Source organism: Bradyrhizobium sp. CCBAU 11357, from assembly GCF_028128865.1.
Taxonomy (GTDB): Bacteria; Pseudomonadota; Alphaproteobacteria; order Rhizobiales; family Xanthobacteraceae; genus Bradyrhizobium.
On the sequence record NZ_LBJW01000103.1, the window covers coordinates 56,342 to 171,684 of the forward strand.

A 115,343-nucleotide genomic window follows, 5' to 3' on the forward strand; every position below is an offset into this window, starting at 1 on the left:
TCTCGCGCACATAGTTCAGGATCTGGGGCCCGTCGGCGATCGCCTTCGGATCGGTCCACGGCTTGAACGAATAGCCGAGCGTGAACATGTCGCTGTCCGAGCGGATGCCGGGATAGCGAAACAGGTCCCAGGTGCCGCCGATGCAGTCGCGTCCCTCGAGGATGACGTAGCTCTTGGTGGCGCACTTGGTCTGAAGATGATAGCCGGCACCGACGCCGGACAGGCCGGCACCGACGATCAGGACGTCGAAATGTTCTTTGGTTTCGGCCATGGCGTTTCTCCTGTCACAGGATGGCAGCGCCACGCCAAATTGCAACCGTCAGGTCGCTGCAGCGACCACACACGCCGTATCGAAATACTCGTAGAACTCAACGGCTTTGCCGTCCTTGAACCGCCAGTAATCGATCTTCGGCGTCTCGGCGGTCTTGCCCGTCTTCTTGTTGATCCAGGCCGTCGAGCCGCGTGCGACGACTGCGTCTCCTTGCGCGATATACTCGTCGATCGTGTAGTGCTGCATGGTCCACTCGGAAAGCAGCCGGTCGAAGTATTCGCGCAATTCCTTGCTGTCGCGATACTGCTTGGCGAAATCGAGCGGCGCGACACCCCGCGACACCGATGCAAAATTGACGTTCGGGGCGACGACGGCGTCGAACCAGTGATCGACGCTGCCCCCACGACTTTCATGCCAGAGCCGATACGCCTCTTTCAGGATGTCGACATTCGCGGCTTCATTGGACATCGCATTCCTCCATAATGCTTTCGGTATCTGACAATACGCGTACGGAAATGGCCGCCCGCTGCAAAAGTGGCAGGCTTGTTTTGGCTCTACCTGAAAGGTATCAGACAGTTGGATAATAAAAAAGGCCCCGGATTGCTCCGGGGCCTTGTATCGCAAATGCGTGCGATCTCAGTACCGGTAATGGTCCGACTTGTACGGACCTTCCTGCTTCACGCCGATATAGTCGGCCTGGTCCTTGCGCAGCTCGGTGAGCTTGACGCCGATCTTGGCGAGGTGCAGGCGGGCGACCTTCTCGTCGAGGGTTTTCGGCAGCACGTAGACTTCCTTCTTGTACTTGCCGTCCTTGTTGTTGGCGAACAGCTCGATCTGCGCCAGCGTCTGGTTGGTAAAGGACGCCGACATCACGAAGGACGGATGGCCCATCGCATTGCCCAGGTTCACGAGGCGGCCCTCCGACAGCAGGATGATGCGGTGCTTGTCGGGGAACTCGATCTCGTCGACCTGCGGCTTGATGTTGGTCCACTTCAGGTTACGCAGCGACGCGATCTGGATCTCGTTGTCGAAGTGGCCGATGTTGCAGACGATGGCGCGATCCTTCATCGCGCGCATGTGCTCGATCGTGATGATGTCCTTGTTGCCGGTGGCGGTGACGAAGATGTCGGCGCGCGGCGCGGCGTCTTCCATGGTCACGACCTCGTAGCCTTCCATCGCGGCCTGCAGCGCGCAGATCGGATCGACTTCCGACACCATGACGCGGCAGCCTGCCTGGCGCAGCGAGGCGGCCGAGCCCTTGCCGACGTCGCCGAAGCCGGCGACCATCGCGACCTTGCCCGACAGCATCACGTCGGTGCCGCGGCGGATGCCGTCGACCAGCGATTCACGGCAGCCATAGAGGTTGTCGAACTTCGACTTGGTGACGCTGTCATTGACGTTGATGGCCGGCCACAGCAGCGTGCCCGCCTTCTGCATGTCGTAGAGGCGATGCACGCCCGTCGTGGTCTCCTCGGACACGCCCTTGATGCTGTTGGCGATCCCGGCGAAGTAGCCCTTCGGCTTTTCCTTGAGCTGCTTCTTCAGAAGCGCGAAGAAGACTTCCTCTTCCTCGGAGCCGGGCTTGTCGAGGAAGGCGGTGTCGCCATTCTCGGCGCGCAGACCGAGATGGACATACATGGTGGCGTCGCCGCCGTCGTCGAGGATCATGTTCGGGTGACCGCCGCCGTGCCAGTCGAACAGCTTTGCGGTGTAGTCCCAGTAATCCTTCAGCGTCTCACCCTTGACGGCGAAGACGGGAATGCCGGCGGCGGCGATCGCAGCGGCAGCATGATCCTGCGTCGAATAGATGTTGCAGGAGACCCAGCGGATGTCGGCGCCGAGCGCGGCGAGCGTCTCGATCAGCACGCCGGTCTGGATCGTCATGTGCAGCGAGCCGGCGATGCGCGCGCCCTTCAGCGGCTGCTTCGGGCCGTACTCCTCGCGGGTGGCCATCAGGCCGGGCATCTCGGTCTCGGCCAGCGAGAGCTCCTTGCGGCCGAACTCGGCGAGCGAAATGTCCTTGACGATGTAATCGGTGAAGCCGGGCTTCGCGTTCATGAGAGGTTCCTGTTTGTTTGGCTCGTCATTCCGAGGCGCTCGTCAAACGAGCGACCCCGGAATCCGTAAGGTTCGAGATTCCGGGATCGCCGCTGTCGCGGCGCCCCCGGAATGACGCAAGGACTAGAGCGCGCGCTTGAGCTGCTCGACGAGGTCGGTCTTCTCCCAGGAGAAGCCGCCCTCGTTGTCGGGCGTGCGGCCGAAATGGCCGTAGGCCGAGGTGCGCGCGTAGATCGGGCGGTTGAGGTCGAGATGGCTGCGGATGCCGCGCGGGGTGAGGTCCATGGCCTTGGCGGCGGCCTTCTCGAGCTGGTCCTCCGACACCTTACCGGTGCCGTGGGTGTCGATGTAGATCGACAGCGGGCGCGCCACGCCGATGGCGTAGGCAAGCTGCAGCGTGCAGCGGTCGGCAAGACCGGCGGCAACGATGTTCTTGGCGACGTAGCGCGCGGCATAGGCCGCGGAGCGGTCGACCTTGGTCGGATCCTTGCCGGAGAACGCGCCGCCGCCATGCGGGGCCGCGCCGCCATAGGTGTCGACGATGATCTTGCGGCCGGTCAGTCCGGAATCGCCGTCGGGACCGCCGATGTAGAACTTGCCGGTCGGGTTGATGTGCCAGATCGTCTTCGGGGTGATCCAGTCCTTCGGCAGCGCCTCGCGCACATAGGGCTCGACGATTTCGCGGACCTGGTTCGAGGTGAGGTCGGGAACCAGATGCTGGTGCGAGACCACGATCTCGCGCACGCCGACCGGCTTGCCGTTCTCGTACTGCACGGTGACCTGGCTCTTGGAGTCAGGACCCAGCACCTTCTCCTTGCCGGAATGGCGGGCTTCGGAGATCAGGCGCAGGATCTTGTGGGCGTAGAAGATCGGCGCCGGCATCAGATCGGGCGTCTCGTTGGTGGCGTAGCCGAACATGATGCCCTGGTCGCCCGCGCCTTCTTCCTTGACCTCGCCCGGCTGCAGCGCGTCGACGCCCTGCGCGATGTCGGCCGACTGCGGATGCAGGAGGATCTCGATGTCGCAGGTCTTCCAGTGGAAGCCTTCCTGCTCGTAGCCGATGTCCTTGATCGCGCCGCGCACGACGCTCTCGATCTGCTCGTTGGTCACCGACTTCGGGCCGCGGGTCTCACCGGCGATCACCACCTTGTTGGTGGTCGCGAGCGTCTCGCAGGCAGCGCGGATCTGCCAGGGGTCGATGCCCGCCTTCGGCCCTTCACGGTAGAACAGGTCGACGATCTCATCGGAGATCCGGTCACAGACCTTGTCCGGATGGCCCTCGGACACGGACTCGCTGGTGAAGAGATAGGACGCGCGCATCAGTAACCCCTTGTTCCGCCGCTAGCCGGCGGGCGTTTGCGATGTTTACTTTTGGTGATGTCAATCACGCCGACGCGAGATGACGTAGGATTCGTCGAGAAACCAGAGCCCATTGTACTTTCGCAGCACGTCCCTGGCGGCATCCAGAGTGCGGCCGTTTTGAGTCATTTCTGTCAATCGGTCGTCCTCAATCTGAGCGACATACACCGCCGCATTCCACGCTGCAAAGGCCGTCGAGGTCCCGATGGTGCCCGTGACCTCGTTGGGCAGCGCTTCCATATCATACCTGAAGATCGAACGGTTATCCGCGTATGCATTAAAATTTAAGTCGCGGCCCACCGATCCAAGTTCATACTTAACTGCACGCAGTAGCTCATGACGGCTGACCGAGAAAGGATTTTCTCCAGGCCAGATCGCCTGGATCATTTCCATGCCCGGATCCTGCCCATGGGAGTGGATTCCGATCAGCCTGCCGCCCGGCCGAAGCGCCCGCGCCAGCGGTGCAATGATCCGCTTGGCCCGGAAATTGACCGATGACAGGGCCCGGTAGGGCTGGGATGCGATGACGAGGTCGAAATTGGCCTCAGTCTGGCCCGGCCGCGGAATGGTCGAATCGAGCAGGAACCGGTGGTCCTCGCGATAGAGCACGAGGACGACCGGCCGCTCGTAGAGCGGCATGGCCGTGCGTGGGCTGATCGCAGCGCGCCAGTTCTGCTCCAGAAAAGGCCTCAGCTCCGCGATCTGCTGCTCGAACTCGCCCGACGAAGCGCCGCGGAGCGGCACTTCGTGCCAGACGGTGGCAGCCGCCGCAGCAGGCGAAGCCGGCGTCAGCCAGGGCGCCTCCGCGTAAAACATGTTGGTGAACACGAACACCGATGCCGGATGCTCGAAAATGCGGTCCGGCACCTTCTCCAGCGTCAGCCGCAAATCCTCCAGGCTGAGCTCCTTGCCGGCGACGTAGAACGGCATGTGCGGAAAGCGCTGGTGCGTTGCGCGCAGCACCCGCGCCAGCACCGTGCCGTCGCCGACGCCGGCATCGAACAGGCGAAGCGCCGGCGGGCGCGGATGGATGGAGGCGAGCTCCAGCGCGACGCGATCCGCGATCACCCGCTTTTCGCTGCAGGTGTGGACGAACAGCAGGTATTTCTGGCGGTTCTCGAAGAAGCGGAAATTGCCGCGCGGATCGCGCTTCTCGGGGGGCACCTGAAGTCCCCGCGGCGGCGGCACGCCGCCGGCCATCGATGCGGCCATGTAGGCCTGGATCCGCTCCAGCGTGTCGATGGTGATGCGCTTTCCCTCGCGCAGGCGATGCACCAGCTTCCCATCGTTCACCGCGCGCCGGCCGAACGTCGATTCCGCCATGTCCGCCTTGCGGCAGAAGTCGGTGATCTGGCTCAGGATTTCGTCGTTCTTCATGAGTGGGATGTCAGTGGGCAGGAAGGTTGGGACCAATCTCCTAGCAAATTCTGCCCACCCAGGGAATAGCGGATGCGAGAGCCCGATGCTCACCGGGGTGCGGTGAACCCCTGCACCTCGCCGGGCAACAAACAAGCGCTTCTCCTCTCGCATGAGACCACCACCATGCGCCGCCTCCTCGTCACGCTCAGCCTGCTCATCCTCGCGCACTGGTCCGTGCCGGCGGTGGCCCAACCGCGCAACCAGCTCGGCCCGCTCTGCACCACCGAGACCACGCCGGCGGACAAGATGGTCGACGCCTGCACCAAGATCATCGCGCTGAAGGTCTTCAAGGGCGAGCAACTCGCCACCGTCTATTTCTGGCGTGCGGTTGGCTGGAACAAGAAAGGCGATTACGCCAAGGTCATCGCCGATGCGACGGACGCGATCCGGCTGCAGCCGAGCCAGGCGGCCTACAATCTGCGGGGATCGGCCTATTACGACAAGGGCGAGTACGAGATCGCAATCAGCGATTTCGACGATGCGCTGAAGCTCGGCCCGCCCAGCGGCACCATCTTCCACAATCGGGGCAACGCCTGGCGCGGCAAGCACGATTATGCCAAGGCGATCGCCGACTACGACATGGCGATCAAGGCCGATCCGAAATCGGCGTTCTCGTTCCAGAACCGCGGCATCTCCAAGGAAGCGCTCGGAGATCTCGACGGCGCGCTCGCCGACATCAACCAGGCGATCCGGCTCGATCCCTCGCTGCCGCAGCCACTGATCAACCGCACCGCGATCTGGCGCGCCAAGGGCGATCTCGATCGCGCCATCGCCGACGGCAGCGAGGCGATCCGGCTCGCCAAGGAGAAGCCTCCGGTCAACATCATGACGCCGCCGAACAGCGTGCTGATCTCCGGCTACATCCATCGCGCGCTGGCCTATGAAGCCAAGGGCGACTACGCCCGTGCCGGCGAGGACTACAAGGCGACGCTGGCGATCGTGGCATCCGACGCCGGCAGCAAGGCCAACCAGGCCACCGCGAAGGTGCGCCTGTCGCTGCTGACGGAGCCGGCCGCGCCGATCCCGCGCGATGCGCCGTCCCCGACGACGCAGCCGTCGCCATTGCCTGCTCCGCAGCAGACCGGCGCGGCACCGACACCATCGCCGGCCCCGGCCGGCCGCGGCACGCGCATGGCTTTGGTGATCGGCAATGGCGCCTATACCCATGTCAAGGCGCTGCCCAATCCCCCCAACGATGCGCGCGCGGTCGCCAAGAGCCTGCGTGACATCGGCTTCAGCGTGTCGGAGGGCGTCGATCTCGATCGCGCCGCGATGCAGAAGATGACGCGCGACTTTCTTCGCGCGGCTGCCCGGGCGCAGGTGGCATTGGTCTATTATGCCGGCCATGGCGTGCAGGTCGACGGCCGCAACTATCTCATTCCGGTCGACGTCGCGCTCAAGCCGGGCGCGAGCCTGACGGAAGCGATGATCGACATGGACACGATCATGGCCGGCCTCGACGACCAGGTCCGCACCAACATCCTGATCTTCGATGCCTGCCGCAACAACCCGATGGCGCAGCAGGTCGCATCTGCCGGAAACAATCGCGGCATCGAGGGCGCCTCGGGCCTCGCCGCGCCGACGAGTCTCGGCACCGGCGCGACATTGGGGGCCGGCACGCTGATCGCATTCGCCACCGCGCCGGGCCAGGTGGCACTCGACGGCGAAGGCGCCAACTCCCCGTTCTCCGCCGCCCTGTCGCGCCATATCGGCACGCCCGGGCTGGAGGTGCAGCAGATGCTCACGCGGGTGCGGGCCGAGGTGGTCTCGACCACGAAGAACAAGCAGGTGCCGTGGTCGAATTCGTCGCTGCTGGGTGAGGTCTATCTGGCGGAGAAGTGAATTCTATCGTGCCACGGACGTAGCGCAGCGGTTCTTCAGCGGTGCGCTGCAGAGCCGGGGCCCACACCCACCCTGCGGCAGGTGTAGCAGGGTGGGTCCCGGCTCTGCGCAGCAACGCAAGAGCGTTGCAGCGCGTCCGGGACACGCGCGAGCCTTGACGGCGGAGACTTACTGTCCCCACACTTCCTTCGCGATCTCGACCGCGAGGCTGAGCTTGGCCCACTGCTCCTCCTCGGAGAGGATGTTGCCCTCCTCCGTCGAGGCAAAGCCGCATTGCGGCGACAGCGCGAGCTGCTCCAACGGGGCGAACTTGGCGGCTTCTTCCAGACGGCGCTTGATGTCATCCTTCTTCTCGAGCTCGCCGAACTTCGAGGTGATGACGCCGACCACGACGACCTTGTTGCCCTTGGGCAGGAAGCGCAGCGGCTCGAAGCCGCCGGCGCGATCGCTGTCGTATTCCAGGAAGTAGCCGTCGTAATTGGTGCCGGCGAGCATGGTCTCGGCAACAGGCTCGTAGCCGCCCGAAGAAATCCAGGTCGAGCGGAAATTGCCGCGGCAGACATGCGTCGTCACCACCATGTCGGCCGGCTTCTCCGCCAGCGCGTAGTTGATGATGCGGGCATAGATCTGCTGCAGGCCATCCGGGTTATCGCCGCGCTCGCGCGCCTTCTGCAATTCGTCCTGCGAGCACAGATAGGCCCAGACGGTATCGTCGAACTGGAGATAGCGGCAGCCGGCGTCATAGAACGCCTTGACCGCCTTGCGGTAGGTCTTGCCGAGATCTTCGTAGAAGGCGTCGAGATCGGGATAGACGTCCTTGGAGATCGACTTGCGCCCGCCGCGGAAGTGGAGCACCGCCGGCGAAGGGATCGTCATCTTGGCGGTGACGTGGGCCTGATCGGCGACCTTTTTCAGGAAACGGAAGTGGTCCAGCATTGGGTGACTGTCGGGAAAGTCGAGCTTGCCGATGACGCGGACCGCATCGTGACGGGTCTGCACGCCCGTGAACTGGATGCCGGTGTCGGGGTGAAACAGCTCGCAGCCGGTGAGCTTGGCCAGGAAGTCGAAATGCCACCAGGAGCGGCGGAATTCGCCGTCGGTCGCGAGCTTCAGCCCGATCGAGGCCTGCTTGTGCACGACCTTCTCGATCTCCATGTCCTCGATCTTGCGCAGGTCGTCGGCCGAGATCTCGCCCTTCTCCAGCCGGCTACGGGCTTCCTTGATCTTGGGCGGACGCAGGAGGCTGCCAACCTCGTCGGCACGGAAGGGGGCTTTGGTTCGCTGCATGTGTCACTCCCTGGACATCTTAGTGGGCCCTCGCGCCGGCGACGCCGAGATGGCGCTCCAGGACAGAGGGGTCGGTCTTCAGCGCGGCGCTCGGAGCGTCGTGGACGATCGTTCCGCGCTCCAATATCACAACGCGGTCGGCGAGCCCCAGAATCTTTTGGGCGTTCTGCTCGACGATGATCGAGCAAATACCTCCAGACCGGGTGATGGTCCCGATCGCCTTCAAGAGTTCATCGACGATGATGGGTGCAAGGCCCTCGGTCGGCTCGTCCAGCAGCAGGACTTTCGGATTGAGGGTGAGTGCACGGCCGATCGCCAGCATCTGCTGCTCGCCGCCGGAGAGCTGGTTGCCGAAATTGCTCCGCCGCTCCTTCAGCCGCGGGAACATCTCGTAGACCTTCTCTACCGTCCAGGGACCGGGCTGCGCCACCGCGGTCATGTTCTCTTCCACCGTCAGCGAGCGGAAGATGTTGCGCTCCTGCGGCACCCAGCCGATGCCGGCGCGCGCCCGCTGGTCGGGCCGCATTGCCGTGACGTCGGTGCCGGCAAGTGCAATCGAGCCGGCGAAGCGGCGCGTCACGCCGACGATGGAGTTGATCAGCGTGGTCTTGCCGGTGCCGTTGCGCCCGAGCAGCGCCAGCACCTGTCCTTCGGCGAGGCGGAGCGTCATCTTCGGCAGCACCACCGCCTCGCCGTAGCCGGCGCGAAGTGAATCGATCGCGAGCAGGTCAGACATTGACCGCCTCCTCGCCGAGATAGACGGCCTTCACTTGCGGATCGCGCGCGACCTGCTCGGGCGGGCCTTCGGTCAGCAGCGCGCCCGAAACCAGCACCGAGATGCGATCAGCAAAGGAGAACACGAGGTCCATGTCGTGCTCGATCAAGAGCACGGTGACGTCCCGGGGCAGGCTGCCGACGACGGCGAGAATATCGTGGCGCTCGCTCTCGGGCACGCCGGCGGCGGGCTCGTCGAGCAGCAGCACGCGCGGCTTGGCCGCGATGGCGACCGCGATCTCGAGCAGGCGCTGCTTGCCGTAGGGCAGCGTCACGGTCTCTTCGTTCATGACGTCGAGCAGGTGGAAGCGGGAGAGCAGATCGGCGATTTCGCCATTGACGTCGCTGCGCGTCCCCATCCGCCGCCACCAGTCGCCGCCATGGCCGAGACGCTCGGACACGGCGAGCCCGATGGTCTCGAGCGGGGTCAGGTCCGGGTAGAGCTGGTTGATCTGGAAGGTGCGCGACAGACCGCGCAGCACGCGCTTGTGCACGGGCAGATCGGTGATGTCCTGGCCTTCGAGCAGGATGCGGCCCGAGTTCGGCTTCAGTACCCCGGTGAGCTGGTTGATGACCGTGGTCTTGCCGGCACCGTTGGGGCCGATCAACGCATGGCGGGCGCCCTGCTCGACCTTCAGGGACAGATCGCGGGTGACGCGCAGGCCGCCGAACTGCTTTTCGAGATTTTGGGTTTCGAGCGCGATGGTCATGAATCGCTCTCCGGCACGGCGACGATCGCCTTGCGGCCCGCAATCTGCCTGATGATCAGGTTCGGCACATACAGCACCCAGCGATGCAGGCGCTGGCGGCCGACCAGCACGATCACGACCAGCACGAGGCCGATCCAGAACTGCCAATATTGCGGCGTGATGGTCGAGAACAATTCCTGGAGCATGCGGAAGATCACCGCGCCGATCAGCCCGCCGTAGAGATAGCCGGTGCCGCCGATGACCAGCACCAGCATCAGGTCCGCGGAGCGTTCGAAGGCGAACACGTCGAGCGAGGCGATCGCGGTCGTCTGGGTGAACAGCGCCCCCGCAATGCCGGCATAGAACGCGGCGAGCGTATAGATCGCGATCAGGCGACGGTTGACGGGAATGCCAATGGCGGCGGCACGGAGGGGATTGTTCTTGATGGCGCGCAGCGACAGGCCGAACGGGGAATGCACGACGCGGCGAGCGAATAGGAACAGCACGAACAACACGGCTAGCGAATAGAAGAAGCCGGCCTTGCCGAACATGTCGAACGGGATCTCGCCGAAGATCGGCTGCATCTCGATGCCCTGCAGGCCGTCGGTCCCGCCGGTGATGTTGGAGAAGCGTTCGGCGAGCGCTTCCAGCAGCAGCGCGATGCCGAGCGTCACCATCAGGCGCGTCAGGTCGACGCCGCGGATCACCAGAAAGCTGGTGGCGAAGCCGAGCACCATGGCGGCAAGGCCGGCGACGATCAGCGCCAGCACGGGCTCCTTGACGATGCCGTGAAGCGCCAGCAGCCCCGCGGCATAGGCGCCGACTCCGAAGAACGCCGCATGGCCCAGCGAGACGATGCCGGCATAGCCGAGGATCAGATCGAGCGACATCGTGAACAGCGCGAGGCGCAGGATGTCGGTCATGATCAGATAGCGCGTGGGAAACAGAAAGCCGCAGGCCAGCACGATCAGCCAGAAGGCGACTTCGCCGTAGTGCCAGCGCGCCTGGCGCTGGGCATGAAAACCGACGTCGGAAGAAGCGGTCATCGGCAAACTCAACGCGCAGCCGTGCGGCCGAACAGGCCGTTCGGCCGCCAGATCAGGATCACGATCATCATGGTGTAGATCACGAAGGGTCCCATCTTCGGCACGTAATATTTGCCGGCGACGTCGCCGATGCCGAGCAGGAGCGAAGCCAGGAACGGGCCTGTTATCGAGGACGAGCCGCCGACGGTGACCACGATCAGGAAGTAGATCATGAACTTCAGCGGGAAATACGGATCGAGGCCGAGGATCTCGGCGCTGAGCGCGCCGCCGAGGCCGGCGAGCCCGCAACCGAAGGCAAAGGTGAAGGCGAACACCTGCGGCACATTGATGCCGAGACCGCTCGCGGCGCGGGGATCATCGACCGCAGCGCGCAGGCGGCTGCCGAAGCGCGTCTTGGCCAGCACCATTTGAAGCGCGATGGTCAGCAGGCCGCAGATCACGATGATCATGAGCCGGTAGCGGCCGATGCCGACGCCGAACAGGTCGAACTGGCCCTGCAGCGCGGCGGGCAGATTGATGAAGACCCGCGAGGAGCCCTGGATGTAATCGACGGCCGCCACCGACATGAAGGTCAGGCCGATCGTGAACAGCACCTGGTCGAGATGGCTGCGGGTGTAGAGATGACGGTACAGCGTGCGTTCGAGCGCGATGCCGATTGCAGCCGAGGAGACGAAAGCGAGCGGCAAGGCGGCGAAGAACGGCCAGCCCATCCGGTTGACCAGCACCATGCAGATATACCCCCCCGCCATCGCGAAGGCGCCGTGCGCGAGATTGACGAAGTTCATCAGGCCGAGCGTGACCGCGAGCCCGCAGGCGAGCACGAACAGCAGCATGCCGTAGGCGACGCCATCGAACAGGTTGGTGAGGATTGCGGTCATCAGCAGTCGAGGGTCATCTCAAGTGTGGCCAAGGGCCGTGCTGCACTCCCTCTCCCGCTTGCGGGAGAGGGTTGGGGAGAGGGTGCTTCAACAATGAAGACTCCCCCAGAGGAGAGAGCCCTCACCCGGCGCTTCGCGCCGACCTCTCCCGCAAGCGGGAGAGGTAAGACGAGCACGCCGAGAGCCCCCCGGGATGACGCGCTTTCGCGCGTCACTTCTTGGTCTTGCCGAGATCCTTGACGGCCTCGAAGGTCGCGAACTCAACGTTGTAGAGTTCGCCATCCACCTTCTCGACCTTGCGGATGTAGATGTTCTGAACGATGTCGCGGGTCTCGGGGTCGATCGAGATCGGACCGCGCGGGCTCTCCCACTTCTGGCCCTTCATCGCCTCGATCAACTTGTCGCCGTTGGTGTCGCCACCGGTCTTCTTCAGCGCCTCGTAGATCAGGTGGATGCCGTCGTAGCCGCCCACCGCCATGAAGCCGGGACGATTGCCGAAGGCCTTCTTGTAGGCGGCGACGAAGTCCTTGTTCATCGCGGACGGATGCGCCGCGGAATAGAGATGCGCAGTGACGGTGCCGAGCACGGCGTCGCCCATGTTGTTGAGCAAATCGTCGTCGGTGACGTCGCCCGGCCCGATCACCTTGATGCCGGCCTTGTCGAGGCCGCGCTCGGCATATTGCTTCATGAAATTGCCGCCCTGGCCTGCCGGCACGAACACGAAGATGGCGTCGGGCTTGGCATCCTTCATGCGCTGCAGGAACGGGGCGAAGTCGGGGTTCTGCAGGGGGACCTTGACCTCTTCGACCACCTCGCCGCCGCCGGCGGTGAAGTTCTGCTTGAAGAAGTTCAGCGCGTCATTGCCCGGTGCGTAGTCCGAGGTCAGCGTCGCCACCTTCTTGATGCCGTTCTTCACAGCCCAGTCGGCGATGATGGTCGAGGACTGTGCCAGCGTGAAGCTGGTGCGCACGATATAGGGCGAGCGCTCGGTGATGATGGAGGTACCCGCAGCCATCACGACTTCCGGGATCTTGGCCTGCGTTGCCAGCGGCGCTGCGGCGAGCGCTGCCGGCGTCACGCCGAAGCCGGCGATGAAGTTGACCTTGTCGTTGACGATCAGCTCCTGCGCGGCGGTCTTGGTCTTGTCCGGAATCGCCGCATCGTCCTTGAGGATGATCTCGACCTTCTTGCCGGCGACGGTGTCGCCCTTCTGCTGCATGTAGAGCTTGATCGCGTTCTCGATCTGCTTGCCGGTCGAGGCCTGACCGCCGGTCATCGGCAGGATCAGCCCGATCTTGACCGCGTCTTCCGCCTTGGCGGGCGCGACGGCCGCAAGTCCCGCGATGGCAACGACCGCTGCGGTGCGTGAAAAAAACCTGCGTTCGAACATCAGATGTCCCTCCCCTTCATTCCTCACCTCTTGTGCGCCGGACCGAGTGCCCGGTCCTTGCCGCGCTTCACTCACGGACAAGCCATGCCGTGCGGCCACATGGCGTCCTCTGCAACCCCGTTGTCAATCGGACGTTGGGCGACCATTCGGCGCAAGCCGCACGATCTGCCTCAACGACGGCGAGGTGATATTTGTACGATTGTACAAATAAACTGGTCCTGTCAACGAAAAAGCCCCTGCGCGGGTATCGAGCGACAAATACCCGATGTATACAGTACCAACTGCAGCCACCCCATCAAGCGCTAAAATCGCGTACTATAATACCTTTCTTGTATACAGCTTCGCTCACCCTCGAATAGGCCAATTTTACATATTGAGAGCTATGGTTCGCCGCTGACGCCTATCCAGTCTCCTCCATCCGCGCCCGATCGGGCACGACCAGAGATGTCTATGAGTTCCCGTTCGCTTTCGATCGCCGCTGCAGTTGCCCTGCTCGCTCCCATTCTTGCAGGCTGCGGGACGGTCAATGAAAAGCTCTCCGCCGGCATGGGCGACTACGTCCCGCAATGGGCCGGCGGCCTGCCCGCCGATGCGCCGCCGCGACCCGGCACGCCGCAATACGATGCCTACATGAAGGAACGCGAGCGCAAGCGGCTGATGCCCGCGGCCGATCGCGAGAAGGAAGAGCAGGCCCAGAAGGGCGCGACGGGGACGACGCCGGCTGGCGCGGTGCGCTAAGGAATACCATTCCAGGGCGCTCTCGCAGAGGCGAACTATGGTACGCAATTGCGCACCTGAGAATCTCGAGGTTCCGGGTTCGCGCTTCGCGCGCCCCGGAACGACAGCACTAGTCCACGAACACCACGGTCTTGCGGCCGTTGAGGATGACGCGGTCGTCGAGATGGTAGCGAATGGCCCGCGCCAACACGCGGCGCTCGATGTCGCGCCCTTTGCGGACCAGATCTTCCGGCGTGTCGCGATGGCTGATGCGCTCGACGTCCTGGTCGATGATCGGTCCCTCGTCGAGATCGCGCGTGACGTAATGCGCGGTGGCGCCGATCAGCTTGACGCCGCGCTCATGCGCCTGGTGATAGGGTTTGGCGCCCTTGAAGCCCGGCAGGAACGAGTGGTGGATGTTGATGCAGCGCCCCGACAGCTTTGCCGAGAGATCGTCGGACAGGATCTGCATGTAGCGGGCGAGCACCACCAGATCGGTCTTCGTCTTGCCGACGAGGTCCATGATCTGCGCCTCCTGCTCGCGTTTGGTCTCCTTGGTGACGGGCAGGTGGTGGAAGGGGATGCCGCCGAAATCGAGCCCGGCATAAACCTCGCGCGGATGGTTGGAGACGATCGCGGTCGGAACCATCGGCAATTCGCCCGTGCGCCAGCGATAGAGGATGTCGACCAGGCAGTGATCGGACTTCGAGACCAGCAGCATCACCTTGCGATGCGCGGCCCGGTCGCGCATCTGCCATTCCATGCCGAAACGCTCGGCGATCGCGGCAAAGCCGGTCTGGAGCGCTGCGAGCTCCACCGCAAGATCGGCCGCGGTGAACACCACCCGCATGAAGAAATTCTTGGTCTCGACGTCGTCGAACTGCTGGGCGTCGAGGATGTTCTGTCCGTTATGAGCAAGAAATGTCGACACCGCCGAGACGATGCCGGGGCGATCCGGGCAGGACAGAGTCAGAACATATTGATGGTCGGGCAAGGCTCGGCTCTTGATGAAGGTTTGTGCAGCGGAACGATCCAGCGATTTGCGCCCTGCTCTAGCACCGACCCCGCCCTTGCGCCAATCCCAAGCGCGGAGTCAGGATGAACGGACAATTGCGAATTCTCACCGGAGCATCCCCATGGCCGACCGCTTGAACGGCTACCGCATCCTGATCCTGGAAACGCGCGAGGAGGCGCAGTTCTCGAAGCTTCTGGCCGAGCAAGGCGCCGAGGTCGTGCAATGCCCGATGTTTACCATCCGCGATGCACCGGACCCGGCTCCAGTCGAGGCCTGGATCCGCCGTGCCATCGACAAGCCCTTCGACGATCTCGTGCTGATGACTGGCGAAGGCCTGCGCCGCATCATGAAGCTCGCCCGCGCCCGCGGGCTCGATGCCGCACTTGTCGCTGTGCTCGCCCAAGCGCGAAAATTCACCCGCGGCCCGAAGCCGGGCAAGGCATTGCGCGAGATCGGCCTCGAGGCGCAGCAGACCACTGAGAAGCCGACCTCCGAAGGCGTGATCGAGATGCTGGTCAAGCTCGACCTGAAGGGGCGGCGCCTCGGTCTCCAGCTCTATCCCGACAAGGACCACAGCGCGCTGACCGGCGCGCTGGCCGCGCAAGGTGTCACCGTCGATATCGTGCTGCCCTACGTCTACGATTCCAAGGCCGCCGATGCCAGCATCGTCGCCGCCATTGACGACATGGCAGAGGGGCGCATCGACTCGATCGCCCTCACCAATCTCGGCCAGGTCCGCCGGCTGATCGAGGCTGCCAAGGCGCATGGCAGCGAGACGAAGCTGCGCGCAGGTCTCGAACGCACGTTGATCGCATCGGTCGGCCCGGCGGTTTCCGGCGAGCTCGCAGCGCATGGCTTGCGCACTGACGTCTCGCCGGCTGACGAAGCCTATTTCATGCGTCCCCTGATCTCGGCCATGGCAAGTGCGTTGGCTGACAGGAAGGCGGCAAGCGCGGCGAGGTAAGAGCCGAACGCGGGGGCGGCCTGCGGCGGCTGCGATTGACACCGGCATCGCCAGCGTTAGGTTGCGCGACCGCAAGAAGAAACAACAAACGTTAAGGGAATCGCCGTGACACGCGTCATCGCGTCGTGAGCGCCACTGCACGACCTTCGGCGCTCGCGCCATTCCGCATCCGCAACTACCGCTTCCAGTGGCCGTCCGACCTGCTCACCTCCTGGGCCTTCGAGGTCGAGACGCTGGTGCTCGGCTGGTACATCATCGTCGAGACCGGCTCGGTGCTGCTGCTCACCGTGCTCGCTTCACTCCAGTTCGTCGGAACATTGGTCGCGCCCGTGTTCGGCATGATCGGCGACCGCATCGGCCATCGCGATCTCCTGGTCGCGATGCGTCTTGCCTATACGGCGCTCTCGTCGACCATCATGGTCCTGGCGCTGAGCGGTCATCTGTCGCCGCTGAGCGTCATGATCATCGTCACGATCATGGGCCTCATTCGCCCCTCCGATCTCGGCGTTCGCGGCGCGCTGCTCGCCGATATCATGCCGGCCGAGCAGCTGGTGGGCGCCATCAGCGTTGCGCGCACAACCCAGGACAGCGCGCGCATTGCCGGAGCGTTGACGGGCGCCGGACTGTTCGCCGTGCTCGGTATCGGCCTTGTCTATGTGGCGGTCGCCTGCCTTTATTTCACCGCAGCGCTGCTCATGCTCTGCCTGACCCGGCCGAAAAGGACCGTCACGACGAGCGATCTTCCCACAAACAGCCACGCCGTTTCGCGGCTGTTTGGCGACCTCAAAGAGGGGATCGTCTATGCCTGGAACGGCCCGGGAATGCGCGCGGCGCTGTGCGTCGCCTTCCTGGCCAATCTCACCGCATTTCCCTTCACGGGCGGATTGTTGCCCTACATCGCGCGCGAGATCTTTCATACCGACCAGACCGGCCTCGGTTATCTCTCGGCGAGCTTCGCCGTCGGCTCGCTGATCGGCTCCATTACGCTCAGCCTGGTCGGTGGCGTGCGCATTGCCCGGCTTCTGATCGGCGCAACGCTGGCCTGGTACGCGATGCTGCTGGTGTTCGTCGAGGTCAAGACGATGCCGGTGGCGATGGCCTGCCTCGTTCTCGCCGGCATCGCCCAGAGCATGTCGATGATCTCGGCTGCCGTGATCCTGATGCGCACCGCGAGCGCACATCTGCGCGGCCGCGTCATGGGCGTGCGCATGATGGTGATCTATGGCTTGCCGATCGGACTGCTCGCGGCCGGCAGCCTGATCGACGTCATCGGCTATTCCGCGACGGGCTCGCTCTATGCCGTTGCAGGATTCGTCGCGATGCTGGCGATCGCGTTCCGCTGGCGCGCCGACCTCTGGCCGGTGCACGCGCCGGCCAATGCGCGATGACGGCGTCTGCGCAACGACGTCAGACCTTCGCCGGCGGCGATCTCAGCGGAAGCAAGGCCGCCACACGCGAATCGCGCAAATAGAGACCGCCCCAGGCAAAAACGGCAAGATAGACGCCGAACAGCATATGGCTGAAGAGCGGGTTGCCGGCCCGCAAGTGAACCGCCACGGTGCCGCCCATATAGGCGGTCAGCAGGATCGCACCGAGCACGGCCGTTCGCGGCAGGGCGTAGAGCGCGGTGCAGGCCAGCGCCACCACGCCCAGCGCGCGCGCCAGATCGGCCGAGGGAGGATAGCCGAGCTCGGCGGACGCGTTGATCACGACGTCCAACGGGACGAGCTTCATCCCGGCATCAAACAGCATGAAGGCAATCACGAGCCCGCTCATGACGCAGCCGGCCACATGTCTCGACTTGTACATTGTCATCACCTACGACGCCTTCCCCTTGAGAAGCGCGACGATGGCCATCGCATGGCCGTGGCCAAGGCCGAACTCGTCCTTGAGCGCGGCCACGATGGCACCCGCTTTCACGCCGGCCGCCAGTCCCGTCCCGGTCGAAAAACCACGGTCCTTGCCCCATTTGCGAAATTGGTCCGGGCTCTTGCCGGTCTTGGCCCGAATATTGTCGAGATAGGCCTTAAAACTCACCGCAGCGCTCCTCCGATGTTCGCTCCACCAGCGAGGCCGGAGCGATCCAGAGATATTGCGGTCAGGAAGTAGTCGTCTTGTACGAAAACGACAATTGCGGCCGTTCGCGCGAGAGGCGCGCAGGCGTCATGCCGATCAGTTGCCTGACCGCGCGGGTGAGATGGGCCTGATCGAAATAGCCGGCGCCCGATGTCGCGTCGAGAACGGAGCTGCCGCTCACCAGCAAGGCTGCGGCGTGACGCGCTCGCTGGATCTGCTGATGGCTGCTGAACGTCATGCCCGTAACGCGGCGAAAGTGGCGCTGAACCGAACGCCGGCTCATCCAGTCGACGTCGCCGTCGATCGCCGCATCGGTCGCGTGGCTGCGTGCGAGGACATCCGCGCGTGCCATGCGAGCGACGAGACTTTCCGCATCGTCGTAGCCTGGAATGTCCCAGCTCAGACCCGAAAACAGAAAACGGCCGTTGGGCAGCACAGGCAACTGCATGTTTTGATGGTCGATCAGTGCGCTGGTCGGTATCTGCGGCAGGTAGGTCCCCAGCCGAAACCGGATCGCGAGCCATTCGCCGTTCGCGGGACATTCGACGAGTGTCCCGCGGGTGACCGGCCCTCGGAGCGTCACCGCCAGAAGCTCCGGGAGCCTGGTGACCACAAGCTCGATATTTCCCTCGGCCATCGACAGGAACGAGCCGCCGCGCCGGCTCCGGCTGCGCCATACCCGCTCGACGTAAGGCGAGTCCGACGCGCGATGGTCGAACTCTATGAGCACGGAAGCACCGTAAATGCGCAGATCATCGTTCCTCGCCGTAGCTCCCGAGCCGCCCGATATCGAGGATGGTGACGCCGCCATATTCCAGCCGTAGCAGCCCCTCTTTCTCCAGCCGGTTCAGCGCGCGATTGGCGTTCTGGCGGGACATGCCGGACAGCGCGCCGATCTCCTCCTGGGTGATCTCCAGATGCGCGGTCGATTCGGGATAGAGAATCGGGTTGAACAGGGATGCGATGCTGCGGGCGAGGCGCGCGGTGGCATCGAGCGTGCGGTTGACCTCGAGCATGCCGATGAACTGGCCGAGCCGCTCGTTGAGCTGGCGCACCAGGAAGCGGTTGAAGCCGACGCTGTTCTCGAACAGCCACATGAAGGCGCTGCGTTCCATCAGGGCAACGCGGCTGTCGCGCAGCGCGACCACGTCGTAGCGGCGCGGCTCGTTCTTGAGCACGCTGCCCTCGCCGAACCAGGCTCCTGCCGTCAGCCCGGCAAGGCTGGTCTCCTTGCCGTCGCGCGAGACCCCGCCCATCCGGGCAAGGCCGCTCACCATGCCGGCCCAATAGGCAAAAATATCACCCCGCATGAACACGCTCTCGCCGGTGCCGTAGGACCGCTCGGTGATTCCGGCACGCGCGACCTCGATCTCGGCTTGTGTGAGCTCGCGCGACCAGGCGGCAACGCGCTTCAGATGATCCTCTGAAATCATGATCTCGAAGCCAGCCGCACCGTTCTGTCACTCCATGCTTCTGTTGCACTGCAACAGAATCGCTTCGGCCACCCATCCGACGAAAGATGAAGAGCCGCTCGGCCCGACAAACTTTGTCGCAGAATTGTCAGGCCGGAGACATTTCAAAATAGCGCTTTCCCCTATTGAGGACCACCTCGGGCGATGCGGCTTTTGATCCCTCACGGGAACGAAGGTGGGCCGGTCCGGTCGAGACCAATAGCTGCATGGTCTGGCCGGCACGACCGTACTAGGATCGCCTGACAGGAACGGACGAAGAGCGCCAATCAAGCGCCATCACCGGGAGGGATTCGTTTGGTGGCTACCAGTCTCGAAGTACGCGGCGTGTCATTGCGATTCGGCGGCGTCCGTGCGCTGACCGATATCAGCTTCGCCATCAGGGAAGGCGAGCTGTTCTCGATCATCGGCCCCAACGGCGCCGGCAAGACCTCGATCGTCAACTGTATTTCCGGCCGCTACAAGCCCACCGAAGGCCAGCTGTTCTATCAGGACCGCGACATCACCGGCCTGACGCCGAATGCCCGCGCCTCGCTCGGCATCGGCCGCACCTTTCAGAATCTCGCGCTGTTCCACCACATGAGCGTGCTCGACAACATCATGGTCGGCCGCCATCACCTCCTGAAGAACAATTTCCTCACGGGCTCGCTGTATTGGCTCACCGGCGCGCGCAAGGAGGAGCTCAAGCACCGCCGCAAGGTGGAAGAGATCATCGACTTCCTCGATCTGCAGTCGGTGCGCAAGGCCACGGCCGGCACCCTCTCCTACGGCCTGCGCAAGCGCGTGGAGCTCGCCCGCGCCATGGCGCTGGAGCCGCGCCTGATCCTCCTCGACGAGCCGATGGCCGGCATGAATTTCGAGGAGAAGGAGGACATGGCCCGCTACATCGTCGATCTCAACGAGGAGTTCGGGATGACGGTGGTGATGATCGAGCACGACATGGGCGTGGTGATGGACATCTCCCACCGCGTCATGGTGCTGGATTTCGGCAAGAAGATCGCCGAGGGCGATCCGGCGACCGTGCTCGCCGATCCCCACGTCAGGCGCGCCTATCTCGGCGAAGAGGACGAGGTGCTGGTCGATCCCGATGATGCCTCTCCGGCGCAGGAGAGCGCGGCATGATGGATTATGCGGGCCGCGTCGCGCAGGCCGACACCTATCCAAAGATGCTCCGGCTCAATGCCAGGGAGCACGGCAACGAGATCGCAATGCGCGAGAAGGATCTCGGGCTCTGGCGCATCTTCACCTGGAGCGACTATCAGGCCCGCGTGCGTGATTTCGCGCTCGGCCTCGTCGAGCTCGGCCTTGGTCGCGGCGATGTCATCGGCATCATCGGCGACAACCGGCCGGACTGGGTCGCGGCAGAAGTCGCAACGCATGCCATTGGCGGCCTCAGCCTGGGGCTCTATAGAGACGTGCTGGACGAGGAGGCTTCCTATCTCCTCAATTACGGCGAGGCGCAGCTCGTCTTCGCCGAGGACGAGGAGCAGGTCGACAAGCTGCTTACCCTTGCCGAGCGCGCGCCGAGGCTGAAGCACATCATCTATTCCGATCCGCGCGGGATGCGGAAATACGACGACCCGCGCCTGATGTCGGCGGAGAAGTTTGCCGAACTCGGTCGCGCCCGCGCCGCACGCGAGCCGGAGCTTTACGACAGACTGGTCGATGCCACCAAGGGCGAGGACGTCGCGATCCTCTGCACCACCTCCGGCACCACCTCGCATCCGAAGCTCGCGATGCTCGCCGCCGGCCGCGTGCTCGGCCATTGCGCGACCTATCTCGCCTTCGACCCCAAGGGTCCCGACGACGAATATGTCTCGGTGCTGCCGCTGCCATGGATCATGGAACAGGTCTACGTGCTCGGCAAAGGTCTGCTCTGCCGGATGAAGATCAACTTCGTCGAAGAGCCCGACACGATGATGAACGATCTGCGCGAGATCGCACCGACCTTCGTGCTGTTCGCGCCGCGCGTCTGGGAATCCATTGCCGCCGACGTCCGGGCCAAGGTGATGGACGCAACACCCTTCAAGCAGCGCCTGTTCGACATCGGCATGAAGTCGGGCCTTGCCGCGCTCGAACAGGGCAAACGCTCCGGCTTTGCCGACGCGATCCTGTTCCGCGCGCTGCGCGACCGCCTCGGCTTCACCCGGCTGCGCTCGGCCGCGACCGGCGGCGCGGCGCTCGGGCCTGACACGTTCAAGTTCTTCCAGGCCATGGGCGTGCCGCTGCGCACGCTCTACGGCCAGACAGAATTGCTCGGCGCCTACACGCTGCACCCCGAGGGCAAGGTCGATCCCGATACTACCGGCGTGCCGATGGCCGACAGCGTCGAAATCCGCATCGACAATGCCGACGTCCACGGCGTCGGCGAGATCGTGGTGCGGCACCCCAACATGTTCCTGGGCTACTACAAGAATCCCGAGGCCAGCGTCGCCGACATCAAGGACGGCTGGATGTACTCGGGCGACGCCGGCTATTTCAATGCCAACAACCAGCTCGTCGTCATCGACCGCATCAAGGATCTCGCCGAGACCTCCCGCGGCGAGCGCTTCTCGCCGCAATTCATCGAGAACAAGCTCAAATTCTCGCCCTATATCGCCGAAGCCGTGGTGCTTGGCGCCGGCCGCGAGGCGCTCGCGGCAATGATCTGCATCCGCTACTCCATCATCTCGAAATGGGCGGAGAAAAACCGCCTCTCCTTCACGACCTACAGCGACCTCGCCTCACGGCCGGAGGTCTACTTGCTGCTGCAGAGGGAGGTGGAGACCGTCAACGCCACGCTGCCGCCGGCCCAGCGCATCTCGCGCTTCCTGCTGCTCTACAAGGAGCTGGATGCCGACGACGGCGAGCTCACCCGGACGCGAAAGGTGCGCCGCGGCGTCATCAACGAGAAATACGAAGGCATCATCGACGCCATCTACCGCGGTGATGCCGACATCCCCGTCGACACCGTGATCCGCTTCCAGGACGGCACCACGCAGCGCGTGCGAACGACGCTCCGCGTGGTGGACCTCGGCGGGCACGGGCACATGGCGGAGGCTGCGGAGTGACACAGGTGATCGTCACACGGGGCGCCGCCCTTCGCCTCTCCCCGCTTGCGGCAGGGCTATCCCGTATGCACTCCGTCATTGCGAGCGCAGCGAAGCAATCCAGACTGTCTCCGCGGAAAGATACTGGATTGCTTCGCTGCGCTCGCAATGACGATGTGGGTGCAGCAGGAGACCATAAATGAACACCGCTTTCCTCATCCAGCTCCTGGTCAACGGCCTCGTGGTCGGCACGCTCTATGGCGTGGTCGCGATGTCGTTCGTGCTGATCTACAAGGCGACGCAGGTCGTCAACTTCGCGCAAGGCGAACTGCTGCTGGTCGGCGCCTGGGTGTGCTGGGCCTTGCTCGCGAAATACCAGGTGCCGTTCTGGATCGGCATGCCGATCACGCTGGTGTTCATGTTCGTGTTCGGCATCGCGGTGCAGGTGCTGATTCTGCGGCCGATGATCGGCGAGCCCATCATTTCGGTGATCATGGTGACGATCGGCCTCTCCACCGTGCTGCAGGCGACGCTGAAATGGATGTTCGGCGTCAATCCGCAGCCGTTCCCGCGCGTGTTCGAGAGCCAGTCGGTCAGCCTGCTGGGCCTGCAGATCCAGACCGTCTATGTCATGAGCCTCGTCGTGTCGGTCGCCATGATGATCGGCATGGCCTGGTTCTTCCGCGCTTCGAAGTACGGCCTTGCGATGCGCGCCACCGCGTTCAACCAGCAGGTCGCGCAGTCGCTCGGCATTTCCGTCAAGAGCGTGTTCGCGATGGCCTGGGCGATCTCGGCGACGGTGTCGGCCGTCGCCGGCGTCGTCGTCGCCGTGGTCAATGGCGTGTCCTCGGGCCTCGCCGCCTATGGCATCAAGGTGTTCCCGGCGGCGATCCTCGGCGGGCTCGATTCCGTCGGCGGCGCCGTGCTCGGCGGCATCATCATCGGGCTGCTGGAGAACGTCGCCCAATATGTCGACAGCGAGTATCTGCACTGGGGCAATCTCTATGAGATCGCGCCGTTCTACGTCCTCATCATCGTGCTGATGATCAAGCCCTACGGCCTGTTCGGCACCCACGACATCGAGCGGATCTGATCCATGGCCGGCCCTGCCCTCATCCCCGCTGGTGATTTCCGCACCACTTACGCCGCGGACACCACGATCTTCCCGACCACCACCAGCCGCAACTTCGCGATAGCAGGCGTCGCGCTGCTCTGCCTCGCGCCGCAATTCTTCAGCGGCTACTGGCTCAGCATTTTGATCCAGATCGGCATCTTCTCGATCGCGGCGCTCGGCCTCAATATCCTGGTCGGCTTCACCGGCCAGATCTCGATCGGACACGCCGCCTTCTTCCTGCTCGGCGCCTTCACCTCGGCCTACATCTCCAACAACGCGCCGATCCCGGTGTTCTTCGCGATCCCGCTCGCGGGGCTCGTGACGGCGCTGGTCGGACTGATCTTCGGCATCCCCGCCGCGCGGCTGAAGGGGCTCTACCTCGTCATCGCGACGCTGGCCGCGCAATATATCCTGCTCGACTTCTTCTCCCGCGCCGAATGGTTCTCGGGCGGCTCGGTGCCGGCGAGCGCCGAGCCGTTCTCGATCTTCGGTTATACGCTGCGGGGCGACCGGCAGTACTTCTACGTCGTGCTCGCCTATGTGCTGTTGAGCTACATCCTCGTCACCAACCTGATGCGCACGCGCGATGGCCGCGCGCTGGTGGCGATCCGCGACCATTATCTGTCTGCGGAGATCATGGGTATCAACCTCACCAAGTACCGCACGCTGTCGTTCGGCCTTGCCGCCTTCTTCGCCGGCATCGCAGGCGCGCTCTATGCGCATTACCAGCTCGTGGTCTCGCAGGAAGGTTTCGGCATCGAGCGCTCGATCCTGTTCCTCGCCATGATCATCATCGGCGGTACCGGCTCGATCATGGGCACGCTGATGGGGACCGCCTTCGTGGTGCTGCTGCCCGAGGCGATGGAGTTCGTCAGCCACTATCTCAAGGGCGGTGCGATCGACAAGGCGCTGTCGCTCAACAACAACATCACCTTCCTGCGCGAGATCGCGATCGGGGTGATCATCATCGCATTCCTGATGTTCGAGCCTGACGGGCTCGCGCATCGCTGGCGGCAGATCAAGGCGTACTGGAAACTCTACCCGTTCTCGCATTGAGCACGGGCAACTTCACTTAAACAATAAACAGGAGGAACCGACCCATGAAGATGAAGTCCCTTTTGAGCACCGCCTCGCTCGCGCTGGCGATTGCCGCATACTCGGCAGGCGCGCAGGCGCAGATCGCGATCGGGCATCTCGCCGATTATTCCGGCGGCACCTCCGACGTCGGCACGCCGTTTGGACAGGCCGTCGCCGACACCTTCGCCTGGGTCAACAAGAACGGCGGCATCGGCGGCAAGCAGGTCAACCTCGACACCAACGATTATGGCTACCAGGTGCCCCGCGCGATCGCGCTCTACAAGAAATGGTCGGCGCCGGACGGCAAGGTCGCCGCGATCATGGGCTGGGGCACCGCCGACACCGAAGCGCTGACCGGCTTCCTCGCCCAGGACAAGATCCCCGACATGTCCGGCTCCTACGCCGCGGCGCTGACCGATCCCGAAGGCGTCAGCGGCAAGGCCAAGCCCGCCCCTTACAATTTCTTCTACGGCCCGAGCTATTCGGACGCCTTGCGCGCGATGCTGATGTGGGCGGCTGAGGACTGGAAGGCCAAGGGCAAGTCCGGCAAGCCCAAATTCGTGCACATGGGTGCCAATCATCCCTATCCGAACGCGCCGAAGGCTGCCGGCGAAGCCATGGCGCAGGAGCTCGGCTTCGAGGTGCTGCCGCCGCTGATATTCGCTCTGACGCCCGGTGACTACAGCGCACAGTGCCTCAGCCTGAAATCCTCGGGCGCCAACTACGCCTATCTCGGCAACACCGCGGCCTCCAACATCTCGGTGATGAAGGCCTGCAAGACCGCCGGCGTTGAGATCCAGTTCCTCGGCAACGTCTGGGGCATGGACGAGAACGCCGCCAAGACCGCTGGCGATGCCGCCAACGGCGTGATCTTCCCGCTGCGCACAGCGGTGAGCTGGGGCGGCGATGCCCCCGGCATGAAGACGCTGATGGAGATCTCGAAGATGTCCGACGCCAGCGGCAAGGTCTATCGTCCCGTGCACTACGTCGCGGCCGTCTGCTCGGCGCTGTACATGAAGGAAGCGCTCGACTGGGCCGCCAAGAACGGCGGCACCACCGGCGAGAACGTCGCCAAGGGCTTCCACCAGAAGAAGGACTGGGTGCCATCAGGTATGGAGGGCGTCTGCAATCCCTCGACCTGGACCGAGAAGGACCACCGCGGCACGCTGAAGGTGGATCTCTATCGCACCAAGATCTCGGGTGCGACCGATGGCGACCTCAACGATCTCATGGCCAAGGGCACGATCAAGCTCGAGAAGGTCAAGACGGTCGAGCTGCCGCGCAAGCCGGAACTGCTGGGGTGGTGAGCCACGCCATTTCGCCAAACACAACTGTCATCCCCCGCGAAGGCGGGGGATCCAGTGCGCCGCGGTTTCGCGATGAATCTCCGGCGCCTCTGGAATACTGGGTCACCCGCTTCGCGGGTGACGACAGCGGAGAATGAAGACGCATGTCCCAAATCATTGAAGCACCCCGCTCAACTCCCACCGCCGTAGCCCCCGCCGCCCTCCTCGCCGTGCGCAACATCGAGGTCGTCTACGACGACGTCATCCTGGTGCTGCGCGGCCTCAGCCTCGACGTGCCCAAGGGCGCGATCGTGGCGCTGCTCGGGGCCAACGGCGCCGGCAAGTCGACGACGCTCAAGGCGATCTCGGGGCTGCTCAAGACCGAGGATGGCGAAGTCACGCGCGGCGAGATCCTGTTCGAGGGCGAGCGGATCAACGGCATCGATCCCGACAAGATCGTCCGCCGCGGCATCTTCCAGGTGATGGAGGGCCGACGCATCGTCGCCGACATGACGTCACTCGAGAACCTCAAGCTCGGCGCCTTCACCCGCAGAGACCGCGAGGTCGATGCCGACCTCGACATGGTCTTCAGCTACTTCCCGCGCCTGAAGGAGCGCACCGGCCTTGCCGGCTATCTCTCCGGCGGTGAGCAGCAGATGCTCGCGATCGGCCGCGCGCTGATGGCCCGCCCCAAGATGATCCTGATGGACGAGCCCTCGATGGGCTTGTCGCCGCTGCTGGTGAAAGAGGTGTTCTCGATCATTCAGAAGATCAACCGCGATCTCGGCGTCACCATCCTCCTGGTCGAGCAGAATGCGCGCGCTGCGCTCTCCGTGGCGAGCCACGGTTACATCATGGAGCAGGGCAAGGTCGTGCTCGACGGCAGCGCCGACGAATTGCGCGACAACGAGGACGTCAAGGAATTCTACCTCGGCGGTGCCGGCGACCAGCGCAAGAGCTTCAAGAACCTCAAGAGTTTTAAGCGGCGCAAACGGTGGCTTTAACCCTCCAGCACCTGCTCCGCTTCCGTGACCGCGCAGAGAACATGGTAGAACGACGACGCAGGAATGGTGTCGATCAGCGATTTGCCGTCGCGATCGAACTGGTCGTACCAGCCGCCCTTCACGGGATGGCTGAGATAATGCCGTTCGAGCCGCACCAGCGCCGCGCGCGCCTCGTCCGCCGCACCCGCCTCGCCGGACTCGGCCTGCGCGATCCAGGCCTTCGCGATCTCCGTCTGCGGCCACAGCCGGCGCGTGCTGCGGCGGATGTTGCCGCTCGCATCGCCCTCGTCGACGAGGCAGCCCGTCGCCTCGTCACGATAGCGCAGCGAGGTCTCCAGCAATTCCGCACGCCGCTGGCCGGTCGGGCAGCCTGTAATGCGTTCAAAACCCTTCAGCAGCCAGACCCATTCCGCCTGGTGGCCCGGCTCGACGCTGACCGGCTCGATCTTCGACCAGTCCTCCTCGAAATACTCCGACAATACGTGCTTCTGCTTGTCGTAGAGGTTGGCCAGGAACAGCGCGAAGAATTCTCCGGCACGGTTCTGGAACGACAGATCGTGGGTCGCCTCGAAGCACGCGATCATCGCCTCGAACAGGTGCATATGCGGGTTCTGCCGGCGCGGCAGCGAGACCGGAAGGCCCTCGTGAACGCCACCATGCGGCGAGCGCAGATGGCTGTCGAGGAAGGCGAGCAGCGCATCGATCTCGGCGCGGACCTGCGCGTCCTGGTCGAGCGCATAGACGCTGGCGAGCGCGAACAGGATGAAGGCGTGGTCATAGGCATCGCGCCGGGCATCCAGCACCGATCCGTCCGGCGTCAGCCGGTGCACATAGCCGGGCCGGCCGTCGGGCGCCTTTGCTTTGGCCAGCAGGTGTTCCAGCCCCTTCAGCGCAATGGCGCGCCCCTCGGGATACCAGGCCATTTGTGCCGCCTTCGCGTAGCACCAGATCTGGCGGGCCTGCACGAACACGCGCCGGGGCGCGGCCGCATCCGCCGCGCCGTCACGGTGCAGCCGGTCGATGAAGCCGCCCGCGGCGTGATCCCAGCCGACCGTCGACCACAGCGGCAGCGCCTCGTCGATCATGCGGCGCTTCAGGCGTGCGACGACGTTCGACGCCTCGTCTGCCGCAATGATTCCTTCGTCCGCCATCGGGTCCCTTTCAAGCCTCGCCAATGGCGGTCTGATAGCCATGCCGGTGGCGGTGCGCAACGGATGCCAACACGGAAAGAACAGCCATGACCGCCCATTACGACGCCCGCGAGACGCGTGCGCAAGCCGCGCGCGAGGCCGACCTGTTCGCCCGCCTTCCGGAGGTGCTGCGAGCCGCGATGGCCGCCCCGGCCTATGCCGCGCGGCTCAAAGGCTGCGATCCCGCCGCCGTGACCTCCAGGGCGGCTCTGGCGGACCTACCGGTGTTGCGCAAGTCGGAACTGCCCGCCCTGCACAGGGCCTCTGCGCCCTTCGGAGGCTTCGTGGCGGAGGCCCCGGGCTCGTTCGCCCGCCTCTTCACCTCCCCCGGCCCGATCTTCGAGCCGGAAGGGCGGCAGGCCGATCCCTGGCGCGGCGCAAGGGCGCTGTTCGCAGCCGGGTTCCGTCCCGACGATATCGTCCTCAATACCTTCAGCTACCATCTCACCCCCGGGGGGTTCATCTTCGATGCATCGGCGCGCGCGCTCGGCTGCGCAGTGATCCCGGCCGGCCCGGGCAACACAGAACAGCAATTCGAGCTGATCGAGGCCTACCGGCCGGTCGGCTACAGCGGCACGCCGGATTTTCTGAAGATCCTGCTCGATGCCGCGGCAAGTTCGGGGCGTGACATTTCCTCGATCAAGCGTGCGGTGGTCTCGGGCGCTGCGTTCCCGCCCTCGCTCCAGGCCGAGATCAGGGGGCGCGGCATCGACGCCTACCAGGCCTTCGGCACTGCCGATCTCGGCCTCATCGCCTTCGAGACCGAGGCCCGCGAAGGCATGGTCGTGAACGAGGATCTGATCCTGGAGATCGTCAAGCCCGGCACCGGCGATCCCGTGACGCCAGGCGACGTCGGCGAGATCGTCGTGACCTCGCTCGACCCTCACCATCCCTGGATCCGGCTTGCGCTCGGCGACCTCACCGCGGCCTTGCCCGGCCCGAGCCCGTGCGGGCGTACCAACATGCGCATCAAGGGCTGGATGGGCCGCGCCGACCAGACCACCAAGATCAAGGGCATGTTCGTCCGGCCCGAGCAGATCGCCGAGATCGGCAAGCGTCACGCTGGCCTCGGAAGACTACGCCTCGTCGTCACGCGCCAAGGCGAGACCGACGCCATGACGTTGAGAGCGGAAACGGCGGCCGCGAGCGAGGCGCTGCGCGACGAGATCGTCGGCACTTTACGCGCCGTGACCAAGCTCGGCGGCACGGTCGAGCTGGTCGGCCCCGGCATGCTGCCGAACGACGGCAAGGTGATCGCGGACGAGCGCTAGTCTCAGCTCGATTTCGACAGCCGGTAATTGCCGAGATAGAGCACGTCCAGGCCCGAGCAGAAATAGGTGTGCAACGCCTCCAGCGGCGCGTTCACCGTCGGCTGCTCGTTGATGTTGAGGCTGGTGTTGATCAGCACCGGAAGCGAAGTCGCCTTCGCGAACTCGCCGATCAGGCGGCTGTAGAGCGGATTGCTGTCCGCATGAACGCTCTGGATCCGCGCGGTGTTGTCGACATGGACCACCGCGGGCATGATCTCGGCGACCTTCCCGTTGACCGGGAACGTCACGACCATGAACGGCGCGTCGAACGTATTCTCGAAATATTCGGCCTGCCGCTCGTACAGCACCGACGGGCAGAACGGACGGAACTCCTCGCGGTACTTGATGGTGAGATTGATGCGATCCTTCATGCCCGCATGGCGCGGATCGGCCAGGATCGAGCGGTTGCCGAGCGCGCGCGGACCGTATTCCATCCGCCCCTGAAACCAGCCCACGGTCCTCTGCTCCGTCAAGTCGGTGACGCAGCGCGAGACGGGATCGTCGAGCAGCTCGAAGCGCGCGCCGATCTTGTCCAGCGTCTCCCGGATCGTGTCGTTGGAATAGTCCGGTCCCCAGTATGCGTGGGTCAGCGGCGCGATCGCGTGGCCCGCCTCGGCGCATTTCATCATCGCTGCGCCGAGCGCGACGCCGGCATCGTGCGGCACCGGCGGTACGTAAAGACGCTTCACGGATGGCTCCGCGGCGATCTCCATGTTCATCTTGCAGTTCAGCCCGACGCCGCCGGCGATGCAGACGTCGCCACAGCCCGTCTCGGTAATCGCGGAGCGGATCACCTCGGTGGTGACGATCTCGAGCTGCTTCTGGCCGCTCGCGGCGATGTTGGTCAGGCGCTGGTCGAGCGGCCCGCCACGCAGCCGCCGCGGACCCAAGATCTCCTCCATCTTCTCGGTGAAGATGCGTTCCTGCCGCGTGGAGAAATCGCTGGTGAAGATGTCGGCGTCGCGCCGGCGCTTGTCGAGCTCGGGATCGAGCTCGTAGTTGATGCCGTTCGGCCGCAAGAGCTTGGCGAACTCGTCGAGATACTCCGGGCGGCCATAGGACGACAGCCCCATGACCTTGTACTCGTCATTGGTCATCTGATAGCCGAGATACTGCGTCAGCATCCCGTAATAGAGACCAAGACTGTTATGGCGACCAAATCGCGTCAGCACGCGGAAGTCGTTGCCGCGCGCATGGGCGACGAGGCCGGAGCTGGAATCACCGGAGAAATCGAAGCAGGCCACCGTCGCCTCGGAAAAACCGGAGCCGTAGAACGAGCTCGCGGCATGACAGAGGTGATGGTCGTAGAGCTCGATCTTCGGGCTGTGGCCGAACTGGTATTTGAAATATTCGGTGAGGCGCTGCGCGTAATTGGTGTAGGTCTTGAGCGGCGAGCAGATCCAGTCGACCTCGCGCATGGTGATGCCGGCCTGCTTGAGGCAGAATCCGATCGCGCCACGCGGCAGCTCGCCGCGTGCATGCTTCGCCAGCGTGAAGCGCTCCTCCTCCGCGGCTGCGATCAACTCGCCGTCGCGCAGCAGCACCGCCGCACCGTCGTGATGCCCGTGCTTGATCCCCGAGCTGATTCCGATCACATACATTTCGCGCAGACCCCTTGCGGAGCGTTCTATAGAAACCGCCGCCAATGTAAATCGGCTACGGTCTGACGGGGGTGCTTGACGGCGGCCATATGGGGCGATCCCCCGGGCGCAGGAACCTTGCATCGTCCCTGCGGCTCCCGTATTACCAACCCCTGCTGCGATACGGCCTGGAATTGGCCCTTCCTGGACCCCAAAACGTGCTTGACCGAACCCTCGTCACCATCGTCGAGACCGAGACCATTGAGGAAGCCTTCCGGCGCCTGAATGCGAACATGCTCGGCATCCTGTTCGCGCAGGACGCGAGTGGGCGAATCGTCGGTGCCGTGACGGACGGTGACATCCGCAGGCGCATGCTGACCGGCATCACGATCCAGGACCGGGTTGCGTCCTGCATCAACCGCAACTTCGTCTGGGCACCGACCGGCGGGCCACGCGAGCAGATCCTCAAGCTGCTCGATCAGCGTGTCCACGTGGTGCCGATCCTCGATGGCGATGGGCGGCTGGTCGACGTGTTCAGCCGCGAGCTGTTCAACCTGTCGGAAGAGAGCGAGGTGTTCGCGCGCGCCCGCTCGCCGGTGCGGATCAGCTTCTCCGGCGGCGGCACCGACCTGACGCATTACTTCGTGGCGAATGACGGCGGCGCGGTCATCAGCGCCACGATCAAGATGTACGCTCACGCAACGCTGCGGCGCCGGAGCGATCCCAGCATCCGGATCTACTCGCACGACTTCCGCCGCACGGTCGAGGCCGACAATCTCGCAGAGCTCGGAACGGGCGGAGATCTTGCACTGATCAAGTCGGTTGTGCGCCTGATCAAGCCGACTTACGGCTTCGAGCTCGAAGTGTCCGCGGACTTTCCGGTCGGATCCGGCCTCGGCGGCTCCGCGGTGGTCTCGTCGGCGATCATCGGCTGCTTCAATGAATTTCGCAGCGACCAGTGGGATCGCCACGAGATCGCGGAGATGGCCTTCCAGGCCGAGCGGCTGATGCTCAACATCCCCGGCGGCTGGCAGGATCAGTACGCCACCGTGTTCGGCGGATTCAATCACATGGAGTTCTTCTCCGACCAGAACACCATCGTGCCGCTTCGCCTCGATCCCAACATCATCGCCGAGCTCGAGGAGAGCCTGGTGCTCTGCTACATCGGCTCGGGGCGCGATTCCGGCGCCATTCACCGCGACCAGAAGGCTCAGCACGAGACCAGCGACGCCGTCGCCGCGGCTGCCAAGCAGAAGGAAGTGACGCGCGACATAAGGCGGCATCTGCTGCGCGGCCAGCTGCTGGAATGCGGCCGGCTGATCGACGAGGCCTGGCACGCCAAACGGAAGCTGAGCTCCAAGATCTCGTCGGACGCGATCGACGCGATCTACGATTTTGCCAAGCAGCATGGCGCGGTCGGCGGCAAGTTGCTCGGCGCCGGCGGCGGCGGTTACTTCATGTTCTTCGTCCGCCCATTCGAGCGCTACCAGCTGATCGCGGCGCTGGAACAGCAGGGGCACGGCTGTTCGCGCATCATGTTCGAGGAGAACGGGCTGCGGACGTGGAAGTCGCGTGTTCCGGCGCAGCTCGCCTGACGCATATGAGACGAGAATGTTGATGACATCGCCCAAACAGCCTGCTCCGGTCCGCATCGGCAACCGTCTTCTGGGCGATGGCGAACCCTGCTACGTCATCGCCGAGATCGGCAACAACCATAACGGCGATTTCGACCGCGCCATTGCGCTGGTCGACGCCGCGGTCGCGGCCGGAGCCGACTGCGCCAAATTCCAGATGCGCAAGCTCGACGAGGTCTATCGCGCCTCGAGCCTGTCCGGGAAAGACGACGACCTCGCAGTCGAATATACGCTCGATCTTCTGCGCCGCTTCGAGCTGCCGACCGCACAGCAGAAGAAGATCGCCGAATATTGCGCAGCCAAGGGCATCGAATACCTTTGCACGCCCTGGGACGCGAAGAGCGTCGCCGTGCTCGAAGGCTTCGGCGTAGAGGCCTACAAGGTCGCTTCTGCCGACCTCACCAACCTGCCGCTGCTCGCCCGCCTCGCCGCCACCGGTAAGACGCTGATCGTCTCGACCGGCATGAGCACGACGGACGAGATCAAGGCCGCGGCGAAATTCCTCGACGACCGCAATGCCAGCTACGTGCTCCTGCATTGCCAGAGCACCTATCCGGCCGCGCTCCACAACATCCACCTGCGTTTCATGGAAACGCTGCGCGAGATCCATCCGGTCGTCGGCTATTCCGGCCACGAGCGCGGCATTGCCGTGTCGACGGCCGCCGTCGCGCTCGGTGCCGTCGTCATCGAACGCCACATCACGCTCGATCGCGAGATGGAAGGTCCGGACCATGCCGCAAGTCTCGAGCCGGAGGAATTCAAGGCGCTCGTCTCCGGCATTCGCGAGGTCGAGGCGGCGCGCGGCGAGAAGCTCGCCGAACGCGCCCTGAGCCAGGGTGAGCTGATCAACCGCGAGAACCTCGCCAAGAGCCTGGTGGCCGCGCGCGACCTGTCGGCCGGCACCGTGATCTCCGAACGCGACATCGCCGTGAAGAGCCCGGGACAGGGCCTGTCGCCGCTGAAGATGCCGGCGCTGCTCGGCCGCAAGCTGACGCGGACGATGGCGGCCGACGATTATTTCTTCCAGAGCGACCTCAATGAGGGGGCCGCGAAAGCGCGGCGCTACAAGTTCGACCGCCCCTGGGGCGTGCCGGTGCGCTATCACGATACCGAGCGTTTCCTGGAGATCTGCGAGCCCGACATCATCGAATTCCATCTCAGCTACAGCGACATGGAGCGCGATCCGGCGGCCTATCTGTCGGGCACCTATGATCTCGGCTTCGTCGTGCATGCGCCGGAGCTATTTGCCGGCTCCAAGCTGATGGACCTCGCAACGCCCGACGAGGCGCTGCGGCGCTACTCGCTCGAGCAGACGCAAGCGGTGATCGACATCACCCGCGGCCTGAAGAAGTTCTTCCCCAAGACCAAGCAACCGCCCATCGTCGCCAATATCGGCGGCTTCACCATGGACGAGCCGCTGCCGCCGGAGGAGAAAGCCGAGCGCTACCGCATCTTTGCGCAGAGCTTGACCGAGCTCGACATGGACGGTGTCGAGCTGACGCCGCAGACCATGGCGCCGTTCCCCTGGCATTTCGGCGGCCAGCGCCACCAGAACATCTTCATCTTCCCGGAGGAATCGGCCGCGTTCTGCGCCAAGCATGGCTTGCGCATGTGTGTCGATATCTCCCACACCAAGCTCGCCGCCAATCATTTCGGCTTCGACTTCGCGCAAGGCCTCGCCCAGCTCGGGCCGCACACTGCGCATCTGCATTTCGGCGACGCCAAGGGGCTCGACGGCGAAGGTCTCCAGATCGGCGAAGGCGAGATCGATTTCGACGAAATCGGACAGGTGCTGCGCAAGCATGCACCGACGGCCTCGTTCATTCCCGAAATATGGCAGGGCCACAAGAACATGGGCGAAGGCTTCTGGACCGCGCTCGAGCGTCTCGAGGGACACATCTGATGGCGCGCAAGACGCTGGCCGTGATCGCCGCGCGCGGCGGCTCCAAGGGTATCCCGCACAAGAACCTGCTCGATCTCTGCGGCAAGCCGCTGATCGCCTGGACGGTCGAACAGGCTCGCGCTGCACGCGGCGTCGACGTGGTGGCGGTCTCGTCGGATAGCGAGGCAATCCTCGCCGCGGCCGAGGCCGCCGGGGCGGTCGGCGTGCGGCGTCCGGACGACATTTCGGGCGACCTCGCCTCCTCCGAATCCGCCTGGCTGCATGCCTTCGATGCGACCGAGGCGCAAATGGGCCGGTTCGAGCGCATCGTCGCGCTTCAGGCCACATCGCCGATCCGCGAGCCCAGCGACATCGAGAACGCGCTTGCGACCTTCGATCGCGACCATCTCGACAGCCTGCTGTCGGTCTGCGAGGTCGAGGACTACTTCAACTGGCGGATCGGCGCGAACGGCCCGGAGCCGATCAATTACGACTATCGCAATCGCCGCATGCGGCAGCAGATCGAGAAGCGCTACCTCGAGAACGGCTCGTTCTACGTCCTGATCCCATCCCTCCTGCGCGAGCAGAACAATCGTCTCGGCGGCAAGATCGGTTTTCACGTGATGGAGCGTCACAAGATGTTCCAGATCGACCGCCCCGAGGACGTCAAGCTCTGCGCCGCCATCATGCACAGTTACGGCTATGCCTGATCTCAGCGCCTTCTCTCTCGCAGGCAAGATCGCGGTGGTCACCGGCGCCTCGCGCGGCATTGGCGCGGCGATTGCGAGCGGCCTCAAGGACGCCGGAGCCACCGTGTTCGGCCTCAGCCGGTCCGGGACCGCGCCGCAGGGCGTCACCGCCATTGCTTGCGACCTCTCCGACGACAGCGCGATTGAAAGCGGATTCCGCACCATCGCGGCAAAGGGCGATCGTATCGACGCACTCGTGAATGCCGCCGGCATCAGCCTTCCCGCTCAAAGCAGCGAAAGCGAGCTCGCGCGGTTCCGCGCCACGGTGGCGACCGATCTCACCGGCGTCTACGCCACGATCCTCGCCGCCTATCCGCTCCTGAAGAACGCGGGCGCGGCGGCGATCGTCAACGTCACCAGCATCAATTCCGTGCGCGGCTTTCCCGGCAATCCCGGTTACGTCGCGGCAAAGGCGGGTCTTGCCGGGCTGACGCGCGCACTCGCCGCCGACTACGCGCCGGACGGCATCCGCGTCAACGCGCTTGCGCCGGGCTACGTCGCGACCGAGATGACCGCCAAGAGCTATGCCGATCCGCTCATGCACGAGGATCGGCGCCGCCACACCATGCTCGGCCGCTGGGGACAGCCCGCCGACATGGTGGGCGCCGCCGTTTTTCTGGCCTCGGAAGCCTCCGCCTATGTGACCGGCCAGGAAATCTTCGTCGACGGCGGCTGGATCGCCAAGGGCCTCGCCATCAGTTCGGATAGCACATCGTGACCGCAACGCTCGAACGCATCGGCTTCATGCAGGGACGCCTGTCGGCTTTGGTCGACGGCAAGATCCAGGCATTCCCATGGAACGAATGGCGCGAGGAATTTCCCCGCGCCAAGGCCCTTGGCCTGACGCGGATGGAGTGGACCATCGACCAGGAGCGCCTGCGCGAGAACCCGCTGATGACCGAGCCGGGACAACAGGAGATTCTGACGCTGGCGCGCGAGAACGGCGTGCGCATCCCGAGCCTGACCGGCGACTGCTTCATGCAGGCGCCGTTCTGGAAGGTCGATGCCGTCGTGCGCGATGCTCTCGTCAACGACCTCGATCTCCTGATTGCCGCCTGCAGCCGTATCGGCATCGAGTTCATCGTGATCCCGCTGGTCGACAACGGCAAGATCGAGCGCGGGAGCGAGAGCGACACGCTCAAGCGGGTGCTGATCGCCCGCCGCGAGCAGCTCGTGAGACAGAACGTCAAGATCGTCTTCGAGTCCGATCTGCCGCCGCGCGATCTCGCCCGCTTCATGGCGGCGTTTCCGGCGGAGGTCTTCGGCATCAACTACGACAGCGGCAACAGCGCTTCGCTGGGCTACGACAGCGTCGAGGAGATCGAGGCCTACGCGCCCCGCATTCTCAATGTCCATGTCAAGGACCGCGTGCGCGGCGGCACCACCGTGCCGCTCGGCACCGGCGACGCTGATCTTGCCAAGACGATCCGGCTGATCGAGCGCTCCGGCTACAGGGGACAGTACATCCTGCAAACCGCGCGGGCCAGCGATGGCGATCACGCCGGCGCGCTGGCGACATATCGCGACATGACGGTTCGGTGGATCGAGGATGCCGCGCGATGAAGCTCGAGCTGAACGATCGCGTCGCTCTCGTCACCGGTGCCAGCCGTGGGATCGGGCTTGCGATCGCGACGACGCTCGCTGCGGAAGGCGCCAGGGTCGCGCTGGCGGCGCGCGGCGCCGATGCGCTCGATGCCGCACGGGCTGGGGTCGGCGGCAGCACGTCGGTCCACGTGGCCGATGTCACCGACCTGGCCGCCGCAGCAAGGCTGGCGCACGAGGTCGAACGGCAATGGGGCCAGCTCGACATTCTCGTCTGCAACGTCGGCAGCGGCGCTTCCGTGCCGCCCGGGCAGGAAAATGCGGCGGAATGGTCACGGGTGATGGACCTCAATCTCTTCGCCGCGACCAACATGATCGAGGCCGCACGGAAGCTGATGGCGCGCGGCAGTGGCGACCGGTCCATCGTCTGCATCTCCTCGATCGCCGGCATGGCGGCGCTGGGCGCCCCCGTCACCTACTATGCCGCGAAGGCGGCGCTGAACGCCACCGTGCGCGGGCTGGCGCGACCGCTGGCGCTCGAGGGCATCCGCATCAATGCAGTCGCGCCGGGCAACATCCTCGCCGCCGACGGCACCTGGGCGCGCAAGCTCGCCGAGAACAGGGCCGCAGTCGAGGACATGCTTGTTCGCGAGGTGGCGCTGCGCCGGCTGGGGAAGCCGGAAGAGGTCGCCGACCTCGTCGCATTCCTCGCCTCGCCACGCGCGGCATTCATCACCGGCAGCGTCATGGTCGCCGATGGCGGCCAATTGCGCAGCTGAACAGGAGCTCCAATGGCAAGCCCGTCCTCACGCTATGACCTGACCGGCCGCACCGCCCTCGTGACTGGTGCAGGCGGCCTGCTCGGGCGGCAGCATGTCGCCGCGCTCTCCGAGGCCGGCGCGCGCGTCGTCGTCACCGACGTCGGGCTTGCGCAAGCCGAAGCCGCCGTTGCCGCGCTCAAGCAGAATGCGCCGTCCGCCGACCTGATCGCGCTTGCGATCGACGTCACCACGCTCGATTCCGTGCGCGCTGCGCACGAGCAGCTTTCCGGCCGCGGCGTCTCCGTCGACATCCTCGTCAACAACGCGGCGATCGACCCCAAGGTGACCTCCGCACCCGGCGTGATGCATTCCTCCCGATTCGAGGCGTTTCCGGTGCCGCAATGGCAGACCGAGATCGCCGTGGGCCTGACCGGCGCGATGCTGTGCGCCCAGGTGTTTGGCGGCGCGATGGCATCGCGTGGCCGCGGCGTGATCCTCAACATCGCCTCCGATCTCGGCGTGATCGCGCCGGACCAGCGGCTCTACCGCCAGCCGCAGGTGACCCGCGAGGAGGAGCAGCCGGTGAAGCCGGTGACCTACTCCGTGATCAAGCACGGCTTGATCGGGCTGACGAAATATCTGGCGACGTACTGGGCCGATCACGGCGTCCGCGTCAACGCGATCTCGCCGGGCGGCGTCTTCAATAACCAGGATCCGGCCTTCGTCGAACGACTGACGCGCCTGATCCCGATGGGGCGCATGGCCGATGTCGACGAATATCGCGCCGCGGTCCAGTTCCTCTGCTCGGATGCGTCGAGCTACATGACCGGGCAGAACCTGGTGATGGACGGTGGCCGGAGCGTGTGGTAGCGACTCGCAGTTCAGAACGCAGATGTTCGGCGGGACACCGCCTCGATCCGAGTCCATAGCGCGATGATCTTGCGCTGACGTTGCGCGTGGTCCGCATCGGCCTCGCCGAGCGAGCGGCAAAGTTGCGCCAGCACGTCGACCCTGGGATCGCGAACGTTCATCGAGCTCTGCTGGACCGACGAAAACGGGTCAAGCTGGTCGACGATCGCTAGATCGCTCTTCCCGCGCCGTCCTGCCGCGATGCTAAAGCATGTATGTGGCGCGCGACTGTCGATGCGTAGCGCGAATGACGGCAGGCCTTTGGCCGTGAACACGGCATTCCATGACGATGTCTCGGCGTCTGACGGCCCGGCGAGCCTCGACATCGCCACGTCGTCGTAACCGAGCTCTGCAAGAAGCGCGATCAGATGGATTCCGTAGAAGCGGAGAGCACCGCCGCCACTGGCGTCGAACCGCTTCCAGTTCGTCAGATTGGCGCGATAGTGATGCGCCATGAAGGTCCAGTCCAGCGAGAGGCCATCGGTGCTCTCGCCGAGCACCGCGCGAAGCCGTTCCGCCCACGGCATGAAACGAAAGGTGTAGCCGACGCGATAGCGCTTGCCGGCGCGCTCGAATGCCTCGATGAGCTGCGCCGCAAGCTGCGGCGTCGGCGCAACCGGCTTCTCCAGGATCAGCTCGCGGATGCCCGGCATGTCTGCCAGCCGCGCCATCCAGTCGGCCTGATCGGCAGGACGAAGCGCAACCACTGCCCCGCTCGCCCGTGCCAGCGCCTCCTCAGTGCCGGGACACCAAATCACCTCGGGCACGTATTGGACGAGCTCGCTTCGACCGCCGACCACTGCACGGTAGCGCTCCGGCAGCGCCACCTTCATCCCGCACTCGATCAGCGCGGGCAGATATCCATACATCCCGAAACCCGATCCGAGGATCGTGAAAACGGGAAGTTCAGGCATGGAAATCGTCCGCGCTGAGAACGTCGATCACTGGCCCCTTGTATCCGTTGTCCTGGAGATACTGCCGGATCTCGCGTGAGATGTGCCAGGCGAGATTGAGCAGTGGCTTGGCTTGGTCGCCATGCGCGAACAATTCGTCATCGGAGACGATCGGAATGCGCGTGCCCGGCACGTAGTGCCCGATCTTGATCGAGCCCGGCTTCTCGTGGACGGCAACGATCTCCTTTTCGGTCAGTCCCAGCAACTTGACCAGGATCGCCGCACGACCCGGAAATGCCTTGGCCCTGACGGGACCATGTACCGCGATGATCTTCTTCAGCTCTGCGCCCTTGCGTGCCTTCCAGAGCTCGACGTCGCGCGCGAGCTGGGCGAACTCGGCCTGGAAATTGTTCTCGCGCGCAATGATGTCCGCTGCGACGGCATCGCTCTTTGCCGCACGTCCGAGAACGACGCGGATGTTGCCGCCATAGCGCGCGGGAAACTCGACATTGACGATGTCGAGGCCGAGCGATTTTGCGATGAAGCTGAACGATTTGTACGAATAGGTCCGCGGGTGCTCGTGGTAGAAGGTGTCGAACTGATGCCGGTCCAACACCGCACCGAGATAGTGGTTCTCGATCACGATCACGGTCTCGGGCCCGAGCAGCGCCTTCAGCGCCGCAAGCACGCCGTTCAGATCCTCGATATGCGCGAAAACGTTGGTGAAGGTGATGATGTCCGGCGTGCCGACGCCACGCCGGATCTCGGCGGCGGTCTCTGTGCTGAGATAGTCTTGCACCACGAAATGGCCCTTGGCGGCCGCGTCCTGCGCCGCACCGGTCGGCTCGATGCCGGCCGTTTTCGCGCCGGCCTCGCGGAAGAAGTCGAGCAGGCTGCCGTCGTTGCAGCCGATGTCGAGCGCGATCTTGCCGGTCAAAGGTCCCATCCGCTCCGCGCAGGTCGCCACGAGCCCCTTCATCCCAGAGAGCACATCGGCCGTGAAACGCGAGCGGTAATGATAGTCCTTGGGGAAAAGATCCTCTTTCGGCACCTGGAAGCGCTGATGGCCTGTCGCGCAAGTCGGACAGAAGTCGATCTGAATCGGATATTCGCGGCACTGGCGCGTTTCCCCGACCGCCACCAGGTCGTCGCACAGCGGATGCCGGCCGAGATCGAGCACCGGCACGAGCTTGTCGTTGCCGCAGACCTCGCAACTCTTGATCTCGGTAAGCGGTCTCGTCGACGTGGTGGCCATCATATTGATCCGATAAGAAAGGCGGCTAGTCCCGCTTTGTGTTCATGAAAGCGTCGATCTGGTCAACCATCACCGGCTTGACCGCGGCGCCCTGCTCGAACGCCTTGTACCATTCCACCACGGCGGCGGCGGCCCGATCGAGGCCCCAACGCGGCGCCCAGCCGAGATGCGCCCGCGCCTTGGAACTGTCCAGTGACAGCAGCCGCGCCTCGTGCGGATGCTGACCCGGCTGCGGCATCTGCTGCGGCGGAACACCCCACAGGTGCGCGAGGCGATCGACCAGCCAGCGCACCGTGCGCACGCTATCGGCGTCGGGACCGAAATTCCATTCGCTGGAGAAGGATGCCGGATCGCGCCACAGATGCTCGGCGAGTAGAATGTAGCCCGACAGCGGCTCGAGCACGTGCTGCCAGGGCCGCACCGCATCGGGATTGCGGACCGGCACCGGCTGGCCGCTGCGGATCGCGGCGATCACATCGGGGATGAGACGATCCTGCGCCCAATCGCCGCCACCGATCACGTTGCCCGCGCGGGCGCTGGCGAAGCCGATCCGGCGAGTTCCGCTGAAGAACGACGACCGATACGCCGCCGCGACCAGTTCCGCGCAGGCCTTGCTGCTGGAATAGGGGTCCTTGCCGCCGAGCGGATCCGTCTCGCGGTAGCCCCAGACCCACTCCTTGTTGTCGTAGCACTTGTCGCTGGTGACGTTGACCACCACGCGCACGCCGGAGGTCCGCACCGCCTCGAAGACGTGCACGGTGCCCATGACGTTGGTCGCGTAGGTGCCGACGGGATCGTCATAGGATGCCCGCACGATCGCCTGGGCGGCCATGTGAAACACGATTTCGGGCTGGAAGCGGTCGAACAGAGCTTTGACCGCGAGTGGATCGCGGATGTCGGCGAAGATCGACACGATGTCCTGCCCCGTCTGCGCCAGATCGAACAGGTTCGGCGTCGTCGACGGCGGCAGCGCGAGACCTGCGACCTCGGCGCCGAGATGCCGCAACCACGCGACCAGCCAACCACCCTTGAAGCCAGTGTGCCCGGTGACGAGGACGCGCTTGCCGCTCCAAAAGTCGGGATTCATTGCCAACGCTTCCAGGGCGCCTGACCGCTATCCCAGAGCTGCTCCAGGTGCACCTTGTCCCGCAAGGTATCCATTGCCTCCCAGAAGCCGGCGTGGCGATAGGCTGCAAGCTGCCCGTCCTGCGACAGGCGCTTGAGCGGCTCCTGCTCCCAGATGGTGGCGTCGTCGCCGAGATAGTCGAAGATCGCCGGCTCCAGCACGAAAAAGCCACCGTTGATCCAGCGGCCGTCACCGCGCGGCTTCTCCTCGAAATGGCGGACCACGTCGTCGCCGATATCGAGCGCGCCGAAACGCGCCGGCGGCTGGATCGCGGTCACCGTGGCGTGACGCCCGTGGGCACGATGAAACTCCCGCAGCGCACCGATATCGACGTCGGCGAGACCGTCGCCATAGGTCATGCAAAACGTCTCGTTACCGACGTAGTCCCTGACGCGCTTGAGGCGGCCGCCGGTCATGGTGTTGAGGCCGGTGTCGACCAAGGTGACCTTCCAGTGCTCGGCGAACTTGTTGTGCACTTCCATCGAATTGTTGGCGAGGTCGAACGTCACGTCCGCCATATGCAGGAAGTAGTTCGCGAAATATTCCTTGATGACGTAGGACTTGTAGCCGCAGCAGATGACGAATTCGTCGATACCGTACGACGAGAAGATCTTCATGATGTGCCAGAGGATCGGCTTGCCGCCGATCTCGATCATGGGTTTCGGCTTGACGTGGCTCTCTTCGGTAATGCGAGTCCCGAATCCACCTGCCAGAATCACGGCCTTCATGCTCATACCCGTCCAGCAGAAAACGTCACATCAGAACGATTAATCCAGCCTTGTCAACAAGATCCAACCGCACCCGCCCTGCTCCCGGAACGGTTGAAGTCGCCGCCCTACCTGCTAAAGAAACGATTGAAGGATGGCAACCCCACCACCGGTGCGCCAGTCCTCTCGGGCGGTCGCCGGCTGCCTGATTCCCACATGGGGGAATGGTCCCGCTCGCTGGATGTCCCGGAGGATTGATGCGAAAGAAGATCAGCCTTGTGACGCCCTGCTACAACGAGGAGGCGGGAATCCGGGAATGCTACGCGGCGGTCAAGGACATCTTCGATCGTGAGCTTCCGGATTACGAGCGCGAGCACATCTTCTGCGACAACGCCTCGAGCGACCGGACGGTGGAAATTCTCAAGGAGATCGCAGCCGAGGACCCGTCGGTGAAGGTCATCGTGAACGCCCGGAACTTCGGCGTCTTGAGGAACACCTACAACGGCGTGCTGGCCTCGACAGGCGATGCCACCGTGCTGTTCATGCCCGCGGATCTGCAGGACCCACCGTCGCTGATCCCGACTTTCGTCAAGCACTGGGAGCAAGGCTACGAGATCGTGTTCGGCATCCGGGCCCGGCGCGAAGAGCCTTTTCTGAGCCGAACCGCGCGGCATCTCTACTACAAGATGATCAGCCGGATGTCCTATGTCGATTATCCGGCCGACGTCGGCGACTACCAGCTCGTGGACCGCAAGGTGCTCGACGCCATGAAGCAGTTCGAAGACGTCCAGCCCTTCATGCGGATGATGCCGTTCGAGTGCGGCTTTCGCTCGATCGGCGTGCCCTACACCTGGCTGGCACGCAAGCACGGCATCTCGCGCAACCGGCTGTCGAGCCTGATCGACCAGGGGCTGCTCGGTGCCATCAGCTTCTCGACCGTGCCGCTACGTACTGCGTTTTTCTTCGGACTGATCATCTCGTCGCTGAGCTTCGCCTATGCCTTCGTCGTGTTCCTGCTCAAGATAACCGGCTTCGACATCGGTCCGCACGGCATCCCCACGATCATCATCGGCCTGTTCTTCTTCGGCGGCGTGCAGTTGTTTTTCCTCGGCGTGCTCGGCGAATACATTGTCGCGATCTTCAACCAGGTCCGGCGACGGCCGATCGTGGTCGAGCGCGAGCGGATCAATTTCTGACGACGAGCGCCTTTCGGCCTTGGACCCGGAACTCAGGCTTCCGCCCGCGCGACGTCGGCATCGCTTCCCGTCTGGCTCTTGCCGGTCAGAAAATTTCCGAGAGCTTCGCTGCTTATGAACGCGAGAGCTCCCAGCGCGGGCACGATCAATCGCGTCTCGGAGAAATCCGCAATCAAGAACACGATTCCGAGATGAATAAGACCGGCCGGGACCACCACGGCCATCGTTCGGGTGAGCGCGAACGTTCTCACGATCACGATCGCGAGCACGGGGCTCGCGATCGCCACCGCAAGCTTCATGGTCAGCAGATTGACCACGAGCTTGCTGAAGTAGTCGCCCTGGGTCACCAGGAATGAGGTGTAGATCGCCTGCGGGTGCATCGAGAGCAGCATCTTTGGCACCAGCAGAGAGATAAGGATCAGCACGCCGCTCACGCACCATTCTCTGGTCGTGGGCCATCGCCGCTCGAAGGCTGCCAGACTCAATGGTGCGAACGCCGTTGCGAACACGACGTCGGTCCTCGCGAAGCTGATGATGAGCCCCGATATGATCGCAGCCGGGTACCGCCGGGATACCAGCAGAAACAGCTGCCAGAACAATCCGCCTGCAATGAATACCGCACCCATTCGCCCCGGAAAAATCGCCGTCTGGGTGTAGAACGCAAAAGTGAGGAGGCAGAGCCACGTCGAGGTCGGCGAGAGCAGAAGGCTCCCCAACGCGAACACCGCAAGAAACGACAACGAGCCGAACATGTAGTTGATCGCTATATGCGTCCGCCAGGTCGATCCTCTCAGTTGATCGTCGCCGAGAACCTGAACGTAGGTTTCCACGATTTTCGATACGAGCGGGCGGATAATGCCTTCGACGAGTTCGCCATGGGCAAACTCCCGCTCGTGATTGAGGCTGAACTGCATCTGCTCGCGCAGCAGATTGGCCTCATGAGCCGTGATAGATGCGGCCAGGCAACAGCTGACGAACAGCCCCAGGACAACCGGGTTGAAAAAACGAGCTCGGATCTTGAAGAGAATAACCAGCGGAGCCAGCGCAGCGAGCACATAGAACGCTATTCCAACATACCGCAAAGCGCCGGGAAGCCACCGATCGGAAATCTCCAGACGCCACCAGAGCCCGACCAGAACGTTCGTGACGATCCAGAATCCGAGCACGAGGCCGAGAGACGGCGTCTGCACGCCGTCTTCGACCCTCATCAGCCGATCGAGACGGCTGGATAACCAGTTCATTAGGCCCCCTGTGACAACCCGCCCCAGCGCATCAATGTTGCAGGATACCGGCGAGATTCATGTGCGCAGGACGCGAGTGCTCGATGCCCAGCAGCGTCCGCCGGTTGTCGTTCGTGCGCTGCAAATGCAGGCTGGCGAGCGTGACCCCGGCGCAGGTGGTGACTGTGCTTCCGCGACCGCTGAACGGCTTGAGGAAGTCGAACACACGAGGGCCGAACATATCGACGACCGACATCTCGCGCGCCCCGAGCGGCGGGATCTCCCCGAAGTCCGCCTCGAGTTCCTCGCCGTCTTCGCGGATCAGCCTCGTCGTCGGCCGCGCCGAATGAGCATATTCGGGATCGGAAGAGTGATTGATCAGCAGCACGCTGCTGACGATGTCGCTGGTCGCAATGATCTTCGGATTGATGCCGGTGAAGCCGACATGCGCCTTGAGCCGGCCCTCGTTCAAGGGCCGGGCAAACGCGCCGGTGCGGTAGATCGCGACGTTGTCCTGATCGACATAAGTCATGGAATAGCTGGCCGGCGAGGATCGGAAACCGTCCATGCGACCGCGCGACATCACGGCGATCACCAGATAATCGTCCTGCGGCAGCTTGAGCGAGGCGAACAGACGCGACAGCTCGATCTCGACGGACGCGCCCGGCGCATAGTCACGAGGAAACTCGTAAGTCGCCCGATACTCGCCGTCGCGCGAGAGAATGTGCAGCTTGAATCTCAGCTTCTTGCTGAAGCCAGAGGCGACCAGGCTGGCGAGCTCGGGAACGAGATCCCTGACCGTTTCGCGAAAATTCTTGCGTAGGCTGCCGGCGACGAGGCTGCGGAGATACCTGATGTCGATCGGACGATACCAGGCAGGGATCGAGAAACCCATACGCGACTCGACGCCCGCAAACGTCGGGAACATGAATCTGGGCTCGTAGGGCTTCCAGGGACTGGATGGGAAACGAGTCACGGACGCGCCCTTCAAAAATGATGCAAGCTGAACTTGCCGTTGGCAAACTCGTAATAGCTGAACGGACTGGCGATGTTGGTGCCTTTGAACTCGAGGGCAAAACCTTCGGCCGCACCGATCAGCCTTTCGGCCTCTGGGAAAAGGTCCAGCGTGCTGATGCGGACGGCCCCCATCGGCGCGATTTCCGGCAGCGCGCGCTGGCCCAATTCGGTGCCGTCCAGGGCCATGAGCCGCGCCGTCCCGACGGAGGCGCCCTCGGACGCCATGCAGGAGTTCACGAGCACAACGCCCGATTCCTTCAGGAAACGCGTGAGATAGGATTGCATCCAGGCGGAGGTCGGGAATGCTGCCGCGGCGACCGGCTCGCGCTCGTGCGACAATGTCACCGCGCCGTGCTGCGAGAAATATTGCGCGTAATAGCCGGTGGTCACCTTCCGACCGGGACGAAGCTTGGTCTCATGTTTCGGAACCAGCGCCATCGCCACCGTACCCGAAACCCGGGGACACAGATCCGAAGTCTGCAATTGCAGTTGTCCGTTGACGCCGAGTTCCTTGTGGAAATATCCAGCCGGCGTGCCCGCACCGTCAAAGAACCAGACATGCGCATCAACTTCTGGATGGTCCTTCATGAAGACCGAGAAGTAGTTGAATGCGCTGACCTCCGTCGCGACGGTCTCATCATTGCGCAGGTAGAGCACAGCGGGCGGATAACCTCTGGCGAGCGCCTCGCCAATCAGCAAATCACCGGGCATTCGACAGGACTCGGCGGGAGATCAAGGGATCGGCATAGACCGAACCGGCCGGCGGCTTTACCCAAATCATACGCGTTGTTCTTGCCCGCATGCTAAAACGTCGGCGCGATTTCTGCGCCTGTTTACGCTGTGCCGACGGGGGAATCAACCGAGAATGGCGACGCAGAGAGCGATTCGCAAGAAGGCACATCAAGCCCACAGCACCGTCGTCAGACTCAAGCGGCGGCCCAAGCGGCCGCGGGACATGAGGGCGCTCTTGCTACCGGAACGAGTGCTGTCCTCCAGCGCTCGAATCCTTGCATTGCGGCTGCGGCTCCCGTATGACCGAAACTGGCTACGTGACTTGGTACCCGCCTGAAACAGGCCAAAACATCGGCCTTTCCTGGACCTACACCGTGCTTCATCGACCGCTCGTCAGCATCACTCCGATCATGGTCATTCCAGCGAGGAAACGCTGACGTGCGCTGGCAAGCAGAGGCGCGGGCGTTCTCTGTATTGTCGAACATGCCCTGGGGTGAAGAGCTGCACTGCGCGCTGCAGCGCACGTCCCTCGACGGCTGCCGCGCCCGGAAAGGCGGATCCTCATGGCACCCCGCTTCAGAGGCTTTTCCCCACAGGACCTGTTCACGCTCGGCTCCCTGATCATTGGCAGCCAGGCCGAGCTGCCGAAAGGAAATTGAACATCACCAATTCTCGGCTGCGACGCCGGCACCCATTCTAGAGATCTCGCGATGTGGACGACCACATTTGTCCTGACATTCCTGTTCTTCCTGCTTCAGCTCGGCACCGGCTGTTCGATCTTGGCCATTGCGCCAATGAAACTGGTCGCGGTGTGCCGGCTCACGAAGGCTCAGTACGTCGTCCTTGGATTTACCGTCGGCGCCTCTGCCACGGGCATCCTGCTCGGAGCCCTATCGCTATTCGTGAGCAATATTTGGCTTCAGTTCGCGACATTGGTTGTCGTGTCCAGCTTTGGACTGGCCTGGTCATGGCCCAGCTGGGGCCCGAGCTCCGATGAGGCGCGCACGGCTGCCATCTGGTGCATTCTGTCGCTACCGACCGCGCTCCTGACATGGTGGTGGTCATTCGGCGCATTCTCCAGCTTTCCCTTTGCGGACATCGGCGCTGATGTTCACTGGATGAAGACTGCGCAAGAGTACGCCGATGGCGGTGTCATCAATCCGTATGCGGCCCAGTCCTATGTCGATCTCCGTTCGGCGGTGGCAGGCGTGCTCGCCGGAACGCTGGGCCTGGATCTCCTTAGATTTAGCTGGACCTATCGCTTCTTCTCGATTCTGTTCTTCCTGTTGGCATCCTACGCCTTCGTGCAGGGCGTCTATCCCACGTCGCCACGGAAATGGATCGCCTTCTTCTTCGCCGCGGCCAGCAATGCCGTCGTCCTGATGACGAACGGCAGCCTGGCGGTCGTCAGCAGCGTCGTGTTTCTCGGCGTGCTGATCAGCAATGCCCCGCGCGACCCAAACGGTATCTCGGCACGATCTGCCCTGCTGCTGACCGTTGGCGCGGGCGTGACGCTGCTGCTCGCGTTCATCTTCAACAACAACACGCTCGTGCTTGCACTGCTCGTGGCCGCGCTGGTCCTGCTCAGGATTTTGCGCAGCACCGGACGATATGGCGGTGTTCTCTTTCTTGGTTGCGTCTGGCCAGCGACGCTGGTGCTTGCACATCGCGGCTCCTACCTGTTCGTTCCGATCGTCCTGGTCAGCTGGCTCATGTATCTCGCCATCGCGCGGATGATTTCCACCTGGCCATCGCCCAGCATCGCGGTGCTGCGGCTTCTGTCCTCCGTGCTGCCCCCGATCATTCTCGGAATCGTCGTCTGCGTTACGGGAATGCGCTTCGGCTACATTCCTTCATTGAGCGCCAACGACACCTTCTCCTCGATTACGGAGTTGATCCTGGGCAGAAGAATCGAAGGCGGCGAAGAGCTGTTCCTGGGATCCGGACCGCTGGTCGCCACGATCGAGCTTGGCCGGACGATAGGTCCGGTCTTGTCCATTTGCACCACGCTGGGCGTTGCGTGGTGGTGGATGACCCGGCCTGCTCTTCGTGACCCCTCCGGTGCAATCGTGCGTCGCGCCGACGGCTTCGTAACACTTGTGTGGTCCTGGATCGCCGGCTGCGGCCTGAGCCTTGCCGTACTCTCCGGCTTCCCGTTCCTGTATCGCACCAGCACGATCATACTGTCGCTGTTCACGATCACGGCCACCGAGGTCTTTGGTCAGTTATTCGTCGATTTCGGTTCCTCCCCGCGTTATCGGCGGGGGCTGGTAGCGACGGCGGTCGCGCTGCTCGCGACCGCTCTTGTGGTTCTGGTCTACGCATTTCCCTGGCGAAGCGATCTTCCCTTCGCCCATTATCAGACAATCCTGCGACCGGTGGAATTAGCGGGCATCGCGCTACTCGCGACGCTCGCGGCATTGACCCTGGTTCAGCAGCGACCGCTCTACATCTTGGCTCTGGCGGGGATCGTGGGCTTGGGCATGGCCGTCGACAAGGTCGGTCTGTCCGGCATCAACAGGAGCTACAGTTACGGCGCCCTTCCCGACCGCACTACAATCGTCTCGCACTACAACGCCGACGAGCTCGAACTGGCCCGTTGGCTCCGCGAGAATCTACGAAAAGGAATCATCCTCTCGGACCCGTATACGATGGGCATCCTCCGGGCGACCACCGGCGCGCCGGCCGCCTATCTGTTCTCCAATCTGGACACCGTGAACGAAATGGTCGCAGCGCGAGCAAAATCGGTCGTGCGCACGATTCTGCAGCCGACCGAAGCCGAGCAGCGGCTCGCAACCACTTGCAGCTTGATCGCCCCTCTGGTGGGATCCATCAACGCGGAGGCGTTCTTCCAGATGCGAAGGGCCGACGCTCTGAGCGGAATCATGCGGTCGGTCCGCACTGCGCCGGCACTGGGCCATGAAGTGACCCAGCCGCCTTCCGACGTCGCCGCGGCATTGACCCCTGAAATTCCGCCTGACGAGGCCAAGTCCAGGATCCAGAACATCCTGGAGGCGGGCGAGAGCGCCTGGAACCTCGTCGCGATCATCACACCCCGCACGATCGAGTGGACCCATCTCGCAGCCAACCAGCGTCTCAGCTATTTTCCTCCCGCAGAGGCGATAGCGCCGACGATCATTGACGCCCTTCGCGAGGGCCCGTTTCCGGTCCTGTTCGCCAACAGCCAGACGGTCGTCGTTCGCATTCCTTGTTCGCGCTGATATGAACGCAGGATCGGAATTGCCGGCGCATTGCCGCAGATTGGCGTCGGGCTCCATCATTCATGCTGTCGAAGGGACAAATCATGCTGAGACAGGCCGTCATCCTCGTCGGAGGGCTGGGTACACGGCTTGGCGCGCGCACCAAGGCGGCGCCGAAACCGATGCTCGACATCGGCGGCCGACCGTTTCTCGACACGTTGATCGATGAACTCGTCCGCTATCACGTCTTCGACGAAATCCTCCTGCTTGCCGGCCACAAGGCCGACATCGTCGAGAGCCACTATGCCGGCGCGGCGAGGGGCCGGGCCAAGATCCTGGTATCGCGCGAGACCGAGCCGCTTGGCACGGGCGGCGCGCTCGTGAACGCACGCGACCTGCTGCACGACCGTTTCCTGTTGCTCAACGGCGACTCGCTGTTCGACTTCAACCTGCTTGATCTGATCGCGCGAGCGAAGGGCGGGCGGATTCACATGGCATTGCGCGACGGCGTCGTGGGAGACCGCTACGGGCGCGTCGCGCTCGATGGCGACGTGGTGCGCGATTTCAAGGCCCCGGGCACGGGTGCCACGGGACCGGTCAATGCCGGGATCTACGTCGTCGACAAGTCCGTTCTCGCCGATATCGCGAAGCTTCCCGCCTCCCTCGAACAGGACGTGTTTCCCGGCCTTGTCTCGCGCGGCGAGCTCCGCGGCACCGCCTATCGCGGCTATTTCATCGATATCGGCATCCCCGACGATTTCGCCCGCGCCGACCGCGAATTGCAGGACAAGCTGCGGCGGCCGGCCGTGTTCTTCGATCGCGACGGTGTGCTCAACCATGATTCCGGCTACACATTCGAGACGCACAAGTTCGAATGGATCGAGGGCGCACGCGAGGCGGTGAAGGCGGTCAACGACGCCGGCTATTTCGCCTTCGTCATCACCAATCAATCCGGCGTCGCGCGCGGCTATTACGAAGAGCATCACGTCGTCACCCTGCACCGCTGGATGGCGGACCAGATGGCTGAGATCGGCGCACATGTCGACGCCTTCGAATATTGCCCCGATCATCCCGAGGGAACCGTCGCGCGCTATTGCCGCGTCAGCGACCGCCGCAAGCCGGCGCCGGGCATGATCACCGACCTCGCGCAGCGTTTTCCGGTCGACATGACGCGCAGCATGGTGATCGGCGACAAGTCGAGCGACCTCGAGGCCGCGCGGGCCGCCGGCCTCCCCGGCCATTTGTTCGAGGGTGGCAATCTGGAGAGGTTCGTGAGACACCTCCTGAACCCGGTCGGCCAAGCCTAGGCGCGCCACAAAAATTGCTGCATCCCCGGGCATTTGGCAGCTTTCGGAGCGCTGCTCTGTTGCGCGCGAGCGCCAGTGTGCTATAGCGCCATCTTGTTGCGAACACTGGCTTAATCGCCTTCTGGGGTCCGGCATGGCAGATCTGAGGGACGCCCGCGTCCTCGTTACCGGCAGCGATGGCTTCATCGGTTCGCATGTCGTCGAGGAGCTGGTGAAAGCCGGAGCCCGCGTCAAGGCGATCGTCTACTACAACTCCTTCAACTCCTGGGGCTGGCTGGACACCGTTCCCGCCGACATCATGAAGTCCGTGGAGGTCGTCGCCGGCGACATCCGCGATCCGCATTTCATGATCGCAGCCGCCGGCGGCTGTACCGACGTGCTGCACTTGGCGGCGCTGATCGCGATCCCCTTCTCTTACGTCGCGCCCGACTCCTATGTCGACACCAACGTGAAGGGCACCGTCAACGTGCTCCAGGCCGCGCGCATGGCCGGCGTGCGGCGCTTCGTGCAGACCTCGACCAGCGAGGTCTACGGCACCGCGCAGACCGTCCCGATCAAGGAGAGCCATCCGCTGGTCGGTCAGTCGCCCTACTCCGCCTCGAAGATTGCCTCCGATCAGATGGCGCTATCGTTTCACGCCTCGTTCGACATGCCGGTCGTCGTGATCCGCCCGTTCAACACCTTCGGCCCGCGCCAATCGGCGCGCGCGGTGATCCCGACCATCATCAGCCAGATCGCGACCGGCAAGAGCAGGATCCGTCTCGGCGCTGTCAGCCCGACCCGCGACTTCTCGTTCGTCACGGATACGGCGCGCGGCCTGATCGCGGGACTCACCGCACCGGCCGAGCGATGCGTCGGCCAGACCATCAATCTCGGCAGCGGCTTCGAGATCTCGGTCGGCGCCACCGCGCAGATGATCGCCGACGTCATGGGGACCACGATCGAGATCGAGACCGACGAGGCGCGGCTGCGCCCCGCGAACAGCGAAGTCGAGCGCCTCTGGGCCGACAATTCCAAGGCACGCCAGCAGCTCGGCTGGTCCCCGGAATTCGGTGGGATCGACGGCATGCGCCAGGGCATCGCGAAGACGGTGAACTGGTTCACCAATCCCGTCAATCTCAGCCGCTACAAGGCGGACGTCTACAATGTCTGAGGCGATCGTGGGAACGGCCGCGACCAGATCATCCGCCTTCGATCCGAAGGCCGTGGTCGATGCCGTCCGGCGCGCCGCGGGTACGCCCAACGGCATCCTCGGCCTGCACGAGCCGGTGTTCGCCGGCAACGAGGTCTCCTATCTCGAAGAATGCATCAAGAGCACTTTCGTCTCCTCGGTCGGCCCGTTCGTCGACCGCTTCGAGCGGATGCTGGAGGAGGTGACGGGCGCCAGGCGGGCGGTCGCCGTCGTCAACGGCACGGCGGCACTGCACGCCTGCTTCCGCCTCGCCGGCGTCGAGCCCGGCGACGAGGTCATCTCGCCGGCGCTGACCTTCATCGCGACCACGAACGCGATCGCTTATTGCGGAGCGGTGCCGCATTTCGTCGACAGCTCCATCGTCACGCTCGGCATGGACCCGCGCGCCCTCGCCGCGCGGCTCGAGACGATTGCCGAGCGAACGCCGAAGGGCACGGTCAATCGCGAGACCGGACGCCGCATCGCCGCAATCTCGCCGATGCACACGTTCGGACATCCCGTCGAGCTCGACGAGATCGCCGCGATCGCCCGAGACTGGAACATCGCGCTGGTGGAGGACGCCGCTGAATCCTTGGGCTCGACCTATAAGGGCCACGCCGTCGGATCGCAGGCGCGGCTCGCGGCGCTGAGCTTCAACGGCAACAAGATAGTCACCACCGGCGGCGGCGGCGCCATCCTCACCAATGACGAGGAGCTCGGACGCCGCGCCAAGCATCTCACCACCACGGCGAAGCTGCCGCACAAATGGGCCTTCGTGCACGACGAGATCGGCTTCAACTACCGCCTGCCCAACCTGAACGCCGCGCTCGGTTGCGCCCAGCTCGAGCAGCTCGACGGTTTCCTGGCGAGCAAGCGCCGGCTGGCTGCGGCGTATGAGCGCGTCTTTGCGCACGTTTCCGGCGTGCGCTTTTCGCGCGAGCCCGAGGGCACCACGAGCAACTACTGGCTGAACGCGATCCTGCTCGACGAGGCCTATGCCGGGCGGCGCGACGACGTGCTGACGGCCCTGAACGAAGCCGGCTTCGGCGCGCGGCCGGCCTGGACCCTGATGCACCGCCTTCCGATGTTCGCGGACAGCCCGCGTGGCGATCTCGCCACCGCCGAGTCGATCGAGCGCCGCCTGATCAACCTGCCGAGCAGCGCCAGCATCAGGGCCCGCGATGAATAGCGCCGCGCGAAAGATCTGCTTCGTCACCGGCAGCCGGGCCGATTTCGGGCTGCTGGTCTGGCCGATGCGCGCGATCCGCGAGACATCAGGCCTGACGCTCCAGCTCATCGCCACCGGCATGCATCTCGCGCCCGAGTTCGGCTACACCTTCAACGCCATCCGCGACGAGGGCTTCGAGGTCGACGAGCGCGTCGAGACGCTGCTTGCCAGCGACACCGGCGCGGGCGTTGCAAAATCGGTCGGGCTCGGCGTGATCGGATTTGCGGACGCGTTCACGCGGCTGCAGCCAGATCTCGTCGTCGTGCTCGGCGACCGCTTCGAGATGTTCGCGGCCGCACAGGCCGCGATGTTCATGCGGCTGCCGATGGCGCATCTGTTCGGGGGCGACGTCACCGAAGGCGCGGTCGACGAATCCATCCGCCACGCCATCAGCAAGATGGCGCATCTGCATTTCACCAGCAATCGGGACTCGACGCGGCGGTTGATGCAGCTTGGTGAGCACCCGTCCCGTATCCACACCATCGGTTCGGTCGGTCTCGACGCCGTCAAACATGTCGATCTGATGAACCGCGACGACATCGGCAACGCGATCGGGATGCCGCTCGGCGAACGCAATGCGCTCGTGACGTTCCACCCGGTGACGGTCGAGGCCGGACGCTCGGTGGCCGAGCTGGACGAGCTGTTCGCGGCGCTGTCGACGCTCGATCCCGGCTTTCGCCTCATCTTCACGCTCGCCAATGCCGATGCCGAAGGGCGGGCGCTGAACGACCGGACCAAGGCCTTCGCGACCGACCGGCCGAACACGATCGCAGTCGCCTCGCTCGGACAGCTCCGCTATCTCAGCCTGATGAGCCAGGTGGACGTCGTGATCGGCAATTCGTCGAGCGGCATCCTCGAAGCGCCGTCATATGGTGTTCCGACGGTCGATATCGGCGACCGTCAGAAAGGGCGCGAGCGCGCAGACTCTGTGTTTCACGCTGCGCCCGAACGCGGCGCGATCGCTGCGGCGCTCTCGCAAGCGCTTCAGCGCGGCCGCAAGGACACCGTCAATCCCTATGGCGACGGCGATTCCAGCCGGCGATTTGCCGACATCATTGCCGCCATCCCGGATTTCCGCCAGTTCCTGAAGAAGGGCTTCTACGAAGCTCCCGCAAGCGGAGCGCGGCCATGACGGGGCACACGCTGATCATCGCGGAAGCCGGCGTCAATCACGACGGCAGCCTGGACAAGGCGCTGGCCCTGGTCGATGCGGCAGCCGATGCCGGCGCTGACATCGTCAAGTTCCAGACCTTCAATGCGAAGGCGCTGGCGGGCGGAGCGGCCAAAAAGGCCGACTACCAGCAGCGCACGACGGATGCCGCCGAGAGCCAGCTCGCCATGCTGGAACGTCTCGAGCTGCCCCAGGCTGCGCATCACACGCTGATTGCGCGCGCCGGGGAACGCGGCATCGAGTTTCTCTCGACGCCATTCGACGACGCTTCGCTCGCCTTCCTGCTGTCGCTGAAGCTGCCACGCATCAAGATCGGATCGGGCGATCTCACCAATGCGCCGCTGCTGCACGCGGCAGCGAGGGCCGGTGCGACGCTGATCCTGTCGACCGGCATGGCGACGCTCAGCGAGATCGAGGAAGCCCTTGGCGTATTGGCGCACGGCTACGCGCAGCGCAAAGATGCTGCGGGCGCTGCAGCCTTCCGCGCGGCGTGGCGCGATCCGGCGGCGCGCACCGCGCTGGCGCGATACGTCAGCCTGCTCCATTGCACGACCGAATATCCCTGCCCGATCGCCGATGTGAACCTCGCCGCGATGGCGACGATGCGATCGGCGTTCCAGCTTCCGGTCGGCTATTCCGATCACACCGACGGTTTCGAGGTTTCGGTCGCCGCGGTCGCGCTCGGCGCCACCGTCATCGAAAAGCACTTGACGCTCGATCGCAACGCCCCCGGTCCCGACCACGCGGCCTCGCTCGAGCCTGATGACTTCAAGCGCATGGTCGGCTCCATCCGCAACGTCGAGGCCGCGCTCGGCGACGGCGTGAAGACGCCGAAGGAGTCCGAGGTCAGGAATGTCCCAGTGGCGCGCAAGAGCATCGTGGCGGCGCGCGCGCTGAAGGCCGGCGAGATCATCGGCCCGGCCGACATCACCGCCAAGCGGCCTGGCGCCGGCCGGCCGCCGATCGAATATTGGTCCCTGATCGGAACCGCGGCGCCGCGGGCGCTCGAACCCGACGATCCGGTCTAAAGCGTGATGGGGTTGCATCGCGCTTTAGGCTGTTTGTTTGAGCATGATCTTTTCGGAAAACCGCTGCGCACTTTTCCGGATCATGCTCTAGCGGCGAGGCTTTGCCGGAACGCCGCGCAGTATGGACCCGGGCGGCCATGAACCCGTGACGACCGAACCCATCGCAACTAACGTATCGTGACCGATGGAGATATGATCGCGGACGCGGCTGCCGAGTCCGACAAAGCAATTGTCGCCGATCTCCGCGCCGCCGCCGACCACCGTTCCCGGAGAGAGATGGGTGTAGTGCCCGACCCGCACGTCGTGCTCGACGACCGCGCCCGAATTGATGATGCAGTGATGGCCGATCATGCTTCGCGCATTGACGATCGCCCCCGGCATGATGACGCTTCCCGGATCGATCGTTGCCGACGGCGAGACGAACGCACGCGGATGAATGACCGATGCCCAGCGCTTGAGCTGCAGCCGGCCGATCATCTGCCGGCGCGCGGGCCCCGCCTGCATCGTTCCGACCCCGACCACGAAGGCGGCGTCCGGATAGTTCGGGGCAACATCGTCGGTTCCGAGATAGCGCGCATCGCCCAACGTTCCCGGCTGCCGATCGAGGAAGCCGACGACGTTGAACTGGCCGGACAGGAGCGCTGCCTCGTAGACCATGAAGGCGTGTTCGCCGCCGCCGATGATGATCAGATCGTCCATCGCGATTCCCTCAAGCCGCACCGATCTTAGCGACCGGGCCGCGGCGCTTCAAACCGTCCGATAGCGGCTGAAAACGCGTGAATTAACAAGCACAAGCCCGGGTCCCCTGACGGGGTTGACGCCGCCTGTCGCAGCCGCGATATAGCAGGCTCAGCCGGGGCCGCCCCCAAATCTGGCGCATACGAGGCAGAATTGCCATGAAATCCTGGCGCAAGGCCATCGTCGGTACCCAGGCAACCGTCGGCGAGGCCATTGCCGCGATCGAGAGCGGAAGCATCCAGATTGCGCTGGTGCTCGACGACCAGAACCGGCTGCTCGGCGTGGTCACCGACGGCGACGTCAGACGCGGATTGCTGCGCGGCGTCGCCCTCGCCGGACTTGCGACCGACATCATGAACCGGACGCCGGTGTCGGCGCCTGCGACGTTGCCCCGCGAGGACCGTCTGCATTTGATGCGGCAGAGGTCGATCAAGCAGCTCCCGCTCGTCGACGAGGGCGGCCATCTCGTCGTGGTCGAGACGCTCGATGAGCTGCTCGAACCGCGCCAGTATCCGAATCCGGTGCTGATCATGGCCGGCGGCCTCGGCGAGCGCCTGGGCGCGCTGACGCGCGACATGCCGAAGCCGATGCTCAATGTCGGCGGTCGCCCACTGCTGGAGACGATCGTTCGCAACGTCGTGCAGCAGGGGTTTGGCAACATCTTCATCTCGGTGAACTACAAGGCCCAGACGATCAAAGACTACTTTGCCGATGGCGCCGCGTTCGGCGCCAACATCCAGTACGTGCACGAGACCGAACGCCTCGGGACCGCCGGTGCGCTCGGGCTGTTTGCGACACCGCCGGATCTTCCGATGATCGTCACCAACGGCGACATTCTCACCACGATCAATTACGGGGCGCTTCTCGATTTCCACAACGGAACGCCGGCGGAAGCGACGATGGCCGTCCGCGAGCACAAGGTGCACGTCCCCTACGGCGTGGTCTCCACGACGGACGGATTTCTCCAGACCATTCGCGAGAAGCCGACCGAGAGCTGGTTCGTCAGTGCCGGCATCTATGTGATCGGCAGGTCCGTCTTCCGGCATGTCACGCCGGGCCTCAGCATCGATATGCCGACCGTGCTCGAGCGCGTGATCGCCGACAAGGGACGCGTGGCGGTCTATCCGATTCGCGAGTACTGGCTCGACATCGGTCGGCTGGAGGATTTCGAGCAGGCGCATGCGGAGTTTCACGAGGTCTTCCCGTGACCTCGACAAAAGCCGTCGTGGTTGGCCTCGGCTCGATCGGCACAAGGCATGCGCGCGTCCTGCGCCAGCTCGGCCTTCAGGTCGCAACGGTCAGCCGGCGCGAAGGCGGCGACTACGGATCGATCGCGCAGGCCGTCGCGACGGCGGATCCGGACTACGTGGTGATTGCCACCGAGACGGCGCGCCATGCGGACAATCTGCAAGAGCTGGCGCAAACCGGCTTTGATGGCAAAGTCCTCGTCGAAAAGCCGCTATTCGCAACACCCGCGCCGCCCCCGAAATATCCGTTTGCCCGTGTCAGCGTCGGATACAATCTGCGCTTTCACCCCGTGATGACGGCGCTGGCGGACACACTGCGCGGGCGGGACGTGATCACGGTCGGCGCCTATGTCGGCCAGGACATCAGGGACTGGCGGCCGGACCGCGATCACCGCACAACCGCCTCCGCCACGGCTGATGCTGGGGGCGGCGTGCTGCGGGATCTCAGCCACGAGCTGGACTATCTTCTCTGGCTGTTCGGGCCATGGCATCGGGTCGCAGCGCTTGGCGGCGCCTCCGGCGCGCGCGACATCGACGTCGAGGACCACCTCGACCTGCTGCTCGATATGCAGCGGGCGCCATCGGTCCACGTCCACATGGACTATCTCGACCGTCAGGGCGTCCGCCGCATTCGCGTCAATGTCGACGACGACACCATTGAGGCCGATCTCGTCGGCGGGCGCCTTACCGTCAACGGCAAGGCAACGGAGATCCCCTGCGAGCGCGACCAGACCTACCGCGACATGCATGTCGCGGCGATGCGTGGCGCCAGTCCGGCCTGCTCGCTGCCGGAGGCCCTCGGCGTCATGCATCTGATCGACGCCAGCGAGCGCGCGCTGCGCAGCAAGACCTGGGTATCGCCATGAGCCTTGTCTGCACGATCTGCGCGCGAGGCGGCTCGAAAGGTGTTGTCGGCAAGAACGCGCGCGACCTCCTGGGCAGGCCCGTGCTCGCGTGGAGCATCGCACAGGCGCGCGAGACCGGCCTGTTCGACGCGATCGCCTTCAGCAGCGATTCGGACGCCTTGCTCGATGCGGCGCTGAAGGCCGGCGCCGACATCGCGGTCAAGCGCCCCGATGAGATGGCGACCGACACGGCGCCGAAGCTGCCTGCGATTCGGCACTGTCTCGAGCAGGCCATCGCGCAAATGGGTACGACGCCGGAGATTTTCGTCGATCTCGACGTCACCTCGCCGCTCCGGCTCGCCTCCGACATCACCGGCGCGGTGGCGCTGCTGCGCGAGAGCGGCGCGCGCAATGTCATTACGGGTGCGCCGGCGCGGCGCTCGCCGTATTTCAACCTCGTCGAGCAGCGCACCGACGGCAGCGTCGGCCTGTCCAAATCCGCCAATCCGCCGATCACCCGACGGCAGGATGCGCCGCGCTGCTTCGACATGAACGCGTCGATCTATGTCTGGCGCGTGGCGCCGTTCCTGGAGCACCCCGCGGTATTCTATCCCGATACGCGCCTGTTCGAGATGCCGGAAGAGCGTTCGATCGACATCGATTCGGATCTCGATTTTGCGTTGGTGGAACTATTGCTTCGCCAACGAGTGCCGGCCTGAGGAGGCGCAAGCGATGACCACGAGCTTCAAGGCGCTGTTCGATCTGACCGGGCGTACGGCCGTCGTCACCGGCGGGTGCGGCATTCTCGGACGTCGATTTGCCGACGGGCTTGCCGAATTCGGCGCCAATGTCGCGATCCTGGATCTCGATCAGGCCGCGACCGACGCGGCGGCAGCCGACGTCGCCTCGCGCCATGCCGTCCACGTCAAGGGCTATGGCTGCGACATCACCCAGCCCGACGCCGTGCGCGCCACGGCCGATGCGCTCGAAGCCGACCTCGGACCGGTCTCGATCCTGCTCAACAACGCCGCGAGCAAGGCGCGCGACCTCGACGCTTTCTTTGCACCCGTCGAGACATTCTCGCAGGACACTTGGCGGGAGATCATGGCGGTCAATCTCGACGGCATGTTCAACGTCGCCCAGGTGTTCGGCGGCCGGATGGCAGAGCGCGGCTATGGCGCCATCGTGCAGACCGCTTCGATCTACGGACTGATGGCCCCGGACCAGCGCATCTACGAGGGCTCGGAATATCTCGGCCGCGCCATCAACACGCCTGCGGTCTACACGGCTTCCAAGGCGGGGGTCATCGGGCTGACCAAGCACCTCTCGACCTACTGGGCGGCGAAAGGCGTTCGCGTCAACACGCTGACCCCGGGCGGCGTCGAGAGCGGACAGAACGAGACCTTCAAGCAGCGCTACGGCGCACGCATTCCGCTCGGCCGCATGGCCCGTGCCGACGAGATGGTGGGCGCGATGCTGTTCCTGGTGTCCGACGCGGCGTCCTACGTGACCGGCCAGAACATCGCGGTCGATGGCGGGCTGAGCGCATGGTGAGCCGAGCCTTGCCATGTTGAAGCAGTTGATCCGGAACACGGTCATTTCCAGCGCGGCCTTCGGAATAGCAGCTGTGCTCGGCTTGATTGTCATTCCGGTCATCATCCGGACCTGGGGCGTGACCGAATTCGGCCTCATCGTGCTGGCTCGCATCCTGCTGCCGAGCGGCATGATGGGGCTCCTCGATCTCGGCCTCTCCGAAGTCACGACGCAAGCGGTCGCGCGGGCGCGCGAGCATCGCAATTGGCGCGTCGCTGGCCAGCAGCTCGCGCTGCTCACTGTGATGGCCGCCATTCTCGCAGGACTGCTCGCAGTCGCCATTTGGATCAGCGCGCCGTATTTGGCGACCGCGCTTCGTGTCGATAACGCTCACGCGGACAGTTTTTCGCAAATCTTGCGCTACACCGCGCTTGCCAATCTGGTCCTGATCCCCGCGCTCGTCTGGGAAGGCATCGTGAAGGGGTTTGAGCGCTACAACGTGCTCCGGCTGGCTGAAGTGAGTTCTACGATCGTCTATGTCGCCTGCACGATTTGGGCTGCAAAGTCCGGAGCTTCGTTCGAGCTGGTGGCCTACATCTATCTTGCGAGCACCCTGATGCGCGCGTGTCTGGTGTTCATTGCCGCCTTTGTCGCCGTCGTGCGCAAGGTCAGGCTCGCGATGTGGGACGCGTCGATCCGGCGCGATCTGTTCCACCGCTGCGCTCTGTTCGCCCAGGGCAAGCTGACGGGCGGCCTGGCATTGCCCATTCAGCCCTTCCTGGTCGGTCTCCTGTTCGGGCCCAAGGGGGTCGGGGTGTACGATACGCTGGTCCGGCTGCCTCGGGTTTCCAAGATCGTCGTCGGCCTCCTCACGTCCGCCTTGCTGCCGGTGGCAAGCCGCCTGGACGAGCGCGGCAATGCTGCAGCGTTCCAGCGCCTCGGTGAATTCGGCCTGATCATCCTGCCCATGTTCACGGTGCCGCCGCTGGTTGCGGCCGCCGTGCTGTCGCGCGAGATCATGCAGACATGGATTGGACCCCAGATGACCCCCTACGCCTTCTGGATGGGCCTGAGCTTCGTGGTGCCGATCTGCGCTCAATACCTCGCCTTCGGCAATGTCATGTTCCTGACCCGTACCGACGTGCAGTCGCGCCTGAATCGGCTCATGATCTATCAATTGGGAGTGTGGGCCGTGGTGGCGGTTGCGACGCTGTATTTGTTCGACGAGCGAGCGCTGATCCTTGGCCAAGCAGTGGGGAACGCCATCATTCTACCGTTGCAGATCGGGGCCGTGAGCCGCGGGTTGCAGCTTGACTCCTACCGCCTCGTTAGAGCACTTCTCACCCAGGCTGCCATTCTCGTGGTCCTGGGCCTGCTGCTGCTTGAGCTTGCAGACCGCTTGGCAATCGACGCTTTCTGGGAGCTCGGGCTTGCGATCGCCGCGTTTTGCGCGGTGAGTTGGGCCATTCAGTATTTTCTTGTTCTGGAAGACCGCCAGCGGGCGATCTTCGCGGAACTTGGCCATCGCTTCGGCTGGGCGTAGACCAAGCTCATGATTGACACCACCATGTTCAGGAGATCGATGAACGTCTTGATCGACTCGAGGAGACGCGAAGAGTGCGCATAGGCCTGGTGGTCGATCACCCCAAGCGTGACCTGCCGGGGGCAGTCATGCTCGCTTATCAACTCGCGCGGCGTGGCGTCTCCGTCATGCTGGTGCCGATGTACGAGCAGGCCGTCGACGTTCCGCGACTCGGGCTGGACGCGCTGGTCGTCAACTACGCACGTGCCGTCAATCTCGACCTGATGCGCAGCTTTGCCAGAGCCGGCCTCGCGCTTTACGTGCTCGATACCGAGGGCGGCGTGCTCGCCGAAAAGGGCGGCAATTCGCCACCGGCCATGGCGGCTCACATCAAGGGCAGCGGCTACGCGGACATCCTGACGGGCTATTTCTTCTGGGGCAGCCGGCTGCACGACGCCTTCCTCGCGACCGGCGTCATGAAGCCGGAGCAGCTTCACCTCACCGGATGCCCCCGCTTCGATTTCGCAGCGCCACGCTGGCGCACGCTGCTCGACGGCGAGCCGCGCGGCTATCTGCTCGTCAACGCCAACTTTCCGCTGGTCAATTCACGCTTCACCGGCAAGCCGGGCGGCGAGCGAGAAGCAATGGTGCGGGCCGGCTGGGACGGCGCCTATGTCGATCGCTTCATCGCGGACCTGAAGCAGGTCTTCGCCAACTATCTCGCCGAGATCGACCGGCTTGCCGCAGCGCGCCCCGACCGCAACATCCTCGTGCGTCCGCATCCGTTCGAGAGCGAAGACGTCTATCGCAACGCGCTCTCGCGCCACGCCAACGTCCTGATCGACGGGACCGGCAGCGTGCTCGACCGCATCCGCAATGCAGCCGCCGTCATTCATCTCAATTGCGGAACGGCCGTAGAATCGGTCCTGCTCGGCAAGCTCCCGCTCCAGCTCGAGTACCTGAACACGCCGACGACCGCCGGCCATGCCGCGCTGCCCGCACGCGTGAGCCGGCCGATCGCCTCGTTCGACGAGCTGCTTGGCGCCATCGACCACATCGAGCGCGAGACCGAGGCGTTCGATTTCGCCCGCGTCCACGCCGCCGATATCGAGGCCTTCTTTCATCTGAACGACGGGCAAGCCGCCGAACGCGTCGCCGACGTCCTGACCCGCGCAAAGGTCTCGCCTCGGCCCTACGTATCGCTGCTTGCGACCGTGAAGGGCACGCGCGACAAGCCGAGCATCGGCCAGATCATCAAGGGCGCCGCCAGCGCGGCGCTCGGCTCGGCCGTCACCGAGCGGCTGCGCAGCCAGTTCAATCCGGCCCGGCGCGACAAGCGGATCGCACCGTCCCTCGTCCAGCGCCTGCTTCAGCGTATCGCCGCGCACGATCAGGCCAGCCCGTCGCAATTTACGGCAAGACGCGCGCATTGCGCGATGACGGGCTTGCCGCTCGCGAGCATTGCGATCGAACACGCCCATTAGAGCCATGACAACAGCTGCAAAGACCATTCTCATCACCACGCTCGCCGAATACCAGACCCGGTTCTGGATTCCGGTTGCGCAGCGGTTGCGCACGGCAGGCCATGACGTGGAGTTGCTCGCCTTCGACGATCGCAGCGCCGAGATGTCGGCGGCCGAGGGCGTGCCGGTCACGAACATGTATCGCGAAGGCCTCAAGGCCGGCCCTTCTCCCGACGATCGCAGCGCGTTCGATATGCGCGTCGCGTCTTACGGACTGGACGGAACCAACTTCCTGTTCAGCCATGAGCGCTTCACCTTCGGCATCCGCGATACTGCCGCCTTGCGCCGGCGCTTCATGATCTACGCCAACGCCATGGAGACGCTGCTCGACCGGCTGGAGCGGCAAGGCAAGCGCGCCGAGCTGGTGCAGGAGCTCGGCGGCTTTCTCTCGGTGATCGCGAGCTTCTACGCGGCAAGGCGCCGCAACATCCGCAACTGGTTCATCGAGCCCTCGTTCTTTCGCGGCCGCATGTACTTCACGCCGGACAGCTTTGCCGCTCCCGATATGATGGCGGAGCCCGCGGAATCCGTGTCCCCCGAGGTACGCGGATATCTCGACGACACGCTGACGCAGCGCGCGATCGTCATTCCCAAGAAGGATCAACATCACTATTCGGCGGCCTTCAAGAAGGTCGTCAATTTGCGCAACGCCAATCGCCTCGTCGAGAAGCTCTGGGACCAGTTCGCGCTCGGCAAGCACCAGGAGTTCGGGCACAATCTGCGTCATGCCCAGGTGCATGCCGCGATGGCGCTCAACGCGACGCGGCTGCGCAAGCTCTACCAACCGCTCCCCGAAACGCCCTTCGTCTACTATCCGTTCCACGTTCCGGCAGACATGGCGCTGACGCTGCGCTCGCCGGACTATCTAGACCAGGTCGCGACCGTCGACTTCCTGCTGCGGACGATCCCGGACTCGCATGTGCTGGTGGTGAAGGAGCATCCCGCCCAGATCGGCGCCATCTCGGCCGCCCGCCTGTTCGAGCTCGCGCGCCGGTTCGACAATTTCGTACTGTTGCCGCCGCAGACCAACAATTACACCGTGCTCGATCGCGCCGCTGCCGTCGTCTCCGTCAACAGCAAGTCGGGCGCCGAAGCGCTGCTGCTCGGCAAGCCGGTGGTGGTGATGGGCGACGCATTCTACCGTTCCTGTCCGCTGGTCTATGCGGTCGATCGTCTGGCCGATGTGCCCGCACGGTTGCGCGCGGCGCTCGCCGCCGGGCCGTTCGATCCGGCCAAGGGCGCGCCCTACTTCGAGTCGGCCTGGCGACGGTCTTATCCGGGCGAGCTCTATGTCGGCGACGCCAAGCTGCTCGACACGTTTACGGACACCTTGCGTGCCGCGATCGCCGAGCCGGCCCGCGTGAACTGAACGGACCCGTCATGCCGCTCGTCTCGATCATCACACCGTCCTGGAACGTCGAAGGCCTGATCGAGGAGACGATCCGCTCGGTGCAGAGCCAGACATTCGCCGATTGGGAGCTCTTGATCGCCGACGACTGCTCGACCGACAAGACCCCGCAGGTCATCGCCGAGATCGGCGAGCGCGATCCGCGCGTCAAGCTGATCCGGCAGGCGAAGAACGGCGGGCCGGCGCTGGCGCGTCAGGCCGCGATCGACCAGGCGCAGGGCCGCTATCTCGCCTTCCTCGACAGCGACGACCTGTGGCTGCCCGAGAAGCTGGAGCGGCAGCTTGCCTTCGCGAAAGAGAAGCAGGCCGCGCTCAGCTACACCGCCTTCCGACGGATCAACGAGACCAACACGGTGACCGGACGGCTGATCGAGGTGCCGCCCTCGCTCACCTATGGGCAGCTCCTGAAGAACACCGCGATCGCGACGCTGACCGCGATGGTCGACCGCGAGATCGCAGGTCCCGTCGCGATGAAGAACGAGGGCTACGACGATTTCTGCCTGTGGCTCTCGATCCTCAAGCGCGGCCATACTGCATACGGCCTCAACGAGGATCTTGCGCGCTACCGCGTCCGGGGATCCTCGGTCTCGAGCCGCCCGATGCGCTCTGCCAAATGGGTCTGGCAGATCTACCGCAATGTCGAGCAGCTCTCGCCGATCAGATCAGCCTGGTGCTTTGCCCATTGGGGGGCTCGGGCCTGGCTGAAGCGAAGGGAGTTCTAGCGGTATGGCGGGACCCGGCCGAAAAGTGCCAAAACAACCCCATGCACAGTAGAGGTAGTTAAATACCTCAGCGCAAGCCCACTTGGCTATTGGCGAGTCCGGCCGTTGCCGATACCACTCAGCTGCCCTCGCCGCCGACAATCTGGAACCGATCATGCCGTTTGAAAGCTACAAGAACAGCCGCATCCTCGTGACCGGGGGCGCCGGATTCATCGGATCGCACCTCTGCGAGCGGCTGCTCGATGCCGGCGCCGAGGTGGTGTCCGCGGATAATTATTTCACCGGCAGCCGGCGCAACATCGCCCATCTGATCGCAAATCCGCTGTTCGAGGCGGTCCGGCATGACGTCACCTTCCCGCTCTACATCGAGGTCGACGCGATCTTCAACCTGGCCTGTCCGGCCTCCCCGATCCACTACCAGCGCGATCCCGTGCAGACCACCAAGACCTCGGTGCACGGCGCGATCAACATGCTCGGCCTCGCCAAGCGGCTCAAGGCGCGCATCTTCCAGGCTTCGACCAGCGAGGTCTATGGCGATCCGCTGATCCATCCGCAGACCGAGGATTACTGGGGCAACGTCAATCCGATCGGCATCCGTTCCTGTTACGACGAGGGCAAGCGCTGCGCCGAGACGCTGTTCTTCGACTATTGGCGCCAGCACGGCCTGCCGATCAAGGTGGCGCGCATCTTCAACACCTACGGCCCGCGCATGCAGCCGAATGACGGTCGCGTGGTCTCGTCCTTCATCGTCCAGGCGCTGAAGGGCGAGCCGATCAGCGTGTTCGGCGACGGCGGCCAGACCCGCTCGTTCTGCTATGTCGACGATCTCGTCGAGGCCATCATGCGGTTGATGGTGACTGCGGAAGACGTCACCGGCCCGATCAATCTCGGCAACAATTCCGAGTTCACGATCCGCGAGCTCGCCGAGAGGGTCATCAAGCTCACCGGCTCGCGCTCCAAGCTCGAGTTCAAGCCGCTGCCGCAGGACGACCCGCGTCAGCGCCAGCCCGACCTCACCAAGGCGAAGGCAGTGCTGAACTGGGAGCCGAAGGTTGCGCTCGAAGACGGGCTGAAGGAGACGATCGCCTACTTCAAGCACTCGCTCGAAATCGCCTGATCCCGCTCGGCACCCTTCAGCGTCCCGTAGCGAGCTTCGGCAATGAGCGCACCGCCAGGTATCATCAGCGATTTCCGCGCCTACCTGGACTCGAAGGGCGGGCTGAGGACCTTGGTGCTGCTGCACAGCGCCGTCACCTGCCTGTCGCTGATCGAGGTCGCGACTTTCCAGCTCTCCATCGACTTCAACCCGAGGCGCTTGTGGATCGCGGTCATCGTCGCGATCGGCTTCTCCGCCGTCTCGCTGCTGTTCGTCTCTGCCCGCTTCTGCTTCGGCTATTTCGTCGGATTCTACTTCTACACGATGATCCTGGGCTTCCTGTGGATCGACGTTTTCTCCGAGTACAGCTATCCGCATCTGCTCGCGGGTGCTTCGGCAGCGCTGTCGCTGCTGCTCTTCCTGATGCCCGTGCTGTTCATCAGGGCGCCGCTGCGATCGTTGGTGATCCTGTCCAACGCCCGCTTCGAGCAGCTGCTCACCCTCATTCTGGCGATCTCTGCGGCCGTCATTGCGATGGCTGCGAGCTACAATTTCAGGTTGGTCTCGGTCGCGAACATCTATGACTACCGTGACAGCCTCGATTTTCCGGGACCGCTGCGATATCTCATCGGTTGGGTTTCCGGCGCGCTGCTGCCGTTCGCCTTCGCCTGCTACTGGCTGCTCGGCCATCCCTGGCGCGCCATCCTGGTGCTGATCCTGCTGCTGTTGTTCTATCCGATCACACTCACGAAGTTCGCGTTCTTCACGCCGGCCTGGTTGATCGCGGTGGCCATGCTGTCGCGGTTTCTGCAGGCGAGAGCAGCGGCCATTGTCTCGATTTTCGGCCCGATGCTGATCGGGCTGCTGGTGATCTGGCTGACAGAGGCAAGTCTGAGGAGCATTCCCGGTCGATATTTCGATATCGTCAACATCCGGACGATCGCGACGGCATCGGGCGCGCTCGACCTTTACAATCACTTCTTCGCCAGCCATCCGCTGACCTGGTTCTGCCAGATCTCCGTTCTCAAGCCGCTGACGCATTGCCCTTACGACGAGCCGCTCGCGGTGGTGATGCACAACACTTACGATTTCGGCAACTTGAATGCGTCGCTGTTTGCGACGGAGGGTATCGCGTCCGTCGGCCCCTGGCTTGCACCGCTGACCGCGCTTGCGGCAGGCTTCGTACTGGCGCTCGGCAACCGCGCCTCCGCAGGGCTCCCGCCCCGCTTCGTCCTGATGTCGTCAGGCATCCTGCCGCACATCCTGCTCAATGTGCCGCTCTCGGTCGCCATGCTCACCCATGGCACCGCCATCCTGTTCCTGCTCTGGTACGTGATGCCCCGTAGCCTGTTTGAACCCAAGCCGTGACGCCGTGCGCATCCTGATCCTCAACGCCGATTATCCGCGCTTCCTGTCCTGGCTCTACCAGCGGCGGCCCGGCCTCGAGACCGAGACCTACGCGGCGCAAATGGCGGCACGGAACGCCAGCCTGTTCGGCGTCGCCGACTTCTACTCGCGCAATTTCGCCGGGCTCGGGCACGTCGCCGCCGACATCCACGTCAACAATCCCTGGATGCGGGCAGCCTGGGCACGCGAGCACGGCCTTGCCGTCAGCGAGCCGCCGCCGCCCGGCACGCCGGCGGCGCGCGATGCCGTGCCCGGCTGGCTGCAACGCGCAGTCGCGCCGTTCAAGCCGATACTGCGGCCGCTCGCGCGCAAGGTCGGGCTCAGCCCGCGCCTCGACGCCGAAGCGGAACAGGTCCTGCTGGCGCAGGTCGAGGAGTTCAAGCCCGATCTCGTGCTCAACCAGGATCTGTTTCACGTCGACACGCGCCTCGCGCGCCGGATCAAGTCAATCGGCCGCCCCGTGCTGATCGGCCAGGTCGGCATCTCGCCCTCGCGCGGCGAGGACTGGTCGGTCTACGACCTCATGATTTCGCAAATGGCTGCGGTGGTGGACTTCTTCCGGGCCCACGGAGCGCGCAGCGAAGTGGTTCATCTCGCCTTCGAGCCTGATATCCTCGACGTCCTGCCTCCGCAGCCGGCGCAAGAATTCGACGTCACCTTCGTCGGAGCTGTATCGGCGGATCATCAACTGCGCGTGGCGCAGCTCGAGGCGGTGGCGCGGCGCTACGATCTCAAACTGTTCGGCAGCGGCCTGCATTCCCTTCCCGCCTCCTCGCCGCTGCATCGCTGTTATCAGGGCGAGGTGTGGGGGGTGGAAATGTATCAGGCGCTCCGCGCCTCGCGCATCACCCTCAACTCGCACATCGACATGGCCGGCCGCGAGGCCGGCAATGCGCGTCTGTTCGAAGCAACCGGCGTCGGCGCATTTCTGCTCACCGACTTCAAGGACAATCTCCACACGCTGTTCGCCGGGGAGCGTGAGGTCGTGGCGTGGCGCAACGTCGAGGACTGCATCGCGATGATCGACCGGTATCTCGCTGATGACGCGGCGCGCCAGTCCATTGCGAAGGCGGGACAAGCGAGGACATCTGCCGCGCATACCTTCCGCCGACGTGTCGAGGAGATCCTCGCTCATCTCGGCTGAATTGCCGCCGGCGGGCGCAGCAATCGTGATCTTCCGCGCACCCTTGACGGTCCCGGCCAAAATGGCCAAAGTGCTCAGCGGGACAGCTATCTCCCTCAAATTGCAGCGATTTTTTCGAGGCCTACGATGCAACACGTCGAACATGTTCGATTCGGCGACCAGCTCTACGCGATCATCGTGCGAGCCTCGTTTCGCGAGCCCGGCATCCACTTCTTTTCGACGCCGGAACTGTCGCAGCAGCTCGCCTTCATGAGCCATCCGCAAGGCAAGACCATCGAGCCTCATCGCCACAACAAAGTGACGCGCGAGGTGCACTACACCCAGGAGGTCCTGCTGATCCAGAAGGGCAAGCTGCAGGTCGACTTCTACACGGTCGAGGAAGAATATCTCGAAAGCCGCGTGCTCGTTGCCGGCGACATCATCCTGTTGTGCAGCGGTGCCCACGGCTTCCACGTGCTCGAACCGCTCGAGATGTTCGAGGTGAAGCAAGGGCCCTATTCCGGCGAGAACGACAAGACCCGCTTTCCAGAGGCCGCCCCGTCCGAAATCCGGATCAAGGGTCCGGGCCTGTGACTGCCCCCTTCATTCCCGTCAACACGCCGCTGCTCGACGGCAACGAGGCCGACTACCTCGCCGAATGCATCCGGACCGGGTGGATCTCGTCGGAGGGACCGTTCATCAAGCGCTTCGAGCAGGCGATGGCCGCCGCCGCCGGACGGCGGCACGGCATCGCGGTCACCAACGGCTCGGTCGCGCTCGACATCGCGGTCCATGCGCTCGGGCTCGAGACGGGGTCCGAAGTCATCATCCCGACCTTCACGATCATCAGCTGCGCCGCCGCGCTGGTCCGGGCAGGCCTCGTGCCGGTCGGGGTCGATTGCGATCCCGCGACCTGGAACATGACGGCGGCGGGCGTGGAAGCTGCGATCACGCCGCGCACGCGTGCGATCATGCTGGTCCACATCTACGGCCTGCCGGTCGACCTCGATCCGATCCTGGCGCTCGCCCGCAAGCATAATCTGAAGGTGATCGAGGACGCCGCCGAGATGCACGGCCAGACTTATCGCGGCGCGCCCTGCGGCAGCTTCGGCGACGTATCGACCTTCAGCTTCTACCCCAACAAGCACGTCACGACCGGCGAAGGCGGCATGATCCTCACCGACGACGACGCGCTCGCCGATCGGCTGCAATCCTATCGCAATCTCTGCTTCCAGCCGCAGCAGCGTTTCGTCCACGAGGAGCTCGGCTGGAACGCGCGGATGACCAACCTGCAGGCCGCGCTCGGCGTCGCGCAAGTCGAGCGCCTGCCGCGCACGGTCGAGATCAAGCGCCGGATCGGCCGGCTCTACGACGAACATCTCGCAGGGCTCAACCGCATCCGCCGCCCGGTCGCCCGCACCTCCTATGCCGACAACATCTACTGGGTCTACGGTGTCGTGCTGAACGAGGACGTGCCGTTCGACGCCAAGGAGGCGATGCGGCGCCTCGGCGAGAACGGCATCGGGACGCGGCCGTTCTTCTGGTGCATGCACGAGCAGCCGGTGCTGCGCCGGATGGGCCTGATGCTGAACGAAAACCATCCGAATGCTGAATACATCGCCCGGCGCGGCTTTTACCTGCCGAGCGGGCTTGCCCTGACCGACGGCGAGATCGCGCGCTCGGCTGAGGCGCTCAAGGAGATCCTGGCGTGACGGTATTCGCCGAATACGCGCCCTGGTATGATCTTCTCTATCAGGACAAGGACTACGCGGAGGAGACGGCATTCGTCGAAGCGCGACTGCGCGATCACGGCGCTTCCTCGGGCAGGCTACTCGATCTCGGCTGCGGCACCGGCCTGCATGCGCTCGCCTTCGCCCGCTTGGGATGGGACGTCGCCGGCGTCGATCTCAGCCACGAGATGATCGCGCGCGCCAAAGCACGCGCCGATCAGGCCGGACTGTCGATTCCGTTCCGGCAGGGCGATGCCCGCAAGACCGGTCCCGAGCGCGACTTCGACGCAGTGGTGTCACTGTTCCATGTCGCGAGCTATCAGACCAGCCCCGACGCGCTGACAGCCATGTTCCGCACGGCCCATGCGGCGCTGAAGCCTGGCGGCCTATTCTTCTTCGACTATTGGTACGGCGGCGCCGTGCTCGCGCAAGGCGTCGAGACGCGCGTCAAGGTGATCGAGCAGAAGCCGCTGCGGCTCACCCGCATTGCGCAATCCGATCATGACGAGCAAGCCGCCACCGTCACCGTGAACTACACGCTGTTTTGCGAAGACATGGACCGCGCCACGATCCGGCGCGTCGACGAAGCCCACCACATGCGCTACTGGTTTCCGTTCGAGATCGACGCCGCGCTCGCCGCGAGCGGCTTCCAGCCCGCAGCGCACGCCGCATGGCTGACACAGGTGCCGCCGAACTCGAAGAGCTGGGCGGCCTATGCCGTCGCCAGAAAGAGCGTCACGCCGTGAGACCACTGCGCCTCGCCGTGATGCTGGAGCAAGCGCTCGAGGTCGGCGGCGGCTTCCAGCAGCCGCTCAACGACCTGCTCTGGCTGCGCGACTGGGCGGTCGGTTCGGGCAACGAGATCGTGGTGTACTCGCCCTACCCGAAGACGCTGGACATCCTGAAGGAGTTCGGCGTCGCGGCCCGCCTCCTCAAGTTCGGCCCGCTCGACCACGTCTTCCTGTTCCTGAAATATTGCCGGCCGTTCGATCTCGTCCAGATCGCGCTGAAGCTGAAATCGGCGTTCGAGCGCACGCTGATCCGCGATGGCATCGACGTCGTGCATTTCACCTCGACCTCGAAGCGGCACCTGTTGCTCTACGAGCTGCCCTTCATCATCACGATCTTCGACGGATGCCATCGCGATGCGCCGGAGTTTCCGGAGGTCAGGACGTTCGGCGAATTCGAGCGCCGCGAGATCCTGTTCGGCCTTGCCAGCACCAAGGCGGCAGTCGTGATCGTCAATGCGCCGGAGCTGGTCGACGACCTCAGCCGCCGCTATGCCATGGAGCGGGAGCGCGCGGTGTGCATCCCGTTCTCGCCCTCCACCTATGTCAACCAGTCCACGCTTGATGCCGCCGACGATGCGGCGGTGCTGGCGAGATACCGGCTCGAGCCCGGCTATCTGTTCTATCCGGCGCAGTTCTGGCCGCACAAGAACCACATGACGCTGCTGGCCGCGCTCGCGAGCTTGCGCGAGCGTGGGATCACGGAACGGCTGGTGCTGTGCGGATCGGATCGCGGCGGCCGCGACAAGATCGATGCAGCAATCCGCAGCTACGGCTTGTCGGACCAGATCTCCATCATCGGCTTCGTCGAGTCGAGCGAGCTCGGCGCGCTCTACCGCGGCGCCGCGGCGCTGGTGATGCCGAGCTATTTCGGCCCGACCAATCTTCCCCCCCTCGAAGCCTGGGCGGTCGGCACACCGGTGATCTATCCCGAGGCTTTCAAGGCCCAGGCCGGCGACGCCGCGCTGCTGTTCGACTATGACGATCCGCGCTCGCTTGCCGATGCGATCCTCACCCTCCGCAACGACGGCACGCGCGAGCGGCTGCGCTCCGCCGGTCATCTCCGGCTGGCGCAATTTGCGGCGGAAACCGAAGCCGGCCATCGGCAGTTCGCCCGTCACCTCGAACGGCTGAAGCACCGTCTGGCATTGACCGCGCGATGAGCTGCAACCGCTAAGCCGGAATCAGCGCCCGCAACCGCTCGCGCAGCGCCTTGCTCAGCAGTGGGCTTGCGAGCCCGCCGACTGCGACCAGCCAGATCGCGCATTCCACGAGGAAATGAAGAAGCCCACTTCCAGGCACGAGCAGGATGATCGCCTGCCCGATCAGCCAGCCCGACACCACGATGCCGACGGCCATGACGATCAGGAAGGCGACGTGCCGTCCCGGATGATGCAAGGTCTGGCGCATCACCATCAGCGCGAGCAGCCCGAACTGGACGAGAATGTCGCTTGCGACCACCGCGAGCGCGGCACCCAGCGGCCCCAGCCGCGGAATCAGGACGAAGGACAGCGCCAGGAAGACCACGAGCTGCAGACCCTTGGCCCGGATCAGGAGGTCGCCGCGATTGCTGTGATTGGCAAAGGCCAACGCCAGCAGTGACGGCGCGACGACCGCCGAGCCGAGCAGCAGCGTCACCGTGAGCGGGGCGTCGTAGGGGATGCTGCCATGGGTCCATAACGCGAAGAAGTCGGGCCAGAACGGCAGCAGGCCCGCGACGATCACGCAGGCAAGTCCGGTCACGAACACCGAGCCGTGGGCGTAGAGCCGGCGCAGCCGGTCCTTGTCGCCGATCGCATGGTCGTGGCCGAGCTCGGCGGCGAGCGGCAGCGCCGCCTGGAGGCACAGGCCGCGCACCAGGCTCGCGATCACGCGGGTCAGTCCCCATTGCGCCACCGCGACGCGGTTCGTGACCAGCGCGGAGACGAGCAGCACCGGAACGTTGACCAGCGCCAGCTCGGTGATGTTGGCGACCGCAAAGGGTACTGCACGGCCGAACTGTCCGACGCTCCAGCGCAGCGACGGTGGCACGAAGGGCGGCTTGCCGCGACGTTGCAGGAACGGAAACAGCCGCGGCGCATCGAACGCGGTGAGCAGAAGCGCGAACAGGAGCTGCGTCGACACGAAGGCGATCGCAACCGCAAGCAGGCTGCCGAACAAGGCGAGCGCCGCAAGCTGCGCGATCTGTCCGAGCAGCAGCGCGGCATTTTGCAGCCAGACCGTCCGGCCATAGCGGCCGCGCACGCGATAGAGGCCGGAGACGAGATTGGCGGGCAGCGTCAGAAGCATGCCCAGGATCATCACCAGCATCGCGGCATCGAAGGTCGGCGTCGCCTGGAAGCCGAGCACGATCGATGGCCGCGCCAGGGCCACGGCCGCGCACAACAGCACACCGATCACCGCGATGATGACGAAATAGATCCGCAGCAGGGCTGAATAGAAGTTCGCCGTGCGGCCGTCGCAATCGGCGCAGGCTTTGAACGCGAGAAACCGGTTGATCGCGCGAAGCTGCAATCCGGCGTCCGCGACGACGACGAGACTGCCTGCCGCGTAGATCGCGAGCCAGGCCGCGAGCGTGTCGCCGGTCCAGACGTGCAGGAAGGCGGGGATGAGCAGAAGCTGCTGCGACAGCCCCAACGCCATCTGGACCAGGTTCGCGGACCAGCCCTGCAAGAGGCGGCCGGCGCGACCGACACCGGGTCTGCTCGAACCGTCGGCCGGCTCCGGCACGTCAATCTGCTTGTCGGTCAAGCCGCGTCCTTCCCGTCAAGCAATCGGCCCGGCGCGCCAGTGCTCAGAGCCCATCCGACTCGCCGTTCTTCGGCGTCGAACGCGGCACGAACGGCACAAACGACGGGTCGGCCGGGCCCGGCATCGTCAGCTTGCCCCCGACATCCGCAGGCGGGCTCGCGGGAACGGCTGCGTCGAGCCGCTGCAGCGCCAGCACCTCGCTGCGTTCGCCCTGCTTGAACGTCACTTCGCGCGGCTGCACCGAAATCAGCGACCAGCCGCCCAGCGACTCGCCCTGCCGCAGCCGCACGACCTTCTGATCGGTACGGTTGACGAGAATCGCGATGGCATCGCCCTCGCCGACGACGGCCCCGACAAGCAACAAGGGCGGCGGTGCCTCGACCGGCTTGGGTGCTGGCGCATAGACCTCTTCGACCGGCGTTGCGGCAACCGCGCGCGGCGCCGGCCGCCGCATGGCCGAGAAGATCGGGCGTTCCTGAGTCGCGGTCAGCGCCGAGATCGGCACCGACCACAACGGGTTGCCGCGCGGAACGGGCTTGCCGGGCGCCTGTTGCGCAGGGCGCGCGATCGGCCTGATCGTTCCGACATCGACACTTTCGGCGGGACTGCCTACGGCGTCATCGGACAGGACGTCCATGCGTGAAGAGGTAGCCGCCGTGGTTCCCGCGGTGCCGAGAACCACGCACAAGACGGCCAATCCTGTCGGCCTGAGCCACCCGGACATTGATATTCCCCTGCGACCGCCGGCCGCGCCACGACGACGGCGAGGCGTCCGCGCCAAACTAGTTCCGATCCGGTGCGTCATCAACCCACGCCGTTTCGCCGAATTGGACGGGCCCGAAACAGTCTTGGCATGTTGCAATGCCTAAACATGTTGCCCGACCGCCACGATCGCCAGAAATGCAGGGCGAGACGCGCTGGAACCCGCCGCAAATGGATACCGGTTCATTGCCGGCTACTGCAACGCCGTGAGATCATGGCGCAGGCGCTTCGCTACGCGCCACGGTTGCATGCTTGCAATGATTTCCTTGCGGATTTGAGACGATCAGATGGGAGGACCGACGGTGGCTGGTGGACGGATCGGACGCGGATTGCGATCCGTCATCATGCGCCACTCCCTGGCCACGCTCCTTGCCACCACGGCGCTCGGCGTCGTCGCCGCTCACGCGGTCGACGGCACATGGGTCGGCGGCAGCAGCGATTGGACCGATCCCACCAACTGGTCGTCCAACCCGAGCGTGCCGGACGGCACGGCGACCTTCACCAACACCGGAAGCACGGCGGTCGACAACAACAACGGCGTCGTCAGCATCGGCACGGTCGCGTTCACGAGCATCTCGCAAGCCTACTCGGTCACGATCGGTAACCCGTTCATCGTCAACGGCACGGGCATCATCAACAACGATACGGTCAATACCCAGAACTTCCAGGTCACCTCCGGCAACAACCTCGTCTTCCAGAACAGCAGCACCGCGAGCGGCGGCGCCGGTGCCGTGACCATCACGAACGATGCCGGCGGCAACGTCAACTTCATCCAGGACAGCACGGCGGGCACGGCAAGCCTCGTCAACAACAGCTTCGTCACCTTCGAGGATTCCAGCTCTGCTGGCGGCGCGCAGATCACCAACAACATCAACGGTCAGATCGATTTCTTCACCAGTGCCTCGGCCGGGACCGCCACGATCAACAACGCAGCGGGTGCGTCGTTGAATTTCTACAACACGACCACCGCGGCCACCTCGTCCCTCATCAACAACGGAACGGTCAATTTCGACGGCTCCGCCACCGCGGGCAGTGCCACCATCACCACCAACAACGGCGGCACCACGAACTTCGCGGGCACCAGCACCGGGGGCAGCGCGCGCTTCATCACCAATGCCGGCGGCACGGTCGACATCTCCGGCCTGACCAGCGGCGGCATGACGGCCGGATCGATCGAAGGTGCGGGCAATTACGTCCTCGGCGCCAACACGCTCACCACAGGCAGCCTCAACACCTCGACCCAGGTCGACGGCGTGATTTCCGGCGCCGGCGGCGGGTTGACCAAGGTCGGCACCGGCACGCTGACGCTGACCGGCACCAACACCTACTCCGGCGCCACGACGATCTCGGCCGGAACGCTGGCGATCTCCGGCTTCGGCAGCATCTCCTCATCCAGCGTCGTCACCGTGGATGCGACGCTCGACATCTCGGCTTCTTCAGTCCCGTTCAACGCCATCACGACGCTTGCCGGCAGCTCGAGCGGCGTCGTCAACATGGGCGGCAACGGCATGGTGATCACCAATGGGTCGACCGAGTTCGCGGGCGTGATCCAGGGCACCGGCGGGCTCGAGATATTCGGCGGCACGCAGACGCTGTCGGGCGCAAATACCTACAGCAACGCTACGCAGATCGACGCGGGCGCCACGCTGGCGCTGAAGGGTAACGGCTCGATCGCGACTTCGCTCTACGTCGGATTTGCCGGCGCAGGCGCGACGTTCGATATTTCCCAGACCAACTCCGGCGCGTCGGTCACCCGGCTGTTCTCATTCGGCGCCAACGGCGTGGTCGCGCTGGGATCGAAGACGCTGACCGTCACGCTCGGCAATTCCTTCGGCGGCGTGATTCAGGACGGCGGCATCGGTGGCGGCACCGGCGGCAACCTCGCGATCGCGAACGGAGCCGTGCAGCAGCTCTACGGCGTCAATACTTATACCGGCACCACGACCATCGCGAGCGGCGGCGAGCTCGATCTCGTCAATTCCGGCGGCAGTGATGGCAGTATCGCAACATCGAGCAGCGTCATTGCCAACGGCATCTTCGACATCGCGGGCCTGAGCGCCGGCACCTCGATCAGGTCGCTCTCCGGCTCCGGCGCGGTCAATCTCGGCGCCAACACGCTGACGATCACGAACGGCAACGGCACCTTCGCGGGCGTCATCGACGATGCCGGCTTCGGCGGGGGGCTGACGCTGACGGGTGGCACGCAGAGGCTGACCGGCATCAACACCTATACCGGCGCGACCGCCGTGAACGGCGGCACGCTGGTGGTGGACGGCTCGATCCTGAATAGCCCGGTCACCGTCAATGCCGGCGGCACGCTCGCCGGCAGCGGCACGATCGCCGGCGTAGGGGTCAATGGCGGCACGCTGGCGCCCGGCAGCGCGGCGAGCCCGTTCGGCCCGATGACGATCAGCGGATCGCTGACCTTTACCGCCGCCTCGACCTATCTGGTGCAGGTCTCCTCGACCAACGCCAGCCTCACCCAGGTCACGGGCGCGACCGACCTCGGCGGCGCGACGGTGCGCGCGAACTTCACCTCCGGCACGGTCAAGAAGCAGTACACGATCCTGACCGCGGCCGGCGGCCTCGGCGGCAGCACTTTCAATCCGAGCGTCGTCTCCAGCATGCCGACGCTCAACGCGACGCTGAGCTACGACCCCAACAACGTGTACCTGAACGTCAACGTGAACTTCACGCCGGCGGGCGGCCTCACCGTCAACCAGCAGAATGTCGCGAACACGCTGACCAACTTCTTCAACAGCACCGGCGGCATTCCCGCGGCCTTTGCCGCGCTGACGCCGGCCGGACTGACCATCGCCTCCGGCGAGCTCGGCACCGGCGTCATCCAGTCTGCGATCAACGCCGACGGCCAGTTCCTGAACTTGATGCTCGATCCGACCATCGCGGGCCGAAGCGGCGGCTTTGCCAAGGCGGGCAGCGTCGCGCACTTCGCAGCGAGCGACGATGCGGCCGCCTATGCCACGATGCGGCCGGCCACCGCGCGCGAACGCGAGGCCTATGCGATGGCGACCAAAGCGCCACTGCTCTCGTCGCAGCCGAGCAGCCGCTGGAGTGTCTGGTCCGCAGGCTATGGCGGCTCGGCCGAGGTCGGTGGCAACGCGCAGGTCGGCTCGCAGGACCTCACCGCGCGGGTCTGGGGCGGTGCGGCCGGCGCCGACTATCGCGTGTCCATGGACACGCTGGTCGGCTTCGCGCTCGGGGGCGGCGGGCTGAACTATTCGCTCGCCAATGCGATGGGCTCGGGTTCGGCCGACCTGTTCCAGGCCGGCGCCTATGGCCGACACAATTTCGGCCCGGCCTACGTCTCGGCTGCGCTCGCCTATGGCTGGCACGACGTCACCACCAACCGCACCGTGGCGCTCGCCGGCGCCGACCAGCTCCAGGGCCGCTTCAAGGCGGACACGTTCTCGGCCCGCTTCGAAGGCGGCTATCGCTTCGCAACGCCGCTGATCGGCATCACGCCTTACGCGGCGGCGCAGGTGACGAATTTCAACCTGCCGAACTATTCGGAAACAAGCCTCAACGGCGGCGGCTTGTTCGCGCTGAACTACACCGCTCAATCGCTCACCGACACCCGGTCCGAGCTCGGCCTGCGCACCGACAAGTCCTACGCCATGCAGAACGGCGTGCTGACGCTGCGCGGCCGCGCCGCCTGGGCGCACGACTACAATCCGAACCGTGCCGTCACCGCGTTGTTCCAGACCCTGCCCGGCACCAGCTTCGTGGTCAACGGCGCCAAGGTCGATGCCGACTCCGCGCTCGTGAGCGGCAGCGCCGAGATAAAGTGGCTGAGCGGCTTCTCGATCGCCGGCACCTTCGACGGCGAATTCTCCGGCAACGTCAGCAGCTATTCCGGCAAAGGCGTGTTCAAGTACTCTTGGTGAGCACCGGCTTTTGGAGCTACTTCCCGGCCTGCCACTGGCCGGAGACGCCCAGGATCACCCTGACGCGGCCGGCGCTGGCCTCGTTCAGCGCCGTGGTCTGCGGCACCTGGACATCAAGCTGATCGACGAACAGGAACGGCATGCCGGCCTCGAGATCGTAGAGCAGCTTTTGCAGCGCGGACTGCTCCAGCTCGCAGCTCACGACGAGGCCGACGAAGCCGTCCTTGGCTTGCGCGCCCGATACGTCGACCTGCGAGGACTGCACCGAGCCGCCGGCTTCGCCGACCGCCGCGGCAACCCGCTGCAACAGATTGGCGCCCGCGACCGTCACCGTCGGGCCTTCCAGGAACGGCGTGCCGGGACGCTCTGCCATCGAAGCCGCGGCGTTCTTGGCACCGCCCTTCCGGCCGCGAAACTGGTCGAGCAGGTCGGAGGTTTGCGCCAGGGCCTGGCGATGAGCGACGATCTCGGCGATCGACAGCCCGGTCGTCAGCAGCAGCCCGCCCGCAACCGCTGCATAGAGGGTGACCGCGATCAGCGGCGAGCCGGCCAGCGCCCGCGCCACCGCATTGCCACCAGTGGCCTTCGCGCTGCTCATGGCACGTTCCTCGGCTCGATCTGAGCCTCGATGTGGAAGCGCTCGCCGGGATCGGACGAGCTGCGCGTGGTCGGAGCGTAGAAGGTGGCGCGGGTGAAATGCTGGGACTGCTCGATCAAGGGGATCAGCGAGGGGGCATCGCGGGTGATACCGCCGATCTGGAGCTTGTTGCCCGCAAGATGCAGCTCGGTGACATAGGTATGATCCGGCAACACCCGGCTCAGCGATTCCAGCACGATCACGCTCGCCGGCGTCTCGTATTTACGGCGCTCGAGCAGCGCGAGCGGCGAGCGCTCGCCGGTTTCGCTGCCGCGGAGCGCGGCGCGGCGCTGGGCGATCTGGCGCTCGAGCTCCCTCTCCTGCGCGCCCAGGCTGTCGGCCAGGTAGCTCGCTGCGACCGACCCGATCACCGCGGCGACGGCGGCGAGGGCCAGCACCGCTTGCAGCACCCGGCTCAGCCGGACCGGGTCCGCTGCGCCGCGCGACCTCTGCTCGAACACCTTGATGCGCGAGCCTGCCGCCCCCTCCGTCGCAATCGCAATTGCCGAGGGATGGAAGGGCGTCACCGCCGCGACATAGCTCATCGCCAGCTTGCGCGGCGCCGCGACGATTTCCGTGGTGATGCCGTCGCTGCCATGTGTCACCGGAGCGCTGCAACCGAATACGGCCTCGCTCGCGCTCCACGGCGTCAGCCGGTCGATCTGCGCCCGCACGATGCCGTCGAGGAAATCAGCCGCGCGCGCCGGCAGCTCGAGGGGGCGAAACAGGAAGCGCGACGGCCGCAGCACGATCTCGACCCGGCTGCCGCGCACGATCTGCGCGAGGTCGGCACTCGCGAACTCGCCATTCTCGAACGCGATCTCCTTCGGAACGTTCTCGGACCGAGCCGCCTCCAACGCGAATGCGCCGGTATCGGTCTCGACCAGCCTCACCACGCGCGGCGCCACCACCCGCTCCAGGGCGGCCACGATCGTGCCGGCCACGGTGCCGGTCCAGGCATCGAGAATGGCGCGAAGAGAAGCGAGCGAGCTCATCTCACAGAGGCTTTCCAGCGGAGCCGTCGACGGCATTGTGCCACGACAATACACGATACGGCTCATCGCCGCCGTCGAGAAGCAGAATGACGATATCGGCCGAGCTCCGACGCCGCGACGGCAGCTCGACCGTGACCGTCAGCCGGTATGCCCTAGAGCCCTCCACCGTCGCATTGGCGCCGCCGGCGAGCCCGACCAGGGCGCGCGGATCGACGTTGGGGTCGGCGCGCTCGCCCAGGACCCGTTGCAGTCTCTCGGGCGTCATGTCCGGCAGTGCGGCGACCACCTGCGGCGCGGCATCGAGCACGTTCACGGTCCGCATGTTGCTGAACACGGTGACGAAGGGCAGCACGCGCTCCACGACGGCGGCCGGAATGCCACGCACGAGCCAGAGCTCGTCGCTGTGCGGAAACGGCGCGTGGCGCGGCAGATAGGGCGCGCCGATCGTGCGGTAGTAGGAATCCTCCGGATGCTCCTGGCCGGGCTCGGCCGACGAGCGCCAGGCGAGAATCCGGTCGGCGTAGGCGGGTGCGTCCGCGGTGGAGACACCGAGCGCCGTCATCAGCCCCGCCAGCAGCGATTTTGGCGCCATGTTGAGATCGACGCGCGCCGCCTCCGAGCGGAACGTCACGCTGACCCGGCTGGCGCCGACGCGGGCATTGAAGGTGCCGCTGGTCGGGCGCGCCGCCTCGTTCTGCGCCGTCAGCCGGTAGGCCGCAAGTTCGAGCCCGGCGTTCACCAGCGCGTCGGCCTGCAATCTGTCGGTATTGACCGCGACCGTGACCGCCGTGTTGGTGACATAGGTCAGGTAGATCAGCGCGAGCGCCGCCAGTGCCGCCAGCATCCACAGCACCGCGACGACGATGAAGCCACGATCGTCACGAAGGCCCGCCTGGTCGCGCCGCGCTCCGTTCACAGCTGACGCTCCTCTTTCTCCGCCTGTTGCGGCCGGGTCCGCGCCGTCACGCAAGTCGACGGATTCTTGGCCCGCGCGCATTCGGCCGGCGCCGTGATGTGCGGGACCACCGCGCCCGAGACCGCGAGCACCTGTCCGGTCGCGCTGTCCCGCACCGTGATGCGGATGCGATCCGGCAGCTGGGTTTGGCCGCGCCAGGTCGGCTGGTATTGACCGTCGGGTCCGGCATAGGAAAAGCTGACGCGGAACGGTGCCCGGATCAGCACGACCTGATCAATGAAGCGGATCTGTCCGTCCGTCGGCATCGGCTGGAACGGCGCGCGCTCGCGCACCAGCGCGAGACCTTGCGCGTCCGCCTTTTCGATCAGACGAACGAATTCGAGCCCAGGACGCGCGTTCGGGCCGAGCGCCGTGCGCAGGAAGGTCACGGACAATTCGGTGCCGTCGAACAGCGGCGCCCTGGCATCGCCATTGACGGTGATCTGCTCGGCGACCGAAAGGTCGGCCACGATGCGGTCGAGCCCGGTTGCGAGCCGCTCGGCGCGCTGCACGCGGGCAATGCCGCGATTCCAGTTCGGCAGCCATTGCGCCGTCACCGTCGCCAGCGCCGCCAGGATGACGGTCATCAGCAGCGTCGCCAGAAGCACTTCGAGCAGCGTGAAGCCTGCCTCGTCGGCCAGTGCGCGGCGCAGCCGTTTCATTGCCGGATTCTTCACTGCGAAGTCCTCGGCACCAGCTTCACCGTCGTGATCTGGATCGCAGCTCCGTCGCCGCGCTCCAGGCGCAGGTTGACGGCTAGCGGCACGAAGCGATCGCTGGCAGGGTCGCCGCCGGCCATACGCATCGGCGCGACATCGATCCGCCACCGGCTGCCGGCCAGCTCGCCGCTCCGCCGGCCAGGCTTCAGCAGAGCGCGCGCCGGCAAATCCGCAAGCAGCGTCTCGGCCGTGCCCGCAAGCGCCAGTTGCTGGTCGATCGAGCGCGTCCCCTTCGCCGTCGCGGCGATGACGGAGCCGATCGTCCCGAGCACGACCGCGATGATCGCGAGCGCAACCAGCGCCTCGATCAGCGTGAAGCCGGCCGTATCAGAGCTTCTGCGTGACAATCTCGACGCCTCCGGTCAGCCAGTTGACCCGCACCTCGTATCCCATGCCGGGCCGCGCCAGGGCGATCACCCCGCCACACGACATCCCTGACGGAAAGAAATCGATCGACCGGCCCGCCGTGCGGTCGGCGCAGCGCGCGGCCAGCATCGCCTGCACCACGACGTCGGCCGGAAGGCGGATGGTCCGCCCGGTGACGCCGGAGCGGATCGCGCGCGCCTCCGCATCTACCTGGGTCGCCACCCTGGTTTGCCAGCGCAGCGCCGCGTTGCGGTCGGCCTTCAGCAGCGCCGCGGTCTCGACCGCGTAGCTCTCGAGCCTGGCGCGCGTCGTCGAGCGCGGGATCGCCGGCAGGATGATCGCCGCGAGCAGACCGATGATCGCGAGCACGCACAGGATCTCGATCAGCGCGAAGCCGCGCGCCTCGAAGAGGGCGTCAGCGCGCGCCGCTGACAATGTCGGCTGCCGTTCCACTGCCGCCTTCCTGACCGTCCGATCCCAGCGAGATGATCTCGTAAGGCGCGCTCGCGCCCGGCGAGCGATAGACGTAGAGGTGCCCCCAGGGGTCGTTCGGCACCACGCCGCCGCGCAAATAAGGACCGTTCCAGCCGGGCTGATTGTTGCCCCGGGTCAACGCGGTGAGCCCTTCGTTCGACGTGGGGTAGCGGCCGAGATCGATGAAGTAGAGATCGAGCGCGCTGGAAAAGCTCTCGATCTGGATCTTCGCCGCCTTCGCCTTGGACTCGCTCAGGTAGTTCAGCACGCGCGGGCCGACCAGCGCCATGATCATGCCGATGATGGTGATGACGACCAGCATCTCGACGAGGGTGAAGCCCGCCTCCCCTTGCCGCGCGCGCCACCTGCCGCGCCTTGCGCATGGATGTTTGGTCACTTCAAGCCTCTCCCGTTCCCTGCTATCCGACAATCTGGCTCACCGACATCAGCGCCGTCATCACCGACGTGATCAGGCCACCGACGACCAGCGATATCGCAATGATCGCCGCCGGACCCGCGATGCCGACGGCGCGGTCCAGCATGCGCTGCAATTTTGCCTCGTAGAACTCAGCGATGCGTCCGGACAGCATGGGCAATTGCCCGGTCTCGTCGCCGAGCCGGAGCATGCGCACCGCCATCGCCGGCAGCGCCTCGGTTTCGGCGAGCGCATCGGACAGTTTCGAGCCATGGCGGACGCGGTCGGCGGCGTCGCTCCAGACCGCGGACGAGCCGGTCGTCGCCATCATGTCGACGAGGATGCGCAGCGTGATGGTGAGATTGACGCCGCTGCCGAGCAGCAGGCCGAGATTGCGACAGAACAGCGCCGTGCGGTAGGCGCTCATCACGTTGCGGATCGCCGGCAGCCGGGTGATCGCATTGGTGATGCTGCGACGAAGGCGCTCCTGCCGCAGCAAGAGCCACGCTGCTGCAATGGCGGCCGCAAGCGCCGCCAGCACCGCATCGGAATTACCGCGCAAGAACGTCGAGACGTTGAGGAAGGCGCCGACGACCGGATCGATCTTGGCGCCGAAATCCTGCAACACCGATGCGAACTGCGGCAGCACGAAGGTGAGAAAGAACAACAACACGCATCCCGCCGCGCCCAGCACGAACAGGGGATAGCGGATGGCGTCCGACAGCCGCTGTCTCAGCGCCTCGCTGCGCGTGCGCTCCCCGGCCAGCACCTCGAGCACCTGGTCGAGGGATCCCGAGGCCTCGCCGACCCGCACCAACGCGACATACATCGGCGGGAACTGCCCTTCGTGCCGCGCCAGCGCTTCGGCAAAGCTCTCGCCCGACACGACGCGCGAGCGGATGTCGGCGACGACCGGACGCAGCCGGCCGAAATCGGGATCGACCGCAAGCAGCTCCAATCCGTCATTGATGCGGGCGCCGGCGCGCAACAGCAGCGCGAGGTCGCGGGTGAAGATGGTGACGTCTTCGGGTTTCGGCCGGTTGAAGAGGCTGAACACACGGCCGGCCGAGCCGCCCTCTTCCGGCGTGACGTTGTCGACCAGAACGAGGCCGAGCCGCTCGATCCGCTGTGCGACGTCGGCCGGTCCCGGCGCAGCGATCGCCCCGGAGACCAGTTCGCCATTGGCGTTGAGCGCGCGGTAACGATAATTCGGCATGCGTTAGCGCACCGTCGTGACGCGGAAGACCTCGGGCACGGTGGTGAGCCCGGCCCGGCATTTGGCGACTGCATCCTCCAGCATCGTCGTCATGCCGCCGCGCATCGCGGCGGCGTCGATCGAATGGGAGTCGGTTTGCGGCCCGACCAGTGCGCGCACCTCGTCGGACATTTCCAGGATCTCGAACACGCCGTTGCGGCCGCGATAGCCGGTGCCGCCGCAGCGCTCGCAGCCGCCGGCCTCGTGCACGACTTCGCCGCATCTGAAGCCGATCACCGCAAGGCGCGGGTCCTTGCCAAGATCGGCCTCGGTCAATGCATGCGGCACCTTGCAGCGGTCGCAGAGCACGCGCACCAGGCGCTGCGCCACCACGGCACGCAGCGTCGACTTCAGCAGGAAGCCCTCGATGCCGAGATCGATCAGACGCGGTACGGCGGCCGCCGCCGTCTCGGTGTGCAGCGTCGTCAAGACGAGGTGGCCGGTGAGCGCGGCATGGATCGCGATATGGGCGGTCTCGGCGTCGCGGACCTCGCCGACCATGATGACGTCGGGGTCCTGGCGCACGAAGGCGCGCATGGCGGAAGCGAAGGTCAGCCCGATCGACGGCTTGACCTGGGACTGGTTGATGCCGGGGATCTCGTATTCGACGGGATCCTCGATGGTGAGGATCTTTCGCGTCGGCTCGTTCAGGATCGACAGCATGGTGGCGAGCGTCGTGGTCTTGCCGCTGCCGGTCGGGCCGGTCACGACGATCATGCCGTGCGGCATCGCCAGCAGGCGCGTCATCACGCTCTCGTCGCGTGCGGCGAGGCCAAGCTTGCTCATCTCGAGGAGGCCGCGGTCGCGCGGCAGCAAGCGGATGACGGCGCTCTCGCCGTGCTGGGTCGGCATGGTCGCGACGCGAACGTCGATCTCGCTGCGCCCGACCCGGACGCGCGCCGCACCGTCCTGCGGCAGGCGCCGTTCCGCGATGTTGAGGCTGGCGAGAATCTTGATGCGCGAGATCAGCGCCTGCGGCGGAATGCCGTGCGGCGACGGCAGCGCGCGCAACAGGCCGTCGACGCGCATGCGCACGGCAAGTCCGGCACGGAACGGCTCGACGTGGATGTCGCTGGCACGCAGGTCCACCGCGCGCTCCAGGAGATCGTTGAGCGCGCGCACCACCGGGGCGCCGCTGGCGAGATCGCGCAGGCTCTCGATGTCATCGTCGGACTGCTGCGCGACGCTCCTGCCGCCCCGATCGGCGCTTGCGTCATCGGCATCGTCGCGCTGATCGAGCACCGTGGTGATATCCTCATAGGAGGCCACGACGACATCGACGGGGGCCCCGAAAACGATTTCGGCGGCGCGAATCGCCGCCCTGTCGGAGGGGTCGGCGACAGCCAGCCGAACGACGTCGTTCGGCGCGCTGAAAGGAAAGATGGTGGATTCGCGCAGGAAGCGGCGCGAGAAGCCTTCAAGGCGGGGCGTCGCGGCGAGCAGCTGCGGAAGGCTCAGCCGCGGCAGACCAAAATGATCGGAGACCTCGTCTGCGAATTCGGCCGCCGAAAGATCGGTGGCCTCCCACAATTCACGCAAGGGGCGCGTGGGCGCGGGATTGCCCGACTTGTCGAGATGGACATGCGCCCGCGGGGGCAATGAATATTTGTCCAGAAGATGCTGTCGGAAGCTATCTGCGGAGCGGTCGCGCATCGCATTCACAGCGTTGACCTTGTTACCTGAATGCAACAACTTCGACGGGACGCGGCAGGCCCTTTACCCTTGACTTATTGCTTAGCAAAAACATAATCGTGGCGCAAATTATTGCGCGTCCGAGCCAAGGGGGATCGGATGCGATCTCCATTCACTTCCAGTGTTGGCAGGCGTATTTTGTCCGAGGTGGTTCAACCGCTCTTGCGCCTTCGCTCAGCGTTGCCTGGAACGCTCATCCTGTTGTCGTCGGCCCTGCTGCTCGGCGCCTGCATCGTTACGGCCGACCAGTCGATCGAAGCCGACCCGAAGGATCCGCGCGCGCAGGACATTGCCGACAAGATCCGCTCCCTCGATCTCCAGCCGCGGCAACCTGCAGATGCAGGCCCAAGTGGCTTGGCACAGGCCAAATCGTCGAAACCGGCGATCTACCTCAGCGATGGTGCAACGCCGCAAGGCGGCGGGCTGGTCGAACGCGACGATGGCGGCGGCAGCGGCTACGACCTCAATTTCGAGAACGCACCCGTCGCCACCGTGGCGAAGGTCATCCTGGGCGACGTACTCAACGTCGGATACACGATCGACCCGCGCGTGCAGGGAACCGTGACGCTGGCCTCGGTGCGCCCCGTGCCCAAGGCGGATGCGATCTACGTGCTGGAGAACGCTCTACGCATGTCCGGTGTCGCGCTGGTCCGTGACCGCACAGGCTATCGCCTGCTGCCGGCGCCGGAAGCCGGCCCTGGCGGCATCGACCGCTCGGTGAACGCCGCAGCCGGCCAGGGCATCACGGTGGTGCCGCTGCGCTACGTCTCGGCCCAAAACATCTTCAAGCTGCTCGACGCCTTCGGCGTGAAAGCGCAGACGATGCGCCCCGACACGGCCCGCAACACGCTGATCGTCAGCGGCAGCGGCACCGAGCGGGCGACCGCGGTGGACACCATTCTCTCCTTCGATGCCGACTGGATGCGCGGGCAGTCGGTCGGCATCTTCCCGGTGCGGAACTCGACGCCGGAGCCGCTCATCTCCGAGATCGAGAAGATCATGGATTCCGGCGAAGGCGGCCTGAGCCAGAGCGTGATCAAATTCCAGCCGATCGGCCGTCTCAATTCGATTCTCGTCGTCAGCCAGAAGCCGGAATATCTCAAGCGCGCGCAGACGTGGATCGCGCGGCTCGACCGTTCCGACACCGACGGCGTGAACCTGAAATCCTATCCGCTGCGCTACGGCAATTCCAAAGCGGTGGTGGCGTTGCTGAACGAGATCCTGTTCAGCCAGAGCGCCTCCAGCACGTCCTCGCTCGACAATTCCGCAGGCCAGATCTCACCGGGCTCGGGCATCGCGACGTCCTCGTCCGGGACCAATCCAATCGCCTCGCTCAGCGCGCTTCCGACCGCAGCCGCGGGCGCCGCTACCCCGGTCACCGGCGCTCCCGGCTCGTCGCTGGCCGCGCGTCCCGCTCCTTCCGCCTCCGGCGTGCCCGGGCAGGACAACGGCTCCGGATCGCTGCTCGGCACCGGCGCAAAGCCGGTCAACAATGCGATCCTGCAAAACGTGCGGATCACGGCCGACGTCAGCAACAACGCGGTGCTGGTCTACGCCAACGCGGAATCGCAGCGCATTGTCGAGCAGACCATCCGGCAGATCGACCGGCCGCAGCGCCAGATCGCGATCGAGGCCACGATCGCCGAGGTAACGCTGAACGACGCCTTGAACTACGGCGTCCAGTTCTTCATCGCCAGCAAGCACGGCTCGGTCTCCAACGTCATCGGCGGCGTCAGCAACAGCGCTGCGGTCGGCAGCAACATCGAGCAGCAGACCAGCGCGGTCAACGCCGCCGCCGGCGCGCTGCTGGGCCGCGCGCTGCCCGGCTTCAACTTTCTGATCGGGGCGGAAAACTCCCCGCGCGTAGTGCTCGATGCGCTCCACAACGTCACCGCCGTCAAGGTGCTGTCCAACCCCTCGCTGGTCGTGCTGGACAACCAGCCGGCGACCTTGCAGGTCGGGGACCAGGTGCCGTTCTCGACCGGCACCGCGACCGTGCTCACCGCGAACAACACCGTCGTCAACACCATCGACTACAAGAACACCGGCATCATCCTGCGCGTACTGCCGCGCGCCAATGCCAACGGCAACGTCGTGCTCGACATCGAGCAGGAGATCTCGAGCGTGGCCGCCGGCAGCACCGGATCGTTGACGCCGACGATCTCGCAGCGCCGGGTCAAGAGCTCGATCGCGGTGACGAGCGGCCAGACCGTGCTGCTCGCCGGCCTGATCAGCGAGACCGAGAACAAGCAGCGTCAGGGCATTCCGATCCTCGATTCCATTCCAGGCGTGGGCGATGCGTTCTCGCACCAGGGCAATACGCGCGCCCGCACCGAGCTGATCCTGTTCATCCGCCCGACCGTCATCAAGGACGGCGTCGATGCGCACGTGATCGCAGAGGAAATGCGCAGCAAGATGAACAGCCGCCTGGTCGGCACCAGCAATCCCGTGGTCACCGTGAGCCCGCCCAAGGCGGCGCGCTGAGGCGTGAGCGATCGGACGGCGAAGGTCGGGGCGGGCCCGCCGCTCGTGCTCGGCACGAGCCTGCTGGCCGGCGTGATCGCAAGCCTCGTCGCGGCTCCGGGCGCCGAAGGCCTGTACGGCGCGTTCCTGGCCGCCCTGATGCTTGCGATCGCGACGAACGATGCCCGCGACTACCGCATTCCGAACGCACTGACGGCCGCCGCCTTCGCGCTCGCCATGCTTCGTGCCGGCGCGTTGGTGCCCGATACCGGCGCCGAGGCGCTGCTCTGGCCGCTGGTGCGCGCGGCGTCCGTGGCGTTCCCGCTCCTGCTGCTGATGGCGGTCTACCGGCGCTGGCGCGGCCGGGACGGGCTCGGCCTCGGCGATGTCAAGCTCGCCGCGGTGTGCGGCGCCTGGCTCGATCTTGCGACGGTCGCCGCAGTGATCGAGCTTGCCGCACTGCTCGCGATCGGCGCCTATGTCGTCAACGCGGCGCTGCAAGGCAAGCCGCTGCGTGCGACGGCGTTCCTGCCGTTCGGGCTATTCCTGGCGCCGGCGATCTGGATCGGTTGGCTGGGCGAGACCTGGTACGCGAACTGGCTCGGCAGCTGGCCGTAAAGGCCCTGCCTTCAAAAACTTTCGAAAACAACCCCATGCACAGTAGGCGGGGCCAGCTTTATCAATGACTTACCAGGACGCGGCATTCGCCTACGGATTTTACGAAGCGATTTGACGCGTCGGGCAAAACACCGGCAGGATATCATCGTGACGATGCGGCCCGCACCGGGCACCGCTTGCCGGCGGGCGGCCAAGGCGTGGCGGTCAGTGCTCGCGGCTCGGCGCCCATTCCAGCGCGCGCAGACGGGCCTGTGCGATCTCGCCACGCGTCATCTTGGTGGTCACGGCATCCCGGATCCGCGCCCGCGCCTCGCGCACCTGCGGCGGCGCCGCGGCGGTGGCCAGGTTGAGCCATTTGGAGGCCTCGACGATATCCTGCGGCACGCCCTGGCCACGGTCATAGAGCAGCCCCAGCGAATATTGGGCGCGGCTGTCGCCCTGCTCCGCCGCGCGACGGTACCACATCGCCGCTTCCGTGTAGTTCTGCGGCACACCGCGGCCGGTCTCGAACAGCATACCGAGATAGGATTGCGCAGCCGCGTCGCCGCGCTCGGCGAGCGGGATGAAGATGCGCGATGCCGTCGCATAGTCCTGACGATGAAAGGCTGAGACGCCCTGGCGGACCGATTGGGCCTGGGCGGGAATCGCGAAGGCGAGCGCGAGCAGCATGGCGGCACAACCCCACCCAAGTCGCGTGAAGCCGCGCATCCGCGGCACCGCACGGCAAAATCCCGGATTCCGGCTGTCGAGGGTCTGCATGCGACCGTCTCTCCCTGCGTAGGCAGCCAGACTAGTCCGCAGGCATCCCGAAATCCATAGCGCTGCCGGACACAAGAAAGCCCCGGGCGCATCGCGCCCGGAGCTCGTCGATTGAAGCAGTTAAAGCGAAGCTCTAGTGATAGCCGCCAGCGGTCGCCGGCGTCGTGTCCGGATTGTTGCCGTTGATCTGGTTGTCCAGGTACGACAGCACGTTACCCGTCGTCGCCGCGCCGAGATTGTTGACGATCATGGAGCGGCCAATCCGAATCCCCGCAGCGCCGCTGAGCGCGATGCCCGTGCTCAGATTCTCCGAGATATTGCTGTTGTTGACCTGAACGTTGGACGTTCCCTGCACGCTCAAGCCGACGAAGTTGTTGTGGATCGCCGTATTGTTGATCAGGGACCTGGAGCTGCCGCCGTTGGTGTTGATGCTGATGCCGGCGCCGGCGGCCGCGGTACCGTTGTGCGAGATCACGCTGTCGCGGATCATGAGCATGGAGTTGAAGTTCGAGGGGTTGACGAAGACGCCGACGCCGTTCGCACCGTTGAAATCCCTGATGAAGCAGTGCTCGATGACCACCGAGGCCGCCTGGACGATGTTGACGCCCTTGAGCCCGGTGCCGGCGCCCTCGATGTCGAGTCCGCGCAGCACGATGTGATCCGTCGCCGCGGCGTTGACGTTGACGCCATTGGTGCCCGAGCCGAGGATGCTGCCGACGACGCCTTCACAATAGATCGTCATGGCCTTGGTGATCGTCACCGTGCCGAAGCCTGCGGAGTCGAGGCAGTTGATCTCGCCGCCCGCCGCGGTCTTCGAGATGGCGCCCGCGAAGGTCTTGCACGGCGCGGTGCGGCTGCACGGATTGACGTCATCGCCGACACCGGACACCCACGTTCTGGTCGCCTGGGCGTGAGCCGGCTTCGACGCAGCGAACGGCAAGAGCAATCCCAGGACAAGGGTCCATAGAGCAATTCTACGCATTTCAAACCTCCAAATCGAATTGAAAATCTAACGTTGTTGGCACGCTGGCGCTTGTGGAGAAGCTGGAGACTAGTGATAGCCACCGGCAGTTGCCGGCGTGGTGTCGGGGTTGTTGCCATTGATCTCGTTGTCCAGGTACGACAGCACGCTGCCCGTCGTCGCTGCGCCGAGATTGTTGACGATCATGGAGCGGCCGATCCGAATCCCCGCAGCGCCGCTGAGCGCGACGCCCGTGCTCAGGTTCTCCGAGATATTGCTGTTGTTGACCTGAACGTTGGACGTTCCCTGCACGCTGAGGCCGACGAAGTTCTTGTGAATCGCCGTGTTGTTGATCAGAGACCGCGAACTGCCGCCGTTCGTATTGATGCTGATTCCGGCGCCGTCGGCCGCGGTGCCGTTGTGCGAGATCACGCTGTCGCGGATCATGAGCATGGAATTGAAGTTCGTGGGGTTGACGAAAACGCCGGCGCCGTTCGCGGCGTTGAAATTCCTGATGAAGCAATGCTCGATCACCACCGAGGCCGCCTGAAGGACGTTGACGCCCTTGAAGCCGGTTCCAGCGCCGTCGATGTCGAGCCCCCGCAGCACAATGTGGTCGCCCGCACCCGCATTGACGTTGATGCCGTTGATGCCGAGCGTGGCGAGGACACCGCCAACGACGCCTTCACAATAGACCGTGATGGCTTTGGTGATCGTCAGCGTGCCGAAACCGGCGGAGTCGAGGCAATTGATCTCGCCGCCCGCCGCGGTCTTCGAGATCGCCCCGGCAAAGGTCTTGCAGGGGGCGGTGCGGCTGCACGGGTTGACGTCGTCGCCCACGCCGGACACCCACGTGCGGGTGGCCTGCGCATAAGCCGGTTGCGATGCGATCACCGGTGCGAACAATCCTGCAAGCAGGGCCAAGAGTGCAATTCTACGCATTTCCGAATCTCCCGAGATTAAGCTGGGATACCAGCTCGTTGCCATGCACAAGTCTTCGCTGTCCTAGCCCGCGCGCCGCGCGGCCTACGGCATCATCAGCTTTCAGATTTCGCAGAGACCTCCCCCGCCGCTTTGCGGCGCTCGCAATACGGCCTTCGTGTTCAAATGATTGGAGACGCAACGCTATTGGGAAAGAACAGAAACAGACTTTTGGCACACCACGCCGCACAGAAGTTGCACGACGGAACGCAGGCCATCTAATGGTCGCACCGGATCAGACAAGGTTCAATCGAATAGCTCCCTTTTGCAGAGAATTTTTCATCAGGAACTTGCCCGCGAAGATCGTAGCTCCCGCGTTGGGAGGTTATCGGCCAGCTGTGACAAGGAAATGATCGGTCTCGGCCGGATCTCGCGAGACGGACGCCATCAGCTCAGCAGGAAGCCGGAGGCGTGCAGATTGTGAAGCACATCCATCAGATTGTCGGCCACGACGTTGTCGTGACCTGCGGGTTGCGTCCATTGCTCGGACGCGGTCTGCAGATCGGCTGGCGCGGGCATAGGATCCGGCGGCTCCGACGGCCCGGACAATGTAGTTCCGCCCGCATTCTGGTTGAAGACAAAGCCGCCGTCGACGATCGCGACAGGCGCTGCGCCCACGGCGCCGTCCCCGTTCAGGTCTTGGTGGAATACTGGCTCGAGCGCCTTGAGGCGGGAGTCCGTTCCAGGCACTTCGGGCGTGAGCGTCGATGCGAAATTGCCGTTGCTGTCGGTGCTCCAGACCGAGAAATAGCCAGTCGAGGCATTCTTCCAAGCGATGTCATAGCCACCGCCCGAGACCTGTTCGGCGGCAACAGGCGACCAGGCACCGTGATTCCCGGCAATCACCGGCGCCCCGCCGTTCTTCAGGACGGGGCCGGTGCCGCCGGCGGTCGGATTGAGATTGTAGTTGCCGGCACTGAGGACCAAGCTGGTGCTACCCGCATTCTCGATCGTGACGCTCGCCGGGCCGCCCGATGCGCCGACGCTGCCGTCGCCGTTGAGATCCTGGTGGAACGATGTCTCCAGCGAAATCAGTCGGGAGTCCGTTCCAGGCACTTCGGGCGTCAACGTCGACAGGAAGTTGCCGTTGCTGTCGGTGCTCCAGATCGAGAAGTAGCCGGTTGAGACGTTTTTCCAGGCGACGTCATAGCCGCCGCCCGAGACCTGCTCGGCCGCAACAGGCGACCAGGCACCGTAGTTGCCGGCAACGATGGGCGCGCCACCGTTCTTCAGGATCGGACCGGTGCCGCCTGCGGTCGGATTGAGATAGTAGTTGCCTGCGCTCAGGACCAGGCTGGTCGTGCCCTGAGCTTCAATGGTGATCAGTGCAGCACCGATATTGCCGTCGCCGTTGAGATCCTGATGGAAGGACGTCTCAAGCGAAATCAGCCGGGAGTCCGTGCCAGGCACTTCGGGCGTCAGCGTCGACAGGAAATTGCCGTTGCTGTCGGTGCTCCAGATCGAGAAGTAGCCCGTCGAAGCATTTTTCCAGGCAACGTCATAGCCTCCCCCTGCAACCTGCTCGGCGGCCACGGGCGACCAGGCACCGTAGTTGCCGGCAACGATGGCCGCTCCGCCATTCTTCAGGATCGGGCCGGTGCCGCCGGCGGTCGGATTGAGCTGGTAATTTTGGGCGTCGAGGACGAGCGCTGTCGTGCCGACGGATTCGAGGGTGAGAGGACCCATGAGCGTCGATGTGGCGACCGTCTGGTCGGCAAACTGGAAATACTCGACGCTGGCGACGGTATCGGTGCCATCAGGCGATCCGCTGCGCAGGTCAACGAGGGTGAAGCTCTGTGTCGCCGCGTTGTAGGAAACCGTGTAGTTGGCCCGGTTACCCGCATACACAGCGGTGTCGGTGCCCGCCCCCCCGATGATGGTGTCGTTGCCCGAACCGCCGGTGATCTTGTCGTTGCCGCCGGCGCCGTTCAACGTGTTGGCGATGGCGTTGCCGACGATCGTGTCGTTGCCGGATCCGCCGGTGGCGTTGTCGATGTAGGAGCGCGCGTCGTTGTTGTAGAGGTAGGCGTTGTAGACGTTGCCCGAGGCGTAATGGCCGTTGCCGAGATAGGCCAGCTGCACGGAGGAGAACACCGACGACGCACCGGGATTGAGATTGATGCTCAGGTTCGTCGTGTAGTTCGACAGGTCGTAGGTATCGATGCCGCCGCCGTCCCAAACCGTCTCGTAGATGCGGTTGGCCGAGCCGCCGGCGCCGCCGCCGGGTGCGAGCTGGCCGACGCCGTTGACGAACTCCTGCCCCGTGGTCGGATTCCAGGTGTAGACGGTGTTGCTGCTCTGGGTCGTGTAGTCCGCACCGTACATGGTCTGGAGCGCGAGGATATCGTTGGCCATGTAGGTCTGCGAATATCCGTACGCTTCGTTGGTGTAGCCGCCTGTCGTCGAGGCGCCGACATAGCTGCGATAGCTCATGACGGTGTATTCGCTGTCGTCATGCGCGCTCGGCACCGCGACGTTGGCGGGGCCGCCGGCCTCCTGGCTGTGCTTGAGGCCGAAGGCGTGGCCGAGCTCGTGCAGCGCGGTGGTGAAGTAGTAATTACCGAGCTTGGCCAGCGAGAAATTGTATTGCGTGCCGAACCAGATGTCGCCGCCGGACGAATAATTGCCGGGGTAGTAGGCGTAGGCGGTCGGATTGGCGGCCGGCGACTGCGCAACCATGATGTCGGCGCCGTTCGTGCCCGCATATTGGATGTCGGCGTTGGTATAGCTCAGAATGAGCCCGACCGCGTAGTTGATCGCCGCCTGGATCTGCGTCGGCACGGATGCGAAGCCCGACGTGGTCGGCTCGCCGTTGCCGCCGCTGTAGGGATTGGAATAGTCGCTCGGCGCGTCAGGAAAGCTGTAGGTGATCGTGCCCGACCATTTGACGCCCGACAACAGGCCGTCGATCTCGGCGTTGTTGGTGGCACTGACGTTAACAGCGGTAGCCAATTCACTCTCCAAAGCAACGCGTCGTGTGATTCGCCGCGGGGGCACATGATTTTAGCTAGAGAGTTAAACGTTTGGTTTAAATGGGGCAGCGGCGTTTGCGCTGCTCCCATAAGGCTGTGTTAGCCATTAAATACCGTAGAGATACGGAACGCGAGCATAGAGTTTGTTCCCGGAACGCCCGTAATTTGCAGGGTTTCATGAAACGACGCACACTCAGCCTGTTTGGCGCCTTGATTGCGCTTGCCGGACTGTCCCATCAACGTCTCGGAGGACTGCCTGTGATGGTGGAGAAGGCCAAGGCAGAGGACAGCAGCAAGGCAAGGCGCGCGCCCTCCATGCCGATGGCGCGAGATCCTGCCGCTGCGGTGGCAGAGGAATATGAAGCTGCCCGCCGGAAGGGAACGCGGGAGGCCCTTGAGCTCTTCATTGCGCGCCACGGCGATGATCCCCTCGCGGCGCAGGCGCGCGCCGAATTGAAGCGCCTGTCGCGCTGATCTCGCAGCCCTCAGGCATCGCATTTCGGCAGGCGGCATCGGCGCCGGCCCGGCTTGTCGCGTGATCTCTGGGCACTATGGTAGGCCCGCAATCTATCCCGGAGCCTTTCACGATGCCCTTCCCGCATGCCTCGGAAGCCCTGTCGCGCTTCACCGTGCTCGATCTGACCCGTGTCCGCTCCGGGCCGACCTGCGTGCGACAGCTCGCCGACTGGGGCGCCAACGTCGTCAAGATCGACGCGCTGACCGAGGATGCCGGCGGCGAGCAGCCGGGCGGGCCGCGCCGCGGTTCCGACTTCCAGAATTTGCACCGCAACAAGCGGGCGATGACGCTGAACCTGAAGGACGAGCGCGGCCTCGCATTGTTCAAGCGCCTCGCCGCCAAGGCCGACGTCGTGGTCGAGAATTTCCGGCCCGACGTGAAGAAGAAGCTCGGCATCGACTACGACAGCCTCGCCGCAATCAACCCGCGCATCGTCTATGGCAGCATCTCCGGCTTCGGCCAGGACGGCCCCTACCACAAGCGGCCCGGCTTCGATCAGATCGCGCAAGGCATGGGCGGGCTGATGTCGATCACCGGCGCGCCGGGCGAGGGGCCGATGCGGGTCGGCATTCCCGTCGCCGACCTCACCGCGGGCCTGTTCTGCGCCATGGGCATCCTCACCGCGCTGCTCGAGCGCGAGGTTTCGGGCAAGGGACAGTGGGTGCAGACCTCGCTGCTGCAGGCCCAGATCTTCATGCTCGACTTCCAGGCCGCGCGCTGGCTGATGGAGAAGGAGGTCGCCAAGCAGGCCGGCAACAACCATCCGACCAGCATCCCGACCGGCGTGTTCAAGACCTCGGACGGCTACATCAACATCGCCACCACGGGCGGGCGGATCTGGGAGCGCTGCGCGCAGGCGATCGGCGCACCGGAGCTCTATGCCCATCCCGACTATGCGACCGCCCCTGCCCGCTCCAAGAACCGCGATGCGCTCAACGCCGAGATTGAGAAGCGCACGGTGACGAAGTCGACCGAGACCTGGGTCCGCGAGCTCAACGAGGCCGGCGTGCCGTGCGGGCCGATCTACGCCATCGACCAGATGTTCGAGGACGCGCAGGTCAAGCATCTCGGCATCGCGCAGGACGTGCCGAATGACGAGGGCCGGCAGATCCGCCTGGTCGGCCAGCCCGTGACGCTGTCGCGCACGCCGAGCAGGATGGTGGCGCGGCCGCCGGAATTCGGCGAGCAGACCGACGAGGTGCTGAAGGAGTTCGGCTTCGGGGCCGACGAGATCGCAAGGCTCCGCGACGCCAAGGTGGTGTGAACCTCACGCGCCCGCCCGCAACGACAAAGCCCGGCACGAGGCCGGGCTTTGCTTGTTGTGGACGCCTTGGTTGATCTCAGTACTTCGCTTAGTACTTGGCGACCACCGGGCCGGCGAACTGGTAGTTGATGCCGGCGCGCAGGATGTGGTCGGTGAAGCGCGACGAGACGCTCGCGCTGATCGGCAAGGCGGGTGACAAGCTGAACGGGCCGGACGAGAAGCGGCCGAGATCCATGTAGAGATATTCGAGCTTGGCGCTCCAGTTTTGCGTGATCTTGCCTTCGACGCCTGCGCCGACAGTCCAGCCGACGCGCGTCGTGGAGCTCGAGCCGACCGCCGCAATCGGGCCGAAGGGCGCGACAAGGCTGAAGCTGGAGATGGTGCCCGTGGTCTTGATCTCGCCGAAGGCCACACCGCCGGTGCCGTAGAACAGCACCTTCGGGGTCGCCAGGATGCCGACGCGACCGCGAACCGTCCCGAACCACTCGAGCTTCTGGTCGACCGTCAAGGTCGTACCGGCCAGGCCGCCAGGCGGAAGGAATGTAAAGGTGGGAAGACAGGGCCCGGCGACCGGCGCGGCGGCAGTGCCCACGCAGCTATAGCCGGCGCGGCCCTTCTCATCCGACCATTGCAGGTCGCCCTCGATGCCGAACACCCAGTTGGAGCTCTGCCAGTTGTAGCCGGCCTGGCCGCCTGCGATGGCGCCGTTCATGTCGAACGAGGCGCTGGTGATGGAGCCGGCCGGCGGCACGATCACTGCACCAGTCGCTGTGTTGGTGTAGGTGACGTCGCTGCGCGAACGGCCCCAGCTGTAGCCGGCGTTGGCGCCGACATAGAAGCCCGTCCAGCTCCAGACCGGATCGACGATAGGCGCCTTGACATAGGGCTTTGCCGCGAGATCGGCGGCCAGCGCGCCGGTCGCAAACAGCGACATCGCGGCCGCCATTCCAATCACTATCCGTTTCATGGAGAATTCCCCCTTGCACGATCTTGTGATCGAAATATACGCGCATCCTCACCCGAGGGCTGTGCCGCCGCGGCAACATTCGGAAACAATCGAACCCGCGGTGGTATCCCGGCCGAAAAACCACCTTTGCGTTCAAGTCATTGATTTAAAAAGATATTACCCTGCATCCTAGGGCGATGTCGTCCTGGTCCCATGCGTCAACCCGACCCGGGCGAAGAGATTGTCGATCACCGGCCAGAACAGCAGCAGAATCGCCAAGGTTGTGATCGAGCCGACCAGGCCGTTCGACCAGAACACCTTCAAGGTGCCGCCGGAGCCGATCATCGACAGGCGGAAGGCATCCTCGGCACGGTTGCCGAGCACGAGCGCCAGGGTGAACGGCGCCAGCGGAATGCCGATCTTCTTGAAGACGTAGCCGACCACGCCGAAGCCGAGCATCAGCCAGATGTCGAACATCGCGTTCTGGATGGCATAGGCGCCGATCGCGCAGGACACCACGATCATCGGCGCCACCGCCGCGAACGGCACGCGCAGGATCGAGGCGAAGATCGGAACCGTCGTCAGCACCAGCACGAGGCCGACGACGTTGCCGAGATACATCGAGGCGATCAGCCCCCAGACGAAATCCTTGTGCTCGACGAACAGCAGCGGCCCCGGATTGAGCCCCCACACCATCAATCCGCCGAGCAGGATCGCGGCGGTGCCCGAGCCGGGAATGCCGAGCGCCAGCATCGGCAGCAGCGCCGAGGTGCCGGAGGCATGCGCCGCCGTCTCCGGCGCGAACACGCCCTCGATGCGTCCCTTGCCAAAACCCTCGGGCTCCTTGGCGAAGCGCTTTGCCAGATTGTAGCCCATGAAGGAGGCCGCGATCGCACCGCCCGGGGTGATGCCGAGCCAACAGCCGATGAAGGAGGAGCGCAGCAGCGTCACCCAGTATTTCGGCAGGTCCTTCCAGACGCCGAGCACGACGCGCAGCGAGATGCTAGCCGCATGTCCGCGCAGGGCAAGGCGCTCCTCCATCGTCAGCAGGATCTCGCTGATGCCGAACAGGCCGATGACGGCGACCAGGAAGTTGATGCCGCGCAAGAGTTCCGGCGAGCCGAAGGTCATGCGCAGACTGCCGGAGACCGTATCCATGCCGATGCCGGCGAGCAGCAGCCCCAGCGACATCGAGATGACGGTCTTGTGCTTGGCCTCGCGCCCGAGGCCGACAAAGGAGCAGAAGGTCAGGAGATAGACCGCGAAGAACTCGGGCGGGCCGAATTTCAGCGCAAAGGACGAGATCATCGGCGCGAGGAAGGTGATCAGCAGCACCGCGACCAGCGAGCCGACGAAGGAGGAGGTGAACGCCGCGGTCAGCGCCTCCGCCGCCCTGCCCTGCTGCGCCATCGGATAGCCGTCGAAAGTGGTCGCGACCGACCAGGCTTCGCCCGGGATGTTGAACAGGATCGAGGTGATGGCGCCGCCGAACAAGGCGCCCCAATAGATGCAGGACAGCATCACGATGGCCGAGGTCGGGTCCATCGTGAAGGTGAGCGGCAACAGGATCGCAACGCCGTTGGGGCCGCCGAGCCCGGGCAGCACGCCGACGAAGATGCCGAGCACCAGCCCGACCATCATCAGCACGAGCGTCTTCCACGTCAGCAGGACGGCAAAGCCGTGGAGCAGGAGACCGAGAGCTTCCATCGCGCTGCGCCCCCTAGCGGCCGAGGGCCGCTTCGAGCGGCCCCTTCGGCATGATGACGTCGAAGGCGACGTCGAAGGTGACGAACATGAGCGCCGTGAACGCGAACGCGGTGAGCAGCGACTTCCACAGCGCGATCCGGCCGACGAGCCGCATGAAGCCTGCGATCAGGAGAAAGCTCGCGACATAGAGGCCGAGGAACTGGGTCGCCAGGCAGAACAGCAGCGTCGGCACGAACACCGCCAGCACGCGGCGGCCTTGCGCGCGCGTGACGAAGGTCCCCGACGAGGCGCGCCGCGCCAGCAGTGCCGCGATCAGCCCGTAGAGGCTGCCGCCGGCGAGAATGACGGACAGATAGAACGGGAAATAGCCGGGCTCGGGCCCGGTCGCATCCCAGGATGCGCCGGTGCGCCAATTGTCGTAGCCGAGCGTGACCGCGAGCGCGAGCAGCAGCAGGCAGACGACGATCTCGATCGTGCCGGAAGAGACGACGGAAGGGGAATCGTCTTCGGGCGCGGTGGGATCCTCGACGACGATTTCGATATCGGTTTGGGACATGCTGAAACAACAACGCTGTGGCCAATCCCCTCTTCCGGCTTGCGGGGCCGCGACGAGCTTCGCTCGCGCTGAGAGGGTTAGGGTGAGGGGGAGTCTCCGCGGAGACGGTGAAAGTTGGACTCGTGGAGAGTCCCCCTCACCCGGATCGCATCTTCGATGCGATCCGACCTCTCCCCGCAACCGGGGCGAGGCGAAGGAAACCGGCTACTTCGCGACGAAACCGGCTTCCGTCATCAGCGACTTGTTCAGCGCATCGTCTTCCTCGAGGAACTGCACCATGTCCTTGCCGGTGAGGAAGATCGGCTTCAGGGCCTGCTTCTCCATGTACTCCTTGTACTCCGCCGTCTGCGTCACCTTGTGGAACAGATCGACGTAGAACGCCTGCTGCTCCGGCGTGACCTTGCCGGGCAGGAACATCGCGCGCAGCATCAGATATTGCACGTCGACGCCCTCCTCCTTGCAGGTCGGGATGTCGGCCCAGGACTGCGTGTCGGTCACCTTGGTCGTGTAGGAAATGCGCTCCCTGTCGAACACGCAGAGCGGCCGCACCTGGCCGGCGCGCCAGACTTCGAGATTTTCGGACGGGTTGTTGACGTTGGCCTCGGTGTGGTTGCCGACCAGCTGGGTCGCGGCCTCGCCGCCGGACTTGTAGGGCAGATAGGAGAATTTCGCGCCGGTTTTCTGCTCCAGGAACACGGTGAGCACGTGGTCCTCGCGCTTGGAGCCGGTGCCGCCCATCTTGAACGGCGCGCTCGCGGCCTTCGCCGCCGCGACGAAGTCCTTCACCGTCTTGGGGCCCGCGCTGTTGTCCCACAGCACGAACTGGTCGAGCGCGACCACGGAGACCGGCGTCAGATCGCGCCAGTTGAACGGGATCTTCGCCGACAGCGGCAGCATGTAGATCAGCGAATAGGCGATCAGCACCTTGTTGGGATCGCCCTCGCTGGACTTCATGTACATCAGTGCTTCCGCACCCGAGGCGCCGCCCTTGAGCGAGACCACGATCGGCTGCTTCATCAGATTGTTCTTCTGGATCGCGGCCTGCATCATCCGCGCCATCTGGTCGGAGGCGCCACCCGCGCCCGCCGCCACCACGATCTCCACCGGTTTCGTCGGCTCCCAGCCCGCAACAGCCGGCGTGCCACAAACCGCCATTGCGAGCGCAATTGCGGCCTTCATTCCATGTCCCACGTGCGTCTTCCCTATCTTCTTGTTTGCATTGGAAATTCGGCGATGAATTCAGCGCCCATTGTGCTGGCGAATCCGGCCGAGTTCAAGCCATCCCGCGTCATCCCACTTATGACTTTGGAATGAGGGCGGCGCGGCGCTCGAAGGCGCGGGCCTGCCTGGGCCCGCGCCTCGCCGCGATGACTGGGATCTAGACGACCAATATGTCGTGCTGATTGAGCAGCACGCCGCTCTGCAGCGTGACCAAGGCGACCGCGGCGCCTTGCGTCCCGTCGGCGCTGAAATAGAGCGTCTGGCTCGCGGTGTCGAAGTGGAATTGGGAAGAGCCCGAAAACACATCGTCACCGGAGCTTTCGAACGTCACGTCCATCCCTCCCGTCAACCCGCCGCCGAACCCGCTCGCCGAGACCGCGATCCGGTCGTGCTCGGTGGTGTTGTTGAAATCGCCGACCGTGCTCGGACCGGACGGCTGCAGGAAGGCGAAGCTGTCGTCGCCACTGCCGCCCGTCATGACATTGCCGCTCGCGGTGGCGATCAGGACGTCGTTGCCGCCGCCCCCGCTCATCGTCTCGGTGCCGTTGGTGGCGATCAGGATATCGTCGCCGCCGGTGCCGGTCAGCGCGGTCGCGCCGGCCGCGTTGTTGACGATGGTCGCGGTGGCAATATTGGACGAGGTCGTGGTGCCGTCGGAGGTCGTGTAGCTGAACGAGCCGCCGAGCGTCGCGTCGTCGCCGAAGAAGGCATTCCCGAACTGGAAGGCGCTGCCGCCGGAGCTCGCCGTAATGGTGCCGAGCGACAAATGGTCGATGGTGTCGGGATCGGTGTCGTTCATGGCGAGTGCCCAGCTCGGGATCTCGACGGTCGCGTTGGCGCCGACATCGGTGATGACGGTCTCGCCGACCGCACTCGGCGCGTCATTGGTGCCGATGATGGTGACGGTGACGTCCTGCGTGGTCGAGCCGCCATTATTGTCGGCAATCGTCACCAGATAGTCCTGGGTCAGGGTCTGCCCCTGCGCCAGGAACTGGATGTCGGCATTGTCCACGGTGAAATGCCAGGCGACCGATCCCGTACCGCCGGCCTCGCTGACCGGATCGAGCGAGAACGTGCCGACGTAACCGCCGTCGCTCGGCACGAAGCTTGCGCTGTGCGTGTCGCCGGGGTCGACGTCGGAGAACGACAGCGCGCCTTGCGTGGATTCGGTGGCGGGTCCCGTCGCCGGACTGACGTTGACGGAATCGAGGATCATGCCGGTGCCGTCGTCCTCGTAGGAGAACTGCAGCAGCGTCGAGGACAGCAAGCCGTCGCCGAGCACGTCGAAGGAATAGTGGTTGACGCCGGACGGCACGTTGGCGAGCGACAGGATGGTCACGCCGTCCCACGACACCGTGAACGGCGCGTTGACGCTCTCGGGGTCGCCGATGACGTCGAAGCTGACGAAATAGTGCTGGCCCGGCGTGGTCGCGACGTTCTGCGACAGCGTTTCCGGGCTGCTGTTCGCCAGCAGCTCGACCGAATAATGGCCGAAGCTGCCGCCGAGCTCGAGCTGCGTGACGTGGATGTGCCCGCCGCCGCTCACCGTCCAATTGGCGAAATTGCCGGTTTCGAAATCGCCGTTGAGGATCACCGGCGGGCCGGCGTCCTCGGTGACCGAGCCGCTGAGATTGGCCGCCGTGACAAGCGGATTGTCGTTGGCACCGGCGATGTCGAAGGTCAGCGTGGTCGAGGCCTGATGGCCCTGGCCGTCATCGACCGTGAAGGTGAACTGGTCGGTGACGCTGTCGCCGGCGAGAAGCGCGTCGACCGAGGCATCCGCGACATAGCCGTAGGAGCCGTCGGCGTTGAGCACCAGCGTTCCATGCGCACCGGCCACCGCAACGCCGACATTGGCGGCACTGCCGTTGACCTCGGTCACGGTCCGCGGCGTGCTCAAATCCACCGGCTGCGTGATGTCGAAGATGGCCCCCGTCGCGATCGCCGTGCCGGCATCCGGGCCCGCGGTATCGGACGCTGCAACCGTCAGCGGCGTCAGCACCAGCGGATCGGCCGCGCCATCGATGGTGACGGTGACGGTCTGGGCCGAATTGATGAAGCCGTCCCAGACGTTGACGGAATATTGCACCGTCAGCGTCTCGCCGAGGCTCAGGAAATCGAGATCGGCATCGGCGATGCTGAAGGTCCAGTCGATGCTGCCGGAGCCGGTGCCGGTGGAATCGTGCAGCACGGTGGCGAGCGCCGATTGCAGGTCCACCAGAGTCTGCGCCGGGACGGCGAAAGGATTGGCCGACCACACCGCGGAATCCAGCACGACGCTGACCGAATGCGTGTCCGACAGATCGACGTCGCCAAAGCTCAGCGTGCCCGTCGGCACCGGGCTCGTCGTGTCGGGCGACGGCGACCCGGTCACGCCCGGCTGCTCGGACAGCGCGGCGGATCCCGGTCCGCTCGTGATCACCGGCGCGTCGTTGGCGCCGGTGATGGCGACGGAGACGGTCTGGGTCGCGCTGGTCGAGCCGTCCGCGACCGTGATGTCGTAGGTCACCGTCAGCGTCTCGCCAGCGGCGAGATAGTCGAGATCCTGATCGGCAATCGCAAAGTCCCAGTCGATGCCGCCGCTACCGGTGCCGGTGGAATCGTGGAGCGTCGTCGTCAGCGCCGCCGCGAGATCGGCCTGTGTCGCGGCAGGCGGTGTCGGCCCCGAGACCGAGTCCAGCGTCGCCGTGACCGTGTGCGTGTCGCTGGTGTCCGCGTCGGTGAAGGCCAGCGTGCCGGCCGGACTGGTTGGTGTCGTGTCGAGGACCGGGGAGCCGGTGGTGGCGTCCTGCTCGGCCACGGTCGAGGATTGCGGTCCACTCGTGATCACGACCGGCTCGTTGACGCCGAGGATCGTGATGGTGACGTCCCGGGTGGTGGCGGCTCCGGAGGGATCGGTGACGGTGACGTGATAGACGAGCTCGAGCGTCTCGCCGCCGTTGAGGAAACCGGCCGAGGAATTTGGAAACGCGAAATTCCAGTCGACCTCGCCGATCAGATGACCGGTCGAGTCCTGGAGCGAGGTACCGAACGCGGCGAGCAATTGCGCATTCGTCAGGGGTATCGCGCCGCCGCCGGAACGGCTCGCCGTGACCGTCGTCGAGACGATGTGCGCATCGGCAAGATCGATGTCGGTGAAGACCAGGCTGTCATGCGCGGTGAGATTGCCGGCCGGGTCGACATTCTGATCCTCGACGAGAGCGGCCGATTCCGGGCACGACAGGAACAGCGGCCCGTCGTTGGTGCCGACCACCGTCACCGTCACCGTCTGGGTCGAGACTCCGCCGGCATGATCGTCGAGCCGCACGGTGTAGGTGATGTCGAGATGCTGGCCAGCGGCCAGATAATCGAAGGCGAGATCGGGCGCGGAGAAGGTGGTGTTGATGGTTCCGGTCGAGGAGCCGGACGCCTTGATGACGTTGTCGACGTGGAAAAACGACATCAGCTCGGCAGTGCCGAACGGCCCCGGCAACAGGCCCGCGGTGGCACCGGAGGCGGAGACGGCCGTCACGGTCGCGGTGTGCCCGGTGTTGGCGAGATCGTCGTCGGTGAAGTTGAGCGCGACGTGAACCGTGTCGGGCGAGAGCGACAGCGTCTGATTGGTCTGCTCGGTGACGGTCGCCGCCGTCGTCATGTTGATGACCGGCTTGTCGTCGGTGCCGGTGACGCTGATCTTGACCGTCTGGATGGCGAAGCCGCCGTGATTGTCGAACACCTTGATGTCGTAGGTCAGGACCAGCGTCTGGTTCTTGGCGAGGAAATCGAAGTCCTCGTCCGCGTCGCTGAAACTCCATTTGAGCTGGCCCGAGCCGTTCGCATCGCTCAGGATCTGCGATTGCATCGCGGCCTGGAAGTGCGCGAGCGACGCTGCCGGGACCATCGTTCCGCCTGATACCACCGCGGAATGCAGCGTCGCCGACGTCGTATGGGTGTCGGTCCTGTCGCTGTCCCTGAAGCTCATCGTCCCGGACAGCGTGTGCAGCGCGGTTGAATCGTTGAGGTTGGCGAATTCGGTGAAGCTGCCTGTTGCGGACGGCGAGGTGAAAACCGGCGTGTGGTTGGTCATGGAAAAATCCCTGCCTGCGTTGCCATGGAGGCGCCGCCGCAGGTCAATGCGGCGACGTGACTAATCGGTCTGAGAAATCAGACGAGACTCGACGGTCTTGCATCAAAGCGATGGCTTAAGGGGTCTTGGTTCAGGACCTTTGGTTGCTTGCGAGACCGAGCCTGGGGGTCAGGATGGTCAGCAATGAATTTTGGCGCGGCTCGCGTGGTCGAAATTACGTCGCTAGATCTACAGTTCAATTTCAGTTCAATGACGTCTGGTTGCAGCACGGCCGGTCAGAACGCCCTCACGCAATTCACGTCACTCAATGTGGATGGAAGCCAAGATCACTTGCTTGCCGGCCGTTCGACAGGAAAAAACTTCAGAAGGTGGAATGCAACCTGCGCGATCTTACGCATGAGCCCCTCGCGCCGTCAACGTAGCCGTGCAGATTCGGGCGCACGCAATCGCCGTTCCGAACAGTGGAACCGTTTGATGGATTTGTGACAATTGCGATCTGCAGCGACCGCCGACGGTTGCCGTCCAGCAGTTTGCCTAGCGCGCCGCGTCCTGCACGACGCAGGTCGGACTGAGGCGGGGCTACTTGCCCTTCCAGACCGGCGCCCGCTTGTTGAGAAAGGCGTCCATGCCCTCGCGGAAATCTTCGCTCATATAGGCTTTCAGGATCAGGTCCTCGCCTTCCTCGCGCGACAGCGTGCGGCGGATGCGGCGCACGGCTTCCTTGGTCGCCTCCAGCGTCAGCGGCGCGTGGCTGGCGACGAGCTTCGCGGTCTCGTCGGCACGGCGCTGCAGCGTCTCCACGTCAGGCACGACCTCATTGAGCAGGCCGAGCGCCAGAGCCTCCGGCGCCTCGACCAGGCGCGCCTTGAAGATCAGGTCCTTGGTGCGGGCCGGACCGACCAGCGCGACCACGCGGCTGACGTTCGACATCGACAGGCAATTGCCGAGCGTGCGCGCGATCGGAAAACCGATCCGCGTCGTCTCGGTGCCGATGCGAAGATCGCAGCAGGCTGCGATGCCCGCGCCGCCGCCGGTGCAGGCGCCGGCGATGGCCGCGATCACGGGCACGCGGCACTGCTCCAGCGTGCCGAGCACGCGGTCGATGCGCGCCTCGTAGTCGAGCGCATCCTGCGCGGTCTTGAAGGCGCGGAACTGCGAGATGTCCGTGCCGGAAGCAAACGCCTTGTCGCCCGCGCCGGTCAGGATCAGCGCCTTGATCGAACGGTCGGCGTTGATCTCCTCGCAGATCTCCGCCATGCGGTCATACATGGCGAAGGTCATGGCGTTGCGCGCCTGCGGGCGGTTGAAGGTGATCCGCGCGATGCCGTCCGTGACGGAGTAGAGCAGGTCTTCGTTGGTCGTCGTCGGTGCGTTCATCGCGCGCTCACTTTCACTAAAGTTCAGTCAGGCTGCCTTTAGGCAACCTGAGCCTTGGTCATCGGCACCACGTCGCGTCCCTTCAGGACGTCCATGGCCGCCAGCACGCCGCCGCTTCGGTGCGGGATCTTCGCAAGGTCGAGGCCCATCTCGACGCCGGCGAGCGTGCCCATCAGCATCAGATCGTTGAAATGGCCGATATGGCCGATGCGGAACACCTTGCCCTTCACCTTGTTCAGGCCGGTGCCGAGCGACATGTCGAAGTTTTCCAGCACAACCTTGCGGAAGGCGTCGGCATCAAAGCCCTCGGGCACGCGCACGCCGGTCAGCGCCGGAGAATGCGCGGCGGGATCGGCACATTGCGTCTCCAGGCCCCAGACCTTGACCGCAGCGCGCGTCGCGGCGCTGTGGCGCTTGTGGCGGGTCCAGACGTTCTCCAGCCCCTCCTCCTCCAGCATCTTCACCGCCTCGCGCAGGCCGTAGAGCAGGTTCGTCGCGGGCGTGTAGGGGAAGGTGCCGAGCTTGTTGAAGCTGATGACCGCCTGCCAGTCCCAGTAGGAGCGCATGCCCGGATTGGCCCTGGCGACCGCGAGCGCCTTCTCCGAGACGGCGTTGAAGCCGAGGCCCGGCGGCAGCATCAGGCCCTTCTGCGAGCCCGCGACCGAAACGTCGATGCCCCAGGCATCGTGCTCATATTCCATCGAGCCGAGGCCGGAGATGGTGTCGACCATCAGCAGCGCCGGATGCTTGGTGCGGTCGAGGATCTTGCGCACCTCCAAGGGAGGAGTCACGCAGCCGGTCGAGGTCTCGTTGTGCACGACGCAGACCGCCTTGATAGCGTGCTGCTTGTCGGCGGCAAGGCGCTTCTCGATCTCGGCGAGGTCGGCGCCATGGCGCCAGTCGCTCGGGATGAAGTCGACGTCGAGCTTGAACTTGTCGGCGATCCCGCGCCAGAGGACGGCGAACTGGCCGGTCTCGCACATCAGGACCTTGTCGCCGGGCGCAAACACGTTGACCATCGCCGCTTCCCAGGCGCCGGTACCGGACGAGGGGAAGATGATCACGGGCTGCTTGGTGCGGAACACGCGCTGCATCGCGGCAAGCACGGCAAAGCCGAGCTCGGCGAACTCCGGACCGCGATGGTCCAAAGTCGGCATGTCCATCGCCCGCAGCACCCGATCGGGCACGTTGGTCGGTCCTGGAATCTGTAAGAAATGCCTTCCAGTATGCACGGTCATCGGCGTCCTTCCCGGTCTTGCCTTGAATTTGATGGGCGCCGAATAGCACCATTTGACCGGCTTGTCCCCTCCTCCAAAGGGCCGTTCGGGGATGGCGGACCACCTTTAGGTGCCGACGATCTTCAGGTGCGGGCCGGCATTGCCCTGCGGGCGCTGCTCCAGCAGCTTCATGGCGACATCGACACCGCCGGAGCGGTGCGGCACGCCCGCCACCGACAGGCCCATCTCGACACCGGTGAGCGCGCCGAGCAGCGTCGGCGCATTGCATTCGCCGAGATGGCCGATGCGGAAGACTTTGCCGGCAACTTTCGACAGGCCCGAGCCGAGCGACATGTTGTAATTGTCGAGCACGACTTTCCGGAACTGATCGGCATCATGCCCCGGCGGCATCAGCACGGCCGTGAGCACCGGCGAGAACTCCGACGGCTCCTGGCAGAGCACTTCGAGGCCCCAATGATTGACGGCGGCGCGCGTCGCGGCGGCGAGCCGCTGATGCCGCGCAAAAACATTGTCGAGCCCCTCCTCGAGCAGCATCGCGATCGCCTCGCGCAGGCCGTAGAGCAGATTGGTCGCGGGTGTATAGGGGAAGAAGCCCTTGGCGTTGGGCTTGAGCATCTCCTCCCAGTCGAAATAGGAGCGCGGCATCTTGTTGGTCTTGGACGCAGCCAGCGCCTTTTCCGAGATCGCGTTGAAGCCGAGGCCGGGCGGCAGCATGAAACCCTTCTGCGAGCAGCTGACGCTGACATCGACCTTCCACTCGTCGTGGCGGTAGTCGACCGAGCCGAGCGAGGAGATGGTGTCGACCATCAAGAGCGCCGGATGCGATGCGCGGTCGATCGCGGCGCGGATCTCGGCGATGCGGCTGGTCGCGCCGGTCGAGGTCTCGTTGTGCACGACCATCACGGCCTTGATGGTGCGCGCGGTGTCCTCGGCGAGCTTGGCCTCGATCACCGCCGGATCGGCGCCGCGGCGCCAGTCGCCCGGGACGAAATCGACCTCGATGCCGAAGCGGCCGGCCATCTGCCGCCACATCGTGGCGAAGTGGCCGGTCTCGACCATCAGCACCTTGTCGCCCGGCGACAGCGTGTTGACAATCGCGGCCTCCCAGGCGCCCGTCCCAGACGAGGGGAAGATCACGACCGGCGCCGTGGTCTGGAAGATCTTCTGGCTGCCTTCGAGCACGGTCCGGCCGAGCTCGCCGAATTCGGCGCTGCGGTGGTCGATGACAGGCATGTCCATCGCGCGCAGGACGCGCTCGGGGACCGGGCTCGGGCCCGGAATCTGCAGGAAATGGCGTCCCTGAGGCATGAAAAAGCTCCCTTTCGGCGGGTTATGGCCGGCTCTGTCAAACTATTTTGCATTCATTTTTTGTCCATTCAATCGAAATCTGGTATTCGATTGCGGAGCGTCGACGCGACCAATCGGGCAAACTACTGTGCTGCAGATGAAATCCACGATTCCCGACACCGGGGTTCCGATCACCCCGACCTCCAGCCAGGAAAACCGTCACGAGGCCTCGCTGCATGGCGAGATCCTGCTGCGGCTGCGCGACTACGTGGTCGAAGGCAATATTCCCGAAGGCGCGCGCGTTCCCGAGCGGCAGCTCTGCCAGATGCTCGGCATCTCCCGCACGCCGCTGCGCGAGGCGCTCAAGGTGCTCGCGGCCGAAGGGCTGATCGAGCTGTTGCCCAACCGCGGCGCACGCGTGCGCCAGCTCAGCCTGCGCGACCTGGAAGAACTGTTCGACGTCATGGCCGGCCTGGAAAGCCTGGCTGGGCGCCTCGCCTGCGAAACCATCACGGATGCGGAAATCACGGCGATCGAGCAGCTGCATTACGAGATGTACGGCCATTACCTGCATCGCGACATGCACGGTTATTTCCAGGCCAATCAGCGCATCCACGAGAGCATCGTTGCGGCCGCGCGAAACGAGACCCTGAAGACCGCCTACGCCAATTTTGCTGGCCGGATCCGACGCGTCCGCTACTCCGCCAATTTCGCCCGCAAGCGGCAGCGCTGGGCGGAAGCCATGCGCGAGCACGAGGCCATCCTCGATGCGTTGCGCCGACGGGCCGCGAGCGAGCTCAGCGACATCCTGTTCCAGCATCTGCGCAACAAGCGGACGGCCGCGATCGAGCACCTGACCGAGCCCCCAGAGGGCGCGCCGGCACTGCCTTGAGGGCGCCCGGCTTGCTCATTTTGCATTCAAAATATAATCGGTCAGGAACCATAATGAATATCCCAGCAAGGCTGAGCTCTACTGGGTCAGTCCGGGATCAGGGATGATGAACGCCTCCTCGCTCGAACGGCGCCTGCGGTCGGAATTGACCGGCGACGTCCTGTTCGACGGCTTCAGCCGCGGCCGTTACGCCACCGACGCCTCGTTCTACCAGATCATGCCATCAGGCGTGGTGGTCCCCAAGACCATGGACGAGGCCTTGCGGGCGCTGGCGATCGCACGCGACGAGGGGCTGAAGGTCACTCCGCGCGGCGGTGGCACCTCGCAATGCGGCCAGACCGTCAATGACGGGCTCGTAGTCGATCTCTCCAAGCACCTCAATCAGATCCTGTCGCTCGATGTCGAAGGCCGCACCTGCGTGGTCGAGCCCGGGATCGTGCTCGACGACCTCAACCGTCAGCTCAAAAAGCACGGCCTGTGGTTTCCGGTCGACGTCTCCACGGCCTCCCGCGCCACCATCGGCGGCATGGCCGGCAACAATTCCTGCGGCGGCCGCTCGCTTCGCTACGGCACCATGCGCGACAACACGCTGTCGATGGAAGCCAGCCTCGCCGACGGCACGCTCAGCCGCTTCGGCGAGGTCTCGCGCGATCTCTCCGACCTCGAGGCCGGCGACAGCACCCGCGCGCTGTTCCGCGACATGCTCGACCTCGGCACCCGCGAGGCCGACGAGATCGCGGCGCGCTTCCCGAAGGTGCAGCGCCGCGTCGGCGGCTACAATCTCGATGCGCTGGTGCCGCGCAATGCGCCGAACAACATGGCGCATCTTCTGGTCGGCTCCGAAGGCACCCTCGCCTTCTCCACCAAGGTCGAGCTGAAGCTCTGGCCCGTGATCCGCAACAAGGCCCTCGGCGTCTGCCATTTCGGCAGCTTCTACGAAGCGATGGACGCAGCCCAGCACCTCGTCAAGCTGAAGCCGATCGCAGTCGAGCTGGTCGACCGCACCATGATCGCGCTCGGCCGCGACATCGCGATGTTCGCACCCGTCATCTCCGCGGCGATCAAGGGCGATCCGGATGCCGTGCTGGTGGTCGAATTCGCCGAAGAGGACCAAGCCGACAACCTGGTGCGCCTCAAGCAGCTTACGGAGCTGATGGGCGATCTCGGCTTCGGCTGGAACAACGACACGCGCAAATGGGGCGGCGTGGTGGAGATCACCGAGCCGGCGCTGCAGAGCGGCATTGCCGACTTCCGCGCGGCCGGGCTCAACGTCATGATGTCGATGAAGCAGGAGGGCAAGCCGGTCTCCTTCGTCGAGGACTGCGCCGTGCCGCTGCCGCACCTCGCCGACTACACCGCGCGGCTGAACGAAGTCTTCGCCAGGCACGGCACCAGCGGCACGATGTACGCGCACGCTTCGGAGGGCTGCCTGCATGTGCGCCCCGTTCTGAACCTGAAGCTGGAGAAAGACGTCAAGGCGATGCGCGCCATCGCCGAAGAGGCTTTCGCGCTGGTGCGCGAGTACAAGGGCTCGCATTCCGGCGAGCATGGCGACGGCCTGGTGCGCTCCGAATTCCACGCCACGATGTTCGGCGAGCGTCTCGTCGCCGACTTCAGGGAGGTGAAGCAGCGCTTCGATCCCGCCGGCGTCCTCAATCCCGGCAAGATCGTCGATGCGCCCAAGATGGACGACCGTTCGCTGTTCCGCTTCAAGCCCGACTATCGCGTCGCGGAGCTCAAGACAAAACTCGACTGGTCGGCTTATCCCGGCGCCGGCGGCGGATTCCAGGGCGCGGTCGAGATGTGCAACAACAACGGCGCCTGTCGCAAGCTCGAGGGCGGCGTGATGTGCCCGTCCTATCGTGCCACGCGCAACGAGAAAGACGTCACTCGCGGCCGCGCCAACACGCTGCGCCTTGCGATCTCCGGCCAGCTCGGCCCCGATGCGCTGTCGTCGGACGAAATGATGGAGACGCTCAAACTCTGCGTCTCCTGCAAGGCCTGCCGCCACGAATGCCCCACCGGCGTCGATATGGCCAAGATGAAGATCGAGGTGCTCGCGGCGCGCGCCGCCTCTCACGGCTTGACGCTACGCGACCGGCTGGTCGGATATCTGCCGCGCTATGCCGGCCTGGCTTCGCGCTTCGCGCCGCTGGCGAATGCGCGCAACAGCAGCCCGCTGTTGCGAAAGCTGTTCGAGCGCTTTGCCGGCATCAGCGCGCGCCGGGCGCTCCCCGCCTTCCGCAGCGATGTGTTCATACCGCCCGCCGAAAGCGTTGGCCCGGACACCGGCCGCGAGGTCGTGCTGTTCACTGATACTTTCAACCGCATCTATGAGCGCGAGAATCTGGACGCGGCGCTGCGCGTGCTCACGGCCGGCGGCTATCGCGTGCATCTGCCCAAACCTGCGAGCGGCAGCCGTCCGCTGTGCTGCGGCCGCACGTTCCTCTCGGCCGGTCTCGTTGACGAAGCCAAGGCGGAGCTCGACCGGCTCGTGGCCGTCTACGCGCCGTTCGCCGCGCGCGGCGTGCCGATCGTCGGCCTCGAGCCGAGCTGCCTGTTGACGCTGCGCGACGAGCTCGCTTCGCTGCGCAAGGACAACGATGCCAAGGCGGTCGGCGCCCATGCGCTGACCTTCGAGGAGTTTCTGGTACGTGAGGCCGAGGCCGGAAGGCTGCAACTGCCGCTCGGCATTGTCGCGGACAAGGCCGTCGTGCACGGCCATTGCCATCAAAAATCCTTCGGCGCCTTCAAGCCGGTCGAGCAGGTGCTGCGCCTCGTCCCGGGCCTTGAGGTCAAGACCATCGAGTCGAGCTGCTGCGGCATGGCCGGCGCGTTCGGCTATGGTGCGGATACCTACGACGCCTCGATCGAAATGGCCGAGCTGTCGCTGCTGCCGGCCGTGCGACGCGCGGACCGGGATACGCTCGTCGTCGCCGATGGCACCTCATGCCGGCACCAGATCCGCGACGGCACGAAGCGCGAAGCGCTTCACGTCGCGCGTGTGCTGGCCATGAGCCTCGATCGCGCCAAATCCACTTCTCCAGCTGCAAAGGAAACCAGCCATGGCTGACCTCACCCTCGACACCGCCCGAAAAATCCTCGACGCCGCCTTCGCGAAGGCCGGCGAGCTGAAGTTGAAGCCGCTGGTCGTGACCATTCTCGATGCCCGCGGCGTGCTCAAGCTCGCGGCGGCGCAGGACGGGACCAGCCTGATGCGCGCCGAAATTGCGCATGGCAAGGCCTATGGCGCCCTCGCGATGGGCATGGGCTCGCGCGCTTTGTTCCAGCGCGCGCAGGAGCAGGCCTATTTCATCGATGCCGTGAACACGATTGCCAAGGGCGCACTGGTGCCGGTCCCCGGCGGCGTGCTGATCATGGACGGCACGACCTTGCTTGGCGCGGTCGGTGTTTCTGGCGACACCTCCGACAATGACGAGGCCTGCGCGGTGGCGGGAATTCAGGCGGCGGGGCTGAAGGCGAACGCGGGGTGAGCTCGTCATTCCGGGGCGCGCGCAGCGCGAGCCCGGAATCCATCGTGCAGCAGATTATATCGACAAATGGATTCCGGGCTCGCGCCAAGTGGCGCGCCCCGGAATGACAGCAGATAGCAGTGCCCCTGCCTCCTACCTCCCCGTCCAGACCGGCTTCCGCTTCTCGCTGAACGCCTTCAGGCCTTCCTTGGCGTCCTCGGTCATCGCGAGCAGCGCGATCTGGCTTTCGGTGTAGGCAATGCTCTCGTCGAACGACATCGAGGCGATCGCGCGCATGGCGTATTTGCCGCGGCGGATCGCGGTCGGGGATTTGTCGACGATGCGGCCGATCAGCCAGTCGACCTTGGCATCGAGCTCGGCGGCAGGCACGACATAGTTGAGCAGCCCCGCGGCCTGCGCGGCCTTGGCGTCGAACGGCTCGCCCGTGAGCGCCCATTCGTTGACGAGACGGGGCGGAGCGATGCGCTGGAGCAGGCTCAGCACCTGCATCGGAAACACGCCGACCTTCACCTCCGGCAGGCCGAAGACGACGTGATCGGCCCCAACCGCCATGTCGGTCATGCACAACAGACCCATGCCGCCGGCCATGCAGACGCCGGCGACCCGCGCGATGGCGGGCTTGGTGGCGTTCTGTGACAAACGTAACAGATCGGCATAGTCGACATTTGGTTTAGAATGATCCATCGCGAAAGCCGCGCCGGAATTCTGCAAGTCGGCGCCCGCGCAGAACGCCTTGTCGCCCGCGCCCGTCAGCACGACGACGCGGACGTCCTTGTCGTCATGCGCATCGCGATAGGCTCTTGTGATGCCGGCGATGACCTCGCCGTTCAGCGCGTTGCGTTTCTCCGGCCGGTTGATGGTGATCCAGAACGCCTGCCCGCGCTTCTCGGTGATGACAGCTGTGGGGTCGGTCATGGCATGCTCGCTTGCTTGGTCCCGCTTTGCTGCCATTTGCGGCAGGTCGGGCCGCGCGCGCAAGGGCAATCTGCAAGGTCGCGTCACCATAGCGTGTGGGCGCAACTTCGCTTCGCGATTGAATTGGGGCTTGCGCGCGCTATCCTGACCGGAGATTTGATCACCGATGAGCCATTTCATGCGTGCCGCATTCATGTTGTTGCTGGCAGGACTGGTCGTGCTGAGCGGCGGTGCCGCATGTCCTGCGGCCGACGCCGCGAAGATCGCGCTGGTGATCGGCAACGCGAAATATCCCGACAATGAGTTCGTCCTCAGCGACGTCGCCAACGATGCCCAGGACGTCGCCGAGGAGTTGAAGCGCAGCGGCTTTGTCGTCGACAGGCAGAGCAATATCACCGGCGATGCCATGCGGCAGGTGCTGGGCCGCTTCTATGACCGCATCGAGCGCGGCGCGGTGGCGCTGATCTTTTTCGACGGTTTTGCCATCCAGTCCAACCGTCAGACCTATCTGCTGCCGGTCGACGCCCAGATCTGGACCGAGCCGGACGTCTCGCGCGACGGCTTCAGCCTCGACACCATCCTCGCCGAGATGAACACGCGCGGTGCCGCGATCAAGATCGCGCTGATCGACGCCTCCCGCCGCAACCCGTTCGAGCGGCGCTTCCGCCGCTATTCGGCCGGCCTGGCACCGGCGATCGCACCGAGCAATTCGCTGGTGCTCTACTCCGCCGCGCTCGGCGCGGTCACGGCGAGCGGCAAGACCGATCGCAGCCTGTTCATCGCCGAGCTGCTGCGCGAAATGCGCGCGCCGAACATCAGCGCCGAGCAGGCCCTGACCAACACCAAGAACGGCGTGGTTGCCGCCACCAACCGCGAACAAGTGCCCTGGCTGGCCTCCTCGCTGACGACGGACTTCTCGTTCGCAAGCG

The 115,343-nt window shown here is 64.8% G+C and carries 100 protein-coding genes (2 of these 100 running past the window's edge); 50 read left to right on the forward strand and 50 right to left on the reverse strand.

The genetic code is table 11. The features are described from left to right. The 5 genes from XI05_RS21055 to XI05_RS21075 all read right to left on the reverse strand — a co-directional run. Window positions 1-271, reverse strand: the 5' portion of a protein-coding gene (locus tag XI05_RS21055) for a flavin-containing monooxygenase (protein WP_271505273.1). It extends 1,196 nt beyond the left edge of the window; only the first 271 of its 1,467 coding nucleotides appear in the window; it begins with the start codon at window positions 269-271; its stop codon lies beyond the left edge, outside the window. Between the two features lie 48 nt (window positions 272-319). Then, window positions 320-739 (reverse strand): nuclear transport factor 2 family protein, encoded by a 420-nt coding sequence (locus tag XI05_RS21060; RefSeq protein WP_271505274.1) that lies wholly within the window; start codon window positions 737-739, stop codon window positions 320-322. A 168-nt stretch (window positions 740-907) separates the two neighbouring features. After that, on the reverse strand, window positions 908-2,329 hold the full coding sequence (gene ahcY, locus XI05_RS21065; RefSeq protein WP_271505275.1) for an adenosylhomocysteinase: 1,422 nt from the start codon (window positions 2,327-2,329) through the stop codon (window positions 908-910). A gap of 123 nt (window positions 2,330-2,452) precedes the next feature. Then, window positions 2,453-3,649 (reverse strand): methionine adenosyltransferase, encoded by a 1,197-nt coding sequence (gene metK / locus XI05_RS21070; RefSeq protein ID WP_057749239.1) that lies wholly within the window; start codon window positions 3,647-3,649, stop codon window positions 2,453-2,455. 60 nt (window positions 3,650-3,709) lie between these two features. Further along, window positions 3,710-5,065 carry a hypothetical protein gene (locus XI05_RS21075; RefSeq protein ID WP_057028724.1) on the reverse strand — a complete coding sequence of 452 codons (1,356 nt, stop codon included), beginning with the start codon at window positions 5,063-5,065 and terminating at the stop codon, window positions 3,710-3,712. 165 nt (window positions 5,066-5,230) lie between these two features. On the opposite strand from XI05_RS21075, the gene XI05_RS21080 reads away from it, so the two are divergent. After that, window positions 5,231-6,949 carry a caspase family protein gene (locus XI05_RS21080; RefSeq protein WP_271505276.1) on the forward strand — a complete coding sequence of 573 codons (1,719 nt, stop codon included), beginning with the start codon at window positions 5,231-5,233 and terminating at the stop codon, window positions 6,947-6,949. A gap of 168 nt (window positions 6,950-7,117) precedes the next feature. Here the strand turns inward: XI05_RS21080 and XI05_RS21085 are convergent, their stop codons facing one another. The 6 genes from XI05_RS21085 to XI05_RS21110 all read right to left on the reverse strand — a co-directional run bounded on the left by XI05_RS21085 (window position 7,118) and on the right by XI05_RS21110 (window position 13,013). Next, window positions 7,118-8,236, reverse strand: coding sequence for a cobalamin-independent methionine synthase II family protein (locus tag XI05_RS21085; protein ID WP_260379977.1), 1,119 nt, complete (start codon window positions 8,234-8,236; stop codon window positions 7,118-7,120). Window positions 8,237-8,255: 19 nt separating this feature from the next. Further along, window positions 8,256-8,972 carry an ABC transporter ATP-binding protein gene (locus tag XI05_RS21090; RefSeq protein ID WP_271505277.1) on the reverse strand — a complete coding sequence of 239 codons (717 nt, stop codon included), beginning with the start codon at window positions 8,970-8,972 and terminating at the stop codon, window positions 8,256-8,258. Continuing rightward, the gene (locus XI05_RS21095) at window positions 8,965-9,720 is read right to left on the reverse strand and encodes an ABC transporter ATP-binding protein (protein WP_212260197.1); all 756 of its coding nucleotides are present in this window, start codon (window positions 9,718-9,720) and stop codon (window positions 8,965-8,967) included. The genes XI05_RS21090 and XI05_RS21095 overlap by 8 nt, the downstream gene beginning before the upstream one ends. Further along, window positions 9,717-10,745 (reverse strand): branched-chain amino acid ABC transporter permease, encoded by a 1,029-nt coding sequence (locus XI05_RS21100; RefSeq protein ID WP_271505278.1) that lies wholly within the window; start codon window positions 10,743-10,745, stop codon window positions 9,717-9,719. Before XI05_RS21100 ends, XI05_RS21095 begins: the two co-directional genes overlap by 4 nt. Before the next feature lie 8 nt (window positions 10,746-10,753). Then, a complete protein-coding gene (locus tag XI05_RS21105; protein ID WP_028137574.1) occupies window positions 10,754-11,623 on the reverse strand; it encodes a branched-chain amino acid ABC transporter permease in 870 nt (289 codons plus the stop codon). 211 nt (window positions 11,624-11,834) lie between these two features. Further along, window positions 11,835-13,013, reverse strand: a complete 1,179-nt coding sequence (locus tag XI05_RS21110; protein WP_271505279.1) for an ABC transporter substrate-binding protein — start codon at window positions 13,011-13,013, stop codon at window positions 11,835-11,837. A 444-nt stretch (window positions 13,014-13,457) separates the two neighbouring features. On the opposite strand from XI05_RS21110, the gene XI05_RS21115 reads away from it, so the two are divergent. After that, complete coding sequence (locus XI05_RS21115; RefSeq protein WP_271505280.1) at window positions 13,458-13,751, forward strand: hypothetical protein; 294 nt, start codon at window positions 13,458-13,460, stop codon at window positions 13,749-13,751. A 109-nt stretch (window positions 13,752-13,860) separates the two neighbouring features. Here the strand turns inward: XI05_RS21115 and purU are convergent, their stop codons facing one another. After that, the gene (purU, locus tag XI05_RS21120; protein ID WP_271505281.1) at window positions 13,861-14,724 is read right to left on the reverse strand and encodes a formyltetrahydrofolate deformylase; all 864 of its coding nucleotides are present in this window, start codon (window positions 14,722-14,724) and stop codon (window positions 13,861-13,863) included. A gap of 142 nt (window positions 14,725-14,866) precedes the next feature. On the opposite strand from purU, the gene XI05_RS21125 reads away from it, so the two are divergent. Both XI05_RS21125 and XI05_RS21130 read left to right on the forward strand, forming a co-directional pair. Further along, window positions 14,867-15,709, forward strand: a complete 843-nt coding sequence (locus tag XI05_RS21125; RefSeq protein ID WP_271505282.1) for a uroporphyrinogen-III synthase — start codon at window positions 14,867-14,869, stop codon at window positions 15,707-15,709. A gap of 125 nt (window positions 15,710-15,834) precedes the next feature. Beyond that, on the forward strand, window positions 15,835-17,097 hold the full coding sequence (locus tag XI05_RS21130) for an MFS transporter (protein WP_271505283.1): 1,263 nt from the start codon (window positions 15,835-15,837) through the stop codon (window positions 17,095-17,097). A 19-nt stretch (window positions 17,098-17,116) separates the two neighbouring features. Here XI05_RS21130 and XI05_RS21135 read toward each other — a convergent pair whose 3' ends face one another. The 4 genes from XI05_RS21135 to XI05_RS21150 all read right to left on the reverse strand — a co-directional run bounded on the left by XI05_RS21135 (window position 17,117) and on the right by XI05_RS21150 (window position 19,218). Beyond that, window positions 17,117-17,518 (reverse strand): DoxX family protein, encoded by a 402-nt coding sequence (locus tag XI05_RS21135; protein WP_442869302.1) that lies wholly within the window; start codon window positions 17,516-17,518, stop codon window positions 17,117-17,119. 9 nt (window positions 17,519-17,527) lie between these two features. After that, window positions 17,528-17,746, reverse strand: coding sequence for a DUF4287 domain-containing protein (locus XI05_RS21140; protein WP_271505285.1), 219 nt, complete (start codon window positions 17,744-17,746; stop codon window positions 17,528-17,530). A gap of 61 nt (window positions 17,747-17,807) precedes the next feature. Beyond that, window positions 17,808-18,515: a helix-turn-helix transcriptional regulator gene (locus tag XI05_RS21145; protein WP_271505286.1), complete on the reverse strand. Its 708-nt coding sequence runs from the start codon at window positions 18,513-18,515 to the stop codon at window positions 17,808-17,810. A 22-nt stretch (window positions 18,516-18,537) separates the two neighbouring features. Continuing rightward, on the reverse strand, window positions 18,538-19,218 hold the full coding sequence (locus tag XI05_RS21150; protein ID WP_172785333.1) for a Crp/Fnr family transcriptional regulator: 681 nt from the start codon (window positions 19,216-19,218) through the stop codon (window positions 18,538-18,540). A 336-nt stretch (window positions 19,219-19,554) separates the two neighbouring features. Between XI05_RS21150 and XI05_RS21155 the strand changes: the two genes are divergently transcribed. The 6 genes from XI05_RS21155 (at window position 19,555) to XI05_RS21180 (ending at window position 26,764) form a co-directional block, all read left to right on the forward strand. Next, window positions 19,555-20,376 carry an ABC transporter ATP-binding protein gene (locus XI05_RS21155; protein ID WP_271505287.1) on the forward strand — a complete coding sequence of 274 codons (822 nt, stop codon included), beginning with the start codon at window positions 19,555-19,557 and terminating at the stop codon, window positions 20,374-20,376. After that, on the forward strand, window positions 20,373-22,304 hold the full coding sequence (locus tag XI05_RS21160) for a long-chain fatty acid--CoA ligase (RefSeq protein ID WP_271505288.1): 1,932 nt from the start codon (window positions 20,373-20,375) through the stop codon (window positions 22,302-22,304). The genes XI05_RS21155 and XI05_RS21160 overlap by 4 nt, the downstream gene beginning before the upstream one ends. A 178-nt stretch (window positions 22,305-22,482) precedes the next feature. Then, window positions 22,483-23,376, forward strand: coding sequence for a branched-chain amino acid ABC transporter permease (locus XI05_RS21165; protein ID WP_157326827.1), 894 nt, complete (start codon window positions 22,483-22,485; stop codon window positions 23,374-23,376). Window positions 23,377-23,379: 3 nt separating this feature from the next. Continuing rightward, a complete protein-coding gene (locus XI05_RS21170; RefSeq protein ID WP_172785336.1) occupies window positions 23,380-24,453 on the forward strand; it encodes a branched-chain amino acid ABC transporter permease in 1,074 nt (357 codons plus the stop codon). A gap of 44 nt (window positions 24,454-24,497) precedes the next feature. Continuing rightward, entirely contained in the window at window positions 24,498-25,781 is a 1,284-nt protein-coding gene (locus XI05_RS21175; RefSeq protein WP_271505289.1) for an ABC transporter substrate-binding protein, read from the forward strand. Between the two features lie 143 nt (window positions 25,782-25,924). After that, window positions 25,925-26,764, forward strand: a complete 840-nt coding sequence (locus tag XI05_RS21180; RefSeq protein ID WP_271505290.1) for an ABC transporter ATP-binding protein — start codon at window positions 25,925-25,927, stop codon at window positions 26,762-26,764. Here XI05_RS21180 and XI05_RS21185 read toward each other — a convergent pair. Then, a complete protein-coding gene (locus XI05_RS21185; protein ID WP_271505291.1) occupies window positions 26,761-27,915 on the reverse strand; it encodes an AGE family epimerase/isomerase in 1,155 nt (384 codons plus the stop codon). The two genes, XI05_RS21180 and XI05_RS21185, sit on opposite strands and share 4 nt — an antisense overlap. An 86-nt stretch (window positions 27,916-28,001) precedes the next feature. Between XI05_RS21185 and XI05_RS21190 the strand changes: the two genes are divergently transcribed. Beyond that, entirely contained in the window at window positions 28,002-29,225 is a 1,224-nt protein-coding gene (locus tag XI05_RS21190; RefSeq protein WP_271505292.1) for a phenylacetate--CoA ligase family protein, read from the forward strand. A 2-nt stretch (window positions 29,226-29,227) separates the two neighbouring features. On the opposite strand, the gene XI05_RS21195 is transcribed toward XI05_RS21190, so the two are convergent. Beyond that, complete coding sequence (locus XI05_RS21195; protein ID WP_271505293.1) at window positions 29,228-30,865, reverse strand: carbamoyltransferase family protein; 1,638 nt, start codon at window positions 30,863-30,865, stop codon at window positions 29,228-29,230. Between the two features lie 197 nt (window positions 30,866-31,062). On the opposite strand from XI05_RS21195, the gene XI05_RS21200 reads away from it, so the two are divergent. Genes XI05_RS21200 through XI05_RS21230 form a run of 7 tightly spaced genes read left to right on the forward strand, consistent with a single transcriptional unit; the run spans window position 31,063 to window position 38,282 of the window. After that, the gene (locus tag XI05_RS21200; RefSeq protein WP_271505294.1) at window positions 31,063-32,439 is read left to right on the forward strand and encodes a GHMP family kinase ATP-binding protein; all 1,377 of its coding nucleotides are present in this window, start codon (window positions 31,063-31,065) and stop codon (window positions 32,437-32,439) included. A gap of 22 nt (window positions 32,440-32,461) precedes the next feature. Then, a complete protein-coding gene (locus XI05_RS21205; protein ID WP_271505295.1) occupies window positions 32,462-34,381 on the forward strand; it encodes an N-acetylneuraminate synthase family protein in 1,920 nt (639 codons plus the stop codon). Continuing rightward, a complete protein-coding gene (locus tag XI05_RS21210) occupies window positions 34,381-35,070 on the forward strand; it encodes an acylneuraminate cytidylyltransferase family protein (protein WP_212260181.1) in 690 nt (229 codons plus the stop codon). The genes XI05_RS21205 and XI05_RS21210 overlap by 1 nt, the downstream gene beginning before the upstream one ends. Beyond that, window positions 35,063-35,827 (forward strand): SDR family oxidoreductase, encoded by a 765-nt coding sequence (locus XI05_RS21215; protein WP_271505296.1) that lies wholly within the window; start codon window positions 35,063-35,065, stop codon window positions 35,825-35,827. The genes XI05_RS21210 and XI05_RS21215 overlap by 8 nt, the downstream gene beginning before the upstream one ends. Then, window positions 35,824-36,672 carry a sugar phosphate isomerase/epimerase family protein gene (locus XI05_RS21220; protein ID WP_271505297.1) on the forward strand — a complete coding sequence of 283 codons (849 nt, stop codon included), beginning with the start codon at window positions 35,824-35,826 and terminating at the stop codon, window positions 36,670-36,672. Before XI05_RS21215 ends, XI05_RS21220 begins: the two co-directional genes overlap by 4 nt. Further along, the gene (locus tag XI05_RS21225) at window positions 36,669-37,430 is read left to right on the forward strand and encodes an SDR family NAD(P)-dependent oxidoreductase (RefSeq protein ID WP_271505298.1); all 762 of its coding nucleotides are present in this window, start codon (window positions 36,669-36,671) and stop codon (window positions 37,428-37,430) included. The genes XI05_RS21220 and XI05_RS21225 overlap by 4 nt, the downstream gene beginning before the upstream one ends. Before the next feature lie 12 nt (window positions 37,431-37,442). Continuing rightward, window positions 37,443-38,282: an SDR family oxidoreductase gene (locus XI05_RS21230; protein ID WP_271505299.1), complete on the forward strand. Its 840-nt coding sequence runs from the start codon at window positions 37,443-37,445 to the stop codon at window positions 38,280-38,282. A gap of 11 nt (window positions 38,283-38,293) precedes the next feature. Here XI05_RS21230 and XI05_RS21235 read toward each other — a convergent pair whose 3' ends face one another. Genes XI05_RS21235 through rfbF form a run of 4 tightly spaced genes read right to left on the reverse strand, consistent with a single transcriptional unit; the run spans window position 38,294 to window position 42,323 of the window. Further along, window positions 38,294-39,235 (reverse strand): hypothetical protein, encoded by a 942-nt coding sequence (locus tag XI05_RS21235; protein ID WP_271505300.1) that lies wholly within the window; start codon window positions 39,233-39,235, stop codon window positions 38,294-38,296. After that, entirely contained in the window at window positions 39,228-40,469 is a 1,242-nt protein-coding gene (locus XI05_RS21240; protein ID WP_271505301.1) for a class I SAM-dependent methyltransferase, read from the reverse strand. Before XI05_RS21240 ends, XI05_RS21235 begins: the two co-directional genes overlap by 8 nt. A gap of 25 nt (window positions 40,470-40,494) precedes the next feature. Then, window positions 40,495-41,556 (reverse strand): CDP-glucose 4,6-dehydratase, encoded by a 1,062-nt coding sequence (rfbG, locus tag XI05_RS21245; RefSeq protein WP_271505302.1) that lies wholly within the window; start codon window positions 41,554-41,556, stop codon window positions 40,495-40,497. Further along, complete coding sequence (gene rfbF / locus XI05_RS21250; RefSeq protein WP_271505303.1) at window positions 41,553-42,323, reverse strand: glucose-1-phosphate cytidylyltransferase; 771 nt, start codon at window positions 42,321-42,323, stop codon at window positions 41,553-41,555. The genes rfbG and rfbF overlap by 4 nt, the downstream gene beginning before the upstream one ends. A 236-nt stretch (window positions 42,324-42,559) precedes the next feature. Here rfbF and XI05_RS21255 point away from each other — a divergent pair, with 236 nt between their 5' ends. Then, entirely contained in the window at window positions 42,560-43,498 is a 939-nt protein-coding gene (locus tag XI05_RS21255) for a glycosyltransferase family 2 protein (RefSeq protein ID WP_246572028.1), read from the forward strand. 32 nt (window positions 43,499-43,530) lie between these two features. Here XI05_RS21255 and XI05_RS21260 read toward each other — a convergent pair whose 3' ends face one another. From XI05_RS21260 to XI05_RS21270, 3 genes are read right to left on the reverse strand one after another with little or no spacing between them, the layout of a single operon-like run. Then, window positions 43,531-44,739 (reverse strand): hypothetical protein, encoded by a 1,209-nt coding sequence (locus XI05_RS21260; protein ID WP_271505304.1) that lies wholly within the window; start codon window positions 44,737-44,739, stop codon window positions 43,531-43,533. A gap of 31 nt (window positions 44,740-44,770) precedes the next feature. Further along, window positions 44,771-45,646 carry a hypothetical protein gene (locus XI05_RS21265; RefSeq protein WP_271505305.1) on the reverse strand — a complete coding sequence of 292 codons (876 nt, stop codon included), beginning with the start codon at window positions 45,644-45,646 and terminating at the stop codon, window positions 44,771-44,773. Between the two features lie 59 nt (window positions 45,647-45,705). Then, complete coding sequence (locus XI05_RS21270; RefSeq protein WP_271505306.1) at window positions 45,706-46,446, reverse strand: hypothetical protein; 741 nt, start codon at window positions 46,444-46,446, stop codon at window positions 45,706-45,708. 731 nt (window positions 46,447-47,177) lie between these two features. Between XI05_RS21270 and XI05_RS21275 the strand changes: the two genes are divergently transcribed. The 6 genes from XI05_RS21275 (at window position 47,178) to neuB (ending at window position 55,572) form a co-directional block, all read left to right on the forward strand. Further along, a complete protein-coding gene (locus XI05_RS21275; RefSeq protein WP_271505307.1) occupies window positions 47,178-49,688 on the forward strand; it encodes a hypothetical protein in 2,511 nt (836 codons plus the stop codon). An 83-nt stretch (window positions 49,689-49,771) separates the two neighbouring features. Further along, window positions 49,772-50,974, forward strand: a complete 1,203-nt coding sequence (locus tag XI05_RS21280; protein WP_271505308.1) for an HAD-IIIA family hydrolase — start codon at window positions 49,772-49,774, stop codon at window positions 50,972-50,974. Window positions 50,975-51,107: 133 nt separating this feature from the next. Beyond that, entirely contained in the window at window positions 51,108-52,127 is a 1,020-nt protein-coding gene (locus XI05_RS21285) for an NAD-dependent 4,6-dehydratase LegB (protein ID WP_271505309.1), read from the forward strand. Continuing rightward, window positions 52,120-53,334 carry a LegC family aminotransferase gene (locus XI05_RS21290; RefSeq protein WP_271505310.1) on the forward strand — a complete coding sequence of 405 codons (1,215 nt, stop codon included), beginning with the start codon at window positions 52,120-52,122 and terminating at the stop codon, window positions 53,332-53,334. Before XI05_RS21285 ends, XI05_RS21290 begins: the two co-directional genes overlap by 8 nt. Then, window positions 53,327-54,505, forward strand: a complete 1,179-nt coding sequence (gene neuC / locus XI05_RS21295; RefSeq protein WP_271505311.1) for a UDP-N-acetylglucosamine 2-epimerase — start codon at window positions 53,327-53,329, stop codon at window positions 54,503-54,505. Before XI05_RS21290 ends, neuC begins: the two co-directional genes overlap by 8 nt. Beyond that, on the forward strand, window positions 54,502-55,572 hold the full coding sequence (gene neuB / locus XI05_RS21300; protein ID WP_271505312.1) for an N-acetylneuraminate synthase: 1,071 nt from the start codon (window positions 54,502-54,504) through the stop codon (window positions 55,570-55,572). The genes neuC and neuB overlap by 4 nt, the downstream gene beginning before the upstream one ends. An 87-nt stretch (window positions 55,573-55,659) precedes the next feature. On the opposite strand, the gene XI05_RS21305 is transcribed toward neuB, so the two are convergent. Further along, the gene (locus XI05_RS21305) at window positions 55,660-56,271 is read right to left on the reverse strand and encodes an acetyltransferase (protein ID WP_212260159.1); all 612 of its coding nucleotides are present in this window, start codon (window positions 56,269-56,271) and stop codon (window positions 55,660-55,662) included. Window positions 56,272-56,468: 197 nt separating this feature from the next. On the opposite strand from XI05_RS21305, the gene XI05_RS21310 reads away from it, so the two are divergent. The 15 genes from XI05_RS21310 to XI05_RS21380 all read left to right on the forward strand — a co-directional run bounded on the left by XI05_RS21310 (window position 56,469) and on the right by XI05_RS21380 (window position 72,417). Beyond that, window positions 56,469-57,518, forward strand: a complete 1,050-nt coding sequence (locus tag XI05_RS21310) for a nucleotidyltransferase family protein (RefSeq protein WP_271505313.1) — start codon at window positions 56,469-56,471, stop codon at window positions 57,516-57,518. Then, a complete protein-coding gene (locus XI05_RS21315; RefSeq protein ID WP_271505314.1) occupies window positions 57,515-58,423 on the forward strand; it encodes a Gfo/Idh/MocA family protein in 909 nt (302 codons plus the stop codon). The genes XI05_RS21310 and XI05_RS21315 overlap by 4 nt, the downstream gene beginning before the upstream one ends. Beyond that, on the forward strand, window positions 58,420-59,121 hold the full coding sequence (locus XI05_RS21320; RefSeq protein ID WP_271505315.1) for an acylneuraminate cytidylyltransferase family protein: 702 nt from the start codon (window positions 58,420-58,422) through the stop codon (window positions 59,119-59,121). The genes XI05_RS21315 and XI05_RS21320 overlap by 4 nt, the downstream gene beginning before the upstream one ends. 13 nt (window positions 59,122-59,134) lie before the next feature. Next, complete coding sequence (locus XI05_RS21325; RefSeq protein WP_271505316.1) at window positions 59,135-59,956, forward strand: SDR family oxidoreductase; 822 nt, start codon at window positions 59,135-59,137, stop codon at window positions 59,954-59,956. Window positions 59,957-59,969: 13 nt separating this feature from the next. Beyond that, on the forward strand, window positions 59,970-61,478 hold the full coding sequence (locus tag XI05_RS21330) for a hypothetical protein (protein WP_271505317.1): 1,509 nt from the start codon (window positions 59,970-59,972) through the stop codon (window positions 61,476-61,478). Window positions 61,479-61,552: 74 nt separating this feature from the next. Continuing rightward, entirely contained in the window at window positions 61,553-62,941 is a 1,389-nt protein-coding gene (locus tag XI05_RS21335; protein WP_271505318.1) for a surface carbohydrate biosynthesis protein, read from the forward strand. Window positions 62,942-62,945: 4 nt separating this feature from the next. Beyond that, the gene (locus tag XI05_RS21340) at window positions 62,946-64,349 is read left to right on the forward strand and encodes a capsular polysaccharide export protein, LipB/KpsS family (RefSeq protein ID WP_271505319.1); all 1,404 of its coding nucleotides are present in this window, start codon (window positions 62,946-62,948) and stop codon (window positions 64,347-64,349) included. An 11-nt stretch (window positions 64,350-64,360) separates the two neighbouring features. Next, on the forward strand, window positions 64,361-65,110 hold the full coding sequence (locus XI05_RS21345) for a glycosyltransferase family 2 protein (RefSeq protein ID WP_271505320.1): 750 nt from the start codon (window positions 64,361-64,363) through the stop codon (window positions 65,108-65,110). A gap of 154 nt (window positions 65,111-65,264) precedes the next feature. Further along, window positions 65,265-66,227 (forward strand): UDP-glucuronic acid decarboxylase family protein, encoded by a 963-nt coding sequence (locus tag XI05_RS21350; protein WP_271505321.1) that lies wholly within the window; start codon window positions 65,265-65,267, stop codon window positions 66,225-66,227. 42 nt (window positions 66,228-66,269) lie between these two features. Beyond that, entirely contained in the window at window positions 66,270-67,574 is a 1,305-nt protein-coding gene (locus XI05_RS21355) for a hypothetical protein (RefSeq protein ID WP_271505322.1), read from the forward strand. 4 nt (window positions 67,575-67,578) lie between these two features. Next, window positions 67,579-68,757 (forward strand): CgeB family protein, encoded by a 1,179-nt coding sequence (locus tag XI05_RS21360; protein ID WP_271505323.1) that lies wholly within the window; start codon window positions 67,579-67,581, stop codon window positions 68,755-68,757. A gap of 126 nt (window positions 68,758-68,883) precedes the next feature. Beyond that, on the forward strand, window positions 68,884-69,330 hold the full coding sequence (locus XI05_RS21365) for a hypothetical protein (RefSeq protein WP_271505324.1): 447 nt from the start codon (window positions 68,884-68,886) through the stop codon (window positions 69,328-69,330). Further along, on the forward strand, window positions 69,327-70,448 hold the full coding sequence (locus XI05_RS21370; protein WP_271505325.1) for a DegT/DnrJ/EryC1/StrS family aminotransferase: 1,122 nt from the start codon (window positions 69,327-69,329) through the stop codon (window positions 70,446-70,448). Before XI05_RS21365 ends, XI05_RS21370 begins: the two co-directional genes overlap by 4 nt. Then, window positions 70,445-71,212: a class I SAM-dependent DNA methyltransferase gene (locus tag XI05_RS21375; protein ID WP_271505326.1), complete on the forward strand. Its 768-nt coding sequence runs from the start codon at window positions 70,445-70,447 to the stop codon at window positions 71,210-71,212. Before XI05_RS21370 ends, XI05_RS21375 begins: the two co-directional genes overlap by 4 nt. Further along, window positions 71,209-72,417 carry a glycosyltransferase family 4 protein gene (locus tag XI05_RS21380; RefSeq protein ID WP_271505327.1) on the forward strand — a complete coding sequence of 403 codons (1,209 nt, stop codon included), beginning with the start codon at window positions 71,209-71,211 and terminating at the stop codon, window positions 72,415-72,417. Before XI05_RS21375 ends, XI05_RS21380 begins: the two co-directional genes overlap by 4 nt. A 10-nt stretch (window positions 72,418-72,427) precedes the next feature. Here the strand turns inward: XI05_RS21380 and XI05_RS21385 are convergent, their stop codons facing one another. Continuing rightward, window positions 72,428-74,005 carry a hypothetical protein gene (locus XI05_RS21385; protein WP_271505328.1) on the reverse strand — a complete coding sequence of 526 codons (1,578 nt, stop codon included), beginning with the start codon at window positions 74,003-74,005 and terminating at the stop codon, window positions 72,428-72,430. A 43-nt stretch (window positions 74,006-74,048) separates the two neighbouring features. Next, window positions 74,049-74,642 carry a hypothetical protein gene (locus tag XI05_RS21390; RefSeq protein ID WP_271505329.1) on the reverse strand — a complete coding sequence of 198 codons (594 nt, stop codon included), beginning with the start codon at window positions 74,640-74,642 and terminating at the stop codon, window positions 74,049-74,051. A 469-nt stretch (window positions 74,643-75,111) separates the two neighbouring features. Between XI05_RS21390 and XI05_RS21395 the strand changes: the two genes are divergently transcribed. After that, window positions 75,112-78,672, forward strand: a complete 3,561-nt coding sequence (locus tag XI05_RS21395; RefSeq protein WP_271505330.1) for an autotransporter outer membrane beta-barrel domain-containing protein — start codon at window positions 75,112-75,114, stop codon at window positions 78,670-78,672. A 16-nt stretch (window positions 78,673-78,688) separates the two neighbouring features. On the opposite strand, the gene gspM is transcribed toward XI05_RS21395, so the two are convergent. Genes gspM through XI05_RS21440 form a run of 9 tightly spaced genes read right to left on the reverse strand, consistent with a single transcriptional unit; the run spans window position 78,689 to window position 86,141 of the window. Then, entirely contained in the window at window positions 78,689-79,270 is a 582-nt protein-coding gene (gene gspM / locus XI05_RS21400; RefSeq protein ID WP_271505331.1) for a type II secretion system protein GspM, read from the reverse strand. Further along, a complete protein-coding gene (locus tag XI05_RS21405; protein ID WP_271505332.1) occupies window positions 79,267-80,304 on the reverse strand; it encodes a PilN domain-containing protein in 1,038 nt (345 codons plus the stop codon). The genes gspM and XI05_RS21405 overlap by 4 nt, the downstream gene beginning before the upstream one ends. Before the next feature lies 1 nt (window position 80,305). Then, the gene (locus tag XI05_RS21410; RefSeq protein WP_271505333.1) at window positions 80,306-81,220 is read right to left on the reverse strand and encodes a general secretion pathway protein GspK; all 915 of its coding nucleotides are present in this window, start codon (window positions 81,218-81,220) and stop codon (window positions 80,306-80,308) included. Then, window positions 81,217-81,921 (reverse strand): general secretion pathway protein GspJ, encoded by a 705-nt coding sequence (locus XI05_RS21415; RefSeq protein ID WP_271505334.1) that lies wholly within the window; start codon window positions 81,919-81,921, stop codon window positions 81,217-81,219. Before XI05_RS21415 ends, XI05_RS21410 begins: the two co-directional genes overlap by 4 nt. A gap of 11 nt (window positions 81,922-81,932) precedes the next feature. After that, window positions 81,933-82,325 carry a PulJ/GspJ family protein gene (locus XI05_RS21420; protein WP_271505335.1) on the reverse strand — a complete coding sequence of 131 codons (393 nt, stop codon included), beginning with the start codon at window positions 82,323-82,325 and terminating at the stop codon, window positions 81,933-81,935. After that, window positions 82,306-82,797 (reverse strand): prepilin-type N-terminal cleavage/methylation domain-containing protein, encoded by a 492-nt coding sequence (locus tag XI05_RS21425; protein ID WP_271505336.1) that lies wholly within the window; start codon window positions 82,795-82,797, stop codon window positions 82,306-82,308. The genes XI05_RS21420 and XI05_RS21425 overlap by 20 nt, the downstream gene beginning before the upstream one ends. After that, window positions 82,760-83,215, reverse strand: a complete 456-nt coding sequence (gspG, locus tag XI05_RS21430) for a type II secretion system major pseudopilin GspG (RefSeq protein ID WP_212260121.1) — start codon at window positions 83,213-83,215, stop codon at window positions 82,760-82,762. The genes XI05_RS21425 and gspG overlap by 38 nt, the downstream gene beginning before the upstream one ends. Window positions 83,216-83,237: 22 nt before the next feature. Further along, window positions 83,238-84,449 carry a type II secretion system F family protein gene (locus tag XI05_RS21435; protein ID WP_271505337.1) on the reverse strand — a complete coding sequence of 404 codons (1,212 nt, stop codon included), beginning with the start codon at window positions 84,447-84,449 and terminating at the stop codon, window positions 83,238-83,240. A gap of 3 nt (window positions 84,450-84,452) precedes the next feature. After that, on the reverse strand, window positions 84,453-86,141 hold the full coding sequence (locus XI05_RS21440) for a GspE/PulE family protein (RefSeq protein ID WP_271505338.1): 1,689 nt from the start codon (window positions 86,139-86,141) through the stop codon (window positions 84,453-84,455). 138 nt (window positions 86,142-86,279) lie between these two features. On the opposite strand from XI05_RS21440, the gene gspD reads away from it, so the two are divergent. Continuing rightward, entirely contained in the window at window positions 86,280-88,664 is a 2,385-nt protein-coding gene (gspD, locus tag XI05_RS21445; RefSeq protein WP_442869303.1) for a type II secretion system secretin GspD, read from the forward strand. Between the two features lie 3 nt (window positions 88,665-88,667). Beyond that, window positions 88,668-89,261: a prepilin peptidase gene (locus XI05_RS21450; protein WP_271505340.1), complete on the forward strand. Its 594-nt coding sequence runs from the start codon at window positions 88,668-88,670 to the stop codon at window positions 89,259-89,261. Window positions 89,262-89,465: 204 nt separating this feature from the next. Here XI05_RS21450 and XI05_RS21455 read toward each other — a convergent pair whose 3' ends face one another. From XI05_RS21455 to XI05_RS21470, 4 genes are all read right to left on the reverse strand, one after another. After that, window positions 89,466-90,020 (reverse strand): tetratricopeptide repeat protein, encoded by a 555-nt coding sequence (locus XI05_RS21455; protein WP_271505341.1) that lies wholly within the window; start codon window positions 90,018-90,020, stop codon window positions 89,466-89,468. A gap of 133 nt (window positions 90,021-90,153) precedes the next feature. Beyond that, window positions 90,154-91,002, reverse strand: a complete 849-nt coding sequence (locus XI05_RS21460) for a right-handed parallel beta-helix repeat-containing protein (protein WP_271505342.1) — start codon at window positions 91,000-91,002, stop codon at window positions 90,154-90,156. A gap of 69 nt (window positions 91,003-91,071) precedes the next feature. Next, entirely contained in the window at window positions 91,072-91,968 is an 897-nt protein-coding gene (locus XI05_RS21465) for a right-handed parallel beta-helix repeat-containing protein (protein ID WP_271505343.1), read from the reverse strand. A 381-nt stretch (window positions 91,969-92,349) separates the two neighbouring features. Then, the gene (locus tag XI05_RS21470; protein ID WP_271505344.1) at window positions 92,350-94,914 is read right to left on the reverse strand and encodes a M10 family metallopeptidase C-terminal domain-containing protein; all 2,565 of its coding nucleotides are present in this window, start codon (window positions 94,912-94,914) and stop codon (window positions 92,350-92,352) included. Window positions 94,915-95,111: 197 nt separating this feature from the next. Between XI05_RS21470 and XI05_RS21475 the strand changes: the two genes are divergently transcribed. Together XI05_RS21475 and XI05_RS21480 are read left to right on the forward strand one after the other, a co-directional pair. Beyond that, the gene (locus tag XI05_RS21475; RefSeq protein WP_271505345.1) at window positions 95,112-95,408 is read left to right on the forward strand and encodes a hypothetical protein; all 297 of its coding nucleotides are present in this window, start codon (window positions 95,112-95,114) and stop codon (window positions 95,406-95,408) included. Between the two features lie 113 nt (window positions 95,409-95,521). After that, a complete protein-coding gene (locus XI05_RS21480) occupies window positions 95,522-96,715 on the forward strand; it encodes a CaiB/BaiF CoA transferase family protein (protein WP_212255483.1) in 1,194 nt (397 codons plus the stop codon). Between the two features lie 88 nt (window positions 96,716-96,803). On the opposite strand, the gene XI05_RS21485 is transcribed toward XI05_RS21480, so the two are convergent. The 5 genes from XI05_RS21485 to XI05_RS21505 all read right to left on the reverse strand — a co-directional run bounded on the left by XI05_RS21485 (window position 96,804) and on the right by XI05_RS21505 (window position 105,211). Then, window positions 96,804-97,682, reverse strand: a complete 879-nt coding sequence (locus XI05_RS21485) for an outer membrane protein (RefSeq protein WP_212255481.1) — start codon at window positions 97,680-97,682, stop codon at window positions 96,804-96,806. A 168-nt stretch (window positions 97,683-97,850) separates the two neighbouring features. After that, a complete protein-coding gene (locus XI05_RS21490; RefSeq protein WP_212255479.1) occupies window positions 97,851-99,368 on the reverse strand; it encodes a tripartite tricarboxylate transporter permease in 1,518 nt (505 codons plus the stop codon). 13 nt (window positions 99,369-99,381) lie between these two features. Beyond that, window positions 99,382-99,924, reverse strand: coding sequence for a tripartite tricarboxylate transporter TctB family protein (locus tag XI05_RS21495; protein WP_271505346.1), 543 nt, complete (start codon window positions 99,922-99,924; stop codon window positions 99,382-99,384). A gap of 204 nt (window positions 99,925-100,128) precedes the next feature. After that, window positions 100,129-101,103, reverse strand: a complete 975-nt coding sequence (locus XI05_RS21500) for a Bug family tripartite tricarboxylate transporter substrate binding protein (protein WP_271505347.1) — start codon at window positions 101,101-101,103, stop codon at window positions 100,129-100,131. Window positions 101,104-101,302: 199 nt separating this feature from the next. After that, window positions 101,303-105,211 carry a beta strand repeat-containing protein gene (locus XI05_RS21505; protein WP_271505348.1) on the reverse strand — a complete coding sequence of 1,303 codons (3,909 nt, stop codon included), beginning with the start codon at window positions 105,209-105,211 and terminating at the stop codon, window positions 101,303-101,305. Window positions 105,212-105,394: 183 nt separating this feature from the next. Between XI05_RS21505 and XI05_RS21510 the strand changes: the two genes are divergently transcribed. Continuing rightward, window positions 105,395-105,697 (forward strand): hypothetical protein, encoded by a 303-nt coding sequence (locus XI05_RS21510; protein ID WP_271505349.1) that lies wholly within the window; start codon window positions 105,395-105,397, stop codon window positions 105,695-105,697. 93 nt (window positions 105,698-105,790) lie between these two features. On the opposite strand, the gene XI05_RS21515 is transcribed toward XI05_RS21510, so the two are convergent. From XI05_RS21515 to XI05_RS21525, 3 genes are all read right to left on the reverse strand, one after another. Next, a complete protein-coding gene (locus tag XI05_RS21515; protein ID WP_271505350.1) occupies window positions 105,791-106,588 on the reverse strand; it encodes an enoyl-CoA hydratase/isomerase family protein in 798 nt (265 codons plus the stop codon). 38 nt (window positions 106,589-106,626) lie between these two features. Next, on the reverse strand, window positions 106,627-107,826 hold the full coding sequence (locus tag XI05_RS21520; protein ID WP_271505351.1) for a pyridoxal-phosphate-dependent aminotransferase family protein: 1,200 nt from the start codon (window positions 107,824-107,826) through the stop codon (window positions 106,627-106,629). A 105-nt stretch (window positions 107,827-107,931) separates the two neighbouring features. After that, on the reverse strand, window positions 107,932-109,134 hold the full coding sequence (locus tag XI05_RS21525; RefSeq protein ID WP_271505352.1) for a pyridoxal-phosphate-dependent aminotransferase family protein: 1,203 nt from the start codon (window positions 109,132-109,134) through the stop codon (window positions 107,932-107,934). Between the two features lie 136 nt (window positions 109,135-109,270). Here XI05_RS21525 and XI05_RS21530 point away from each other — a divergent pair, with 136 nt between their 5' ends. The 3 genes from XI05_RS21530 (at window position 109,271) to XI05_RS21540 (ending at window position 113,499) form a co-directional block, all read left to right on the forward strand. Beyond that, window positions 109,271-110,005, forward strand: coding sequence for a GntR family transcriptional regulator (locus tag XI05_RS21530; protein WP_271505353.1), 735 nt, complete (start codon window positions 109,271-109,273; stop codon window positions 110,003-110,005). A 103-nt stretch (window positions 110,006-110,108) separates the two neighbouring features. Then, window positions 110,109-113,078 carry an FAD-binding and (Fe-S)-binding domain-containing protein gene (locus XI05_RS21535; protein ID WP_271505354.1) on the forward strand — a complete coding sequence of 990 codons (2,970 nt, stop codon included), beginning with the start codon at window positions 110,109-110,111 and terminating at the stop codon, window positions 113,076-113,078. Then, window positions 113,071-113,499: a GlcG/HbpS family heme-binding protein gene (locus XI05_RS21540; protein ID WP_036007469.1), complete on the forward strand. Its 429-nt coding sequence runs from the start codon at window positions 113,071-113,073 to the stop codon at window positions 113,497-113,499. Before XI05_RS21535 ends, XI05_RS21540 begins: the two co-directional genes overlap by 8 nt. 132 nt (window positions 113,500-113,631) lie before the next feature. Here the strand turns inward: XI05_RS21540 and XI05_RS21545 are convergent, their stop codons facing one another. Further along, window positions 113,632-114,414 carry an enoyl-CoA hydratase/isomerase family protein gene (locus XI05_RS21545; RefSeq protein ID WP_271505355.1) on the reverse strand — a complete coding sequence of 261 codons (783 nt, stop codon included), beginning with the start codon at window positions 114,412-114,414 and terminating at the stop codon, window positions 113,632-113,634. A gap of 178 nt (window positions 114,415-114,592) precedes the next feature. On the opposite strand from XI05_RS21545, the gene XI05_RS21550 reads away from it, so the two are divergent. After that, window positions 114,593-115,343: the 5' portion of a caspase family protein gene (locus tag XI05_RS21550; protein ID WP_271505356.1), read on the forward strand. The gene runs 623 nt beyond the window's last position; the window shows 751 of its 1,374 coding nt (coding positions 1-751); the start codon lies at window positions 114,593-114,595; its stop codon lies beyond the right edge, outside the window.

What these genes read in the sequence shown, in the direction of transcription:
- XI05_RS21060 (WP_271505274.1), bottom strand. Translation starts at nt 739, where the DNA reads ATGTCCAATGAAGCCGCGAATGTCGACATCCTGAAAGAGGCGTATCGG.
- ahcY (WP_271505275.1), bottom strand. Translation starts at nt 2,329, where the DNA reads ATGAACGCGAAGCCCGGCTTCACCGATTACATCGTCAAGGACATTTCG.
- metK (WP_057749239.1), bottom strand. Translation starts at nt 3,649, where the DNA reads ATGCGCGCGTCCTATCTCTTCACCAGCGAGTCCGTGTCCGAGGGCCAT.
- XI05_RS21075 (WP_057028724.1), bottom strand. Translation starts at nt 5,065, where the DNA reads ATGAAGAACGACGAAATCCTGAGCCAGATCACCGACTTCTGCCGCAAG.
- XI05_RS21080 (WP_271505276.1), top strand. Translation starts at nt 5,231, where the DNA reads ATGCGCCGCCTCCTCGTCACGCTCAGCCTGCTCATCCTCGCGCACTGG.
- XI05_RS21085 (WP_260379977.1), bottom strand. Translation starts at nt 8,236, where the DNA reads ATGCAGCGAACCAAAGCCCCCTTCCGTGCCGACGAGGTTGGCAGCCTC.
- XI05_RS21090 (WP_271505277.1), bottom strand. Translation starts at nt 8,972, where the DNA reads ATGTCTGACCTGCTCGCGATCGATTCACTTCGCGCCGGCTACGGCGAG.
- XI05_RS21095 (WP_212260197.1), bottom strand. Translation starts at nt 9,720, where the DNA reads ATGACCATCGCGCTCGAAACCCAAAATCTCGAAAAGCAGTTCGGCGGC.
- XI05_RS21100 (WP_271505278.1), bottom strand. Translation starts at nt 10,745, where the DNA reads ATGACCGCTTCTTCCGACGTCGGTTTTCATGCCCAGCGCCAGGCGCGC.
- XI05_RS21105 (WP_028137574.1), bottom strand. Translation starts at nt 11,623, where the DNA reads ATGACCGCAATCCTCACCAACCTGTTCGATGGCGTCGCCTACGGCATG.
- XI05_RS21110 (WP_271505279.1), bottom strand. Translation starts at nt 13,013, where the DNA reads ATGTTCGAACGCAGGTTTTTTTCACGCACCGCAGCGGTCGTTGCCATC.
- XI05_RS21115 (WP_271505280.1), top strand. Translation starts at nt 13,458, where the DNA reads ATGTCTATGAGTTCCCGTTCGCTTTCGATCGCCGCTGCAGTTGCCCTG.
- XI05_RS21125 (WP_271505282.1), top strand. Translation starts at nt 14,867, where the DNA reads ATGGCCGACCGCTTGAACGGCTACCGCATCCTGATCCTGGAAACGCGC.
- XI05_RS21135 (WP_442869302.1), bottom strand. Translation starts at nt 17,518, where the DNA reads ATGTACAAGTCGAGACATGTGGCCGGCTGCGTCATGAGCGGGCTCGTG.
- XI05_RS21150 (WP_172785333.1), bottom strand. Translation starts at nt 19,218, where the DNA reads ATGATTTCAGAGGATCATCTGAAGCGCGTTGCCGCCTGGTCGCGCGAG.
- XI05_RS21160 (WP_271505288.1), top strand. Translation starts at nt 20,373, where the DNA reads ATGATGGATTATGCGGGCCGCGTCGCGCAGGCCGACACCTATCCAAAG.
- XI05_RS21165 (WP_157326827.1), top strand. Translation starts at nt 22,483, where the DNA reads ATGAACACCGCTTTCCTCATCCAGCTCCTGGTCAACGGCCTCGTGGTC.
- XI05_RS21170 (WP_172785336.1), top strand. Translation starts at nt 23,380, where the DNA reads ATGGCCGGCCCTGCCCTCATCCCCGCTGGTGATTTCCGCACCACTTAC.
- XI05_RS21175 (WP_271505289.1), top strand. Translation starts at nt 24,498, where the DNA reads ATGAAGATGAAGTCCCTTTTGAGCACCGCCTCGCTCGCGCTGGCGATT.
- XI05_RS21180 (WP_271505290.1), top strand. Translation starts at nt 25,925, where the DNA reads ATGTCCCAAATCATTGAAGCACCCCGCTCAACTCCCACCGCCGTAGCC.
- XI05_RS21185 (WP_271505291.1), bottom strand. Translation starts at nt 27,915, where the DNA reads ATGGCGGACGAAGGAATCATTGCGGCAGACGAGGCGTCGAACGTCGTC.
- XI05_RS21190 (WP_271505292.1), top strand. Translation starts at nt 28,002, where the DNA reads ATGACCGCCCATTACGACGCCCGCGAGACGCGTGCGCAAGCCGCGCGC.
- XI05_RS21195 (WP_271505293.1), bottom strand. Translation starts at nt 30,865, where the DNA reads ATGTATGTGATCGGAATCAGCTCGGGGATCAAGCACGGGCATCACGAC.
- XI05_RS21205 (WP_271505295.1), top strand. Translation starts at nt 32,462, where the DNA reads ATGACATCGCCCAAACAGCCTGCTCCGGTCCGCATCGGCAACCGTCTT.
- XI05_RS21210 (WP_212260181.1), top strand. Translation starts at nt 34,381, where the DNA reads ATGGCGCGCAAGACGCTGGCCGTGATCGCCGCGCGCGGCGGCTCCAAG.
- XI05_RS21215 (WP_271505296.1), top strand. Translation starts at nt 35,063, where the DNA reads ATGCCTGATCTCAGCGCCTTCTCTCTCGCAGGCAAGATCGCGGTGGTC.
- XI05_RS21225 (WP_271505298.1), top strand. Translation starts at nt 36,669, where the DNA reads ATGAAGCTCGAGCTGAACGATCGCGTCGCTCTCGTCACCGGTGCCAGC.
- XI05_RS21230 (WP_271505299.1), top strand. Translation starts at nt 37,443, where the DNA reads ATGGCAAGCCCGTCCTCACGCTATGACCTGACCGGCCGCACCGCCCTC.
- XI05_RS21235 (WP_271505300.1), bottom strand. Translation starts at nt 39,235, where the DNA reads ATGCCTGAACTTCCCGTTTTCACGATCCTCGGATCGGGTTTCGGGATG.
- XI05_RS21240 (WP_271505301.1), bottom strand. Translation starts at nt 40,469, where the DNA reads ATGGCCACCACGTCGACGAGACCGCTTACCGAGATCAAGAGTTGCGAG.
- rfbG (WP_271505302.1), bottom strand. Translation starts at nt 41,556, where the DNA reads ATGAATCCCGACTTTTGGAGCGGCAAGCGCGTCCTCGTCACCGGGCAC.
- rfbF (WP_271505303.1), bottom strand. Translation starts at nt 42,323, where the DNA reads ATGAAGGCCGTGATTCTGGCAGGTGGATTCGGGACTCGCATTACCGAA.
- XI05_RS21255 (WP_246572028.1), top strand. Translation starts at nt 42,560, where the DNA reads ATGCGAAAGAAGATCAGCCTTGTGACGCCCTGCTACAACGAGGAGGCG.
- XI05_RS21260 (WP_271505304.1), bottom strand. Translation starts at nt 44,739, where the DNA reads ATGAACTGGTTATCCAGCCGTCTCGATCGGCTGATGAGGGTCGAAGAC.
- XI05_RS21265 (WP_271505305.1), bottom strand. Translation starts at nt 45,646, where the DNA reads ATGTTCCCGACGTTTGCGGGCGTCGAGTCGCGTATGGGTTTCTCGATC.
- XI05_RS21270 (WP_271505306.1), bottom strand. Translation starts at nt 46,446, where the DNA reads ATGCCCGGTGATTTGCTGATTGGCGAGGCGCTCGCCAGAGGTTATCCG.
- XI05_RS21275 (WP_271505307.1), top strand. Translation starts at nt 47,178, where the DNA reads ATGTGGACGACCACATTTGTCCTGACATTCCTGTTCTTCCTGCTTCAG.
- XI05_RS21280 (WP_271505308.1), top strand. Translation starts at nt 49,772, where the DNA reads ATGCTGAGACAGGCCGTCATCCTCGTCGGAGGGCTGGGTACACGGCTT.
- XI05_RS21285 (WP_271505309.1), top strand. Translation starts at nt 51,108, where the DNA reads ATGGCAGATCTGAGGGACGCCCGCGTCCTCGTTACCGGCAGCGATGGC.
- XI05_RS21290 (WP_271505310.1), top strand. Translation starts at nt 52,120, where the DNA reads ATGTCTGAGGCGATCGTGGGAACGGCCGCGACCAGATCATCCGCCTTC.
- neuC (WP_271505311.1), top strand. Translation starts at nt 53,327, where the DNA reads ATGAATAGCGCCGCGCGAAAGATCTGCTTCGTCACCGGCAGCCGGGCC.
- neuB (WP_271505312.1), top strand. Translation starts at nt 54,502, where the DNA reads ATGACGGGGCACACGCTGATCATCGCGGAAGCCGGCGTCAATCACGAC.
- XI05_RS21305 (WP_212260159.1), bottom strand. Translation starts at nt 56,271, where the DNA reads ATGGACGATCTGATCATCATCGGCGGCGGCGAACACGCCTTCATGGTC.
- XI05_RS21310 (WP_271505313.1), top strand. Translation starts at nt 56,469, where the DNA reads ATGAAATCCTGGCGCAAGGCCATCGTCGGTACCCAGGCAACCGTCGGC.
- XI05_RS21320 (WP_271505315.1), top strand. Translation starts at nt 58,420, where the DNA reads ATGAGCCTTGTCTGCACGATCTGCGCGCGAGGCGGCTCGAAAGGTGTT.
- XI05_RS21325 (WP_271505316.1), top strand. Translation starts at nt 59,135, where the DNA reads ATGACCACGAGCTTCAAGGCGCTGTTCGATCTGACCGGGCGTACGGCC.
- XI05_RS21330 (WP_271505317.1), top strand. Translation starts at nt 59,970, where the DNA reads ATGTTGAAGCAGTTGATCCGGAACACGGTCATTTCCAGCGCGGCCTTC.
- XI05_RS21340 (WP_271505319.1), top strand. Translation starts at nt 62,946, where the DNA reads ATGACAACAGCTGCAAAGACCATTCTCATCACCACGCTCGCCGAATAC.
- XI05_RS21345 (WP_271505320.1), top strand. Translation starts at nt 64,361, where the DNA reads ATGCCGCTCGTCTCGATCATCACACCGTCCTGGAACGTCGAAGGCCTG.
- XI05_RS21350 (WP_271505321.1), top strand. Translation starts at nt 65,265, where the DNA reads ATGCCGTTTGAAAGCTACAAGAACAGCCGCATCCTCGTGACCGGGGGC.
- XI05_RS21355 (WP_271505322.1), top strand. Translation starts at nt 66,270, where the DNA reads ATGAGCGCACCGCCAGGTATCATCAGCGATTTCCGCGCCTACCTGGAC.
- XI05_RS21365 (WP_271505324.1), top strand. Translation starts at nt 68,884, where the DNA reads ATGCAACACGTCGAACATGTTCGATTCGGCGACCAGCTCTACGCGATC.
- XI05_RS21390 (WP_271505329.1), bottom strand. Translation starts at nt 74,642, where the DNA reads ATGGACGTCCTGTCCGATGACGCCGTAGGCAGTCCCGCCGAAAGTGTC.
- XI05_RS21395 (WP_271505330.1), top strand. Translation starts at nt 75,112, where the DNA reads ATGCGCCACTCCCTGGCCACGCTCCTTGCCACCACGGCGCTCGGCGTC.
- gspM (WP_271505331.1), bottom strand. Translation starts at nt 79,270, where the DNA reads ATGAGCAGCGCGAAGGCCACTGGTGGCAATGCGGTGGCGCGGGCGCTG.
- XI05_RS21405 (WP_271505332.1), bottom strand. Translation starts at nt 80,304, where the DNA reads ATGAGCTCGCTCGCTTCTCTTCGCGCCATTCTCGATGCCTGGACCGGC.
- XI05_RS21415 (WP_271505334.1), bottom strand. Translation starts at nt 81,921, where the DNA reads ATGAAACGGCTGCGCCGCGCACTGGCCGACGAGGCAGGCTTCACGCTG.
- XI05_RS21435 (WP_271505337.1), bottom strand. Translation starts at nt 84,449, where the DNA reads ATGCCGAATTATCGTTACCGCGCGCTCAACGCCAATGGCGAACTGGTC.
- XI05_RS21440 (WP_271505338.1), bottom strand. Translation starts at nt 86,141, where the DNA reads ATGCGCGACCGCTCCGCAGATAGCTTCCGACAGCATCTTCTGGACAAA.
- gspD (WP_442869303.1), top strand. Translation starts at nt 86,280, where the DNA reads ATGCGATCTCCATTCACTTCCAGTGTTGGCAGGCGTATTTTGTCCGAG.
- XI05_RS21455 (WP_271505341.1), bottom strand. Translation starts at nt 90,020, where the DNA reads ATGCAGACCCTCGACAGCCGGAATCCGGGATTTTGCCGTGCGGTGCCG.
- XI05_RS21460 (WP_271505342.1), bottom strand. Translation starts at nt 91,002, where the DNA reads ATGCGTAGAATTGCTCTATGGACCCTTGTCCTGGGATTGCTCTTGCCG.
- XI05_RS21465 (WP_271505343.1), bottom strand. Translation starts at nt 91,968, where the DNA reads ATGGCAACGAGCTGGTATCCCAGCTTAATCTCGGGAGATTCGGAAATG.
- XI05_RS21475 (WP_271505345.1), top strand. Translation starts at nt 95,112, where the DNA reads ATGAAACGACGCACACTCAGCCTGTTTGGCGCCTTGATTGCGCTTGCC.
- XI05_RS21480 (WP_212255483.1), top strand. Translation starts at nt 95,522, where the DNA reads ATGCCCTTCCCGCATGCCTCGGAAGCCCTGTCGCGCTTCACCGTGCTC.
- XI05_RS21485 (WP_212255481.1), bottom strand. Translation starts at nt 97,682, where the DNA reads ATGAAACGGATAGTGATTGGAATGGCGGCCGCGATGTCGCTGTTTGCG.
- XI05_RS21490 (WP_212255479.1), bottom strand. Translation starts at nt 99,368, where the DNA reads ATGGAAGCTCTCGGTCTCCTGCTCCACGGCTTTGCCGTCCTGCTGACG.
- XI05_RS21495 (WP_271505346.1), bottom strand. Translation starts at nt 99,924, where the DNA reads ATGTCCCAAACCGATATCGAAATCGTCGTCGAGGATCCCACCGCGCCC.
- XI05_RS21500 (WP_271505347.1), bottom strand. Translation starts at nt 101,103, where the DNA reads ATGAAGGCCGCAATTGCGCTCGCAATGGCGGTTTGTGGCACGCCGGCT.
- XI05_RS21505 (WP_271505348.1), bottom strand. Translation starts at nt 105,211, where the DNA reads ATGACCAACCACACGCCGGTTTTCACCTCGCCGTCCGCAACAGGCAGC.
- XI05_RS21510 (WP_271505349.1), top strand. Translation starts at nt 105,395, where the DNA reads ATGAATTTTGGCGCGGCTCGCGTGGTCGAAATTACGTCGCTAGATCTA.
- XI05_RS21515 (WP_271505350.1), bottom strand. Translation starts at nt 106,588, where the DNA reads ATGAACGCACCGACGACGACCAACGAAGACCTGCTCTACTCCGTCACG.
- XI05_RS21520 (WP_271505351.1), bottom strand. Translation starts at nt 107,826, where the DNA reads ATGACCGTGCATACTGGAAGGCATTTCTTACAGATTCCAGGACCGACC.
- XI05_RS21525 (WP_271505352.1), bottom strand. Translation starts at nt 109,134, where the DNA reads ATGCCTCAGGGACGCCATTTCCTGCAGATTCCGGGCCCGAGCCCGGTC.
- XI05_RS21530 (WP_271505353.1), top strand. Translation starts at nt 109,271, where the DNA reads ATGAAATCCACGATTCCCGACACCGGGGTTCCGATCACCCCGACCTCC.
- XI05_RS21535 (WP_271505354.1), top strand. Translation starts at nt 110,109, where the DNA reads ATGATGAACGCCTCCTCGCTCGAACGGCGCCTGCGGTCGGAATTGACC.
- XI05_RS21540 (WP_036007469.1), top strand. Translation starts at nt 113,071, where the DNA reads ATGGCTGACCTCACCCTCGACACCGCCCGAAAAATCCTCGACGCCGCC.
- XI05_RS21545 (WP_271505355.1), bottom strand. Translation starts at nt 114,414, where the DNA reads ATGACCGACCCCACAGCTGTCATCACCGAGAAGCGCGGGCAGGCGTTC.